Genomic DNA, 115,343 nt, shown 5'->3' on the forward strand with positions numbered 1-115,343 from the left:
ATTGCGCTCAGCATTGCGTTCTGCGACTTCAAGCGCCGCTTCACTGAAATCAGTGGCAGTTACTTTTGCAGTCGGTCGTTCCTTTTTGAAGGCGACAGCAATCGCCCCACTTCCCGTTCCAATATCCGCCACTTGAATGACTCGATCTCCGAATAATTGGTTCGCTCGTTGCAATGCATAATGGACGAGTTCTTCCGTTTCAGGACGTGGAATCAGGACGTGTTCATTGACCTCAAATAAATAGCCGTAAAATGACTCTTCACCGAGAATATATTGAATGGGTTTACCGGTCAATAATTCCGTGATGATTGCCCAGAATTGTGAAGACGTTTCGACCGAAATATGTTCACGAAAACTGGCTAAATAATTAGCCTGACTCATTCCTGCGACAAAACGCATCGCCATTTCAGCTGCATGCGTGTCCATTTCGCGTTCCTGCAATAATTGCTGCGCTTGTTGCACAGACTCAAGCACAGTCTTAGTCATTGCGATCCAAACTTTCCAAGCGGTGTGCTTGTTCTTCAATAATCAACGCATCGATTACTTCATCCAATTTCCCTTCAATAATCTGATCGAGTTTTTGAATGGTCAAACCGATTCGATGGTCAGTCACACGATTTTGCGGGAAGTTGTATGTGCGAATACGCTCTGAACGATCCCCTGATCCAACGGCAGTTTTCCGTTTTTCATCGTATTCGGCTTGCACTTCTTGCATAAACTTATCGTAGACACGCGCACGCAAGACTTTCATCGCTTTTTCTTTATTTTTAATTTGAGATTTTTCGTCTTGAATCGATACTGTCGTACCCGTCGGCAAATGCGTAAGGCGCACTGCAGACATGGTCGTGTTGACGGATTGTCCACCCGGCCCCGATGAAGCGAATGTATCGGTACGGATATCTTTATCATGAATTTCAATTTCTACTTCTTCTGCTTCAGGCAAGCACGCAACGGTAGCAGTCGACGTATGTGTTCGCCCACCCGATTCCGTTTCCGGTACACGTTGCACGCGGTGCGCTCCATTTTCGTACTTTAACTTGGAATAGGCACCTTTGCCATCGATCATGAAGATAATTTCTTTAAAACCGCCAAGTTCAGTCGGTGATGAATCGATGACTTCTACTTTCCAATGATTCATTTCCGCGTAGCGTGTATACATACGATATAAACTACTAGCAAATAATGCTGCTTCGTCTCCACCTGCAGCGCCACGGATTTCCATGATGACACTTTTATTGTCATTTGGATCTTTCGGAATCAGCAATACTTTTAATTGTTCTTCAAGAGACTCGATACGGTCTTCGAGTTCATCCATTTCCATTTTGACTAATTCTTTCATTTCGTCATCAAGTGGCTCATCTTGCATTTCTTTCGCATCGTTATATTGAGTGTAAACATTTTTGTATTCACGGTATACTTCGACCGTGTCTTGTAAATCAGATTGTTCTTTCGAATAGTTCCGTAATTTATCCAGATCATTGACGATTTCCGGGTCACTAAGTAATTCATTGAGTCGATCATAACGGTCTTCCACTGCCTGCAGTCTATCGAACATAGTTGGTTCACCTCTTCTGAAATTATGGGGTATATACTAGTATATAGCAGAACCGTCTATCCTTTGTTGCTTAAGGATAGACGGAAATATGTTTATTTTACATGTTGCGCACGACTAACGGGCACTTCGTGGTGCTTGCGGCAACGTGGTTCGTATGCTTCGGATGCACCGACAAGAATGATTGGATCATCTTGGCATGCGGGTTGTCCATCTATTAATCGTTGCGTTCGGCTCGAAGGCGATCCACAAACGGTACAGACCGCTTGGAGTTTTGTCACCAGTTCGGCCACTGCCATTAATTCTGGCATCGGTCCGAACGGTTCGCCTCTGAAGTCTTGATCGAGTCCTGCAATGATCACGCGAAATCCGCGATCAGCGAGTGTGATCGCGACCTCAATAATATCTTGGTCGAAAAATTGAGCTTCATCAATGGCGACCACATCGAAATCATCTGACACGAGGTTCGGTATTTCACTCGCCTTGGAAATAGGATTAGCGATAGTGGATGCACCGTCGTGGCTGACAATTGCTTCCTCGCTATACCGATCATCAATTGCCGGTTTGAATACCGCAATCTTTTGTTTGGCAAATTCTGCCCGGCGAATGCGGCGAATGAGTTCCTCCGATTTACCTGAAAACATACTGCCGCAGATGACTTCCATCCAGCCGCCTTGCATTGAAACGTACATGGTCAATCCCCTTTCGATGTTGTGCTTATGTATATGTGGTGATGATGCGATAGAATGGTTAACGTGCGACTATGAGCGGGTGGACATACAGATTGAGCACTTACGCAAAAAAGTTCAGCATTAGCTCCTCTACAATCGCGGAACTACGCAATAAATTAATAAAAATACCCGTCTGGCATGATTGCACCTGACGGGTATCTGGCTTTTATTACTCTTGTCCTTCTGACTTGATGCCGTATTTTTTGTTGAAACGGTCAACTCGTCCATCTGCAGTAGCAAACTTCTGACGGCCAGTATAGAATGGGTGACATTCTGAGCATACTTCCACTCGAATATCTTCTTTTACAGAACCTGTTTCAAATGTATTGCCACATGAGCAAGTTACTGTTGAAAGTTTGTAATTGGGATGAATTCCTGCTTTCATCGATATCTCTCCTTTCGCCCTGAACCATCTGGAACAGAGTGTGAAATTATGGATGTTTTATTAACCAGTTGTCAATAAAACGATCGATGCCGTACACGACCCGTGTTTGTCAGCCGTATATGCGGTGTACAGAAATACTGTACTTGATTAGTATAGCAAAATCCGCTACGTTGTGCAACTGTTTGATTTGGATATTTAATGGGATTGGCGGACTTGGTTATGGGTTGGATTACCGCTATAGCTGCAATCTTTACTTAGTAAGTACGCACATCAATCATTTACATTTAATTAAGAACAAAACAAGAAAATCCAAACCCTAAATCTTAGTAAATCAGATAAGTCCTTTACCTTTTTTCGCTTTCATTTCTTCGTTAAGCTTATTGAAAAATTCTTCATTGGTTTCAGACTGGCTCAATTTTTTCATGAAGCGTTCGGTGAAGTCGTGGGAATCTGAAAATGTCTTTCTGATGGCCCACAGTTTTTCCAAGTTGTCTTTCGGAATGAGTAGTTCTTCTTTTCGCGTGCCCGAGCGACGGATGTCGAGTGCCGGGAAAATTCTGCGTTCGGCTAGGTTGCGGTCTAGGTGTAGCTCCATGTTGCCGGTTCCTTTGAATTCTTCGTAGATGACTTCGTCCATGCGCGAGCCGGTTTCGACTAGGGCTGTTGCAAGGATGGTTAAGCTCCCGCCTTCTTCGATGTTACGTGCAGCACCAAAGAATCTTTTTGGTCGATGGAAGGCCGCTGGGTCGATTCCTCCGGACAGTGTTCGGCCGCTCGGTGGGATGACTAGGTTGAATGCGCGTGCTAGCCGTGTGATGGAGTCCATTAAGATAATGACGTCACGTTTACTTTCGACAAGACGCATTGCGCGTTCGAGAACGAGTTCTGCCACTTTGACGTGGTTTTGTGGCACTTCATCGAATGTGGAACTGACTACGTCTGCTTTAACAGAACGTTCGATGTCCGTTACTTCTTCTGGACGTTCGTCGATCAGTAGTACAATGAGTTCCGCGTCAGGATGGTTTGTTGTGATTGAATTGGCGATTTCTTTCAACAACATCGTTTTTCCGGCTTTCGGGGGAGCGACGATTAATCCACGCTGACCAAATCCGACTGGAGAGACAAGGTCCATGATGCGTGTGGAAACATTGTTCTTTGATGTTTCCAAATTAATTTGACGGTCTGGATACAAAGGTGTTAATGCCGGGAAATGAACGCGTTCGCGTGCGACTTCTGGATTTTGCCCGTTGACTGCTTCCACTTGTAGTAAACCATAGAAACGTTCGTTTTCTTTTGGTGGACGGACTTTACCTGTTACTTTGTCACCGTTACGTAGATCAAAACGACGGATTTGAGATGCGGAGATGTAGATATCTTCCGAACTGGATGAGTAATTAATAGGACGTAGGAATCCGTATCCTTCCGTTTGAATAATTTCGAGGACGCCTTCCATGAAGAAGAAACCTTCTTGTTCAGCGCGAGATTTTAATATAGCGAAGACCAATTCTTTCTTTGTCAGTTTGCTATAGTTGGTAATCTTAAACTGCTTCGCCAGAGAGTAAAGCTCTTTGAGCGTCATATTCTCGAGGTCCGCGAGGGTAATCATTGTCATCTATGCGTACACCACTCTTCATTTATTGTATAGAAAATTTGGCACAGTAAATAGAAAGGAGAGTACGTAATGTACTTCCTTTCCTTCAGTAGCCGGACATTATGGATCTAGATAGTTTTAGGAAATAGGAACCCGGTTGTGACACCGGGTATTGAGGGAGTTAGTTTTGCATTACGAGAAGAGGTTTTTTCTTCATGCTGTGGCGACCTTCTACGAAACGAATAGTTCCTGATTTCGAGCGCATAACGATCGACTGAGTTCGGCAGTATGCACCTTTAAACTGCACGCCATCCATCAATTCGCCGTCTGTTACGCCAGTTGCTGCGAAAATACAGTCGTCACCTTTTACCAAATCGTCCATCATCAGAACTTTGTCCACGTCGATGCCCATTTTCATGCAACGTTCTCTCTCTTCATCATTAGAAGGAACGAGACGTCCTTGGATTTCTCCGCCTAGACATTTCAATCCGACCGCCGCGATTACCCCTTCAGGAGCACCGCCTCTTCCGAATAAAATATCTACGCCTGTATCATCGAAAGCCGTGTTAATAGCGGCTGCAACGTCGCCATCTTCGATCAATTTGATACGCGCACCCGCTTCACGAATCTCTTCAATGATTGCTGCGTGACGTTCACGATTCAAAACAGATGCCACTAGGTCAGATACTGATTTATTTTTCGCTTTTGCTACAGCCTTCAAGTTATCTGTAACACTTGCGTCGATATCAATTTTACCTACCGCTTCAGGTCCTACTGCGATTTTGTCCATGTACATATCCGGTGCATTTAGTAAGTTGCCTTTATCTGCAACTGCTAGAACAGCTAGCGCATTCCATCCACCTGCTGCTACAATATTTGTACCTTCAACTGGATCAACAGCGATATCTACAGCAGGTCCGTGGCCTGTTCCAAGCTCTTCACCGATATATAGCATAGGCGCTTCGTCCATTTCACCTTCACCGATAACGACTACACCTTCCATAGGAATTGTATCGAATACTGTACGCATTGCTTCTGTCGCTGCGTCATCTGCTTCGTTCTTCAAACCGCGTCCCATCCAGCGAGCTGCCGCAACGGCTGCCGCCTCTGTTACACGTACTAATTCCATTGATAAACTACGTTCCATAATGTTTTGTTCCTCCTGTTTGCGGTAAGCGCGTACATGCGTATTACCTTTCATTTGCCTACGTCCGCATCCATCGGCTACTTTCTAAGTAATGGATGTGTCGTTTGAGTCCATTATACACGTTTTGGCAATTAGCGTCACTCAGAAATTGAAGATGGAGTGAGCACGTTCACTTTATTGATATCGGCACCGAGATGTTGCAACTTCTCAATAATATCGCCATAGCCCCGTTCAATATGTTCAATTGCATGAATCTCTGTTTCTCCGCTTGCTAATAATCCCGCGATCAATAGCGCGGCTCCCGCTCGTAAATCTGTAGCTTCAACCGTTGCAGCTTGCAATTCAGTTGGTCCTGTTATGATAGCTGATCGACCTTCTACTCTACCGTCCGCATTCATTCGACGAAGCTCATCGATTTGTTTAAAGCGCGCTGGATAGATTGTGTCTGTCAGGATGGATGAACCTTCTGCCTGTGTCGACAAAACACCAAATGGTTGCTGCAAGTCTGTTGGGAATCCTGGATACACGAGAGTTTTCACATCGACAGCGTGAAGTTTTTCGGTTTTCGGAATGTAGATCTGTTCTTCACCGACTTCTACTTTCACGCCCATTTCACGAAGTTTTGCTGTTACGGCTTCAACGTGCAACGGAATGACGTTATCGATTGTGACACCATCACCAATTGCAGCCGCCATGATCATATGTGTGCCTGTTTCAATGCGGTCTGGAATGATTGTGTGTTTCGTACCATGCAATGTTTCTACGCCTTCGATACGAATAACGTTCGTTCCTGCACCTTTAATATTCGCGCCCATATTGGAAAGCAAAGTCGCGACATCAATAATTTCAGGTTCTTTCGCTGCGTTTTCAATAATCGTTTTGCCTTTTGCTTTAACTGCGGCCAGCATGATATTAATCGTAGCCCCCACGCTGACGACGTCTAAATAAATTTTCGCGCCATGAAGTTCATCTGCACGCAAATAAATAGCGCCATGTTCATTTTCGACTTTTGCGCCAAGTGCTTCAAAGCCCTTTATATGTTGATCTATCGGGCGTGGACCCAAGTGACAACCTCCAGGTAACCCGATGACTGCGTGCTTAAACTTGCCAAGCATCGCTCCCATCATATAGTAGGATGCACGAAGTTTTTTTACGTTACCGTTAGGCAATGGCATAGAAATGATTTCAGTTGGATCGATGATCATCGTGCCATCTTTCATTTCTACTTTGCCGCCGATTTCTTCGACGAGCGCCTGCAATGTATAGACATCTGAAATTTCGGGAAGACCTGCAATTGTAACAGGTGAGTCAGCTAGAATAGCAGCGGGAATAAGTGCCACTGCGCTGTTCTTCGCTCCGCTCACTCTGATCGTTCCTTGCAGTCGTTTTCCCCCTTTGATTTTATAAACGTCCATTTCAAGCTCCTTTTGTTCTATCACTTATTCGCTCTGGTTTCCCAGTCCTTCAAAAACTGGTCGATTCCTTTAGTTGTCAATGGGTGTGCAAACAGACTTTGCAGTACGTTGAATGGAGTCGTTGCAATATGCGCTCCTGCAAGTGCGGCAGCTGTAATATGCTGTGGATGTCTGATAGAAGCTGCGATGATTTGTGTATCTACGTCGTGAATTGTAAAGATATCCGAGATAGTTTCAATTAATTCGACACCATTTTGGCCAATGTCGTCTAAACGTCCGATAAATGGTGAAACGTATGTCGCGCCTGCGCGAGCTGCAAGCAAGGCTTGATTGGCACTGAAAATGAGCGTGACGTTCGTTTTGATACCTTCTGACGCAAATACAGAACAAGCTTTCAACCCTTCAGGTGTCATCGGTAATTTCACCGTGATGTTTTCTGCAAGTGCTGCAAGTTTACGCCCTTCTTCAATCATACCTTCTGCATCCAGAGCGATTACTTCCGCACTGACAGAACCGGGTACGAGTGCCGTAATTTCTTTCAAGCGCTCATGGAATGAAATATTTTCTTTCGCAACAAGCGATGGGTTGGTTGTGACACCAGAGATGATCCCCCAGCTATGCGCTTCTTTAATTTCCTCAAAATTGGCTGTATCAATAAAAAATTTCACGTGTGTTGTCCTCCTAGTTGTGGTTTATTCATTTAGCTAAAAAGCAAAAGAAGGAGACGTAGTGCGCTCCTCCTTTGTTCTATCGAAACTCTGTAATTACGCTTGCTTTGAACTACCGAACTCGCGCATTTTGCCGATTACTGTTGCTTTAATCGCTTCGCGCATTGGTCCAAGGTACTTACGTGGATCATAGACTTCGGAATCTTCGTTTAAGATGTCGCGTACAGCTTTTGTGCCTTGAATTTGATTTTCTGTGTTGACGTTGATTTTGGATGTGCCAAGTGAAATAGCACGTTGAATATCCTTCGTTGGAATTCCAGTACCGCCGTGCAACACGAGTGGAATATCTCCTTGCTTAGAGATTTCTTCCATTTCTTCAAATCCAAGATTCGGTTCGCCTTTATACGGACCATGTACAGAACCAAGTGCAGGTGCTAGACAGTCGATACCCGTCTGAGCTACAAGCTCTCTACATTCAGCTGGATCTGCATAAATAACGCCGTCTGCAATCACGTCATCTTCCTGACCGCCTACTACGCCAAGTTCAGCTTCTACCGATACATTATGTTGCTTTGCGAAATCTACCACTTTCTTCGTGATTTCAATGTTTTCTTCAAGTGGCTTAGAAGATGCATCAATCATAACAGACGTAAATCCTGCTTCGATCGCTTCTTTACACTTCTCAAAGCTAGAACCGTGATCCAAATGAATTGCTACCGGCACAGTTGTACCGTAGTCTTCCATTAATCCTTTGACCATCATAACGACTGTTTTGAATCCGCCCATATAACGAGCAGCGCCTTCTGAAACACCTAAAATAACGGGTGATTTCTCTTCTTCAGCAGCTTGTAAGATCGCTTGCGTATATTCCAGGTTATTCAGGTTAAATTGACCGATTGCATATCCTTGCTCTTTACCTTGAATCATCATTTCCTTCATCGAGACCAGTGGCATGTAAAATTCCTCCTTGAGTTTCCCACGAATTTTTATGAGTTTTCATTATATTAATTTCTATCCACTAGCATATCAAATTCATGCGCTGATTACTACTATCAGACGTCTAGTAATCCCAACCTTTTTAAGATGCTATCACGCACTTCGAATATATCAAACGGCTTGGTAAAGTGCTGATCAATACCAAGTTTATCGGCATCTTCAAGTAATTCTATTTCACTGTACGCCGTCATCATCATGACAATTGCGTCAGGCGAGAGGGTTCGGATTTCCCGTAATACTTCGACGCCATTCATACCCGGCATTTTCATATCGAGTAAAATACAGTCTGGATTATGTTTCTGAACTATTTCTAACGCTTCTTTTCCATTTGATGCAAGCGCTGTCATTATTCCTGTTGGTTTGAAGATTTCCTCCAGTAATAATCGAATCCCTGGTTGGTCATCTACAATTAATAAATGCTTCATTCATCCATACAACTCCTATCCCCTAATTTCACACGTTTGATTTTACGCGGTCAATTTAATCCTACTATTATGATCAGTATAAACTAATTTTAATTATTTCTCTATTCTATTTGTCTATGTCATATTATTCAAGAAAATTCCAACAATTCCTCTATTTTTTCGTCAACTTTTTTTGCACTTCTTTCTTCTGTCACCTATACTGAGCTTTTGGAGGGATTTATATGAAAATATTGACGACACAAATTAGAGGTCTTCTGGAGAGAATCGCAGAAGGACAAGAAGAGTCGATAGAAGAAACTGCTCGTTTATTGGCCCAAGCGTTAGTAGGCGAAGGACGAATCATCTTAGCAGCTTTTGATGAATTAGAAGCTGTTACTGCGACTGCACTGGACGGTGTCGAAACGTTAGATGGGGCTATTCGTTACACAAAAGAGCTGGAGCTGACGACAGCGGATCGCGTATGGTTGCTTGTGCGAAAGGCAGATCATCCCGTCGCGCTTGAGTTGGCACAGAAGCTAGCAGATCAATTCGTTCCGTTCGCTGTGTTGGCTGCAGATAAAGAAGATGATGACAATGAACTCGCTTCTCTTGCCTATACGTATATTTCGACAGGTTTGAAAAAGGGCCTGATTCCAGGTGCTACAGGCGAAAGAATCGTACAACCCCACGCGCTCGCTGCGTTGTTTGTCTATGAGGCAGTAAAGCTTTCGATCGATGATATGTTGGCGGATGAAGAAGACGAGCTGTGACTTGGGGTAGGCTGGTAATAGTGTCGGGATAGGGATTTGCGCTCTAGGCGGACGCGTTCTGGAGCGGAAATCCCATGCACTCACTACACTTTCTTATCTCCAGTCATATATAAAGTCAAAAATGCCCACAGAAGAAAAGTCTTCTGTGGGCATTGTTTTTTAGTTTTTATGCTCAAGCGCCGCGCGGATAAAGTCGCGGATCAGTGGAGATGGACGATTTGGGCGGGAAGCGAATTCCGGATGGAACTGGCAAGCAACGAAGTATGGATGATCTTGCATCTCCATAATTTCGATCAAGCGACCGTCCGGGCTAATTCCAGAAACGATGAACCCTGCCTCTTCCAACTGCGCACGATATGCCAAGTTCATTTCATAACGGTGGCGATGACGCTCGTACACTAACTCCTCGCCATATGCAGCGAAAGCCTTCGTGTTTTCAGCTACTTTACATGGATAAGCACCTAGACGCAATGTACTATCTGCTTCGCGTGCTGTACGGCAATCCGGATGGAAAGTCGTAATCTGATGCTCAGTCTCTGTGTCAAACTCTAGTGAATGAGCCGTTTTCAGACCGATGACGTTACGTGCAATTTCAGTAGCTGCTAACTGCAAACCTAAACTGATACCAAAGAATGGAATCTTCTGTTCACGTGCATACGTGATTGCTTCAATTTTACCGTCAATTGCACGATCTCCGAAGCCACCCGGTACCAGAATACCGTCCACGTCACAAAGAAGTTCTGCTACATTTTCAGAAGTCACATCTGCCGAGTTGATCCACTTAATATCGATATCTGCATCGAATGCGTATCCAGCGTGACGCATAGCTTCAACCGCTGAAATGTATGCATCTTGTAATTCTACATACTTCCCAACTAAACCGATTGTTACTTTTTCTTTTAGTGACTTAACCAACTTCACTAGGTCTTTCACTTCAGAAAGTTCAGGCTGGGGTGTTTCAAGACCTAAGTAATCGACGACTAGCTGATCCATGTTTTGTTCATGCAAACGAAGAGGTACTTCATATAGAGTTTCTGCATCAAGTGCTTCAATCACTTCTTCTGGCTTGATGTTACAGAATAAGGCAATCTTGTCCTTCATTTCTTGTGGTACAGGATACTCGCTTCGCACGACGATCATGTTCGGCTGAATTCCTAGACTACGCAATTCCTTTACACTGTGCTGTGTCGGCTTCGTTTTCATTTCACCAGCTGCATGTAGATATGGAATGAGTGTGTTGTGGATGTACATTACGTCATCTTTCGCCAGATCCGTTTTCAACTGACGAATGGCTTCGAGATATGGCAATGATTCGATATCTCCTACACTTCCACCAATTTCTGTAATTACGACATCTGCGTTCAATGTTTGACCTGCACGTTTGATCAATTCTTTAATTTCGTTAGTAATATGCGGGATTACCTGAACTGTTGCCCCATTGTATTCACCAGCGCGTTCTTTGCGTAACACAAGATCATACACTTTTCCCATTGTTACGTTGGAGTAACGGTTACATTCTATGTCAATAAAACGCTCGTAGTGACCGATGTCCAGATCCGTTTCCGCTCCGTCTTCCGTTACGAAAACTTCCCCGTGCTGATACGGACTCATCATGCGTGGGTCGATATTAATATATGGATCAAATTTTTGGTTCGTAACTTTTAAACCGCGGTTCTTAAGTAAACGTCCGAGTGATGCCGCGTTGATACCTTTACCTAAAGAAGAGACGACGCCGCCTGTAATAAAAATATATTTTGTCATGTGTAGTGCCTCCATTTATTCTTTTTCCAAATTATTAGGGTCGATATAAAATCAAAAAAGCGCCCCGTTTGTAGCGTAACTACAATAAGGAGCGCGTATACACGAATTAATGTGTCCTTTTCAGGAGCCCATCCAAATCTTATATTTTTGGGCACTAAAAGTCAAGCCAATTATTACTCTTCCTCGTACTCTTCTTCATCCTCTTCCTCTTCATCGTCTTCATCGATATCGAGTTCTACTTCAGGAATAACTTCCAGGTCATCATCAGGATCGATTAAATCTTCATCGATTTCGACTACTTCCTCTTCTTCTTCCTCTTCTTCGTCGTCAGCGTCATCTTCTTCGCCAAGTTCAACGTATTCTTCATCGAAAATTTCTTCTTCGTCATCATCTTCGTCTTCGATGTCATCTTCGTCATAATCTTTTTTCTTCTTTTTCTTCTTGCGCACTTTCACGACAGGTGCAGTTTCTTCTTCGATCTGATCAACTGGATACCATTCGCGTAAGCCCCAACGGTTGTCCTGGATCGCTAGGAATCTGCCATCGATGTTCAGGTCTGTATAGAATTGAAGGAGTTTCGCTTTTAATTCGTTCTCGGTAATACCTGTAAGTTTACGGAACTCTTCCATCAATTCCGCCAACGTGAGAGATTCACGTCGTTCGGTCAGCACCTGATGAGTGATGTTGATTAACGATTCTTCCAAAAGTTCTTCTTTTGTCATGTCATGGATATTCAATGTATGGCACGTCCTTTCTTCTATCAATCACACGCAGAACCGACCAAGTCAGTTACTGATTTGGCCGATCGACGTTTATTATCTTGTAGCATATAAGCATAGTGTACATTATATACGTTATTTCTACCAATATGCTACATTCTTTTACTTCTCTTTATATTTATATACTCCGTAATGGTCAAATACCCCAGGTAGACCGCCGTAAAGGTGAAAGGGATTACGCCGAGTCCGCTGCTGTAGAGGATGAGTGTGAGTGTAATTAAGAGAGCTATTATGATTGCATGATAGTACCATCTCACATTCAGCACGTCCCTTTTCTTTGTTGTTCTTATTATACTGACTAACTTACTAAATTATCCACTTTGATGGGGAATAGATTTTATGCAAGGGTGGGGTTTATAGGATACTTGAAATAGAGTGGCTGGCATTAGTGTTCGGTAGGGGATTGGCGCTTCAGAGGGGACGCTTTCCTGAGGGTCCGCGGTGAGCCAACCAGTCGCAAGCTCCCTTGGTTGTCTCACCTGTCGAACTGATCCTCCAGGAGTCGCCCCTCCTACGCGCCAATCCCTTGCAATGAGAGTGGATGCCACTTATTGTTACTCACTGAAGCTGCGCTTGTATTGGCTTAGTACCTATCGTTCATACTCACTCTGGCCTTAAACTTAACTATCGTCAGAGACATTACGAATTGACAGACTAACAGCAGTGAGTAATACATATTGTCACCCACCAAAACCAGTCTCATAATCTATTCAGCACTTGACCTAAAATATGTCCAAAGACAACAATAATTAACACTCCATAGCCAGTGAATATTCTACGTCCTACCACTCTCTAAGTAAGGATTGCAGCGAACAGTTGGTTCACCGCGGGCCCTCTGGAATGCGTCCCCAGCTGGAGTTGCAATCCCACGCACTAGCCCATCGCAAAAAGAGGATGCCGCCAGAAGTGATGGCTTCTGTGACATCCCCTCTTGAGATGTGTTACATATTACGGCGGTACTGCCCGCCTACTTCGTACAGTGCGTTCGTAATTTGTCCGAGACTCGCTACTCGCACAGTCTTCATCAACTCAGCGAATACATTACCTCCCGTAATTGCTACTTCCTGAAGATCCGCTAGCGCTTGCCCTGCTTCGTCGGCATGCTTTGCTTGGAATGCGCGCAAGTTGGTAATTTGGGACTCTTTTTCTTGTTGTGTCGCACGTGCCAACTCCATATTATCGATATCTTCCTCAGAAGGCGGATTCGGATTCAAGTAGGTATTGACGCCGATGATCGATAGCTCCCCTGAGTGCTTTTTCATTTCATAATACATCGATTCTTCCTGGATCTTGCCACGCTGGTACTGCGTCTCCATAGAGCCAAGTACACCGCCACGGTCGTTCAGTCGATCGAATTCTTGTAATACCGCTTCTTCTACGAGACTTGTCATTTCTTCTATAATGTAAGCCCCTTGAAGCGGATTTTCGTTTTTCGACAAGCCATGTTCTTTCATGATGATCATCTGGATCGCCATCGCACGACGAACAGATTCTTCTGTCGGTGTCGTAATGGCTTCGTCGTATGCATTCGTATGGAGCGAGTTACAGTTATCTTGCAACGCCATCAATGCCTGCAATGTCGTGCGAATGTCGTTGAAATCAATTTCTTGAGCATGCAAACTACGGCCAGATGTTTGGATATGGTATTTCAACTTTTGGCTGCGTTCATTCGCTCCGTATTTGTCACGCATCGTAATCGCCCAAATTCGACGTGCCACGCGACCAATTACCGTATACTCTGGATCAAGACCATTGGAGAAGAAGAACGACAGGTTCGGTGCAAAGTCGTCGATATGCATGCCGCGGCTCAAGTAATATTCCACATACGTGAAGCCGTTTGCGAGTGTGAACGCAAGTTGTGAAATCGGATTCGATCCCGCTTCTGCGATATGATAGCCAGAAATCGATACGGAATAGTAATTACGAACTTTTTTATCAATGAAGTACTGTTGGATATCACCCATCAGACGTAATGCAAATTCTGTAGAGAAAATACAGGTATTTTGCCCTTGGTCTTCTTTCAAAATATCCGCCTGTACTGTTCCACGGACCGTTTGGCATGTCATTTCACGAACTTCAGTGAACTCTTCGACAGAAAGTGTCCGACCAAGTTCTTGTTCTTTTTTACGTACTTGCTGATCGACTGCTGCATTCATGAACATCGCTAGGATAATCGGTGCCGGTCCATTGATTGTCATAGACACAGACGTCGTAGGCGAGCAGAGATCAAAGCCGTCATAGAGCTTCTTCATATCTTCAAGTGTACAAATACTCACGCCAGATTCGCCAACTTTTCCGTAAATATCAGGACGCTCGTCAGGATCTTCTCCGTATAATGTCACAGAGTCAAACGCTGTGGATAAACGTTTTGCGTCATCATCTTTTGATACATAGTGGAAACGACGATTTGTACGTTCAGGTGTCCCTTCCCCCGCGAATTGACGGCGCGGATCCTCGCCTTCGCGTTTGAACGGGAAGACGCCTCCAGTGTACGGGAATGAACCCGGAACGTTCTCGCTGTATACAAAGCGTAGGATTTCACCATAATCTTTGTATAGCGGCAACACTACTTTCGGAACCTTTAAGCCAGATAGACTGACAGTATTGAGCGTCGTACGGATTTCTTTATCGCGTATTTTCACCACATATTCATCCTGCTCGTAAGACTCTTTCAAAGGCCCCCAGTTTTTCAAAGCACGCTTCGATTCACCTGTTAATTGCTCTTCAACGCCTTCTTTCAAGCTATTCAATGACTCTAGTAATGCTTCGTTAGAGTCTGCCTCTTTCACAGCTTCGATCGCACCTTCTAGTTGGAACACGCGACGTGCCAGTTCTGCTTGCTGTTTGGATTTCGCATGGTAATTACGAATCGTCGACGCGATTTCACGTAAGTAGTGGCTACGGTCAGGCGGAATAATCACGGTTTGCTTTTGATTCGTCACGAATTCTGTGTAACTTGTCGTCCAATCAGAATCCGTTGCGTTATTAAGTTTTTCAACAAGCGCTGCAAAAAGTGTGTTGGTACCTTTATCGTTAAACTGGCTCGCAATTGTGCCATATACAGGCATCGTTTCAAGATCATGATCAAATAGCAAATGGCTACGTTGATATTGTTTGCGTACTTGGATCAATGCATCTTCCGAACCTTTTCGCTCAAATTTATTGATCACAATTAAGTCAGCAAAGTCGATCATATCAATTTTTTCAAGCTGTGTCGGCGCACCAAATTCACTGGTCATCACGTACATCGACACGTCGGAGACATCCGTAATACGTGCATCCCCTTGCCCAATTCCGCTCGTCTCTACAATAATCAAGTCATAGCCAGCTGCTTTTGTGACATCAAGTACGTCATGGATAGCCGTTGTTAGCTCTGAACGTGATCCGCGTGTTGCCAGACTGCGCATGTAGACACGATTATTAAAGATCGCATTCATACGAATCCGGTCGCCAAGTAACGCTCCACCCGTTTTTTGCTTCGTTGGATCTACGGAAAGGATGGCTACTCTTTTGTCCGGGAACTCACGCAAGAAACGACGTATTAATTCATCCGTCAATGAACTTTTACCTGCTCCACCTGTACCTGTGATCCCTAGCACTGGCGTTTGTTTGGACATGGCGCGTGCACGATCGAGTAATTGCTTCGTCGCTTCGTCTTTGTTCAAATGATTTTCTTCTACGTACGTGATTAAATTCGCTAGGATACCTGGCGTTTCCGCTGTCAGTTGTTCGAGGTTGGCCTCTTCGCTTTCGGGAGTCGTGGAGAAATCCGATAGTTCCATGATTTTATTGATCATGCCTTGTAGACCTAGTTTCCGACCGTCTTCCGGTGAAAAGATCCATTCGATGCCGTATTCATGCAATTCTTTGATTTCCTTTGGGATGATGACTCCTCCACCACCGCCGAATATTTTAATATGGGAAGCGCCTCTTTCCTTCAGCAAGTCATGCATGTATTTGAAATACTCCACATGACCACCTTGGTAGGAGGACATCGCGATTCCTTGCACATCCTCTTGAATGGCAGCGTTTACAACTTCTTCAACAGATCGATTATGTCCGAGATGAATAACTTCCGCTCCGGTTGCTTGTAATATTCTGCGCATGATATTGATCGATGCGTCATGCCCGTCGAATAAACTAGATGCCGTCACGAAACGAATATGGTGTTTCGGTTTATAGATTTCCTCAGTTACCATTTGCTTTCCACCTTCCGTACATGCTGACCACCGCCACGAATATTTTCATGGCGGAGTCCCCAAGTTATTTATTTCTCCAAACCTTTGATAATTTGATCAGTTTGTACTTTTGTATAGTGTTCTAACGTATATGGTTTGCGCAACGCCCATCTTCTAAATGACCACATTTGGCCAGATACGAGGACGTGGTGCGCGATCAGTGATACTTCATCCGGTCCGATGCGTAGATTCCCAGCTTCCATGCATTTACGAATGATCGTCTCAAATTGCTCGACCATTTCTAGTTCCTTAGTGAGTACATAACGAAGCGCTTCGCTCGGTAATGATTTCGACTCTTGGTACATGACGAGGAACTCATCAGACATTTGATCGATGACTTCATAATACCGTGCAATCGCCACGCGTAGACCTTCTACCGTGTTGTCATTATTATCGAGCTCAGACAAACGAACTTTGACTTCATCATAAATATTGTCACAGACGAGATACAGGACATCTTCTTTTGTCCGAATATACTCGTATAATGTGCCAATACTGAAGCCCGCTTCTTTGGCGATTTCACGTGTAGTCGTTCGGTGAAATCCTTTGTCGATAAATAATTTCACAGCGCCGCGGCTAATCTGTGCACGTCGCTTCTGAATAAGTTCTTCATCTTTGACAGTGGATTTCACTTCATGTTTTGGCATTGCATAGACCTCCTGTTATTTCGTCAACATACGAGATATGACGAGACGTTGAATTTCTTGTGTACCTTCATAAATTTGCGTAATTTTCGCGTCACGCATATAGCGCTCCACCGGATAATCTTTTGTATACCCGTAGCCACCGAATACTTGAACGGCTTCTGTTGTGACATTCATCGCTGTGTCACCAGCCATCAGTTTCGCCATAGCAGACGCTTTACCGTACGGCAGGTCGTTCGATTCGAGCCACGCTGCCTGATATGTCAACAGACGAGATGCTTCTGTCGCCGTTGCCATATCCGCCAATTTAAAGCTGATGCCTTGGTTGGCAACGATGGGCTTGCCGAATTGTGTACGTTCTTTTGAGTAATCGACAGCAGCGTCAAGTGCGCCTTGTGCAATCCCCACTGCTTGAGCAGCAATTCCGTTACGTCCGCCATCAAGCGTTTTCATTGCGATAATGAACCCGTCACCTTCTTCTCCAAGAAGATTTTCTTTCGGCACGCGACAGTTATCTAGTACGACTTCTGTTGTTGGTGAAGAACGAATTCCCAATTTCTTCTCTTTCTTACCTACAGAGAATCCTTCGAATGTGCTTTCTACAATGAATGCGCTTGTTCCTTTATGTTTGGATTCCGGATCGGTCACAGCGAAGACGATATAAGTGTCAGCAATCCCACCATTTGTAATGAAGATTTTCGAGCCATTTAGCACGTAGTCGTCACCGTCAAGCTTCGCTGTAGTTTTCATGCCGCCCGCGTCTGATCCTGAACCTGCTTCTGTTAGACAGTATGCACCCATCTTCGTACCTTCCGCAAGTGGGCGTAAGTATTTTTGTTTCTGTTCTTCGTTACCGTATTTGAATAGCGGCCATCCTGCTAGAGATGTGTGTGCAGACAAGACAACACCTGTAGATGCGCAAACACGGGATAGTTCTTCTACAGCAATGACGTAAGCAAGGTAGTCGCTACCGATGCCGCCATATTCTTCTGGCCATGGAATGCCTGTGAGTCCAAGTTCGGCCATCTTGTGGAAGATGTCCATATCGAATGTTTCGTCTTCGTCTCGTTGTGCTGCAGTTGGCGCTACTTCTTTTTGTGCAAAGTCGCGTACCATCTTTCTAATCATTTCATGTTCTTCTGATAATTTAAAGTCCATTGTTCTCCCACCCTTTTGTTTGGTTAATGAAATTTTAATTTTGAAGTAGTAAAGCTTGAAATTGGTTTGCGGTTTTTTATGGATGACGCGCCTCAGCTTGCGCTGACCGCGCCAAAGGTGTTGCTAACCGCGCGATTGTCTACGAGAACCGCGCTATTCATTGGAATAACCGCGCCAATCTACTGTCTGACCGCGCCAAAGTGCAGCAGAACCGCGCAATGCGCTCCCCTAAGCGCTTCTACCTTTAGTTTGTCAGATGTTTGGCGATGACTACTTTTTGAATTTCGCTTGTACCTTCGTAGATTTGGCATACTTTCGCATCGCGGAAGTAACGTTCGACTGAATAATCCTTTGTGTAGCCGTAGCCGCCGAATACTTGGACGGCTTCTATGGAGTTATCTACGGCTGCTTGAGATGCGTATAGTTTGGCCATGGAGGCTTCTTTGCCGCATGGTTTGTTCTCTGAACGTAACCAAGCCGCGCGGTAGACTAGTAGTCGGGCCGCTTCTGTTGCGGTAGCCATGTCGGCCAATTTGAATCCTATACCTTGATTGACTGCGATGGGTTTACCGAATTGTTCGCGTTCTTTTGCATAGGCAACGGCTGCTTCTAGTGAGGCTTCCGCTATGCCTAATGCTTGAGCGGCGATGCCGATTCGGCCGACGTCGAGGTTGGCCATGGCGATTTTGAAGCCGCCACCTTCTTCACCTAGTCTATTTTCTACTGGTACTTTCATATTGTCGAAGCTCAGCGCGACGGTCCGCGAGCCGTGTAGGCCCATTTTCTTTTCATCTTTACCTATAGATAATCCCGGTGTGTCCCGGTCGACGATAAATGCAGTGATACCATACGTTCCTTTTTCAGGAGCGGTGTTAGCAAAGACGATGTAGACGTCCGCTTCCCCACCGTTTGTGATGAACATTTTGGAGCCATTAATGATGTACTGGTCGTCGACTCGCTTCGCTCTCGTTTTTAATGAACCTGCATCTGATCCAGACGATGCTTCGGTCAGGCAAAATGCACCGAGATATTCACCGGATGCCATTTTCGGCAAGTAGCGATTCTTTTGTTCTTCAGTACCAAAGTAGAGGATCGGATTCATTCCAACAGAAGTATGGACAGACAACACAACTCCCATGACGGCGCTGACTTTTGATAGTTCGTGAATTGCGATGATATATGACAAGAAGTCCATCTCTGAACCTCCATACTGTTCAGGTGCTGTAATTCCCATCAATCCGAGCTCACCCATTTTTTCTAGTAGTTCACGTGGAAATTCCCCATCTTCCATCCGTGGAATCCAAGGTTCGATCTCATTTTTTGCGAAATCACGAACCATTTGGCGCATCATTAGTTGTTCTTCTGTTAATGTAAAGTCCATCCTTTTCACCTCTTGCTTTCAACTTAATTCATTTATTCGTATGAATAGAAACCGCGTCCTGTTTTTTTACCGTGCCAACCTGCTTTGACGTATTTACGTAGCAACGGGCATGGACGGTATTTTGAGTCGCCAAATCCTTCATACAATGTTTCCATAATGTACAGGCACGTATCCAGCCCAATGAAATCTGCTAGTTGCAGAGGCCCCATCGGATGATTCATCCCCATTTTCATGACGTCGTCAATCGCTTCTTTCGTCGCGACACCTTCGTATAATGTGAAGATGGCTTCGTTGATCATCGGCATCAATACACGGTTCGCAACAAATCCTGGTGCATCGTTCACTTCAACCGGTGTTTTGTTGAGCTTTTTGGTCATATCTTCGACCGCTTCGTAGACATCGTCATCTGTCGCGAGTCCGCGAATGACTTCGACAAGTTGCATGACCGGTACCGGATTCATGAAATGCATGCCAATTACTTTTCCTGGACGTTTTGTAGCTGCACCGATTTCCGTGATGGGTAACGAAGATGTGTTCGTTGCCAAGATGGTATGTTCTGGTGTGATTTCATCTAGCTCTGCGAAAATTTTCGTTTTGATTGCCATATTTTCAACCGCGGCTTCGATGACGATATCGGCATCACTCGCATTTTTCATATCTAGTGATTGTGTGAAACGACCGAGGACTGCTTCTTTCTCTTCCTCCGTCATACGTCCTTTTTCCACGTTGCGTGTTAAGTTTTTCGTGATGACTTTAAAACCTTGATCGTATGCTTCTTCATTAAGATCGTGAAGAGTGACTTGATAGCCTGCCTGTGCACAGACTTGAGCAATTCCTCCGCCCATTTGTCCTGCGCCGATTACAAATACTTTTTCAATTGTCATCTACAATGCCCCCGGTCAGTTAGTTTTTGGAACTTCGATCATGATGGCATCTCCTTGACCGCCACCTGAACAGATTGCTGCGATACCGATTCCACCACCGCGACGTTTTAGTTCATTCGCCAATGTTAGGACCACACGCGCTCCGCTTGCACCGATTGGATGTCCAAGTGCGACTGCACCTCCATTGACGTTGACCTTTTCTTCGTCCAGTTCAGCGATTTGTGAGCTTGCGAGCGCAACGACTGCGAATGCTTCATTGATTTCGTATAGATCAATGTCATCTGCAGTTTTCCCTGTTTTCTCAAGCAACGCCTTGATGACATGACCTGGTGTTTCAGGGAAACGCTCCGGTTCGATCGCTACTTCCGCGTGACCTAAAATCACAGCAAGCGGTTCCTTGCCTTGCTTTTTCGCTTCGTCTTCATTCATTAACACAACAGCACATGCACCGTCGTTGATGCCAGGTGCGTTTCCAGCTGTGACACTACCGTCTTTACCGAACGCTGGGCGTAGTTTCGCCAACGCTTCAAGTGAGCTGCCTCGACGTGGGCCTTCATCTTCTGTCACAATGACTGGATCACCTTTACGTTGAGGAATGCTGACCGCAACGATCTCCTCTGCGAATACTCCTTTATCCATCGCTTCAAGTGCACGTTCATGACTACGTAATGACCATTTATCCTGTGTTTCACGGCTAACTGAAAAGTCATTTGCCGTGCTATTTCCGTACGTACCCATATGAACATTACCTGGCGCGAATGCACAAGTTAGTCCGTCGTATATCATGCCGTCCACTAATGTGCTATCGCCCATTTTCAAACCTGAGCGGACATTTGCATAATACGGTGCATTGGTCATCGACTCCATACCGCCAGCAACAATCGTTGTCTCATCTCCGAGACGGATTAGCTGGTCGGCAAGAGTGATACTACGCATTCCCGAAGCGCATACTTTGTTGATCGTTTCCGTTTTGACACCGTATGGAATGCCGCCTTTGACAGCTGCTTGACGTGATGGAATCTGACCTTGCCCCGCTTGTAATACAGTCCCCATGATTACCTCATCCACTTGATCGCCTTGTACGCCAGCACGTGCCAATGCTTCTTTGATCACAATGCCACCTAGATCACTTGCTGTTTGTGATTGCAATGCACCGCTTAATTTTCCAAATGGTGTTCTAGCACCTTGTAAAATAACTGTTCTCATCTTCCCATTCCCCCTATTTGTGTGCTGACTGAACGCTCGCTCGATATTTGCCTACTAAATAAGAGGGTGCATAGCCCCTCTTATTATAGTTCATTCAATTGTTAGCGCTTTAGATAACTTAATTGTACGGTATTGACACGATATTCACAATACTTTTAATTCTGTTTTCCATCGTCGTTTTTCGGTGTTTCATCCCCTGTTTCAACCGTTACAGCCAACTCAGGCTCCGAAATCCGTTCTTCCGACTCTACTACTTCTTCCACTACTACTATTTCTTCTACCAATTCTTCTTCGGGCTCCGCAACCGTTTGGAATTCTCCAAAGATCGATCGCTCCAATAGTTCAGCAATGTCGTATGTGCCGACTTGTTCTTCGACTTCAACAGCTTTCGTTCCGTCAGACAACATCGTCAAGCAATACGGACAGCCAGATGAAATGATTCCTGGGCTGACTTCAAGCGCTTGTTCAGTACGCGCTACGTTGACGCGCTGGCCTGTATCTTCTTCCATCCACATCATACCGCCACCCGCTCCACAGCACATGCCTTCTTCACGGTTACGTTCCATTTCTACCAACTGAACGCCTGGAATCGCTTTAAGGATTTCTCTTGGCTGATCATAGACGTCGTTATAGCGTCCTAGATAACAAGAGTCATGGAATGTGATGACTTCATCGATTGCATATTTCGGTACTAGTTTGCCTGCCATGACCAGTTCATGAAGTAACTCGGTATGGTGTTTAACGATGACTTGCAGACCAAAATCGGGATATTCATTTTTAAAGATGTTGTATGCGTGCGGATCGATCGTGACAATTTTTGAAACGTTGGCTTTTTCGAATTCCGCGATATTCGCTGTTGCGAGCTCTTGGAATAGGAATTCATTTCCGAGACGACGTGGTGTGTCTCCGGAGTTCTTCTCTTTGTTACCAAGAATTGCGAAGCTTACTCCTGCTTCATTCAATAAATGTGCGAAAGATAGAGCGATTTTCTGTGAGCGGTTATCAAACGCACCCATAGAACCAACCCATAATAAGTATTCGAAGTCTTCCCCAGCTTTCTTCGCTTCCTTCACTGTCGGAATGTGCAAGTCTGGACGTGCGTCTCTCCAGTTTTCTTTCTCTTTTCGGTTAAGGCCCCACGGATTGCCTTGACGTTCGATATTTGTCATCGCGCGCTGTGCATCGGGATCCATCTTCCCTTCCGTCATCACCAGATAACGGCGAAGATCGATAATTTTATCTACGTGTTCATTCATTACTGGACACTGGTCTTCACAGTTACGGCACGTCGTACATGCCCAAATTTCTTCTTCTGTGATGACGTCGCCAATCAATGAAGGACTATATAGTTCATCCATTGTCATTCCTTCTGCCGTAGCAGCGAGTGCCAATTGATTTCCTTGTGAGTTTTTAAACATTAGTTGAGGTACCCACGGTTGTTGCTTCGTCATGACAGCACCTGTGTTTGTTAGATGGTCACGTAGCTTCGTGATCAAGTCCATCGGTGACAACATTTTACCCGTACCCGTCGCCGGACACATATTCGTACAGCGTCCACATTCTACACATGCATAAAAATCTATCATTTGCGCTTGTGTGAAGTCGGTAATTTTGCCTACACCAAGTGGCGGCATTTCATCCTCGTCTTCGATTTCTTCAAGCGCTTCAAAATCGATTGGCTTCAAACGTCCTGCGTGATCTAAGCGGTGGAAATAGACGTTTGCCGGACCTGCGATCAAGTGCGCGTGCTTAGATTGTGGAACATACACTAGGAACGTCAATAATGTTAGTAAGTGTACCCACCAGCCGATAAAGAATATGGTGACGGCTACGCCTGTCGGAACACCACTGAATACTGTTGCGATGATCGATGCCATTGGCTCTGTCCATGTAGTGCCTTCATTATGCCAAATCATGTTCGCGCCGTTTGCGATCAGTGTGGAAATCATCAGTAGTCCAATAAATATAAGAACTAGACCGGACTTCCAACCGCGCTTTAGACGAACTAACTTCTCCATGTAACGACGGTAGAACGCCCATACGACCGCTACTAGGATGACAAATACGACAATTTCCTGAAAGAATGTAAACGCCGGATACAACGGACCAAGTGGCAGATGCGATCCCGGTTTTAAGCCTTTCCAGATCAGGTCAATTGCCCCAAATTGAACGAGTAGGAAACCATAGAAGAACATCACATGAATGGCCCCACTCTTTTTATCTTTCAATAGTTTCTTTTGTCCAAATACGTAAACCCAAATTTTCTTCAAACGCGCTTTGACGTCATTATCGAATTCTTCTTTTCTCCCCAGTCGGATGAATTCGTAGCGAGTTTTTAGTAAGTATAGGAATAAACCAAAGCCGTATATAACGACCGCTGTAAATAGTATCCAGTTCGCGATAAGTAATATATTCATCCCTTATTCCCCCTCCGTTTCTTCTACTTGTGATTCCCTTTGAGAAACCGCTTTCAATTATATTCTATGTATAGTGTAATAATGAATGATCATTCAGTCAACTGTTTTTAAAAGTTTATTTTTTATTTTCTTACTATGTATGAGAGGTCGTTTTGTCAAGTAATTATTTAGTTATTACAATTATCCTCTCATTCAATCCCGTTCTTATAGGCTTTGTAGCTACATTACTTTAATTTGCAAATTTATAAAGGAGGAGGATTTTTCAAATTAGAGAAAATGTGCGCTTTACATCACTAGCATAACATAAATACCAGACTAGTCGTAATATTCCATTTTGTCATATTTCAATATAGCAAATTCACCTACTTCATGCTAACGTTTTCATAATGCGCTGCTAGCATGGGAAAGGGGTATTGTTATGTATCGATTATATGCACGGCTATTTCAAAAAGGACTCAAAGTCGGAATGAATTTTTTACCTTGGCGAGAGCCAGAGTTGCTAGTTGGACCTGGTAGTTTGGAAAGCCTTGCGGGGAAAGTGAAAAGTCTCGGTATTCGTAGTGTGCTTATTATTACGGATCACGACGTCGCCAAGCTCGGCTTACTAGATGTCCTGCTAGTCGGTCTCAATTCACTCGGTATCAAATACTTGGTGTATGACCAAACTGTCGCAAATCCTACGATAGTCAACATCGAAGAAGCGCGAGCATTGTACGTCGCCAATGAATGCGAAGCTCTCATTGCGTTCGGCGGTGGTTCTCCAATGGATTGCGCAAAAGCGGTAGGTGCACGAATTGCAAGACCAGAGAAACAGATTCCCGAGTTGAAAGGCTTATTCCACGTGCGCAAGCGAATTCCTACGTTGTTCACGGTACCTACGACCGCGGGAACCGGAAGTGAAGCAACGCTCGCTGCGGTAGTGACGAATAGTAGGACATATGAGAAGTATGCAATCAATGATACGTCACTGATCCCCCATTATGCTGTGCTCGACCCATTGTTGACGATGAAGTTGCCGCCCGCCATTACGGCAGCCACCGGAATGGATGCCTTAGCGCACGCGATCGAAGCGTATATTGGCAACAGTAATACGAATGATACACGGAAAGACAGCCGTGCAGTAGTGCAACTCGTGTTCTCAAATTTATATGAGGCTTACCGCAATGGGGAGAATTTGACTGCCAGAACGAATATGCAACAGGCTTCTTATTTGGCCGGCAAAGCATTCACCCGAGCGTACGTCGGCAATGTTCATGCCATTGCACACACGCTCGGTGGTTTTTACAACATGCCACACGGATTAGCGAATGCAATTATTTTGCCGCACGTACTCGAGTATTATGGCAAAAGCGTATATGACCCTCTTTCCGAGTTAGCTGATTTAATTGGCATCACAAAACATTCGGATACGAAGCGAATGAAAGCGGAGAAGTTCATCGAGGCAATTCGAGCGTTAAATCATGCGATGAATATTCCGGAACATGTAGATGGAATTATGGTAGAAGATATTCCACTAATGGTACAACGCGCCTCAGCGGAAGCGAATCCGTTGTATCCTGTGCCGAAAATTTTAAGTAAGCGAAAGTTTACGGAATTGTATAATGTGATTCAGGGATAGATTGAGCATCACACAAAAAAACAAGGACCTCTGGCATTACCAGAGGTCCTTGTTTACGTATAAATTACTTATCCTTTTTGTCGTTCGTGCGGAACACTTTTGCGCTGCGGACGTATTCATTGTCTGAAATGCCGAGTCGAGCGTTCACGATGCGTGCTGCTACGAATAGATAATCCGATAGACGGTTCAAATAGCGCCCCACGACAGGTGATACGTCGTCCGCTGCGTTCATCAGTGTAACGGTTACTCGTTCTGCACGGCGTGTTACGGTACGTGCGATGTGCAATGTCGCCGCTGCCGGTGAACCGCCTGGTAGGATGAAACGTTCTAGTTCAGGCGCTTCTTTCATTAGCTTATCGATTCGGTTTTCAAGAACTGTGATAGGTTCATCGTCAAGCTTGTAATGACGCTCTTTCATGACGTTTGCCAAGTCACCGCCACCATCAAATAATTCATTTTGAATTGTCTCAAGATCGGTTAGGATATCCGCAAACGTCTCTCCATCCAGTTCTGTCATAGCTTTACCGATGAATGAATTCAGTTCATCGATCGTGCCGTATGCCTCAACGCGCAAGTCGTCTTTTGCGACGCGTCCACCAATTAAACTTGTCGTACCTTTGTCGCCAGTCTTCGTATAAATTTTCATTTCACTTCACTCCTTTGATTGTCTGAGCAATACCATACCAAATTCTTGTAACCGTTGTTGCTTCAGCGAATAATTGCTGATACAAACGACCACATCGATCGCGCAGTTCCCGTTGCTGTGCATCAAGCGGCACAATGCCCCGCCCGATTTCCGTTAAAATGAAGACAGTGTTCGGTCCGCTGATTTCGCGTACCGCGTTGCTGGCCTCTATTTCTGTTATATCTGTAGTCATCAGCCACTCGTGCAAATCCGAAATGACGAGTGATTTACCGGGTTTAGCGGTTGCTGCTGTATCCATTGTACAGAAACACGCCGACGAATCGCCAATCCAACGTCTTACATAGTCCGTTTTACCATTATAGGCACCTCCGATAACGACGTGCATGGCTTCCCCTCCTTGAATTCATTCTCGCTAGCCCATTCGAGTTGCCAAATGGATCCGTTCGTAACGTCCCATTCCCAAAATGAACGCTGCTCTTGTGTGAATGTATCGAGCACTACGCGAATCACGCCGCCATGTGTCACGACAACCGCTTCATTCGGCAACTCGGCTAATGCATCTAGCACGCGTGACTTTACTTGCTGCAATGTTTCCCCATTGCGCGGTGGTGTGTTCCACGCATCGTCTAGCCAATTGCGGTAGTCAGGATCATTTTTCAACTGCTCATACGACTGCTCTTCAAAATCCCCGAAATGACATTCCCGCCAGCGCACATCAGCCGTAAAGTTTATTTGTGGAAAATAAATGGCCGCGGTTTGGCGGGTTCTGATCAAATCACTTCCCATTACATGTTGGACGGCTACTGGAAATTCAATGGCCTCGCCTTCTTGCGACACCAATTCGCTATCCGTCCACCCACAATAGAGTCGCTGTTCATTGGCAATCGTCGTTAAGTGCCGAACGAGAAATATACGATAAGGACGAGCCATAATAGTACCTCCATTCCTTCAATGAATGCCCCGCATAGATCCCCTGTGACGCCTCCGAAATGTTTGATCGTCCAGAGATGATAAAGCCAGATCGCTAAACATATGACGAGTAGCATAACGGGGAGTAATAAAATGGAGCGGAATTGAATACTTAACAAAACAATCGTCACTACACTGATCGCGCTCGATGCAACTAGCATCCGTCCGCCTAAAAATTGTTGTTTGAAAAAGTACGCAATGCCGCTTGTTTTCGCGGTTTTCGTCAGTGTGTAATACCCTACTACAGCAGCGCGAGAGAGAATCGGCACCGCGACAAGCAATGCCCAACCGTTTACAAGCTGCAATATTTCAATGAATAAGCCAATTTTCAAGCAGAGTAAAACAAGTAACGACAATGTGCCGAATGCACCGAGCCGTGGATCATCCATGATGTTCAGTCGTTTTTCACGATCCTGATAGGAAAAAAATGCATCACCAAGATCCGCAAATCCGTCTACATGTAAGCCGCCAGTCGCAACCAATCCCGCGAGTAAAATGAGTACCGCAGTTAGGAAACTATTAAAATCACTTGTAACATACGCAACGCCTGCTAGCAGTACGCCAATACCGCCCCCAACGAACGGCAGCGCGATGTACATGCCGGATACTTCTTTTTTCCCTAACGGCAGTTCTTTATGAACAGGAAGTGACGTAAAAAATTGGAGCGCTAATAAAATGCTATTCATCTTCTCGCTCCTTTACGCCAAAATAGATTGAATCAACGGCCAGTCGATATGTTGCTTAACGTGATCAGCCCATTGTTCGTAGACATCGACACCTTCCATTGCAGGAAGCGTGGTACGATCCATGTCTTCTTCTGGTATTCCATGGTTTTCTAAGACGGGAATGACACCAGCCACCGGGATTCCGGTGTATTGTTCAATAAATTTCACGCCACTTTCGAAATAAGACGCGTCACCGTAAAATTTATTGATGATAATACCTTTGACACGCTGACGCCTTTCTTCTGAAAGTAGTTGAAGCGTGCCAACAATCGATGCAAATGCACCGCCTTTGGAAATGTCCGCAACTAGTATAACAGGCACATCTGCCAGTTCCGCAACGCGCATATTCGTCAGTTCACGATCCATCAAGTTTACTTCTGCGGTACTTCCCGCTCCTTCGATGATCAGCATGTCGTAGTGATCGGACAAATAATCCAACGCTCCTTGGATTGTTGCAAGACCTTTCTCGAACCATTCTTCACGAAAGGATTGCCCGCCTATCGTCTCAAGCGGTACGCCCATAAATAGAACGTCAGCCCGCATAGCGTCTCGTGGCTTCATCAAAATCGGATTCATTTCAATAATCGGTTGTGTGCGGGCTGCTTGTGCCTGCTGGAATTGGGACCGACTGATTTCACGTCCGTCCGCTAACGTTTCAGAGAAGCCCGACATGTTTTGTGATTTGAAAGGAGCAACATGAACACCTTCATTCGCAAGTAGCCGGCATAGCGCGGTGCAAATCATCGTTTTACCGACATCCGAAGCAGTACCAACGATCATTAATCCGTTCATGAACTCTCCCCTTTCCAGACGATTGGCAACCCGTGATCCATTTCAATTGCACAGTCTGCATGCTGTACGATTTGTTGATGCAGTATGCCGATGGTTTGGCGGTATATTTCCGTCTCTTCTTCGTATTGCGGCCACTCATCGAGGACTTCATTTGAAACAATGACTAGCTGTGAGACAATTTCTGTCATTTGCTTTATCGTGTGAAGTAGTTGATTCTGCTTTTGTTCTAAACACCCCGAGCGATGAACGCAAGGTGCACCTTCTTCATATCCTTCATACATTTCATTGGCGAGCCATGTAGTGAGGCAGTCCCATAAAACGAGATCACCTGGTTTTAGAAACGGCAACACTTTATGGAGATGTTTCGGTTGCTCGAGTGTGTGCCAATTCACATGTCGACGATCTTCTTTATGTTGATCAATCCGATGCTTCATCTCTTCATCTGCTGCTACACCGGATGCAATGTAGACGAGGCGTCCTGTTGTTTGATGCGTAAGCAGACGTTCCGCATACGCACTTTTTCCGCTGCGCGCTCCGCCACAGATGAATGTTACTGTCGCTTGAACCATTGATCCATCGCCTCCCGCAGTGTATCCATCATCGTTTCGGACTTCATTCCGATCCGTAACCAGCGCCCGTCCATCCCGCGGAAGTTTTCTGAATGCCGCAGGACGATCCCTTGATTCAATAAATCTTGATAAAGCTTTTTCGCATCTTGCACAGGCTTCATGACGAGATAATTAGCGGAAGAGTCGAGGACTTCACAACTATTTGAGCGCAAGAACTGCGTCATCTTTACGCGTTCTGTTTGCGCGTGCAAAATCGCCTGTTCACGATACGCTTCTTCCTGTAAACAGAACACCCCGATTTCGGCAGCGAGTCCGTTGACATGCCAATGCGAAGCTCGTTGTTTCAACGTTTCAATTCGTTTGGCATGTGCAATGATATACCCTAAACGGATGCCAGGAATCGCATACATTTTCGTCATCGAGCGCACGATTAACAAATTCGGATAGTTCGCGACTTGTGGAATAAAGGACTTGGATTCATCGATGAAATCAATGAATGCTTCGTCTAGCACAACATCTGTCGAACTACTTTTAGCCGCTTCTATAATCGTTATTAGCTCGTTTTTTGAAGGTAACAAGCCTGTCGGATTATTTGGCGTGCATATATATATCGCATCCACTGTAGGTAATGCCTGTAGAATTTGACGCATAGGCAATTCAAAACCTTCTGCTTCACAAGCTTGAAGCGATACGACCTCTGCACCGTTCACTTCAAGCGTAGCGCGATATTCGGAAAAGGTTGGGTTAATCAAGATTACTCGTTTGCCTCGGTAATTCCCTGCCAATAAAGAGAGTATTTCTGCCGCACCATTGCCGACGAGCACTTGTTGTTCGTCTACTTGATGAAAAACCGAAACCGCCGAACGAAATGGCTGACCGTCTGGATCGGGATAGCTGTTGAGTGTTGATATCAACGTAGGCCACGCTTCCTTTACAGACGGCGGAGGTCCTGCTGGATTGCAGTTCTCACTGAAATCCAACACTTCATTAGGCATAGGAATATTCATTGATGTGTACAGTCGTTTACTGTTTGCGCCGTGTTCAGGCAATCGCATAGAAAATCCCTCCTATTACTGTGCCGAGTGACCAGAATGTCCAAGACACGACTTGCATTTGGTAAGTAGCGGACCGAATATGTTCTTTATTCGCAATGACTGCTGGACCCAGTATCGCCCGCTCCGACACTACTCCGCGATACGTACTGCGTCCGCCCAACTGTATATTGAGTTGCCAAGCCGTTGCTGCTTCAAGATAGCCGCTATTTGGGCTCAAATGCTTTTTGGCATCGCCCAGCCAGCCGCTAATTCGCTTTGTAAATGAATGTCCACCTTCATTTGGAGTGAATAATAGAATGAGCAATCCTGTCATTCTTGAAGGAATCCAGTTAAAGAGATCATCCATACGAGCCGAAACTTTTCCAAATTCACCATAACGCTCATCGTTGTACCCCACCATGGAATCAAGTGTATTGATCGCTTTATACAGCCATAGACCAGGTGCACCGAGCAAGAATGCCCAAAATAATGGAGCCGTGATCCCGTCTGACGTGTTTTCTGAAACCGTTTCAATCGTAGCACGGGCTATCGCGCTTTCATCGAGTTCCTTCGTATCCCTGCCGACAATCCAACTGAGTTTTTCACGGGCTTCGTTCATATCTCCTGACTTCAATGGCTCATAGACTAGCAACGCCGCGTCACGCAAACTCTTTTGTGCAAGTCCCACCGCAATAAGCAGCGCTTCAATTGCGATCCCCGCCAACAGATGCAGGCGATACGCCATACTGACGAGCCAGATGACGAGCAGAAACGTCGTCAGACAAATAAGCAACCAGACTATCGCGCCTTTTACTGTACGCATACGGCCTTTATTCAATAGTTTCGTCAAGTTACTAATCATCGTACCAAGCCACTTTACCGGATGCGGCCAGTTAGGCGGATCACCAATGAGCCGGTCGAGCACCATGCCAATGGCGATCGCAATAAAATGTGCAGGGATCATCGGTGCTCACCAACTGCTAATCGATACGAATGAATAGCTCGCACCGTACAATCATAGACCCCTTTACCGATCAACTTGCCGAGTTGAGTAATGGGCCCCGCATACGGCAAGTATTCTCCTTGTTGTGTAGATGCGATTAACATGCTATCTGTCGAAGTACCTGTAGCGACTGTGCCGGATTCTGGATCTTTTACTTGCTCGTCTTGCAGTGCTTTCACTTTCGCTTCTGTTGCGGTAATCAACGCTTGGACGAAAGCTTCTTCACTTAATTCCCCGTTAATGAATACCCATGTATTGATCGTACCTATGTAAGGAATATCTTCACGTTGCCAAGACTTCGAAACATCCACTGCGTTTCCAACACCTGCTGTCACCGCCACGACAATCGAGCCGAACTCTCCTTCGTACTCTTCTACCTCAACGTGCTCTGGACTAACGGCTGTCATCATGGCGACTGTATCTGTCAGATGATAGCCAAGCGTACGCAAATAGTCCGTGTTCTCCCGTTGAACATCATCAATCATATAATCCGCACGTACGCCTCGATTGACGAATGTCTTGTACCAGCCAAGTCCAGCATTATGGACAGCGGAAGAAATCGTCTTCAGCGATTGGCTTGATTGCAACAATACGTGATCTTCCTGAATCGTTATGTCTGCCTTCCTTACAGAAAATAGCTCTACCTTTTCTTGCAAGTTCGGCAACAGCGTCATTTGAGGCTTCGGCATTTCAGGATGAGGCTGTGTTTTGACACGCGCATTGTATACATGATGAATCTCTTGCTCGAGCACGACGTCTTGCGGCACGCCAATTGAAGCTACTTCTCCGTTCTTTAATAGCAACAGGCGATCGCAATACAGAGCAGCGAGATTGATATCATGAAATACAGAAATGACCGTGATCCCCTTCTGTCTCGCTTGATTACGGATCGTATCGAGCAATTGTTGCTGATGTGCGATGTCGAGGTGATTTGTCGGTTCATCCAATAATAAAATAGGTGCTTGCTGGGCGAGTGCTTGTGCAACAAATACGCGTTGTTGCTCGCCGCCTGATAATAATTCAATGGCGGTATTTTCGTATCGCGTGACACCTGTATAATTCATCGCTTCTTGTACTGCTTGCTCGTCAAACTCCGACCAACTTGAAAAAATTCCGGTCTGATACGGATAACGACCTAGCGCGACGGTGTCTTTGACGCTATGGGAAAACGCATGGGCATGAAGCTGTGGCAAGACCGCTACTTGCTGTGCGAATTGTTTCTGCGTATAGGCACCAGAAGGCTTTCCGGCAATCATTACCCTACCGCTTTGTTTCGGCAAAATCCCCGATATAATTTTCAGTAATGTAGATTTCCCGCTGCCGTTCGGCCCTAAAATCCCGAGAACTTCTCCTTTTTCCACGTGGAACGACACATTTCGCACAATCGGTTCTCTTCCGTAACCCCCAGACAAATTGTCCACTTGCAACATCTTCACATCGCTCCTTTTCTACGTTGTTTGTAAAAGATATAGGCAAACACCGGAGCGCCAATGAATGCGGTAATGACACCGACCGGTAATTCAGCCGGTGAAATAATCGTTCGTGCTATGAGATCGCAAATAATCAATAATGAAGCACCGTTACATAATGATAACGGCAATACGTGACGGTGATCAGAGCCCCATAACATACGTGTCATATGCGGGACCACTAGGCCAACGAAGCCGATTGTCCCAGATACGGCAACAGCGGAACCAGTTAATACCGAACCACCAAGCAAAATCATCAATTTACGCTGTTTGACATTGACTCCAAGATGATGCGCGCGTTCTTCACCGAATAATAAAGCGTTCAATTCACGGCGATTAAGCCATAGCATAAATGTGCCGATGATAAAAAACGGCAGGACCATCAGAATATAATTCCAGCCGCGCATCGATACGCTACCAAGCAGCCAACCGACGATCTGACGAAGTTCTTCTTGCGTTAACGCGATCATCAGCGACAGCACAGAGCCAAGAAATGAACCAAAAATGATTCCTGTTAAAATGATCGTCTCCATTTTCATCGACCGGTCGACCATTCGAGCAAAACCGATCACTAAAAACATCGTGATTGCGGCACCCATCATACTAAATACAGGTAAGGTGAACGCGCCAAGAACCGGCAGCGATATACCAAAAAAGAGTGTGATCACGGCGCCGACAGAGGCACCGGATGACACTCCGAGGGTGTAAGGATCAGCTAACGGGTTTTTCAAAAGCCCTTGGAACGCGGCTCCTGATATAGCCAGTGAGGCACCGACAATTCCGGCCAGCAACACACGTGGCATACGGATCTTCCACAAAATATTACTCGCGGTCGCATCCGATTGATTCCATAGCGTCTCTATTGGTATTTTCACTGTACCGATCGATACGCCGAGCCAGATTGCCACAAGGAGCGTGGCAATCGACACGACATAGGCGAGCGCAGTTTTATTCACCGAATACCTCAGGATAGACTGCTTTCGCAAACGATTCTAATCCGTCAGCCAAACGCGGACCTGTACGGCTTGTAATATCTTCATCCAGTTGAATGACTCGATCTTCTTTGATCGCAGTAACTGCATCAAACCCGTCACGCGTCTTAATATTTTCTACAACGTTTGGAACATAGCTATATATTGCCAAAATTACATCCGGATTTTCATCTACAATCGTTTCAGGACTGATCATAATCCAACCTTCTTCTGTCACGATGTTTTCAGCATTGATCATATCCAAAAACTGTTGTGGGAAAGTTCCTTTTCCTGCCGTGTAAATTTCAGGTGCATCGGAGTTTTCAATAAACACGCGCTTCTTGTCCGTAATGTCCGCTGCTTTCTTTTCGATATCAGCGACTTTCGTTTTCATATCTTCAACGATTTGATTCGCTTCCACATTTTTGTCCATAACTTTACCAATCAATTCAATCGTTTCATATGTCTCTTCAAATGTTCCTGCATTCTGTATAACGATCACAGGGATGCCTGCGTCACGAATCTGATTCAATCCTTCTTCATTCGAACCCAACATCATTTCATGTGCGAACACCGCTTCCGGTTGCAATGAAATCACTTTTTCTATGTTGACCGTAAAATCCCCTACTGTATCAAGCTCCGTTACTTCTTCAGGATAGTCATCGTTTTCTGTTACTGCGATGACTTTATCCCCTGCACCAATCCCGAATAATATTTCCGTGTTGCTTGGAAGTAATGAAATGACAGTTTCTGGCACTTTTTCAAATGTAACTTCTTTGCCAATCGCATCTGTCAGAGTGTATGGATAACTCGTTGTATCCGTTGATGCTTGTTCTGTTTTCGTTTCTTCGCCAGCTTGATTTTCATTTGCTGGTGTTTCTTCTTTTGCACTATCGCTTCCACATGCTGCGAGTAGTAGTACCGCGAGCATTGCTGTCAGCAGTAGTTGTAAAAACTTCTTCATGTGTGCTCCTCCTTTAATATGTGTGTTGCATTACGCAAGTCGCAGACACGAAAAAATCCTTCGATCATTCGAAGGATTAGGTGGGATGAAATCAGGACGTGACTTCTTCCATTACACCTATCCTCGTAGGTTGCTGCGGAACTTCATTTTCTAAAAAGGCAGGTGACCTGGCTTGTGCATAGCACGTACAGTGGCGGGACCGCATCGGATTTGAACCGATTTCACTTTTCATCTCTAGTATTGAGAACCTTTTAGAAGATATGTAATTATGCTTTATTATAGCGGTAATAGTGAGGGTTGTACAGGGCGGTGCTGATCTTTCAAAAGTCATCCCCACTTCCTACCTGTTCTTGTGGTGGTAGGTTGAACCGCGCTAAAACTGGAATAGACCGCGCATTTCGTGTTTAACACCGCGCAATTACTCTATGTAACCGCGCTAATCGTTGAGTGATCCGCGCTATTATGATGTGTAACCGCGCCGAACTGCTTGAAGATCGCGCTATTGGGATATTTCGTTGCATTTGATGAAACTTTGACAGGCAGTACTTCCAAAGACATAAAAAGCCAAGCAGTAAATAATCTGCTTGGCCGTTTTCGATATATTACATTCTTTCCGGTGCTTCAACGCCAACTAATTTCAACGCGTTCGCGATCGTCGTTTTAGTTGCTGTGATCAAAGCCAAACGCGCCTCGGACAGGTCTTTATTTTCCGGGTCGAGCACTTTATTCGCATTGTAGAAACTATGGAATGTAGCTGCGAGTTCTTGAATATAAGTTGTCACGCGGTGCGGTGCGCGCATGCGAGCTGAGTCGCTGATAAGTCTCGGGAAATCTCCAAGCTTCTTCAGTAGCTCCAATTCTTTCTCATCTTGCAACAGCGTGACGTTTTTCGTTGACGCTTCCACGTTCTGTTCTTTTGCCTGACGTAGGATTGAACAGATACGTGCGTGCGCGTATTGTGCGTAATAGACAGGGTTTTCATTGGATTTGGATACCGCCAAATCTAAATCGAAGTCCATTTGTGCGTCTCCTGAGCGCATCGCAAAGAAATACCGTACAGCGTCTAGTCCGACTTCTTCTACAAGTTCACGCAATGTGACCGCTTTTCCTGTGCGCTTGCTCATTTTGAATTTTTCTCCGTCTTTATAGAGCTGAACCATTTGCGCCACTTCTACTTCGAGCGTATCGCGGTCATAACCTAGCGCCTGGATTGCTGCTTTCATACGTGGAATATACCCGTGGTGGTCTGCTCCCCAAATATTGATCAGTTTATCAAATCCACGACTCAGCTTGTCTTGGTGATAGGCAATGTCCGGTGTTAAGTACGTGAATGAACCGTCTTGCTTGATCAATACACGGTCTTTATCGTCACCAAATGTAGTGGAGCGGAACCAAGTCGCGCCGTCTTCTTCATAGACATGGCCATTTTCACGAAGTTTTTGGAGTGCGATTTCGATCTTGCCGTTGTTATATAGGGATGTTTCCGAAAACCAGTTATCGAAATGAACACGGAAGTCCGTTAAATCTTTCTTTAGTTTATCCAATTCGATATTCAAGCCGTGTTCACGGAAAAATGCAAGTCGCTCTTCTTCTGGAACATTGACATACTTGTCTCCATATTGTTCAACGAGGCCTTTTGCGATAGCGATGATATCTGCACCGCGATAGCCGTCTTCTGGCATTTCTTTTTCTAATCCAAGTGCTTCGAAATAACGAACGTCAATCGATAACGCTAAGTTATTTATTTGATTACCCGCATCATTGATGTAGTATTCCCGCGCTACGTCATAGCCTGCTTTGTCAAGAATATTACATAATGAATCACCAAGTGATGCCCCGCGTGCGTGTCCTAAGTGCAAGTCGCCTGTTGGGTTCGCTGAAACGAATTCAACTTGGATCTTCTGTTGCTGTCCACTGTCGGAACGTCCGTAGTCTGCCCCTTGGTCAAGGACAGATTTCACGATATCTCCGAGACTATCTGTTTTCAAACGGATATTGAGGAAACCGGGTCCTGCAATTTCAATGGAGGCGATTGCCGTGTTTGTCGTATCAAGATGCTCCAAGATACTTTCCGCGATTGCACGCGGTGGCTTTTTCGCTAGTTTTGTCAACTGCATAGCGATATTCGCTGCATAATCGCCGTTCTCTTTACTTCTTGGTGATTCCAGTTTAATTTCCGGAATAGCTGCACCTTCGACTAGTTGTGCTTTCTCAATCGCTTCGTGCAATGCTTCTTTAATTTCATGTTGGATCTGCTCTACTGCATTCATTGTGTTACCTCCGAGTAGGTTATTGTCAAATGGTATTTCCCTAATAAACTTTCGTCTGAATGTAAGTCGTACGCTACCGTAAAACGTCCAGGTACCCACTCCAGTTGATTGGTATAAACAGCCAAATCCATAACGGCAGGACCATTACCGTACGTGCCAAAACGGACATCGTCTTGCCTGAACGGTAAGCGCATCTGCACACCGCCTTTACGCATGATGAAGGCATCTTCGGCATGTAATTTCACGGTCGTTCGGACTGCTGGCATTCCTTCTGTCCGTTCTTCAAACAATAAGTAGGCCTGCCCTTTTTTCTCAATGATCTCTCCAGTCGCCTGCATCGTATGCGTTTCCGCTTGCTGGTCTGGATGTTGAATAACGGAACGGAGCTGAACTTTCAATTTTGGCGCTTCCATTCGTTCACCGCCTTAAGTAAATAGATTCACTCATTATACACTTCTTCTGGTACCAGTTTCAATGTTACACGTCTAAACTTTTCCTACAGTCCGTTTAATCCGTCCATAACCGTCCCATACTGTCAAAAGATACTGAATGGAACGGGATGTGATGAGTAATGAAACGTACCGACTATATAAAATCCACCAATCGTAAAAAAATGAAAATGGTTGTATTATCCCTGTCGATCACGTCGATAGCCGCGATCGTGACGGTCTTAATCGCCCTTCGAATATATGCTCAAGTACTTGGTGCCCCTTCATTGAGCGTACCAAAGGCTTCATTGTTCCTCGATCATAGCGGGCATCAGATCGGGGATCACTTTTCGCAACATAGACGTTACTGGATGAAGCTGTCCGATATATCCCCTTTTCTTACGGATGCTTTCGTGGCAACTGAAGATAAACAATTTTATTCGCATAATGGATTTGATTATAAACGGATTGCGGGTGCAGTTCTGAAGGACGTCAAAACGATGAGTAAGGCACAAGGAGCGAGTACGATTACCATGCAATATGCGCGGAATCTGTATTTGACGCACGAAAAGTCTTGGACACGAAAACTCCATGAGGCGTTGTTTGCTTATCGACTGGAAGTTTTCTATGACAAGGATACGATTTTGGAAGGTTATTTAAATACCGTATACTTCGGTCATGGAATGTACGGGGTCGAAGCGGCGAGCCGATTTTATTTCTCAAAAGCGGCGAAAGAGCTGACATTGGAAGAAGCGGCTACGATTGCGGCGATTGCAAAAGGCCCTTCTATTTATTCACCCCTTGATAATCCCGAGAATTCACGCAACCGCCAACTACTCGTGCTCGATCAAATGGAGCAGTACGAGTATATTTCAGCCGAGCAAAAGGAACGCGCGGTAGAAGAGAGGATCGTACTGAAGACAGAGAGTTGGAAAGATATGAAGCAAGTGGCACCGTACTTTTTGGATGCTGCGTGGCAAGAGGCTGAAGACATCCTCGCTTCAAAAGGACGTGTACCTGCAGAAGGTGGCTGGCAAATTCGAACGACGTTGAATCAACAGCACCAACAAGCAGCGGAACAAGCAATTAAACAAGCTATGCCCGCAAATGACCTGCAAGTCGGATTTATTTCCATGGCTGCAGACACGGGGTTCGTGACGTCGATGATAGGCGGAGTGGATTTTGGCGACAGCTCCTTCAATCGAGTAACTCAAGCGAAACGTCAGCCGGGATCTGCGATGAAGCCCATCCTCTATGCAGCAGCGCTAGAAAAAGGTATGAATCCGTTAACATTCATGACAGCTGAAAAGACAGTGTTTACGTATGATGACGGACGTTCGACATATGAGCCAAGCAATATTAACGGGGAGTTTGCGGTGAAGCCGATTTCATTGGCACAGGCGATTGCCATTTCAGATAATATTTATGCAGTCAAAACGCTTGAGCAAGTTGGTTACAAGCCGTACACAAAAATGGCGCAGCGACTAGGCATCGATGTCTCGTTTCCCGAATCCCCAGCAGTCGCGCTTGGAACATCCGATGTGACATTATTCGAGATGACGACAGCGTATAATCGTATTGCGTCAAAAGGTAAACAAGTCGAACCCCAAATGATTCTATCGATTACGGATGCGAACGGAAAACTGGTCTATGAGCACCCTTCCAAGAAACCAAAGCAAGCCATGTCGGAACAAGACGCATTTGTGCTAACGCATTTGATGACAGGAATGTTCGACCCTGTTTTCAATGATTATTTAACTTCTACAGGCTTGTCAATGCGACCGAAACAAACACGACCTTATGCAGCGAAGTCCGGAACAACGATATCGGATCAGTATTTGATTGGATTCTCGCCCACATTAACTGCAGGCATCTGGACAGGCTTTGACCGTGGCAAGCAACTAGAGAATTTGGAGGATAAAACAGTTTCAAAAAAAGTCTGGATCGATTTCATGGAAGCGGCGCATGAAGGAACAGCCCCACAACCCTTCCTTCCCCCTTCAGGCGTACAAGGCGTCATTGTGGATATCGAAACTGGCGGGATTGCGGTCAATGATTGCGCAAAGCAACGACTGATCTATGTGAAGGATAAAGATGTACCGAAGAAGTTATGCACGGATCGCTCGTTGAGAGAACAACATTCGGGAGAAGAGGAAAATTCTAAAATGGAGTTATTCCCGTTTTCGTTTTTTGAGTGATAGAGCGGGAAACTGTAGTGATTGAGCGGCTGACGTGCGTGATAGAGCGCTTGGACGTTTGCATAGAGCGCTTAACGACAGAATATGAGCATTCGCACGCCAGCACAGAGCTAGTATCCACAAACTATAAGCACTGGAAGTAGATTTCATTGCTCAAATCCACATTAAAAAAGCCTCGTTCTCCGTATCCGCGGAGAACGAGGCTTTTTCGACCGTTATGTAGTAATCGAGTGAATCTGCACTGCTTGGGTTTGTGGTTTCATCAAACGATCATCTACATAGCGGGTGTCCTAGATTACAGCGCAAAGCTGTATGTTTAGTTTACTTCCTTTGTTGCAGACATTCAACCTCAAAGAGTACGTAATGCAAATTGTCACATTTTTGACGCATTTGACGAAAATTGTACTTTTTACGTATGCCGTTGGACGTCTTACTCTGTGCGCAAACCTTCGTGTAATTCAGGTGTACTACGTTCCCAAAGTTCTGCGTTATGTGATTTCAGAAAGTCCTTAAGAATTTTTTTCGAACGATCGTCCATTTCGTCTACGATAATTTGTCTCTTCATGGATTTGTCCATACGGTTGACGTGGTCTGCCAGTAACTTGTAGCCACGTCTCTTCTCACGGTTGACGATCATTTCGCAAGCTGTGATACCTGCGTAATACGGACCTTCTTCACGGTAATCAATGGTCACCCAAACGAGCCAGTATGGTTTGCCACCTTCAGAATCTTTGCGGTCTGTGGTAAATTTGATTCCCCGTTCCGTATCGCTACGGGCATGCATAGCCCCCATTTCCACTTGTGCTGTGCCCGCTTCTACATCGATGATCACAGGCGAAATGTTTTCCAACGACAACGAACCTATGCCGAACCCTTTATGTCCATCTGTTGGGTCATTTTTTATTATCGTAAAGCCTAACTTTGGTTTTGAATTTTGCTCATTTGCCATATAAATCGACCTCCGTCTCTGTTATTATATGTACTATACCTGAATTTTCTGCTAAGGAGGAAACTAAATGCCATACGTCACAGTAAAAATGCTTGAAGGACGCACTGACGACCAAAAACGGGCACTCTGTGAAAAAGTTACGCAAGCTGTTGTGGAAACGACTGGTGCTACTACTGACAGCGTAACAGTTTTCATTGAAGAAATGCCAAAAAACCATCTTTTTAAAAATGGAAAACGTATGAGTGATCAGTAAAATCAGCAAAAGGATTCTCATCGTGAGAATCCTTTTTACTTGATCCATTTAGCTGACTGAACTCGTTTGCATCTCTTCGATGAAGGCAAAAGCTTGATCCATTTCCTGATCAGTAAAGTTCAATTTGTTTTTCACGATACGCACTTTAGCAATTTGGTCCTCTTTGTCGAGCTGATCGAAAAACAGCAATGTTGAGACCAATTCCAAAAAGCGTGACGACTTCTCATTCAATCGCTCGATACATTTTGGCAACTGTTCTTTCGGTGCTTCTGCTGTCGTAAGGAATTTCGATCCTTCATCCGTTACTTGATAGCAATATTGCTTATACGAACCCTTGTCCTCAAAACGTTCAGCCAAAAAGCCCATTTCACATAATTCTTCCACTCGCAATGTCAGTTCTTCCGAATAAGGGCCATACATATGGAGCTCGTATTTCTCAGCAAACGGGAAATTCATTTTCTTTAATATATAAACCATCTTCTGCATTTTCTTACGGCCATTTACTTCATTCGCCAACGATATAAACTGAACGATTTTTGCATGCTCTTGCAGCAAGTCCCGCAACCCCTCTCTTAACCTCTTAACAATTCCAAAATCTTCTCATGCAACGGGTTTCCATCTACTAACAAGTCTTCAGGATAATAAATTTTATGATCTGTTCTGCGTTTTCCGGATATTGCTTCAACCACATCGGACAGCCGCGACAGTTCACGCAAATCGCCATTTTCTAGTTGTAAATAAATCGGCACACGCTCATTCTCTTCACCTGGACGGTAAAAGTCGTAAGGTAAGTCAGATGAAGAATCCGTCACTAAATAATATTCAGGATCGAGCCCTGCTTCTTTAAACAATGTAATCAGTTCACCGAATTTCATATATTGCACTGCAGGATCGAACTCGGCATATTGAAACAGCCGTCTGTTAACGAAGCGATCGCATAAATCCGCTAAAATCGAGTCATCTTCTTCCATCCACAGTTGGAAATATGTTAATAACACGCCCTCATCAAGAGCTATGTACTCTTTCAATTTGAACTCTTGAGCGAAGAACGAAATGAAATGCAGGGGTTCTTGCTTAAATGCATACCCTGTTTCAAATAAATATTTCGCTCTGTGTAAAATTTTAATAAGAATTACTTCCGCACTTCGCGACACGGGGTGGAAATACACTTGCCAGTACATCTGATAGCGGCTCATGATATAGTCTTCCACCGCGTGCATGCCGCTATGCTTGATGACTACTTGGTCTTCAGTCGGACGCATGACACGCAAAATCCGTTCCATGTCGAAATGGCCGTAGGAAACGCCTGTGTAATATGCATCGCGTTGAAGATAATCCATACGGTCTGCATCGATTTGGCTGGAGATCAAGCTGACGACCAGTTTGTCTGGATACGTTTTGTCGATCACATCTGCCACTTTTTGTGGGAAATCTGGCGACACACGACGCAGCACTTCATGGACTTCTGTCTGTTCCAATAAAATTTGCTGGGTGAATAGTTCGTGATCCAAATTGAATACTTTTTCAAATGCGTGGGAAAACGGACCATGTCCCAGATCATGCAATAATGCTGCACAAAGGGCGACGAGTCGTTGCTCTTCATTCCATTCTTCACGCCCTCTGAAGCCGTCATCGAGAATTCGTCGGACAATTTCATAGACACCAAGCGAGTGCTGGAAGCGGCTGTGTTCTGCACCGTGGAACACTAGGTAAGTAGTGCCAAGCTGGCGAATTCTGCGCAAGCGCTGGAATTCGCGTGTGTTGACTAGGTCCCATATTACGCGATCCCGGACATGTATGTAGCTGTGTACAGGGTCTTTAAACACTTTCTCTTCGGGCAGTTTTTCGTTTTGGTACGCCATGTCGTCACCTCATCCTTCATTCGTTCTAGTATAACAAAAATCGACGTGACGTGACATAGTACTCTTTGACGGATTTTAAACGGATGATGATGGAACGTGTTTATAAACGTGAAGGACTTAGTGTCTACTTGGGGACGGAAGCTCCAGTTGGGGGACGCTTTCCCATGGGCCCGCGGTGAGCCAACTGTTCGCTACGCTCTCTTAATTGTCTCACCTGATCGGGCTGATCCATCGGGAAGAGCCGTAACGAAGAACGGCTTTTGCACTAGCGACTGGTTGGCTTGCCGCGGGCCCTCAGGAAAGCGTCCCCTCCGTAGCGCAAATTCCCACCCCAATCCCCTGCCAGCCTCACCCCACTTACTTTACTTAACTCCCACTCACCTAAAAACCCGCCCATTTTATTACCATCTTCATAGAATTTTGTAACTCTCTGAATAAAAGACTCATCCCGTGGTCATAATGGCAGTAGAAAGAGAGTACAAGACAGGAGGCATGGAGATGGTGAAAGTTAGACAAGACGCTTGGTTAGAACAAGACGATGAATTATTGGCAGAGACGGTGCTACGACATGTAAGAGAAGGAAGTACACAGCTAGGTGCATTTGAAGAAGTAGGTGACGCCCTGAACCGAACAGCAGCAGCTTGTGGGTTCAGATGGAATGCAGTTGTGCGAAGAGACTATGAGAGTGAACTCTCTGAAGCGAAGAAAGAAAGAAAGCAAACGTTACGTGTGCTAGGTACAGATTTTAAAAGACGCAATCAACAAATGTACAGCCCCGAGACAGGCGCAGATGGCCAGGAAAGAATCCAGGTTCCATTATCAGCCCTATCCCTCGACACGGTCATTGCCTATTTGATTCGCATGCATCATAACGGCGGTGCGGATACGGATGCACTTCGATGGAGACAAACGGCAAAAACAGCGACGGAACAAATGAAATCGCTAGAAATGCAAATTGAAGATCTGAAAAAAGAGAATAAAACGTTGAAAGAAGACTATGAGCAATTCGTCCAAATCATGAATCGTGCACGTCGATTAATCGCTTTAAATGAAGAAAGCGAGCATGTTGCACCGTTGTTTAAAATGGAGCCAAATGGTAATCTAGTCACATCAAAAGAGCCGCCAATCAAGAACTGATTGGCAGCTTTTTTTCGTACTATGATAACATCTTTTGATTGCGTTCAAAGACACGTCGCAAATAGAATCCGTACAATTCCATTTCCTCGTCTGTTAACCCATCGTGACGCACATCTTCTGTCAATGAGCGCAATAATATTTGCAAGCGAATAACCACTTCATTGACCGTCAAATGCGTGTCCAGAATTTCCGATAATGATGCCATTGTGTTAGGTTGAATTACAGGATAACTGAATTTCGTCTGTTGGCCCTGTAAGCCCTTCTCATAGACTTCACGAATTAACTCTGCGCGCTCGGAACCACTGCCTTCAACGCATAAATATACTTGCACAGCGACTCCTTGACGCAAACGACGCTGTGAAACCCCAGCGAATTTCTTGCCATCGACACTTAAATCATATGATCCAGGACAATAAGATCCGACAATTTCATAGGCTTCTATCCGTTCGCCAAGCTCAGGAAATAATAGCTGAACTAGTGATACCATCGCTTCGTAGCCTATCGGAATGTCAATTGAAGACTTTTGTTCAGAGAAGATTAAGGAAATATTTACTATCCCTTCATCTAAGACGACTGCAAGCCCTCCCGAATTGCGAACGATCGACTGATAGCCATGCTGCTCTATTCCTTCCATCGCTTGTTGAATAAATGGCATTCGATGATCTTGAATACCTAACACGATCGTCTTATCATGTACCCATGTCCTAACAACCGGTACACTTTGTTGCTGTCCAACTAATTGGCATAACGTATCATCCATGGCGAAGGATTCGAGCGCAGAACGATTGCGTGCTGAAATCGATTCGTCGATGAAACGCCAAGCTGGTTGATTCAGTAAATGTTTATCTTGTGACATGTCTAGCTCTCCTATAGTGATTGATCTGGATTATATGTAGACGGTTCACAAACTACGAGCCTGTCATTATAAGCTCTGGGCTGCTGTGATGATAGAAAGTTTATAGACATCTTCTGCAGAACAGCCGCGTGACAAGTCGTTGACGGGACCATTCAAGCCTTGAAGAATCGGACCAATTGCTTCGTATCCACCTAGACGTTCTGTCAATTTGTAGCCGATGTTTCCAGCGTCCAATGTCGGGAAAATAAAGACGTTTGCATCGCCTTTGATGACGGATTCTGGAGCTTTTTTCGCTGCTACACTTGGTACATACGCTGCATCAAATTGGAATTCTCCGTCAATCAATAGGTCAGGTGCCAATTCTTTAGCAATTCTAGCCGCTTCCACCACTTTTTTCGTCTCTTCTGTCACAGCAGAACCTTTAGTAGAGAATGAAAGCATCGCAACGCGTGGATCAATTCCGAATGCTTTTGCAGTTTTCGTACTTTCCACAGCGATTTCAGCTAACTCTTTGGCTGAAGGATTCACAGTAATGGCACAGTCCGCAAAAATTAGACGCTCTTCTTCTTTCATCATAATGAAAGCACCGCTCGTTTTTGAAATGCCACGCTTCGTCTTGATGATTTGCAATGCGGGACGAACTGTATCCGCCGTCGAATGTGCAGCCCCACTCACCAAACCGTCTACACGTCCTGTATAGATTAGCATAGTTCCGAAATAGTTTACATCTTTCAATTGCTCGCGCGCTTGCTCGATTGTAGCTTTTCCTCCACGACGCTCAACGAATTTCTCCGCCAGTTCTTCAAAATAGGAAGCGTTTGCAGGATCAATCAACTTAATTTCAGAAATATCAAAACCACCATCTTTTGCTACTTTATTTACCGCTTCTTCATTACCTAATAAAACTGGTGTAATAATTCCCTCTTGTTGAAGATGAACAGCCGCTTCTATTATTCTTATGTCCTCTCCTTCAGGCAATACAATCGTCTTTCCTTTACCTTCCAATGTCTTACGAATACCTTCAAAAAGATCTGCCATGTGTAATTCCCACCCTTGTTATATTTTCCTATTTATCATACCTGAAAAGCCCCATTAATACACTAAGAATTCTGAAGTTTTCAGATAACTGCCCATTAAATATTCATTTTTGTAATGTCTATTGTGGGTCTAACCTTATTCCTTAACGAGTAAAGACTGTTTATGATACACTTGATAGAGAAACTACTTTATTTTAAAAGGAGACTGAATTCAAGTGAACGAAGCAGCTATTACATTAGACGGTTGGTATGTACTTCACGATTTTCGCACGATGGACTGGGCTTCTTGGAAATTGATTTCAAAAGAAGAGCGTCAGGCAGCAGTCAATGAATTCCTAACTTTTTTGGAGCGTATACAAGAAGCGGATGATGCTAAAACAGGTAGTCATGCATTTTATACAGTCGTTGGTCAAAAGGCAGACTTCATGCTAATGACATTACGTCCTACAATGGATGAACTTCAGCAGTTGGAAGCAGAATTCAATAAGTTAATCATTGCGGATTACACAATCCCAGCGTATTCCTATATATCGGTAGTGGAGTTATCGAACTACCTAGCAGGTGAATCTGACGAAGATCCATATCAGAATCCGCATGTACGCGGACGTCTGTATCCTGAACTACCTCGTAGCCAATACGTTTGTTTCTATCCAATGGATAAGAAGCGCGAAGGCGAAGATAACTGGTACATGCTCGACATGGACCACCGCAAAAGTTTAATGCGCAGCCACGGCATGATCGGCCGCGGTTATGCAGGTAAAGTGAAGCAAATCATTTCCGGCTCCGTCGGCTTTGATGATTACGAGTGGGGCGTCACGCTGTTCTCCGATGACGTGTTACAGTTCAAAAAACTCATCTATGAAATGCGTTTTGACGAGGTCAGCGCGCGCTACGGCGTATTCGGCTCATTCTTCGTCGGTACAATTTTAGACGCAGACAAGCGCGAAGCATTTTTCGAAGTATAATAGGTTAGATCCAAGCCGCGAATGAAACACTTCGCGGCTTTTTTGTTGCGAAGAAAGAGGGAAATAGGGCTAGTGGTTCGGGATTGAAGCTCCAGCTGGGGACGCTTTCCGGAGGGCGTGGCTTGAGCCTCCTCGTCCGCTTCGCTCCCTGCGGGGTCTCAAGGCGCACGCTGATCCTCCCGGAGTCGCCCCAGCTTCCGCTTCAATCCTACATAGATAGTAGTGTTACTTAGAACTGTCACTGTAATCAGCAAGTGAATTATTGTTGGCTTCTAACTTAGTTAAATTTACGCGCAACATAGGGTCTTGAATTTCACTCTCCAACTCCAGAAAGAGACAGTAGTGAAGCGAAGTGAGAGCCGTTACGAAGGACGGCTTTTGCGAGTAAAAGCGAAGCGTTAGGAGCATATCTTTGCACTAAAGGCGGCGACTCGGGGAGGATCAGCCCGACAGGTAAGACAACCAAAAGGAAGCAAAGCGACCTGGTTGGCTTACCGCGGGCCCTCCCGAACGCGTCCGCCTGGAACGTAGCGCAACGGTGCATTCCCCCAACCCCGAACTTCCCTCTCCAAAAACTTCATTCATACCCACTCCCCCTCCTACATAAGATACAACCAAGGGGGTTTTGCTTTAGCTGTCACCGCGACAAACAAGAGGGAATAAAAGCGCTTGCCCGTCTCACACAGACTCCATCAACACGCAACGCACACTTCCCTCGCCCTACAAGACTGCCCGCGAGTAAAACTAACAGATCTGGAGAGGATGTTGAAATGGTTCAATATTATTGGAATCCCGGCTATGCCCAGCAACAAATGGTCCCACCACAAACAAATGTACAGGGGAACGTACCAACACCGCCTTTTAGAGAGCAGTCGTACATCGAGAATATTTTACGGCTTAACAGAGGAAAACCCGGTGTCTTTCATTTTTCATTCGAACATGCGGTAGAAGCAGGCAAGAACACAAAAGCGATCACGGGTATGGTAGAAGCTGCAGGACGCGATCACGTCATCCTCAGTGAAGCCAAGACAGGACGACGTTATTTATTCCCTATGATCTACTTCGATTATGCGGAGTTCCCAGAGGAAGTAAATTACTTCAACCAAACGCCATAAGAAAAAACCGCTCATGCGTGAGCGGTTTTCCTATGTTACCTTCCAAATTTCACTGCAGCAATGATCAACATCATCCACCCTACGATGAATGCAACGCCACCAATCGGCGTGATGGCGCCAAGTATTCCGATTCCAGATAAGCTGAGTACATACAGGCTTCCAGAGAAAATAACGATACCCGCCAGAATTAAATAGCCTGCCCATAATAGTTGCGTCGATGGTCCAAGCAATGTGTCGCTCATCAAAATACCAATTGCGAGTAATGCAATCGCATGGAACATCTGATAGTGTACCGCGGTTTCCCAGACGGCTAAGTAATGTTCGGAAAGGCGATCTTTCAATGCGTGTGCACCAAATGCCCCAAATCCAACTGCAATCGCGGCATTAATAGCTCCTGCGATAATGAAAAACGGCATAATGATTCCTTCTTTCTAACGAATGTTGTATATCCTGTTTCCAGTCTACCATATTGAAACATATAAAATGACAGGTGTTTGAACGATTTTTGGTGCTATCAGAAGTCAAACAGCGACTCTCCATTGGCATCCTCTTCACGCAATGGTTGCTCGTTCAGCGACGTAATTGGCGTCGCATGTACAGTGCTCGTTTGTATAGCATGCGGGATGGACGGTACAGATGGCCTTTCATCACCAAGCATCAAATTACATAATGTTCGCACAGCATAGATCGCTTCTCTTCGTGCTGCTTCATCCTGTGTTTGTTTCGCCAAGCGGACTTGTCGCTCCATTTCTCCGAGCATTTGTGCAGCTGTGATCATCGCATTTTCATCCCCTTTTTCGGTTCAAATTTCATACACTCCATACCAGAGGAGCGCTTTACCACTATAGATGGTAACATTTTCGTCTTGAATCCATATGCCTTGCAGCCCCGCGGACTTGCGGGATCCCAAGTCGTATAAAAGAAGATACAGTCGAAGCAATTGACTGCCATCGTTACACATCCTTTCTCATTCATCACTTGGTCGTTTTCGCCCAATCTATCGGCTCTTCTCCCCACTCGCGTAAATACTCATTCGCTTTAGTAAACGGCTTACTGCCAAAGAATCCTCTGGATGCACTAAATGGACTCGGATGAGGCGATTCGATAATTGCATGGCGTCTGCGGTTGATCAATGCCGTTTTTTCCTGCGCATGTCTTCCCCATAAAATGAAAACGATTGGTGCACTGCGCATCGACAGTTTACGAATGACTTCGTCCGTAAAGAGTTCCCAACCTTTCCCACGATGCGAAGCGGCTGCCCCTTCGCGCACAGTGAGTACAGTATTCAATAATAATACACCTTGTTCAGCCCACCCTGTCAACGTTCCTTCAGTCGGGGCATCAATTCCAATATCTGATGATAGTTCTTTGAAGATATTACGTAAACTCGGTGGCACTTTCACGCCAGGCTGGACAGAAAAACTCATACCATGAGCTTGTTTTGGCCCATGATACGGATCTTGGCCCAAAATCACGACTTTGACGTCCTGAAAAGGCGTCAATTTAAAAGCTGTCCACATATCAGACATTTGCGGATAGATGATGTGATTTGTGTATTCTTCGCGAAGAAAAGTACGCAATTCCTGATAATATGTTTTATCGAATTCATCTTTTAGTATGTGATCCCAATCATTACGAAACTCTGCTACCATATGCATCACTCCTTAAATTCAATATCTAGTTGATAGCCTGCAAATGAAAACATGTCTTTTAGCGTTTTTACTGCATTTTGCTCTGCGGATTCTAGGACACCTTGTTCGGATGCCTCTTCCATTATTAACGTTTTGGCTTCATTCGCTAGTTCATAGCCTTCTTTAATATCTGCTTTTCCGCGGAATAACCCTTCTACAGAATAGACTTCTACTTTATCGAAGTACAGTTCTGCACCACCGAGAAAATCAGCTTTCGGTATTGTCAGCTCAATACGCTTTTCGTCTTCATCCACTCGCATATCTTGCTCGGTGATTTCACTAAGATCAATTCCGGCTTTGATAGAACCTGGAATGACTACTAATAAATTCCGCTTCGTCCCAGGAAAATTGACTCCGATGTTTTTACCGAATAATTCATTGTCAGTGCGTTTGATGAGCACTTTCGAATAAGCTTCTGCCGTTGTCAGTTCCTGTAGCTCTTGGACACGCTCGACAAATGCCGTCTTTTGTTCCGAAAAAGTAGAGCCCAATTGCATTAAATAAAAGCCTGCTATTGGCAGGGTAATAAGTGCGGTGACTAATAGTACAATGACTAAAATATATGTTCTTCTCCACGAAGTCCATAAAGTAAAAGCGAGTTCGAGAATTCCTCCCCTTCGCTTACGTTTGGTCTTTTTTCGTCCAGCGAATGTTACAGCTGATTGGGCATTAGCTTCCGTCCATTCCTTCTTCTCTCTTTTAGACGATTCATGCTTACTCATGGCTCACATCCTCTCGTTTGTTCCAACACTCCGTTTCTATTTATACGTTCTGTCGAATAATAAGTTTCATTGGCAAGATCTGTACGTATTACAAGCTTTCTAGACTTTCATCATACCTGAGTTGTTTGTATTTCGACAATTAGTTGTATACTATACATAACAACAAAATGTAGGATGCGAAGGAGAGAGTTATTATGTCATTAAAGAAAACCTTGACGATTGCAGGATCGGATACATCAGGCGGTGCAGGAATTCAAGCGGATTTAAAGACTTTTCAAGAGCACGGTACGTACGGTATGACGGCAGTGACAGTGATTGTCACGATGGATCCCGATCAGAATTGGTCACATAATGTCTACTCATTGCCGATTGATGTCGTAAAGGCCCAATTGAAAACAGCGTTATCTACTGGAATTGATGCTATCAAAACCGGCATGTTGAGCACGGAAGAAGTCATTCGAACGGCAGGTCAGGCAATTGATGAATCTGGTTTGGATCATGTCGTGATCGACCCTGTCATGGTGTGTAAAGGTGAGGATGAAGTATTGAATCCTGGGAATACGGATGCAATGATTACCTATCTCCTACCGAAAGCAGAAATCGTCACACCAAATTTATTCGAAGCGGGACAATTAGCTTCTATGAAAACACCGAAAACAATAGATGACATGAAAATGGCAGCGCAGAAAATTCATAAACTCGGCGCTCGTAATGTCGTGATTAAAGGCGGCAAACAACTCGATCATGAAGAAGCGGTGGATTTGTTTTACGATGGTTCGACGTTTACGGTACTGAAATCAGAAAGATCCGATACCTATCATAATCACGGAGCGGGCTGTACATTTGCAGCTGCTATTACAGCAAATTTGGCAAACGGGTTGTCGATCAAAGACGCAGTCATTCAAGCGAAGCAGTTTGTGACAGCAGCCATTGCGCACGGTTGGAAGCTTAATGAGTATGTAGGACCTGTCATGCACGGCGCGAAAAATCAGTTCGACGTGCCACAAGTAAAGTTGCAGGAAGTATAATGAATGCTTATAAGTCAGCTGTATTCCTGACTTATAAGCCGTCTAATCGCATTCAAACTGCAATGTCTATATAATACTAAATAGAAAGATTGCAGCGGAATGCCTGCAAGATTTAGGAGGATGAGTATGGAAACGGTTGACGTGAAAAAATTACAGGAGTTACTGGACTCCTTTGCCAATATAGATGTCTACATACATTTAGAAACGACAAATGGATCGTATGCTTCTCATTTTCAAGAAGGTTTTTTTAATGCCGGCGCATTTATTCGTAATGTCATTATTCGCTACGAACTTGGTAAGGTGACGGGCGAATCTCCACACCGTATCGGTTTGAAATTGCCGAGTGGTTGGATTTACGCACAAGGGATCACGCACTATACAGTTGACGAACATAATCGTTTACTGATGGCGGGACTCGGACCTGATGGAAAACTAGCGGTAGCGCTTGAAATTAGCGAAACACCATTTACTTATTAAGAAAGGAGATTTTTTGATGTTGCAAAAAGAACGACACGTACTCGTTGTATTCCCTCATCCCGATGATGAATCATTCGGCATCGCTGGAACGATTGCACAATATATTGAAATGGGCGTACCCGTTACGTATGCTTGCTTGACACTAGGCGAAATGGGCCGAAATCTAGGAAATCCTCCTTTCGCAAACCGCGAAACACTACCACAAATCCGCAAACAAGAGTTGCTAGATGCGTGTGATGCGATGGGATTGACAGATTTACGCATGATGGGACTGCGCGACAAAACGATAGAATTTGAAGATCCAGAAAAACTGGTTAAAATGATGACTGACCTCATTGATGAATTACATCCTTCATTGGTCATCTCATTCCACCCAACGCTTGCTGTACACCCCGACCACAACGCAACGGGCGTAGCTGTTATTGAAGCGATGAGCCGCATGCCGGAAGCGAATCGACCGGTACTGTACATGAAAGCCTTCGATAATGACACGTTGAACCAACTTGGTGAGCCGCATGTTGTGCATCATACACCTGACGTAGCAGATAAAAAGATTGCCGCCTTACGTGCACATGCCTCCCAGACGGTTTGGATGCTACCCGACATGGAAAAACGATGGGCTGCAAACGATAAAGATGCACTTGACTGGTTATATAACGAAGCATTTTATATTCATGATTTCACGTAAAAAACCGCAATTCTGCGGTTTTTTTGTGTCTTATACAAAATCACTTCTCTTCAAACGCTTTAATAAAGGCATATAAATCCTGCAACTTCTTTTCAAACACTTCCACGTTTAATGCACGATCCATTTGGATTCTTACGTTATTTTGTGATTGTACCGCGATTTGCATCTGACTTCCTGCTTCTCTAATTACCGTTTGATAACGGTGTCGTATATCATCGATTTGTCTCTCGGCTTCTTCATCTTCTGCACATAACGGCACAATATCCACTAATTCATCGCGCGGACTTTCCGCGTCGTAGGCATGAGGTTGTGTCGAATCGAACAGGCACACCGATAACTCAGGAAACAGTACTAAGTCGATACTTGCGGGATCCAATCCACACCAACCGTATAACACATCTAACCCACGTCGCTGCGCTTCGTCTCCTAACGCCCGCATCATCGTCGACTTGCCTGTGCCCGGTAATCCCTTGATCAAATAGCGACGTTTTGTACGTTTTGTGATAGACGGGATGAAATCATGTGCGCTGCCAGATGATAATGAACCGACGATCCGATGCGAGATATGAGCTGATTTCGTTAGTTCAATCGTTCCAAATAATTCTCGCTTTAATTCTTCCGTAATCTCTTCGTGGCGGGGCCAATCCATGCGTGCGATATTCACTGCTTCCCATTCATCATGAATCGCTTTTGCCCGTTTTAACTCATTCAACGACTGACCAAAACGTGTTTTCTCTTCTTTCAACAAAGCACTCACCTCATCATGCCGTCCGAGTAGCTGATCTTGATGATAGACGTCATAAAAACAAAAGACTTTATGGCGGTTGCCAAGATCTGTCGGCTCGAAGGAAACCGGATGGGATGCTTGCAAGATCAAAAGTTCCAGTCCTTTAACGAAAAGCGCATCGGTTTTATCCACATGTCCAGGATTCATGAATCGATCCACACTAAAGCCCTTGTTGACAAAATAGACCACCAAGTCATTGAGCACTTGCGATAAGGAATGCGTAGGCAAACACTTCAAAAATATCGTCTTTTTTGACTCCGTGAGCAACTCTTCATACTTATGTTGCACGCCTTGTCCTGTATAAGCCGTTCCCATATATTCTGTAATATGTCCGTATATATTGACCATCCTTTCTTTCTTCATTTCATCATATGTATAGGTAAATAAAAAAAGCACAGCCTAGTAGGCTTATGCTCCTTAATAGTGTAATAAAACTTTTTCGTCCGTTTGATGAGTGATCTTCAATAATATTTTCTTACATTGTGGTAAGGCAATTTGAATGATTTGACCAGAGAATAGGACGACAACCAATGTACCGACCCCTACAGGTCCACCAAGCAAGAAACCGATAAGTGTGGCGATTGCTTCAATCGCGGTCCGTACCAATCGAAGACTCCAGCCAAACTTTTCAACAAACAACAGCATCAAGCTATCCCGAGGTCCAGCCCCAAGATTCGGTGATACATATATTCCTACCCCATAGGATAGGACGAATACACCGGCGATGAAATAAATAATTTGCACTGTAATTGAAGTCACATCAGGTAAAAGCCAGTTGAAAAAGTCGATAAATAATCCGATGACCAACATATTAAGCCATGTACCTAGTCTCGGCCATTCCCTCAAAATAATCGATGTCACCGAAATGATAACAAAACCCGATATAATACTCCATGATCCTATCGTTAATCCGAAGTTTTGATACAACCCGAGATGGAGCACGTCCCACGGAGCAATCCCAAGCCGCTGACCTTTAATCATCAACGAGATACCAAGCGACATGATCATCATTCCCGCGATGAAAAATATCCATCGCCAAGCTAATAAATTACGCATATACATTCTTCTTTCTTCTAAATATCAGTGTCCTCATGGATTCATTGTAACAGAAATCAAGAAAGTTGCTATGTACTTACTTTACGAGATCACTAAATTGTGCTTTTGCAACCCGTGCCAAGTCTTGTGGTGACAATTTCATTTGCAATCCGACTTTGCCCGCACTGACATACATATAGTCGAGCGTTTCAGCTTGTTGGTCAATGAATGTCGGAAATTCACGTTTCATACCGATTGGCGAACAACCGCCACGGACATAGCCCGTTTCTTTTGTCAATTCTTTCATAGGTAGCATTTCGACTTTTTTAAAGCCTGCCGTTTTCGCTGCTTTTTTCAAGTCTAGCTCATCCGAAACAGGAATGATAAAGACGAGTAAGTCTGTTTTGCTCGCCATGGCAACGAGCGTTTTATAAACGGTAGAGACCGATACATTCGTTTTATTCGCAACGGAAACCCCGTCATTCTGACCGTCATCCGTTTGATAGCTGTGGATTTCATGGGGAATCTCCTCGCTTTCGATGATGCGAATTGCGTTGGTTTTCGGCAACTTTTTCTTTGACATAAGTAGTACTCCCCTTCTCTTCATTTTAGTAGAAAGCTAGCAGAATATATGATGTGAAAAAAGCCTATTTCACTGGATTCCAGCAAAACGGGCTTCGTTTTCAAACGAATCAGATCAAATGCTGATATTCATTTGTGGCTGATCCATGTCGTACTGATTCATTCTGGCTTGACTTTGTACTTGATAGAGAGTAAATGCATGACTATATTGTTGTTGCATACGATTCGGTCTATTAGTTGCTGCGGTACTGTCGACGCTACTCATGAGATCACGAATAGTTTTGGCCCGATTATGTAACGCTAATTGTAGTTCAGCTTGTGTGATTTTCGCAGATGCATTACTAGCTAGCTGATAATCCGCTGTCGTTGGTGGTGATTCAGAGTATGCCTCTTTGCGGACTTCACGCCACAAATCAATCGTTTCATCCAAGTTATTACCGAGTGGAATCGAGATATTCTTCATCTGTCCCGCGCCAAGCTTCTGGAAGTCTGTTTGCATTTCTTCCGGTTTTTCAATTGGTTGCGAGTTTCCGCGCAGCAATGCGACCAATTCATCTTTGGTCTTTTGCGCTAGTTCACGAAATTCTGTTTGTCGTTCATAAGCATTTCCGGCATTCTTTTTCCGGATTGCGTCATACCGCTGTAGTTGTTCGGCGGCGTTCGCAAACCCTATTACAGCATTCATGGTATCCACCTCCGAATAGGAATTTTCGATATGTACAGCTAGTATAACTAGTTTACGCGGTAGCGCGTGAACTGCCAATCCATCAAAAGATTGGATTCGCGCGGGATTGGTATTTTCATTTTATCCTTTAGGTACGCATTTCATACTATATGGATATGCGAGCCGGGCGGTATTTACTAGTGTTTGTTATAGGAATATGTGTAGTATGAGTACCCTTTTTCATATGTGATCAAACAACACCGCACACTAGTTGATGTAGTGTGTGGTGGAAAGTGCTGAAGTTCAAGGTCGAATGGTGTTTGTAATGTATGTTTAGTTAGTTAGGGCATGGGATTGAAGCTCCAGTTGGGGACGCTTTCCGGAGGGCGTGGCCCGAGCCAAGCGAACAACAAAGGGTTCGCTTTGCCGTATTTCTGTGTACTTTGCAGAAATTAAGGCACCTGTCCAGGGTCTCGAACTCACGCTGATCCTCCCGGAGTCGCCCCAGCTTCCGCTTCAATCCTACGTTTATAGTTGAGGTACGGAGATTCATCACTGAAGATAGTGTATGAATTGTTGTTGACTTTGAACTTAGTTAAGTTCAAGTGATGATCAAATTCAATTTCTAATCACTTACTGTCGGTAGTATTTGAATTAGTAAAGCCCTTGAACCTGTTTAGGTTTAAGGGCTTGGTTCATATATATAGAAACGATTACAATTCTAACTTTACTGTACAACAATACGTATTAACCACTCATCTTACGAGGGATTGACGCGTAGGATGGGCGCTCAAGAAAGCGTCCTCTCCGAAGCGCCAATCCCTAGCCCCCACGCTATTGAAATACAATTCACTTCCATCCACTCAATCTTTCATGATCTTCGGTGGAGTCTCGCCTGGAATCGCTGGTTTTTCATGCGGTGTATCTTCCAAGAACTTTGTCTCTACAATTTCTTTCGGTACACTTGCTTTGCCGTTCTTTTCTTCCAGTCGGTCAATCGTCCGCTCGATCGTTTTATTTAACGTCGAAAGCGCTACGATTGTATCCCCCGTTTGTGCTTGCAGTTCTTTCTCTGCCGTGTAGAACTCCATGTCTCCATTTGCACGAATGATGTACAACAATATCGATTGATCGTCGCGCTCGCGTAAGTACTGCGTGTAGCTATATTGTTTCGTCAACAACGTCTTACGGAATACGTGCCCTTGATTGATACGTTCATCCAGTTCATGAATCGTCAAGTTCGGTGTGAACAGGAATTGCCCTGTCGCTAGGTTGAACTGTTGATCTGCACTTCGTTTATGTGTGGTCGTTTGAAACAGTAAGTCTCTTCCTAGATCTGGCGTAAAATCGGCGCATACGTGTGAGTTATAGGTATCCGTCTTAGTCATGGCCAAAATATAACGGTATGGCGTTAAATCTAAATGATAGCCTGTATGCTCGGATAAAATATCTCCCTTAAACGTTGGTATGCTGAGTTTTCGCGCATTAGACAAGCCACCCCAAGAGTCTTCCACAACCAAAACTTTGTGACCAGCAGTACTAATATTCTTCGCAAGTTCCGCTACGAATCTTGTACTGCCGATTAGTACTACGCCCGATTCAATCGGCGTGGCCAAATTCAGTTTCTTGGCAAGCCAGCCAATCGAGAAGCCATGTAAGATGACAGTCGCAAATACGAGCGCGAAAGTCAACGCGGTTAAAAGCTCCGCATCTTTATAGCCGTTTTCAAGCAATATGGTCGCGAAATAGCCTGATACAGTCAGTGCTACTATCCCCCGTGGCGCAATCCAACCGATGAGTGTTTTTTCACGATTCGTTAAATCCGTGCCGATTGTTGATACCCATATCGATAGCGGTCTAACGACAAATAACATTGCGAGTACGTATAGAATAATTTTTGGATTCAATATTTCAATCAAAATATGTGGATCTAACGATGCCGTCAACATGACGAATATTCCCGATATGAGCAATACTGAAATATTCTCTTTGAAATTGCGAATGTCTTCTAAAGTAGTCAAATGCATATTCGCCATCGTCATCCCCATCGCTGTGACTGCCAATAAACCAGTCTCATGCATGATTTCATCCGATAATACGAAGACAAATAACACGAGGCCGAATAAGATTGGCGCTTTTAAATATTCCGGTACCCAGCCCTTTTCAAATGCTGTGCCTAGAATCCTGCTCGTTCCCCAACCAAGAAGTACGGAGAACAATGAAGCACCAAAAAACAGCAACATCGCTTTGGCCGTTACTTCACTATTGACGAATTTGATGACTTCAAATGCAAATACGGCTAGAAGTGCACCGAACGGATCAACGACGATTCCTTCCCACTTTAATATCGCGGCCGCACGGGGCTTTAAGCGCGCCTGTCTAAGTAAAGGCAAGATTACAGTAGGACCTGTGACGATAAATAGGCCTCCAATAATGAATGCCACTTCCCATGACAATCCTGCGATATAGTGAGCCGCAAGTGAACCAGCAATCCACGCAATAAATGCACCGAACGTTACGATTCTTGCAACAGGACGTCCAAATCCTTTAATTTCTTTAAAATCGAGATTCAAACTGCCTTCAAATAAGATAATAGCCACCGCGAATGTAATGATGGGTGAATATAGATCCCCCATTGATTGTTGCGGATTAATCAAACCGAAAATCGGTCCAACCAGTAGTCCCGCAATTGCCATCACGACAATCGCTGGCATCCTTGTACGCCACGCTAGCCATTGCGACGCTACACCAATTAACACGACCAACATTAAATCCATAACCAACGAATTGAACATCAGGTAGGCCGCCTCCTTCCCTCTTTGAAACCTTTCTAAATCGCTTTCTTCTCATTGTAATAAACTATTCCCATTTTTCATAGGGTAAGGGGAACAAGTAGTTTCAGAAAGGGTGGTTCCAATCGAAAAACAAGTCAAAAAAACAATCGCGATCTATCTTTCCATAACAGAAGGCAAAGGAAGTTATCCTTTACGACGTGCACTACTACTGGCAAATACCCTAAAAAACGAAGCACAAGTCATCTTTTTATACGACCAAGAAACGCCAGTTCCAAGCGAACATTTCACGTGCCATAAAGTAATTGGTCCTTCCTCCTTAATTAAATTAATAGGTAAGCTTCAGCCTGATCTTTTGATTCGTGACAGTGGTCCAAGCTATAAAGAGGAAATGACCAAAATTCATGAACTAGTACCAAGTATTTTACATTTCGACGATTTCGGTGATGGCGGACAATTGGCAGACTGGGTGATCCAGACGCTGTATCCGGAAACTCAGGAACTCTATGCTGAGCACTATATAGTGGGGCCGCAGACATACATGGCAGACGCGTCACTGCAATCTTTTCGGCATGCCGGTTTAAAAAGAAAATCCCCGTCTTCTTCGCAACTCGTCATTTCATTCGGCGATGAGGATCCGGGCAATCTCACATTCCGGGCTTTGCGACATTTAAAGCAACTGCAAATTCCTTTATCCGTACTGGTACTGCTTGGAAAGAATTATAAACATGATGTGAGTGAAATCCAAATGATGGCATTGAGCCGACCGAACACCAAAGTCGTACAAGCCCCAGACAACCGTGCAGAACTGTTCTCAAAAGCCGATATGATTCTGTGTGATGCGGGTTATACACCATATGAAGTAGCCGTTATCGGTGTGCCTTGTATTGTACTTGCCCAAAACGAATTCGAATCAAACCTCGGATTTCCAACCGAGAGAAACGGCTTTACGCATCTCGGCCTCGGCCGTAAGGTAACTCAGTCGAACTTACTGAATGCGATCATGGAACCATTGCTACATGATGCACGTAAGGAACGCGCGATCAAAAAGCAGTTACAGATCGATATCGGGAATAGTGAAGAAAAAGTGCTTGAAGCGATCCGTTATTTGTTGGAGTTCCCTAAACGCACAAGGCAGGATATGTTACACTAAGGGAAAACAGATGATAGGAGTTTTCCCTTATGACAAAGGATCAGTTGGAACAAGAGATCGCAGAGCTTAAGATGGACTACATCAGCCTGCAGGGTGATATGGAGAAGTTAGAGTCGACAGGTCATGTGAAAATGATCGAAAATGCAGAGCTGCGCCTTTCTAAAATGGAAGAGCGTCTCGCGGATTTAAATAAGCAGCTTGCTGAAGCGACGAAATAAATACGAACAACCTCTATCAAGTATTGCTGATGGAGGTTGTTTTTCGGTTTGAAATTGGTGAGGAGAATTGTGGATTGGGAGTAGGGATTTGCGCTCTAGGCGGACGCTTCCCATGGACTCTCGGGAGTCTACCCTCCTAGTACAAAGATGTGCTCTTAACGCTTCGCATTTACTTGCAAAAGCCGTTCTTCGTGACGGCTTTCGCTCCAATCCCTGCAATACGAATGGATGATACTTTTCAAAATCCATTGAACCCAGAATTGCAAGCAGTTCTGAACTTGAACTGTACTTGAATGTGAAATAAGTTCAAAAACAACACTAAATCACACACTATCGGCAATGAGTGATCTACATCTACCCACTATCCATATAGGATTGAGGCGGAAGCTAGGGCGACTCCGGGAGGATCAGCGAATGCCGTAGCGGAGGACGGCATTTGCGAGTAAAAGCGTAGCGTTAGGAGCATGTACTTTAATTGCTAGCATTTGAGTAAGCCACGCCCTCCGGAAAGCGTCCCCAGCTGGAGCCTCAATCCCCTTGTGCTTACAAATTTACTCTCAACATACATGCCCTAGAATTTAATCCCCTCTTACCCCATTAAAAAAAGCCCACAGCAAGTGTGAGCTTAGGCCATAACATACTCTTCAGCTGCCTCGTCTTGTACGAGCAACTCTTTCAGGTACTTCTTCGCGCGGAACAAGCGGGACTTCACAGTGCCGATCGACACACTCATCAACCCTGCGATCTCTACTAACGAATATTGATTCACATAGAAATACTCAATCGTTTTTCGGTAAATACCGTCCAACTCGCTGATTTTCTGTTGCACAAGCTCGGAAATATCATTCTGCTCCATCAATTCAGCAGGAGTTTTCGCATTACTAGGAACCAAATCTAAGATCGGAACGTCTAATGTATCAGGTTGATTCATCACGTATTGACTCTGACGTACATTTTTTCTATAACGGTCGCGAAATGTGTTCATACAAATAGTCGTCAACCAAGCCTTCATGCGGTTGACTTCACTCATTTCACCGCTGTAGCGCACTACTTTTACCCATACGTCTTGCATGAGATCTTCTGCTTCTTCTTTATTGCGAGTCAGTTTAAGACATAAATGATATATATAGCGTCCATATTCTTCGTATAATGCGTTTAAGTCGTTTTTCATAATAAGTAGCCTCCGTTTTATAACTGGTACCCTTATTATCATCGACACACACATTACGAGCTATCGCTTTCTCTTTCAGTAACCTTACATTTATGTAAGGTTACTTGACAAACTCTACGCTTCAACGACCTCTTCTTTTGGTTCCTGCTTGGTAATCTTTAGGCGCAAAATTCGCGTTCTGTCCATTTCTTCAATTTCAAACAACAACGAATTATAACTAAACTTCTCGCCTTCTTCAGGGATATGACCCACTTCCTGAAAAACAAATCCACCGATGGTATCGTGATCGGTAGGTAACTCTATATCGAGTAGTTCAATCACGTCTTCAATCTCTAAACGTCCTTGACAGACTAGAAGATTCTCTTCTTTTTCGAAGACCATCGACTCTTCCTCCACGTCCGTTTCATCCTCTATATCCTGTCCAATCATTTCTTCAATAATATCTTCCTGTGTGACGATCCCAAGTGTCCCACCATATTCATCTAGCACAATCGCCATATGTTTCTTTTGCGTTAACATACGCTTAAACACAAGCTCTACACTTGCGGTCTGCACGACGAACAAAGGCTGGCGATCAATTACCTCCGCAAACGTTCGCTCGGGAAACATTGACCACTCAATCAACATTTTGGAATAAAAAATACCGACCACTTTGTCGATACTCTCTTCATATACTGGATAGCGGGTATAGAAATACTGCAATACGACGTCACGTACTTCTTCATACGTAGAATCCATCGACAATGAAATAATATCCGTACGGTGCGTTTCCATTACATCGCTAACATCTTTATCGCGAAAATCTAGCATACCTTTAAGACGAATTGATTCATCCTGACCGAATGTACCTTCTGTAGATGCAATGTCCACCATGGAACGCACATCTTCTTTCGTCAAAGTGGCTTCCGTCACCGTTCCTTTTGAAATTAAGCGAACGAAGAAATTGGTAAACAATGATAGGAATAACGTCAATGGAATCATTAACTTCACGAGCACCGAAATGGGTGGTGCTACAAAATACGCGATACGATCCGCAAATGTTGCAGCAATCGTTTTCGGCAATACCTCTCCGAATATAATCAAAATAACCGTTAAGATCCCTGTCAGTAACCCAATACTCAATCCTTTATCGATTGCAATCATCGTCACAATCGTCGGCATCAAAATATTCGCAATATTATTCCCGATTAATATGGCCGTAATCATACGGTCCGGCTTGGAAATCAATTTTCGTAATTTTATCGATTTAACGTCTCCTTGATCCGCACGCAATTGAACTTTCATTCGATTGATAGCGGTCAACGCTGTTTCACTTCCCGATAAAAAGAAGGACAAAAATAAACATAGTCCCAGTGCAATAAACAATTGCGTCTCCTCCAACGTTTCTCCATTTATTTGTCATCATTCATCATATGTTATTGCCATGAATCCAACATTTCTTATTTCATAAGTATATCACATATATAAACTGAATCGTTAATGCAACATACAGGTAGGACGTATACTTTTATCATTCAGTTCCCTTACCCGTAAGTGCCTAAACCTTAATACCTCACGAATTTCTGCTATACTGTGATATAGAAAATATCCAAAGAAAAGAGGGTTTACCATGACTTCATCACAAGCATTGGATCACTATTTCACAACCAACCGTGACCGCCACTTGGAAGAGTTGACGAGCTTCTTGGCAATTCCAAGCATCAGTGCACTTTCCGAACATCAATCAGATATGCAAAAAGCAGCAGAATGGCTGTCGAATGAATTCGAAACAATTGGTTTGGAAAACGTGTCAATTGAAAAAACGGCTGGACAACCCGTTGTCTATGCGGACTGGTTACATGCTGAAGGTCAGCCAACCATCCTAATCTACGGCCACTACGATGTGCAACCTGTTGATCCGCTTCACTTATGGGAAACACCTCCATTTGAAGCAACAATCCGTGATAATAAATTATATGCACGCGGAGCAAGCGATGATAAAGGGCAAGTGTTTATGCACAGTAAAGCAATCGAGGCGCTGATGAATGTTGAAGGAAAACTTCCTGTTAACGTCAAGCTAATTATTGAAGGTGAAGAAGAAATCGGTAGCCCGAGCCTCGAGGAATATATCCAAAATAATCAAGACAAGCTAGCAGCAGACTTCATCGTCATTTCAGATACAGGCATGTACGGACCTGGACAGCCCGCCATTTGCTACGGACTACGTGGATTAGCCGGCGTACAAATCGATGTGAAAGGTCCTAAAGGCGACTTGCACTCCGGACTGTATGGTGGCGGTGTTCAAAATCCAATCCACGCACTCGTCGAAATCTTGGCTTCATTCCGTGATGCCGAAGGAACTATCGCAATCGACGGATTCTATGATCAAGTTCTCGATCTAACGGTAGAGGAGCGCGCGGGTTGGGCTGCTCTCGACTTCGATAAAGAAGCAGTGAAAAAAGAAGTCGGTGTCAAAGAACTCACTGGCGAGCCAGGCTACACATACACAGAACGTACATGGGCCCGCCCTACACTCGAAATTAACGGTGTATTCGGCGGATTTTCAGGAGAAGGTATCAAAACCGTCCTTCCTTCCGAAGCCGGAGCGAAAATCACATGTCGTCTAGTTCCCGATCAAGAGCCGGATGAAATCATAGAAAAACTACGCGCGCACATCGCGAAACACGAACCAGTCGGATGTGAAGTGACGGTTACTGAATTTGATAAAGGTAAACCTTATTTAACTCCATATGATCATGAAGTCATCCAAGCGGCTGGCAGAGCGTACGAGCAAGTATACGGCGTACCTACCGTCTATACACGCGGTGGCGGCTCCATACCCATCGTCGCTGCATTCGATGAAATTCTAAATTTACCCGTCGTCTTGATGGGCTTCGGACTGGATACAGAAAACTTCCACGCACCGAATGAACACTTCCATTTGGAGAATTTCGATAAAGGACTGCGTGTTATCAGTAATTATTATGGAGAGATCGAAAAACTAGGGCTATGATTTGTGATTTGCGAGCGGATAGATGAGGCGATTGAGCGGTTCTGTTGATTGTAGCGCTTCTCCCTTCTCACATACAAGAAACAGGCTACTCCACAAATGGGGTAGCCTGTTTTGTATTTCATTCGTATATTTACATGAAAAATGGTACGTGACCACTCTCAAGATTCCTCTTCTTCGTCCTCACTACTTCCAAAGTACGTAATGATTTCTTCTACCGGCTTACGTGGTGAGGCTTTCGGTGACGTATCGAAATAGCCGAACTGCAACATGCTGATGATGCGTTCGCCCACCTCTACGCCTAACTGCTCGCGGAATTTCGGGTGATCGATGAACGGTGGTGTCTTCCAACAAGTACCTATTCCTTTATCCCAAGCAAGCAATTGGATATTTTGAATGAGTATGCTAGCTGCTGCGTAATCCTCCAGCCGTTCTTTTTGGCGTACATCTTCAGGTACGATGACGAAAACAGCTGCACCGGCAGTCGAGAACTTCTTCATTTGTTTTTCAAGATCCTCAGCAGAAAGCTGTTTCCAATTTGCTACACCGAACTCCTTCAAGACGTCCAAAAGCTGTTCATACTGTTCACCTGTCGCTACGATCAATCGCCAAGGATTACGGTTTCCGTGGTTTGGAGCCCAAACGGCATCTTCTATAATTTCTGGAATGATCTCTGGTTCGATCGGTTGTCCGTTAAAATTCTTAATAGAGCGCCGTGTAACAATGGCCTCTCTTACCGATAATGCTTGTTCATTCACACTCAACCTTCTCCTTTGCAATAAGTATCTATTTTTCATTATACCCTAACTTGGTAGTCTGTTGCTAGAGGCTATGAGAAACACTTTGATGCAGAACTGGATAATTATGAGAAATGATCAGTAATTTTAAAAAAGATATACTTCGCATTTGGCGAGTAAGCATAGGAGTCCTTATAATCCCATGTGCGGTGATATGCGTTATACGTATGGGCATTGACGAGCGGCATATCTCCGTCCTTGGCAGTTACAATCGTCGTATGATCGAAACGCCCGTCTCCATGGAAGTCGTATGAAATGATATCGCCTAGCTGTAATTCTTGTGGAGTTTTTACTTGAGTTGCAGTCAGTCCTATTGTAGAAGTCGCTAAGTACCACCTCAATGAATGAGCAACGGTAAAACTGAAGCTCCATGTGCCTTTACGCATCCACCAACCCTTTTCGCGGTTTGGTTGTCCATGCATCGGTGCTCCACCCGCCAACAGACATTGTGAAATGAAATTCGTACAGTCATCTTCAAAACTGGGGAAGGCAGGGTTTCTGCTATTCCACCAAGTGTCTGCATAGTCTACTGCCGCTTGTCGATTGTACAAAAAAATCCCTCCTTGCCATATCATATGACAACGAGGGACGTTCAATTAGTGATGTAATACTTTCGATAAAAAATTCTGGGCACGTTCGGAATCGGGATTCGTGAAGAACTTGGCAGGTGATGCCTGTTCCACGACTTTGCCATCTGCCATGAAGATGATTTCGTCACAAATTTCTTTGGCGAAGCCCATTTCATGTGTCACGACGACCATCGTCATACCACTTTCAGCCAGTTTACGGATGGCATCGAGAACTTCGGTGACCATCTCGGGATCGAGTGCGGAAGTCGGCTCATCGAAAAGCATCACTTGCGGATCCATTGCGAGCGCACGCGCTATCGCGACACGTTGTTGCTGACCGCCTGATAACCGATTCGGATACGCGTCAAATTTATCGCCAAGACCTAGTGAAGTCAGCAACTCCTTCCCTCGCGTTTCCGCAGCGCTTTTGCTTAGTCCTTTTACATTGATAGGTGCAAGCGTGACATTTTGCAACGCTGTAAGGAAAGGATAGAGATTAAAGCTTTGGAACACGAATCCGATTTCAGAACGCGCTTTGTTAATATTCACTTTTCTATCGTGTATGGAAACGCCGTCTACTACAATTTCTCCGTCATCGATAGGTTCGAGCGCATTGATCGTACGAATTAATGTAGACTTCCCTGCTCCACTTGGGCCTATGATGGCCACAACGTGTGATTTAGGTACTTCAAGCGAGACATCTGTCAGCACTTGGTTCATACCGAATGTTTTATTTACGTGTTTAATAGAAATCATATCTGGCACTCCTTCACGTCAAGCTTCATGAATTTTCTCTCGCTAATAACTTTTGTTCGATCGCACGAATGATCATGGATAACGTGAACGTCATGGCAAAGTAAACAAAACCGATGAATGTCCATACTTCTATGGAACGCATACTTGTGGCCACGAGATTCTTCGCGTTCAACGTCAATTCCGTCGCACCGATGACCGAAATCAAAGAGGAGTCTTTAATTAGCATGATGAATTGTGAAGCAAGTGGCGGTAGAACTCTTCGGAATGCTTGTGGCAAAACGATCAAACGCATCGCCTGCCAGTAGGTCATACCTGACGAACGAGCTGCCTCCATCTGACCTCTTGGCACACCTTGTATTCCTGAACGAACAATTTCTGCAATGAATGCTGCGGTAAAAACAGCCAAACCAATAATTGATGCCCAATAAGAACCGAGCTTTAAAAATTGACCGAGTACAAAGAAAATCCAAATCAATAGTACAAGCAACGGCACGCCGCGCATGACTTCTACATAGGCTGAGGAAAGAATACGGATGAATCTATTGCGGGAAATCCTACCCATTCCGATAATAATCCCCATCGGAATAGCCAGCAATAATGCGATCGCTGAAATTTCAAGAGTTTTCAGCGCCCCTTCAATAAAGATATCCATATTTTGCGATATTACACTGAAGTCATATTCATAGCCGCCCATATTATTCTCCCGAAACCTTATCTAGCCAGTCGCTTTCTTCAAACCAACGACTTCTTGATGCTAGTTCTTCCGGGCTGTCAACATAGCTGTGCAAGAATGAATTCAACCATTGAATCGTTTCAAAATCATTTTTCTTTACTGCAATACCGAGATTCTCAGCAGACATCAAACCTTCTACTTGATGAACTTCTCCTTCATGTTCCAAACGCCAAACAGCAATGGCAGGTTCATCATACACAACGGCATCAGCCTGGCCTGAACCCATTGTCGTAGCTGCTAACGGGAAATCCTCGAAGTCTACTACTTCCGCATTTTTGAACTGAGACTTCGCAAGCAATGCGCCCGTAGTCCCAATACCTACAGCAATTTTATTCCCCTTGACGTCAAGCTCTTCCCATGATTTGATCCCTTTATTCACAGCTGGCACCATGATCGCCTGACCTGTTTTATAGTAAGGATTGGACATGCTAATGGATAATGCACGGTCCCCACGAATCGTCATACCTGCGATGACCATATCTACTTCGCCTATTTGCAAAGCCGGTCCTAAGCCATCAAATACGAATTGTTTAAACTCTACTTCCGTATTTAACGCTTCACCCACTGCGTTTGCTAGATCGATATCATATCCGACATAACCGCCTTCAATGCTTTTCATTTCAAAAGGGAAATAACCTGGTGCAATTCCAACCACCAATTTTTTGTTGTCTTTAATATTCTTCAACGTGGACTTCTCTGTTGAGCCTGCCCCTCCATCGTTACTGCTACATCCCGCAACGACCAATACTAGAATTAGCAATAATGCTGTAAACATCTTCTTCATACATTTCCCCTTCTCTCTCTTTGCTAGTATAAATATTCTAAATTAATACAATTATAAGATACGGCTTACCAACTGTCTACAAGTATATGTATACGTTTGCTTGTATACTCCATATATTGGACAAGATCTTATAACGATTACTTTCTATAGTATTCAATATACATTACAACGAATAATTATACAATAGTAAATAGTTTCATTACGCATGGCGATAGAGAAGATAGTAATACTAGTACTGTCTTGAATAAAAAAACGACAGTCCGTTAGAGATTTCTCTAATGAACTGCCGTCATTATTTTAATGGAGCATAGGGGGCTCGAACCCCTGACCTTTGCACTGCCAGCGCAACGCTCTCCCAGCTGAGCTAATGCCCCTCATATCTGATACAATATAGAGTATATCAATTGTTCGTTTAAAAGACAATAGGCAAGAAAGGTGGTTAATGGTATGCAGCATGAAGAAAGAGAGTTGTCTGAAATTGTTTCTCTGTGTGACTCCAAGGGGCTTCTGAATCCTGCATCAATAGGATACGCACGCAGCCCTTTAGTGAGGAGCAATTTAAGAGGACAGTTCATGAAGAAGAAGCGCTGGAACAATTGGTGCATCTATGGGGAGGATATTTTATTAACCGCCTCGATCGTACACCTGGATCATAAAGTGACTTGTCTAATTTACATACTTAACTATGAAACACAGCGATTCTACGAAAAACATGTAACCCTTCCTTTTGGAAGACGTATTAAAATGCCTGAAGAGGCACTCGATAGTATCAAGTTCGTACATGACGATATGACGGTTCAATTCGTTCATATGCAAGGCGAAACGCATTTGTCCATTCTCATTCCTAATTTTGACAATGAAGTATTGCATGCAGATTTACATATTATTCATCCCGAGAAAGATGAATCATTAAATGTAGTCATTCCGAAAAGTCGAGACTCATTCCATTTCACTTCCAAACATTCGATTATGCCGACCGGCGGATATGTACGTTTTGGTGATCGACGTTTTGATTTCAATCCCTATTACAGTTTTGCCATTTGCGATTATGGGCGCGGCATATGGAATGCCAGAACGAATTGGGACTGGGCGATGGCTTCCCAGCGGACAAGCGGTAAACGGATTGGCTTGAATTTCGGCGGTAGTTGGACGGATGGTACGGGGTTGACGGAAAATGCCGTCTTCGTAGAAGGTACGATGCATAAATATCATGAAGATGTAGTATTCGAAAGTGATAAAGAAGACCCGAAAAGCGCATGGAAAATTCACACAAAGTTTTCGAATGATATCCAGTTGACGTTTAAACCATTTTTCCAATGCCCAACGCTTGATGACTATATTGTACGGAAGATGTCGATTAATCAATATGTCGGCTATTATCATGGAAAGGTTCGATTACCAAGCGGACAAGTTTTACCGATCCGACAAATGCTCGGTTCAATCATGGAGCGAAAGTATCATTAATTGGGCATCTTCCCATTCTCCTGTCGACAAATAGAACATTTATTTGTTTAAGGTAGTCGTTTTAAGGTGATAATACAAGTAGTATACACTTTAGAAAGGGTGGCGCTTATGTCGTTCATGCGAATGTTATCTATTGCAGGAGTTTCATCTATTCTACTTCTCGGAGGTTGCGCGTCAAAAGACGAGGCACCAAACAATGACGATGCAGTCAGCATTGAAGACGAGAGTAACGGCAGTACCATTAACACGGGTGATGGTTATGGTTTCACGGATTTCGATTTAACAATCAAGAAAGACAATAAGAAAATCGAAACGGATTATGAAGATGTAAAGCCTGACGATGCAGAGTATGTCAATGAATTCCAGGACGTGAATCTGGAAGGCAATGAAGCGATTGACGATATGCATAAAATGTTTATGGAAATTTTGATTGATAGCGAGACTACTAAAGAGGAAGCAATCGATCGCATTTTACAGTGGTATGGACTCGATACGTATGACGAGTTCGAGTTGGATGTACAGTTTGCAGATAATAAGTCTCTTCATATTGATGAGAAAAAGTAATAACGCGGAACAGGCTAATTATCCGATTATGTCATCCATTCTGTTCATCGGTGCAAAATGAAGCACGTAAAAGGCCGCTAATTCGTTTATGAATTAGCGGCCTTTTACGTGCTTTTTTATTACTGTTTTACACTATTTAGGTAAGTTATACTAACCAAATTAATGGATGATTTATACGAACCGCGCTGCTGCCGGACGCGTTCCGGATCCCTTCACTTACGCATCATGATTCAACATTCCATGAAACACGCCTTTACGTTCCAGCAGTTCTTCGTGACTGCCCGATTCGAGTAGCTCGCCGTCTGCCAGTACGAAGATTTTGTCCGCTTGCTTGATCGTGTTCAGACGATGCGCGATGACGAAGCTAGTCCGTCCTTCCATCAGGCGCTCTAGCGCTTCTTGAATCGCAAGCTCTGTCACAGTGTCAATACTACTCGTCGCCTCGTCAAGCAACAGTAACGTCGGATCGGCCACTAGCGCACGGGCGATGGATAGCAGTTGTTTTTGTCCTTGTGAAATCTCTTCGCCGCCCGCTGTCAGCACCGTATCATAGCCCATCGATAACTTGTTGATGAAGCTGTGGGCGTTGGCTTTTTTAGCGGCTTCTTCGACTTCCCCGTCCGTTGCGTCAAGTCGTCCGTAGCGAATGTTTTCGCGCACGGTCGCTTCGAACAGGAGCGGATCTTGTAAGACGAAAGCCATTTGGCTGCGCACAGTTTGGCGCGGCAGTTCATCGATTGGGATACCGTCGAGCAGAATTTGGCCGCTGTCTACTTCGTAAAAACGTGACAGCAATTGCATGATCGTCGTCTTCCCTGCTCCTGTTGCTCCAACGAAGGCCGCTGTTTCGCCTGATTGAACACGGAAACTAAGGTTCTTGATAATCGCTTCTTCTTCATAACCAAATGTTACATTGCGAAACTCGACATCGCCATGTAATGTTTCGACATGCGCCGTTGCTTCGTCTTTTTCAACAGGCTCGTCCATAATGGCAAACACTCGCTCTGCACCCGCGATGGCGGAGAGTACAGTGTTAAATTGATTAGCCAAGTCATTTAGAGGACGCGTAAATTGCCGTGCGTACTCACTGAAGATGACAATGGTTCCAACCGTTACGCTACCATACCCTGTCACCGCCAGCAGTCCGCCTACCCCTGCAACAATCGCAAACGACAGATTATTCAGCGTGTTCATCACTTTTGGAATGAAACCTGAATACGTCTGCGCCCAGAAACCTGTTGTACGTAGACGTTCGCTTTTTTGTGCGAACTCTCCCATGACATTCTGTTCTTGCGAGAATGCTTTGACGACTCGTTGACCTGAAATCGTTTCTTCAATCATGCCGTTTAATTCACCGATTGCACGTTGTTGTTCTTTAAATAAAATACCCGTACGCCGAGTGATCCAGCGCATCGCAATGAACATTAAAGGAACGATGATCATCGTCAGCAACGTCAATAACGGACTGAGATACAGCATGATGGATACCGTACCGATAAGTGTCAGCACGCTTGAAAACACTTGGATCAATGAGGAATTCAACGTCTGGCTGACATTCTCGATATCATTCGTCACGCGGCTCATTAATTCGCCGTGCTGGCGTTTATCGAAGAAACGGATGGGCAGCTTCTGTAGATGGCCGAATAATTGCGTGCGCACACGATAGACTGTCTGTTGCGCGATTCCGACCATCCAGTAGTTTTGGAAATACGTAGACAATGAGAAGCCCGCATACACGAGCAGTAAAAAACCAATCTGCATACTGAGCCCATCCACTTTTTTCGGAATGATGAAGTGGTCAATAATGTTTCCAATCATTAAGGGACCGATTAGCGCTAAGGCTGAACTGATTAAAACAAGTGCCAACACGGTAATCAGTAACCCTCGTTGCTGATCCACTAAGCGCCAAATACGTGCGAGCACGGACTTCCAGTTACCCGCTTTCTGAACTTTTTTACGTTGTACTTTTGATAAATCTGCTTTCTGGATAATAGGTTCATAGCCAAATGGTTTTCGCATCATGCCACTCCCCCACTCTGTTGCGATTCCGCAATTTCTCGATAGAAACTAGACGTTTGAAGTAGCTCTTCATGTGTACCATAGCCTACGATCTTGCCTTCTGATAATAATAAAATTGCATCGGCAATTTGAGCAGTTTGAATTTTTTGCGTGATGATCAGCATCGTCGTATCTTCTTCCCGCAATGCGTCCCATAATGACGACTCCGTTTGAACGTCGAGCGCACTGGTGCTATCATCCAAAATCAGTAAGGATGGTTTACGAATCAATGCGCGCGCAATCGACAAGCGCTGTTTCTGACCACCAGATAAATTCACACCGCGCTGCCCCACTCGTGTTTCATAACCATCCGAAAAATTCATAATAGACGAATGAATTTGTGCCTTTTTAGCGGCCTCTTCCATTTCATCGGCAGTAGCATTTGGTTTACCCCATGACAGATTATCAATGATCGAACCTGTAAAGAGCATCGAGTGTTGCGGCACATAACCGATCATGGTCCGTAACGTATCGAGTGGCCAGTCTGTTATATTTTTGCCATCGATCCACACCGTACCTTCCGTCGCGGTGAACATGCGTGGGAGTAGTTGCAGCATGGTGGATTTACCGGAACCGGTAGCGCCCATGACGACGAGTTTTTCACCCGCCGCAACTTCAAACGATACATCTTTGAGTACGTCTTCAGTCGTTCCTGGATAACGAAAAGAAACGTGTTCAAAACGAACAGAAACTGCTCCTTGGTGGCGATTGTCACCTATCTCTAGCTTTTCGATATCAGCATCCGCAACTAGTAGTTCTTCCATTCGATCGGAAGACGCTTTTGCGCGAGAGAAGATGACAATTAAAAAAGAAAACATTGAGAAGGCACTTGTCATGCGCATCGTGTAGTTGACGATCGCCACGATATCCCCGACAGGCATATCTGAATTGCGGACTTCATCTGCACCGAACCAAAGTACCGCCATGAAGCTGACGTTCATTAAAAACAATAACACTGGCAAAATTAATTCCATTAAGCGCATCGCATGTACACTATCTTTTTTTAGTGCACTTGCCGCTTTGGAAAAACGGTTCGTTTCAAAAACACCTCGTAAATAGGCTTTAATGAGACGAACCGCTTGCAAGTTTTCTTGTACGAGATGATTGACACCGTCTAAACGGCGCTGGACTAATCCAAATAAACGGACTCCTTTGCGCGCCATGACCACGAGGAATACCGCCAAGAACGGCGCACCGATTAATAAAAATACTGCAAGCTTCGGACTGACGACGAATGCCATGATCAGACTGCCGATCACCATCAATGGCGCACGTGCCATTATTCGTAGTCCCATGAAAAGAGCGTTTTGGACGAGTGTCACGTCACTTGTCAAACGTGTAATGAGACTCGACGTCGGAAAGCGCAAAAATGCTGCAAGTGAAAACGTTTGGACACGCTGAAATAATGCTTGCCTAAGATCATAGCCAAAACTTTGTGCAGCATGTGCAGCGAAATAGGAATTGACGACACCCGAAAAGAGCGCCACGAAGGCTAGTCCCATCATGACACTCCCCCAGATCAAAACCGTGTTCAAATCCTCTTTCATAATTCCTTCATCTATAATTCTACCGATCAGCAATGGCTGGATTAATTCGACTGATAGTTCAAGTAACATGAGGAAAATGGCGATAAGCATTGGCCACTTATAAGGTAATGCATAGCGGAAAATCGTCTTCATCTAATTCACCCTTTACGTGCCGTCTTTGCCTTCATTATGTCATATAGGAATATGGCGTGTACAGGCGAAAAGCTATACTTCGCTATGATCGTACTCTTGAATGGACTCTGGGAACGGAGCGTTTTTCTCCTTGCGATTCCCCCCGATCGATAACCAGATAACTCCCGCAAGCATGATGGCCGCACCACTTAGTTGCCACACCCCCATCGACTGACCGAGCCAAAACACAGAGATCATCATCGCGGTGAGCGGTTCGAAACTGGAAAGGACGCTCGTTTCAACGGGTGAAATATATGTCATGCTTTGCAAAAACATGATGAATGCCAGTGTTCCCATTATGATGACAAGTAACAACATGCCCATTGACGGACCGTCGAACAAAACCCCAAGGTTCATGAAGAACATCGGCAAGTTAAGGATGAATAAAGTAATGCCGCCAATGAACATTCCCCAGCCGACAACAAGTAACACACCCCACTCCGCCATAAGAACTACGGGATATAATGTGTAAAAAGTAAAGGCAAATCCCACAATTACTCCCCACACAATCGCGGTCGTATCTAATGAAATACTTGAGAATGAACCATTGGTCAAAAGCAAGAACAAGCCGAATAACGCCACGACCATACCGACTACTTGACTACCTGGCGGAAAGGACTTCTGTAGGATGGATAGTAGAATGATAATATAGACCGGCGCAACGAACTGAAATAATGTCGCAACTACTGCGTCACTATATGCAATGGTTTGGACGAATCCGAACTGGACCCCAAGCATTCCGATAATGCCAAACATCACCATTTTACGCAACCACAACTTCTGTCTCATAGGACGGCCAATTTGTATGCCTTTTGCTTTTAATAACGCTAGTACTACGGCACCCGCAATGGTCAAACGTAGGATTAACATCATAGAAACCGACATCTCACTATAGTCCAAAATCCACTCCATCATAGGTCCAGTAGCGCCCCATAACATGGAACCTACAATGATCATCACAATTCCTTTTAATCGCAACATGATCCATCACCCCTGTCTAGATTGTTGTTTTTTTACTTATATAGTATAAAATTCACATGTCAGATGTAGACAACACTGAAACTTCATTTATAATAGTCATATAGTAGAATTGGAAAGGAGTACCCCTATGCATGCAATTCCGTTACCAGAGATTAGCGAACACCAAGCATTGGTCGATAGTCTAAATAAATACCAATTAGTGACACATACTGATGGCGAAGGTCTAATCACCTATGCCAATCAAAATTACCTAACGGTTAGTGGTTGGACCCCGAAACGCATCTTAGGTAAATCGTTTTGGCAAATGTTTTCGGATCAACCCCACAGTCAGGAAATAGCGAACTCCATTTGGGATTGTTTGCTGTCCGGGAAAACATGGGCGGGTAAAATAGAAAAAATGACCCGCATAGGTGAACCGTTCTTTGTGAATACACTTGCCGTACCTACCCTATCCAACGCCGGAGAACTACAGTCTGTGTTCTTTTTAGAACTTGATATTACGGAAGACATTCGCTTGCAGGAACGCTTAGGAGAAATTGCATTCATTGATGTAGAAACCGGACTGATGAGTCGTCACAAGCTAGAACAAGTAGTGAATGAATCTATCGCAAAAGCCACGCATTTTTCATTCGTTTATTTGACGATCGATCATTACTACACTATGAAAGAGCTGCAATCTCAAGAATCTGAGACGCAGCTGATTCAAGAATTCACCAACCGATTAAAGCGCTACTTCCAGGATAGTCCCATTGCGCGTATCGATACGAATAGCTTCGTCGTGCTGACAGCTTTCGGTGATTGGTATATTCAAGGTTTCTATGAATTCTTAAAACAACAGCCGATCTACCTCAGCCACAATGCGCAAACACTTTCGATTAGTGGCGGGATTGTACGTTTCCCTGAGGATCAACAAACATACACACAACTATACAAAGTCGCGATGACTGCGGCAGCCGATGTCGTTAGTCAAGGTGGCGGACGGATTGCTTCATTATCTGCTCAGTCTCATAAAATTCTAAACCGCCGTTTGGAAATTGACCGCAAGATGCTAACGGCACTGGATCGCAATTCATTGCATGTAGCCTATCTGCCGCAATTTGATGTGGCGAGCGAGAAAATTACTTGCTACGAAGCGCTCGTTCGTTGGGAAGATGAAGATCTGGGTGTCATCAGTCCTGACGAATTGATTCCGATTGCAGAAGAAAACGGTTTGATTGAAGAAATCGGTGCATACGTCGCAGAAGAAGCAATGACGTTCGTAACGAAATGGCATCGGGCAGGTAATGATATGAGGATTTCCATCAACTCTTCCATTCGTGAATCTTTGAACCCACAATGGAAAGACCGATTGATCTCCATCTTAAATGAAACAGGTTGCCCCGCAAATAAGGTTCATCTCGAGTTCACGGAAAAATTCGCGCTCAAAGCGGAGGAAGAACAATCCGTACTGACGCAAATGTCCGAACTGCAAAACCTTGGTTTGCAGTTCACTCTCGATGATTTCGGTTCCGGATATGCATCGTTGCGATACTTGCAGCATTTGCCAATCACCAGCGTCAAAATTGACCGCGTCTTTACCGAAACATTGTTGAGCAATCCGAAGACACAGAAATTGATCGAAGGATTGATCCAACTTTCAAAAAAACTAAACTTGTATACAATCGCAGAAGGCGTCAGCAATGAACAGCAATTTGAGTTGCTGAAAGAAATGGGTATTGATGCAATGCAAGGTCATTTCATCGGAATGCCGACGCCCGCTGAGCAAATCGAGATCAAATAAATTATCGCAATCAAATTAGATGGAGCTCCTTTCATAAAGAAAGGGCTCCATTTTTTCTATATCATTCAGTTGTGGTACGTCTCAGTGCGTTTGATTACAGCTTACTGTACGGGAGTTGAAAAGACAACCTTTTTTGATTGGGTGGTGGGGGTGTATGGCTGGATTGCACGGGCGTGATTGAGCGATAGGCTGGGCTGATTGAGCGGGATTCGAACGTGATAGAGCACTTGAACGGGTTCATTGAGCGGAACTTGAAAACATAAAGCGCCCACGTAGTTGTAGTGGGCGCTCAAGCCTTAGTTTCCTATCGATTCTAGAGGTTGCACACTATTCGTTGTATGGCCAGCTCTTTCCAACGTATCCAGAGGCGTGAAGTGGTCTAATGTGTAGCTATTTACTTCATTTATGGACATCGTGTAGAGGGCATTGCCGCTATACAACAGCCGTTGGATTTCTTTTTCCCAGTCCATGTATTCATGCGTCATGCGTTTGGTCAAATCGGCTGTTTGGACGATGCCGCGTTCCGCTGTGATTTCGTAAATCATTGCTCCAGAGCTTTGAAGATCTAGGATATTTTCACGCTTGGATTGCTCATACACCGAAATTGGAAAGCCGAATAAGTGGCGTGTTGGATGGATGAACAAGGCGTGATGATCATGCTGGACAGAGGAATAGGTGCCTTGCCCGCCAATCACTTCAGAAGCGGTTTCTTTTGGATTGGCAAAATCGGTTACGTCGAACACTGAAATTTTCATGCCGCCTGTTTGAATAATAGGTGCGCCGCCTTGCGGATTTTTCTTTGCAATTGTTTCATAACCGAAGCCGATCAAATGGCCTTCGTCAAGCGGATGCAAGTAGTTGCTAAAGCCAGGAATCTTCAGTTCGCCAAGCACTTTCGGGTGATTCGGGTCGGCAACGTCCATGACGAATAGAGGGTCCGTTTCGCGGAACGTTACCATATACGCTGTATCCCCCATGAAGCGTGCCGAATAAATGCGTTCATTGATCGCCAGATTCTCGACTGAACCGACTTGTTTCATATTTTCATCGAGAATGAATAAATGGTTCTTCGCTTTATTACGTTCATCCCAAAGATTCCCTTCTGTTGTGACCGTACGGAAGTAGCCATTGTGCTCATCCATCGAAAACTGGTTTAATATAGTTCCTTTCAATTGAGCTGTTTGTAGAAAATGCACTTGTGTTTTGTCCAGGCTGAATTTGAATACTTCGCTGGTGCTTTGCTGATTGTTTTGGTAGTTTGTGGACGTCAGATACAGATGATTTGGAGACATATAGAGCTGTTCACCACTGCCCAGATAAGCTTTCGTATTCACTCCTCCCTCTTCTCCCGACTCGATATCGAGTGTCGTAATGACCGAGTAGGAAGGTTCCATGGCGCCTGGCAAAATCGAGATTTTATCGAGTGCTAACGGCTGCACCTTTTGATCTGCCGCGGAATCATAAACTTTTGGTATTAGCTGATCTTCTACCAGAGTCGGATGATCATACCAAAGGAATGGCTGATTATTCGTGATCATGTAAACGAATTGGCCGATTTTACGTGTTCCGATGACGTATCCTTCTGCACCCGTTTCACGAATAAGTTTCGGATTCGTACGGTCTGTGACGTCATACACACGAATAACGGACATTTGTTGTGTCGGCATCATGCGGTCTCCCGTCATTTTCGAATCCATATTGGATGTCGGCGCGTCTAGATTTCGGCCACCAATTAATACGACTTTATCTTGATCTATATACAATTGGTTTGCATAAAACTCATCCGAAAAGGCTACCTTGCTGGCACGGACCATCCCGTTTGAATTACGGATATCCGTGATCATAAGACCTTCGCCATTTAGGACATCATAGAGGAAATCACCATCCGTTTTGACAGTATCTGCTTCATCTACTCCCGCTACTTGCTGATTGGTCTGTGAATGATCAGCGCCGCCACTAGTAGAAGCTTTATCTTCCGAAGAAGACTCTTCCATGATTTCACTACGCCCCTGAGGTTCCACCCGCTCAAAAAAGTTCTCTATTTCCTTCATGGAAGTGACGGGCTGGACAGATTCGATGACGGTAAATGAAAGAACTTGGTCTTCAGCACGTCTCCACATTCCAAAACTTTTAGATGGGATATGCAATGTATAGTCCCCTGGCTGTAGCCCACCTACTTGCAATGACGTGTTTTTATTTCCGTACGAAAGCTTGGCAGGTGTTTTCTTATTACCTTTCCTAACATGGAACTTCGAAGCATCCAAGTTTTCCTTAACCGGATCCGTAAAGTAGACATTCAGCGACTGACCCGCGAGCACGGACTTCGTGGATGTGATACCAACTTTCGGCCAGAATAGGAAACTAATCAGTACAACGATTCCAATCGTCCCAGCTATCCCCCATACAATGAGCCATCTTCCTGTATTCATCGTGTTCATCTCCTCTTGTGTAGTATGTATAAGAGTAGACTGCAAACTCTTGGTTTCGTTACATCCTATTAAAAAAAGCTAAAAACGCTCTTTTTATAGAGTGATTTTAGCTTGGTCACAGCTTTTTCCATTTTCCATCGCCTTCTATGTTACTGATCGATTGTCCCATATGAAATAGATTTTCAAGCTCCAGTTCGTCCAGGTATCCCTTGAGTTCAAGCATGATATGATTGGTATCGATCTTCTCCTTGTTGAGTAGACTGATATCAACCGGTAGCGGTACTTTCATTTTTTGTCCCGGTTCGATTTTCAATCCAAGATCAGTCGAGTACTTAAAGGGGTTCTCTGTCCAACCTTTCTCCAGTTTCACCTCGAAGCTGAAGGTTAATGTCGGCTGATGAATGACTCTATTGGTGTCATTATTTATCTCAATTAGGTATTCAATTTTTCCATCTTCCAACGCTTTTTCTTGTAACACTTTAAGCTGTACATTTTCTAGATCTTCGTAAAGACCTACAGCTGGCACAACCTTTTCAGTTTCAGTGTTCGACTTTTGTAATAACGGTAGCACGAGTAGCAGAAACATCACGGTGGCTGTTGCGACAACACCCCAGATCACCAGGCTTTGCTTTTTTCTACGGGGTTGAATCCCGATTTCCTTCTTGCGGCCCTGGTCTTTTTCTTGTTCGTCCATCGTATCCCTCCTCTCTATATTTCATTTCTATGGATAGTGTACAGTAATAGTTTACTGTATGCAGTAGGCATCTAATATCGAATTAAATTCGACCCATTTCTTTCATTTAAAAAAGGAAGAGCAGAAAATCTCTCTTCCTCGCTGTTATTTACACGCTCACAATCGATAATTCTTTAAGTTGTTCAATCGCTTGTTCGATCAATTCCACTTTTTGCACGAGTGCAAGGCGGACGTACCCTTTCCCTGCGGTGCCGAAGATGCTGCCGGGTACCATGACGACACCCGCTTGTTTGATCACTTCGAAGACGAATTCTATGTCGTCCAGGTCGTACGGATATTTTGCCCAAACGAACATACCGCCTTCAGATGGCTTTGTTTCCCAGCCTAGTGATGCGAGTCCATCCATTAACGCGTGATGGCGTTTGGAGAACTCTGCGCGTAGGCGATCTGTGATCTCTTCTCCATTATCAAGCGCCACAATAGCAGCTTCTTGGATCGGTCCGAATGTTCCATAGTCGAGATTGGATTTCAGCTCGCGTAGCACTTTAATCATTTCTGCATTCCCAACAAAGTAAGCGATTCGTGCACCTGCCAAGCTAAAGCTTTTCGACAGTGAGTTGATTTCCATACCAACTTCCATTGCACCCGGTGTCGTTAGGAAACTTGCCGGACGGTCGCCTGAGAAATAGTATTCCGAGTAGGCTGCGTCATGTAGTACGATAATTTCGTATTTCTTCGCAAACGCTACGACTTCTTTGAAGAAGGCTTCATTCGGCATTGCGGGTACTGGATTTCCTGGCAAGTTCAGGATAAGTAGTTTTGTTTTTTTCAACACATCTTCAGGGACTTCGTTTAGATTAGGCAAGAAGTCGTTCTCCGCAAGCAATGGCATGTAATAAGGCACAGCGCCCGCTAGTTTAATTCCTGCATCATAGGCGACGTAAGCAGGATTCGTTGTCAAAACGTAATCCCCTTCGTCACAAAACGCGAAGGGTAAATGAACGAGGCCTTCCTGCGAACCCATCGTCTGCAAGATTTCTGTCTGGGGATCGATGATGACACCTGTCCGCCGCTTGTAGTAATCCGCGACGGCTTCATGGAATCGTTTCGTCCCTCCGAGTGTGTAACCGTAAGAAGATGCTAATGCACTTTGCTCAGACAACGCTTGGCGTACACGCTCGTCAGGCGGAAGATCCGGGCTGCCGAGGCTTAAATCGACGACTTGCGCACCTGTTGCTTTTTTTAACTCAGCAGCTGCTTTTAAGTCACCAAAGATCGCTGGTGAGAAGATGGACATTTTTTTGGAAGGTTGAAAGTTCATGAAGACACGCTCCTTAGCTGTTATATAGTACGTAATGACTTCATTATAACACGCGAAAAGGCCACTTGGATTAATTTTCTATCGAACATCTGGATGTTTGTTCTCCGGCAATCAGGGAATACTTTTCATAACTACATGCTGAGGAGGATGTCACATGAGTCAAGATTCATACGAAAAAATCGACGAGAATATTACGGGACAGACACAATCTACACAGCCCGGTGTCGAGGCAGAGATGCATCCCGCCCCAATTTATGATGACCCAACGTTTAAGGGTGCAGATAAACTTAAAGGCAAAACCGCACTGATCACAGGCGGCGATAGCGGAATTGGTCGTGCCGTCGCGGTTGCCTATGCGAAAGAAGGAGCGAACGTAGCCATCGCCTATTTGGCTGATCAGGAAGATGAAGATGCGGATAAAACGATTGAATTAATCGAGAAATATGGCGGCAAAGCGAAGAAATATCAAACGGATATTAGTAGCGACAAAAACTGTAAACAGCTAATTGGACAAGTTATTAAAGATTTTGGTGAGATAAATATACTGGTCAACAATGCCGGAAAACAATTTCCCCAGCAGTCCATCGAAGACATTACTGAAGAGCAGTTGAAAGAAACGTTTGAAACGAACTTCTTTGGCTTGTTCTTTATGTCAAAAGCAGCCATTACACATATGAAGAAAGGCGACTGCATAATCAACACTTCTTCGATTACCGCCTATAACGGATCGCCTGGATTACTTGATTACTCCGCGACAAAAGGAGCCATCACTAGCTTTACACGTTCATTAGCCTTAAATGTATCGGACAAAGGGATTCGTGTGAATGCAGTAGCACCAGGACCGATCTGGACACCATTGATCCCTGCTACGTTCGACGCGAAAACTGTGGCTGAACACGGAGCCGATACACCGATGAAGCGCCGCGGACAGCCTGCTGAGAACGCACCCGCTTATGTTTTCTTAGCTTCTACGGACTCGAGCTATATGACAGGACAGACGATACACGTGGATGGTGGAGATTTTGTTGGTTCTTAATTTGGAATAAATGGCGGTTGAAATGTAACCGCGCTATTGCCATACAACTAGAAATTCCACACAAAAAAACAATGCGGTAAGCCACACCTGTTGGCTTACCGCATCGCTGTTATTCCTCAAACGGCCACTTAGGCAACATACGATTCAACTTCTTATCACTACGCTCTCCAAGCACATACTCCGCCTGCATGATCGTATGGATTTCTCGCGTGCCCTCGTAAATGACGGGCGCTTTCGAGTTACGTAAATACCGCGCAACCGGATACTCATCCGAATAGCCGTACGCTCCATGGATCTGCACTGCGTCATCTGCTGCTTGGTTGGCAAAATCACAAGCTTGCCACTTCGCGAGTGACGTTTCACGCGTGTTTCGAACACCGCTATTTTTCAATTCACCCGCACGATACACAAGAAGACGGCTCATCTGATAACCCGCTTCCATCCTCGCAAGCATCTGTTGCACAAGCTGGTGTTCTCCTATCTTCTTTCCAAACGTTTCACGCGTTGTTGCGTACTCTACGCTCGATTCGAGACAAGCGTACAATAAGCCCACTGCACCTGCCGCCACCGTGAAACGTCCATTATCCAGCGCCGCCATCGCAATTTTAAACCCTTCGCCTTCTTCGCCCAGTAGATTGGTAGCGGGTACGCGAACGTCTTCAAAAAATAGCTCGCCCGTGTTACCTGCACGAATACCGTACTTCCCTTTTATTGCCTTCGATGAAAATCCAGGCATTGTACGCTCCACAATGAATGCACTGATGCCGTGATGTTTCTTCGATTTATCCGTGTAGGCGAAAACGAGAAAATTGTCTGCCGCATCACAAAGTGAAATCCAAGTTTTCTGACCGTTCAATACATAGTCATTTCCGTCACGAACCGCTGTTGTTTGAATGGCAGAAACATCCGAGCCAGCGCCAGGTTCCGTCAATCCGAACGCACCGATTTTCTCACCTTTGGCTTGTGGCACCAAGTACCGTTGTTTCTGGTCATTCGTTCCCCACTGCATCAGTGTCATGCAATTTAAACCGATGTGTACCGAAACTGCAGTACGAAATGCCGTGTCTCCACGTTCGAGTTCCTCGCATAGAATCGCTAAAGCATTATAATCCATACCGCTGCCACCGTATTTTTCCGGTACACAAACTCCCATGAATCCTAGATCCGCGAGCCGTTTCCAAATTCCCTCGTCAAAACTTCCTTGGGCATCCCATTTCGCAATATGCGGCATGATTTCGGCATCTACAAACTGTCTGGCTGTCTGTCGCAACATGTTCTGTTCATCTGTAAATGTAAAGTCCATCTTCGTGTCCTCCTTTACAATGAAACTAGGCTTTTTCGATACGTGCGTTCACCGCAATCTGCCCGACTGGTATACGGTATACGCGGTTATACAACTGTCGATAAAACTTCCTAAACTGACGTTCATTCAACGCGGGCAGTTGCGAAGTCGTCATCAGTAATAACGGGTGCTTGAAATTCGTCAGCTTCAACGTTTTATCAAGTGTCAGTCCATTCCGTTCGTAAAATGCAATACGTCGTGTTCGGATTGATAATTCTTCTTCATTTCGGGAAAAGTCTGGATCTTCTACTTCGAGTAGTATTCCCGATGGCGATAAAGCATCCAGACGGCGAAGCAGCACGCTGCCTAATCCATACGAACGGAATTCCGGCGCTATTGCCAAATAGAGTACGTGAATTCCTCCATATTTCGGGATTTCTTGATAGATGGCATAGCCGTAAACATTGATACCATCCGTCAAGTAGACTGCACGCAAGATGTTTTTCTTTAGTGCTTTGCGCATAATCGGAAAAGGAATATGGTCGAGAAATCCGAAGTCTACTGACATGAATTTGAATAACCTATTTACTGTCCGTCGATTGGTTGCGAGATGCTGTAATCCCATCTGTGATGAATTCAAAGTTTGTTGTTGCATTCCACTTCACTCCTTAGAAATACGAGGAGATGGTCTATTGAGATCTAAATCCACGCTTTCCTACCAGTATATACTGTATCAGTCCTGTTGTACGTCAATAACAACTCCGCGCTTCTTCATTTCTTCGATATACAATTCACCAGGCACGATCTTTTCCGGTGGGTACGCGCCTCTTTTCGTAATGACGCCATTGCCAATCATTTGTGCTACAACTGAAATGGTGTTGGCCGTCGCAAGTGCCATAGCCGTTTCGTTGGTGTTCTGATCTTTTTCGGTAATCATATTACACAAAATCTTATGCGGCTGTCCGTCTTTCGTACCGCTCACTATAACGCGAAGCAAGACGGCATCCGATTTATCCCCTAGGCGTAGTTGCGGCGTCAAATGAGCGAGCATAACGTCGCGTACACGTAACGGTCTACCGTCTACTCGAATCATGGATTCCCTAGATAGTAAACCGAGATCCACTAATACTTGAACCTTTTCAGCATGACCCGGATAACGGATCGTCTTGTACTCTAGCGTCTCGATAGCGGGGAATGACTCAAGCAGCGTCGACGTACCGCCTGATGTATGGAAGGCTTCCATTTCGCCGTAGCCATCAAATTCCAATGTTTCAATTTCCGATAATGAAGGCAATTCCTTCACTTCGCCATTTCGCCTAACGCGTGATGTATCGGTGTAATGATCGAATAACCCTTCCAATGAAAAGACGACATGATAATTCAGTGGTGGCTCGGGTTTGACCGGAACTCCACCTACGTAAAGTTTGATCGACTGGGTTTCGTCTAACAACGAAGCACCGTAACCAGCCAGAATATTAATCATGCCCGGTGCCACCCCGAGGTCCGGAATCAGCGTTACGCCTTTTGCAATAGCTTGTTCATTCAGCGCGAGCACTTTTTCCGTCGCGCCACCGATATGTCCGCCTAGATCCACAACGTGTACGCCCCGTTCTACTGCACAGCGAGCGACGGCTTCATTGAATGTATAAAACAATGCGTTGACGACAATATCACCCAATCCAATGACATCGCTAAGTTGCTCTTCATTCGTAGCATCGAGCAATAAAATATCGAGTTTTTCATTCATTAGTTCTTCGGCAAAATCTTCTGCTTGCCGAATCGCACGGTCAGCGAGATACACTCTCTTCACTTCGTCCTGCTTCACTAAATCACGAACGACTTCTTTTCCCATTAAGCCTGCACCTAATACTACTACTTTCATCTGCTCATCCCTTCTTCCCGTAAGTTCATTCCGTATCGATTTGTGCGCGTTGCAACTTGCCGCTGTAATCGATGTAAATGCTCTTCCATTCCGTAAAGACATCCAGTGCGGCGACACCGGAGTCACGATGGCCATTCCCCGTCCCTTTCGTTCCACCAAATGGCAAATGAATTTCCGCCCCTGTTGTGCCTGCGTTAATATAGACGATACCTGTATCTAGGTCGCGTTGCGCGCGGAATACTTTATTGACGTCTTGCGAGAAAATCGAACTGGACAAGCCATACGCGACACTGTTATTTACTTCAATCGCTTCTTCAAGACTGCTGACCGTAATCAATGAAACGACCGGGCCGAAAATTTCTTCTTGCGCGAGTCGGCTATCCCATGCGACATCCGCAAACAATGTCGGCTCAACATAATGTCCATTTGCGAATTTGCCTTCATTCAACACATTTCCACCCGCCACCAGGTTTGCGCTTTCACTTTTGCCGATCTCGATATAGCTTTGGATTTTCTCCAGTGCCTTTTCATTGATCACAGGGCCGACTTTCACCGATTCATCCAGACCGTCACCCATCGTTAGGTCTTTCATGCTTGCGATCAGACGTTTCTGCAACTCTTCTTTCACGTCTTGATGAACGATGACTCGGCTACAAGCTGTACAGCGCTGTCCTGCCGTTCCAAATGCGCTCCACAAAATACCTTCTACCGCTAGTTCAATATCTGCATCTTCTAGCACAATGACCGCATTTTTGCCGCCCATTTCTAAAGATACTTTCTTCAAATGACGACCACCTAATTCCGCAACGTGGCGCCCTGTTTCCGTCGAGCCGGTAAATGAAATAACACGTACATCGGGATGTTCAATCAGCGCAGTACCAACATCTGCACCTGAACCGAAGACGATATTCGCCACACCATGCGGCAAGCCGGCTTGTTCAAAAATCCATGCCATTTCATACGCCATCAACGGTGTTTCTGTTGCCGGTTTCCAAATAAATGTATTGCCCGCCACAATTGCCGGAAACGACTTCCACGTAGCAATGGCAATCGGGAAATTCCACGGTGTGATCAGACCGACAACGCCAATCGGCGCTCGAACACTCATCGCAAATTTATCCTGCAACTCAGATGGAACCGTTTCACCGAACAACCGTCGACCTTCTCCAGCCATGTAGAACGCCATGTCGATTCCCTCTTGCACTTCACCGCGTGCCTCTTCTATGACTTTCCCCATTTCCTTCGTCAATACTTGCGCTAGATGTTCCTTTTTGTCTTTCATAATACGGCCAATTTCATAGAGATAATCTGCACGTTTTGGTGCTGGCACCAAAGCCCATTTCTTCTGCGCCATTTTCGCCGCGGCAACCGCTTGCCGAACCTCTTCATCCGTTGACAAAGGTACTTGCGCCAGTTCTTCCCCGTTCGCTGGATTGAGTACGGCAGTATAACTAGCGGCTTCCTCTTGCCACATGCCATCAATGTAGTTAGTTAGCTTCATTAAAATTACCCCTTTCTGCTCCATATAGTTTTCGTTCGTCGCCTCTATTAGAATTGTTCGACAATATATCATCCTATTCCTTTAAAGCTAGGCATATTCCGAATAAATTAACTTGACAGGCAGGCATTGATAACAGGCATAGAGCGGTTAAATAGATAGAGCACACTAGGAGGTTTATAGAGCGCGTATAAAGATGTATGAGCGGATGCCATGGATATATGAGCGGGAAGCTCGGAGCACGGATCTACAGCTTCATTACGCAAAAAACCGCCACAGCAAGTCGGAAATTCCAACTCGCCATGACGGCTTGCATTCATTACAACAAATACCAGATATAGTGTGCTTCCTCATGACTACCCGGTGTAAGGGCAACGCTTTTCGGATAATGCATCTTCTCCACAGCCATCTCCATTAACTTGCTAACATGCGGATTCAACTGTTCCGCCTTCGCGAACAACTCCAATGCACGCTCCGAAGACTTACCCTGTGCGCGTTCCATCTCTACCAACCAAGATAAATACCAATACGCAGCGTCTTCTTTAGAAACATCCACACATGCTTCTAACACCTGTGTTGCTTGATCTATTTCTCCTGAATGAATCAATGAAGAAATCGCCAAGTACCTTGCACTTTGCTGGTCAAAGAGGTCGAGCGACAGTAGACGCAAGAAGATCTCGCTCGCTTCAACAAAACGATCTTGCTCATAGAGCCACACACCGTACTGCATCAAGCTACGCAAATACGGACGATTCGGTGCGAACTTCCACACATCTTCCGCGCGATGGTCAAACTGCTTTTCACCAGAGAATATCGCCTGTTTAAAGAACTTCTCCTGCTCGTCCTTTGAATCTGTCAACTCCGTCTGAAGTAACAACGCATCGACATTCGTCGGATCAGCGCCATATGCACCTACTGCGAAGTCGTGTCGCTGTTCGATCGTTTCAGCATTGTACGCCATATAACACAGCATCTGTGCTTCTTGTTGTTGATTTTCCGGCTCGAATGGTTGCTGAATCGCTTCTTGAATATACGCTTGCGCTTCTTCAAACGAATCAAAGTTATGCTTTTGCGTCAACATATGCACTTGCCAGTTCATTTGCTCAGACGGTAGTGGATGGGTTCCGATATGATACGCGGAATCCTGCTTCCCTTCCGCCATCATCTTTTCGAGTTCCTCAATCTTCTCTAGCAGAATATCCGTATGCTTTCGGAATGAAGAGACGGAAACCCCAAACAGTTTACCCACTTCCGCTTGCGTATACGTATTCGGCATCATATTCGTATCGACTGCCAATTGGAACGCTGCCGCAGCGAGTACTTCGGGCTTACGGAACTTCGGATCTTGATCGGTAAAGTAGTATGCCATCAAGGACAATAACATTTCATACGCACCCGGATAGAGCTCTTCCTTTTCGAGTTGAGCATCCAGGATTTCTACTACTTGACGTTGCAGCGGTGTAAAGTTCTGCTCGACTACATCAGATAACGTCTGAACGTCCAGTTTACAAACGACTTCGTAAATGTCGACGAGATGCTTCTTGAAGAAATCGAAGCTGTTTTTCTCTTCGCTCGTTTCCGCTAGTTTCTGCACACGCGTCAATAGTTCATCACTCATATGACCATTCACTGCAATAGCAGAAATCGGCATGACCCAGCGCTCTTCATTGCGCATCTCTTCCAGGACGATAGCGATGACAGCGCGAACATCTTCAGGCTCACCTGCTTCTCTTGCCAATAAATACTCGCCTTCTCCTAGAATTTCTTTCATATGATAGACATCTTTATCAGCCTTCGTCACTTCTGCGAATGTAATGAAAGCATTCTGCCAACTTCTCAAAATAGCACGTACTGCCCTATTTTGCGTGCGGTTGAGCGCTTTTACAAGGTGGCGTCTCCATAGATCTTTACGAACGATGAAGAAATAGTAATCGCTGACATTCGTCACGAGTTCCTCTTCTTCCATCCACTCACCAAGGCGTCCAGCCCAATCTTTCAATAATCCTTCTAATGATTGAATCTCAGCAGGAGACAAGGATGTTTCATAATAACTATTTAATACTTTCCTTAATTCTTCTTGGACCGTATTTGTGCCCGGCATCTCTGTTTTGCCGCAGCAGTTCTCTACGATTTCCCCACTTCCGCATGGGCATTTTTCTTTATTCCCTATCACATCGAACACAACCTTTTCTTTTTACTATACCATACTAAAAAGAAGCTCCGCATGCATAGCAGCATACGAAACTCCTTGTTTTAGTTTTCAGACTGTTCTTTCACTTCACCAGTAGTAGGCGAAGTCGGTGGTATGACCCGTTTTATGAATAACGATAAGATCAATGCGATGAGTGTAATTACCGTAGAGATGAAGAACGCGTGATTGACGCCGTCGAGCATCGCCATCCGTCCAATCTCTTCTTTCATAGTGGAGACATCGACTCCAGATGCGGCCAAATCTTGCACTTGGGTAGCTGCAGACACATCTAATCGCTTGGTCATGAGCGTCAATAACAACGCCGAACCAATCGCGCCAGACACTTGCTGCAATGTATTATTCATCGCCGTACCATGCGGATTCGAGATCATCGGCAACGAGTTCATTCCGTTTGTCATAACCGGCATCATGACCATCGATAACCCGAACATCCGAAGCGTATAGACACCCATCAAATAATAATAACCTGTATCCATATGCAATTGGCTCAATAAATACGTCGTGAATACCGAAATACTAAGTCCTGTGTAAACGAGGACGCGCGGACCGTATTTATCGAATAAACGACCTGTGATGGGCGACATGATTCCCATTAATACTGCACCTGGTAACATCAGTAATCCGGCATCCAGCGGTGAAATTCCGCGCACGTTTTGTACATACAACGGTGTCAAAATCATTCCGGAAAACATCGCCACAGACAACACCATCGATACGACAGATGAGAGGGCAAACATCGAGTGCTTGTAAATACGAAAATCGAGCATGGGCTCAGTCATGCGTAATTGTTTTAGGATGAATAGTACGAGCGATACCGTACCAAGCGCGATCGTGCCATAGACGATCGGAGAACTCCACCCCAGTTCACCTGCAGAACTGAAACCATACAGCAAACCACCAAAGCCGATAGTCGATAATACTAATGAAGAGAAATTGATGCGTACATCACGATTCGGTGTAATATTTTTGAGTTTGAAAATTGCGAGAGCCAGTGTGAGCAATGAAATCGGTAGCACAAGCTCAAACAGTGTCCGCCACGAATAATGCTCGACTATCCAGCCAGACAATGTCGGCCCAATTGCCGGTGCCGTGAACATCACAAGACCGAACATCCCCAATGCCGCTCCCCTTTTTTCAATTGGGAAAGCCGTCAACATTACATTCATCAACAACGGCATCATCAGTGCGGAACCGGATGCTTGGATCATACGTGCAACCACTAGTAAAGAGAATGTCGGCGAAATGATGGCGATCAACGTCCCTAACGAGAAAAGCACCATCGCGGTAATGAAGATTCTTCTATTTGTAAATTTCTGAATGAAAAACGCACTGGCAGGAATCATAATCCCGTTGACGAGCATATAACCTGTCGTCAGCCACTGAACGGCCGAAGGGGAAATCGAAAACTCTTTCATAATGACCGGCAATGCGATATTCAGTAACGTATTGTTCAAAATCGCAACGAACGCACCTATGAATAATATGGCAATGATGCCATAAGGCGGTTTCTCCTGCATTTTTTTAATTTCTGTTGATTCTACCATTTTACCCTCCTATAACATGTGAAAAATATGTCAGAAGTATATTTTATACCGGCAGTACATTTATTACAACTAAAAAATTTCAAATACCCAAAGATCTTGATGTAACAACGTTTTAGGAATAGTATAGATAGTATACACAGAGTATAAAAATTCAAATGCACAGGTGATAATCTATGAATGACCGCAAAAAGCACGTATTGCTTATCGCAAAACAACTATTCATCGACAAAGGCTTTCATGCAACATCCATCCAAGACATTTTGGATGCAGCACAAATTTCAAAGGGAACGTTCTATAATTACTTCCCTTCTAAAAATGAATGTCTAATGGCGATATTGCAAGACGCGTATTGTATAAGTTACTTACGAAGAAATGAGCTAGCGATTGGCAAAGACCTTGCAGACCCTGGCCTGCTCGCAGCACAAATTGAAATTCGTTTGACGATGAATCGACAACAAAACTTGCTACCGTTGTTTGAAACTATCGTTCATTCACCTGACGATGAGCTGCGTCAATTTGTGAAGCAGATGCATTTTCGGGAACTCGCATGGCTTGCGAAACGACTGGTCAACGTCTACGGTGAGGAAGTAAAACCATACTCCTATGATTGCGCATCGTTACTTTTTGGCTTCATCCAACATGCGCTTAATATCTGGAAAAGTTCAACTACCGAGCCAATCGATACGATGAAACTAGTGGATTTTGTTATGCAACGAATGGAAGTGATCGTACCCGATATCGTAAAACGAGACGCTCATTTCCTATCACAGAACTTGCTAGAAGATATCTTAACGGCCGAAGAGCTGTATCCGATGACACGCGAAGTGTTAATTGAGAGTTTGCAAAAGTTCGTTGGCAACTTACCGAAGGGAGAAAGTCAAAGGACGTTATATAGCCAGTTTTTGCTAGATGAGCTGTCTGCTGAACAACCAAGGATCTACTTACTAGAATCCGTTGTACGTTCGTTCCGTCAAGCGTTCGAAGGTTCGGAACTACAACTACAAGCAATCGAATTATCCGCAGCGATTTGGGGGTTCATCAATCAATCTCAATGAAAAAAGAGACTAGCCAAGTCAGCGAGAATGACTTGGCTAGTCTCTTTATCATGGTTGAAGATGGATGTGAAGAAATCTTTACATATCACACTATACAGTAGAATAAACTAGTTAATCGCAGCGCACCACGTTACTACTGACTAACCACGAACTTGATGATTGGGTTCTTCCCCTTGCGCAAATGCAAGCAATGCTTCCACGTTTAGCTTCATCATCGCCTTGCGCGTCTTCACCGTCGCACTACCAATATGCGGAAGCACCGTCACATTCGGCAACGTCAGCAACGGATGGTCTAGCGGAACAGGCTCCGTCTCGAACACGTCTAACCCTGCTGCATGAATCTTCTTCGTGCGTAGCGCATCATACAGCGCGTCTTCATCCACAATACCGCCACGCGCAACATTGATCAGAATGCCTGTCTCTTTCATCTCGGACAACTGCTTTTCCCCGATCATACCTTTCGTCTCCTCACTGTACGGCACCAAAATCAATACGTAATCGGACGACGCTAGTAAATCGGAAAGCTCGGCATAACGACAGCCATACATATCTTCCATTTCAGACTTGCGGTTACGGTTGTGATACAGCACGTCCATATCGAACCCTTTCGCACGTCTCAACACCGCTTCACCAATTCGGCCCATGCCGATGATACCAAGCGTAGCCCCGTACACATCAGTTCCAGTGAAACCAAGCGGCTCCCAAGACGTCCAGCGCCCTTCGCGCAACGCGTTCTCTGCACCGATCAAATCACGGCCCGTAGCCATCAATAAAGCGAACGCCAAGTCTGCCGTTGTTTCTGTTAGCACATCCGGTGTATTCGTTACGATAATATTCCGTGCTGCCGCCGCTTGGACATCGATGTGATTATAGCCCACTGCCATATTGACAATTAATTGTAATGAAGGGGCTGCGTTAAGTACTTCTTCGTCGATCTGATCGGAAATGACAGTCCATAGTGCATCCACGTCAGCTACTTCTCTTAACAATACGTCACGAGGAACGGCTTCACTCGTCGACTCCCACATGCGTACTTCATAGTGTTCGCGTACTGGGGCAATCAGTTCTTCTGGCATCTCTCGACAAATATATACTGTTGGTTTCATGGACAACACTCCTTTAGCCACCGATATAGTTCATATTGATTTTCTTCCGGTTCTTTATCGTCTGCTCCGTCCGTTCATCGGAATAGCGGTCTTTTCTGCCTCTCCACACGGTAGCAATCGCTTCATATAGTTCTTCATCAGTTTGATCCGAACGAATTAATTTTCGTAGGTCAAAGCCTTCTGATGCGAAAAGACACGTATATAATTTCCCTTCAGACGATAGACGAGAGCGCGTACACGTTGAACAAAATGACTCCGAAACGGATGTGATGAAGCCGACTTGTGCATCCGTTCCTATATAGCGATAACGTTTTGCTACTTCACCGTAATAGTCTTCTTCCGCAGGCTCCATGTCGAATTCAGCGGCTAGCATGTCGTAGATCTCTTTTTTTGTTACGACTTTTTTGAAGCTCCAGCCATTGTCATTGCCGACATCCATGAACTCGATATAGCGCAATGTGATGCCACGTTCTTTGAAATACGTAGCCATCGGGAGAATTTCGCTCTCATTGACTCCTTTTTGTACGACCATATTCACTTTGATGGTGAAACCGATGTCTTGTGCTTTTTGGATATTTTCGAGAACGAGTTCAGGTGAAATGCCACGGCCGTTGATCTGTCCGAATAGTTCTGGATCCAGTGCATCTAAACTGATGTTCAGACGGCGCAATCCAGCGTCGTACAGCGGTTTTGCGTATTGACCGAGCAACACTGCATTGGTTGTCAGTCCGATGTCTTCGATCCCTTCGATGTCGTGAAGCTTCTGTATCAACTCGGGTAAATTCCGGCGCATCAGCGGTTCACCGCCCGTCAAGCGTAGCTTCTTCACACCTAACTGAGCAAAAATCCGTGCCAAGCGCTCCAATTCTTCAAACGACAGCAATTCATTCTTAGCTAGAAATAAAAAGTCATCACCAAAAACTTCTTTCGGCATGCAGTACGTACAGCGGAAATTGCAGCGATCCGTGACAGAAATTCGCAAATCCCGAATCGGACGACCGAGTTGATCTACAATGGCATTCATCTTCTTCATCCCCTTCCCAGTTCACATGGCGTGTTGACATTTTTAAAAGAAATTTCGGGTGTATCGGTTAATAAATCGCCTTCAATCCACCGACCTTCATGTTGTGCTTGCACATGCATCACTCGACGATTGCCATCGCGTAACGCTTGTTTTATTGTCGGTTTGACGTTAGCACTCCAGACCGAAACGAGTGGGTGTCGCTTGCCTTCTACCGTTACAGACGAAATATCTCCATGATGCAACGCTAGCAATCTTTTCATGATCCCCGCTTCCATAAACGGCATATCACACGGCAACACGACATAGCGGTCAGCTTGCACTAATTCCATAGCGGATAAAATCCCGGCAAGAGGACCCATTCCAGAAACTGCCTCCAGGTCCGTCGTCACATGCACGCAATCCGGAAACTGTTCCCTATATTCTGGACGCGCCACGACAACGATCTCCTCGCAAATCGGTTGCAATGCCTCTAACGAATAATGATAGAACGAGTGACCTTTATGCAGTGCAAACGCTTTTGGCGAGCCAAAACGCCGCGATTGTCCGCCCGCTAGCAACACACCGACTGTCTTCATCCGCCACTCACTGGTGGAATAAACGCGCAGACATCTCCAGCCTGAATGACATCATCCTTTAAGGCATACTCTTCATTCACCGCCACATGGATAGTCTCTTTACCGAAACCTGGATATGTCTCTTCTGCCCAGTTCAGCAATTCTTCGACCGTCAAAGGCGCGCGATCCAAAGACTCTTCACCTTTACCCGTCAACTCGCGTAGTCTTGCAAAGTAATGAACTGTAATCATCATGATTCGCTCCCTTTCTCTGGATATTTCTTCTGTGCACCGATCCATTCTTCGCCGTCTTCCCAGATTTCCTTCTTCCAAATCGGTACGACTTCTTTAATGCGCTCAATTGCATATTCATTCGCCTCATATGCTGCTTTTCTATGAGGAGACGATACCGCGATGACTACGGCAATGTCTGATATGTTCAACTCGCCAATCCGATGCGCCATAGCGACTTGAACTCCAGGCCACTTTGCTTCCATCTCCGCACCGATTTCAGCGAGCTTTTTTTCCGCCATCGGTACATAGGCTTCATACGCAAGATACAATGTGCGAACACCATGCGTCCATTCGCGTACATGTCCCGTGAATACCGTCACCGCACCCGCAGCTGAATGCAAAACAAGATCGCTGTATTTCTGCACATCAATCGGCTGATCTATAATTTCATATCGTTTCATTGTCCCGCCTCCACCCATTCTTTCAACCAGCCATCGAGTCGCGTAATGTCTTCAAAAAGTTCGGCTGTTTTCACCGTTCGAATGATTCCAGTCAACGACTCCAGCTCTTCCCGTTCTTCTTCGTTTCGGATGAGCACCACTTTCTCACCGGCTTCTTTTTTATAGCCTTCTATCAATAAAACGTCTGGCTCACTTAACGCTGCCAATGTCTTTAGCTGTTCAAATGAATATTCTTTATTTTGTATCAATTGTATCATATCCCCCCCGGCGACAAGGGTTGAGACTGCTCCAAACTCTAAGAATTGCACCGTATCCGTATGCGCTGGCGGCAGTTCAGGCGCTCCCCCATGCCCATGATGTTTGAGCACCGCGACTTCGTAACCAAGATGCTTCAGCACGGTAATCCAGTGCGAAACAAGCGTCGTTTTTCCACTGTTCTTGAAGCCCACGACGTGTAGCGTCTTCATAGTTCCCAATGCTCCACACCTTGTTCCGTTCCTAACAATAATGCGTCCACTACCATGCCTTTTTCATAGCCGCGAGTTCCGCTCGGCAAGACGATGATGCAGTTACCCCGTGCAATAGAAGACACTGCACTGGATTTATTGAAACCTGCAGGCGTAGCTATGATTCCTTCGTTTGTCATCGACCAGCTGGCGCGAACGAAACGTGTGAACGGATTCGCTTTCTTGAAATCTTCACCAAGAACCGCTTGAATACGCGGCATATAAGGTGCTGTGCAACCCATCATCGAGTAAATGGCAGGCCGCGCGAACAATTCAAATCCTGTGAAGCAAGCAGACGGATTACCCGATAGACCGAATAATAATTTATCTCCTAACACCGCTACTGTCGTCACACTGCCAGGACGCATCGCCACTTTATTGAACAATACTTCTGCACCCAGACGCTCATAGATCATAGGTAAATAATCGTAATCTCCGACCGACACACCGCCCGTCGTAATAAGCAAGTCTGTTTCCTGAAGTGCTTTCTCAACGATTTCGGTACATGCATCCAAATTGTCTTCCATCATGCCATACGATGTATACTCAATCCCCATTCGCGTCAACTGTGCACGAATCATCGGACCATTAGAATTGCGGATTTTCCCTGGTTCCAGTTCATCAGTGACATTGAGCAATTCTGTCCCAGTCGACAATACCCCAGCAATCGGTCGTTTCGCAACACGCACTTGTGCATAGCCAAATGTCGCTAGCAGCGCAATGGTCCCTGGATGAATGATCGTTCCTGCTTCGATCAATGTCCCTCCTTGTTTTGCATCTTCACCTTGACGCGAAATATTTTCGCCCGCTTCAAACGACTTACGTAACGTAAACCCGCTATCATTTTCCACCGTTTGCTCCAGCATAACGACTGCATCCGCATGTTCCGGAATTAATGCACCTGTCATGATGCGAAACGATTCACCTGGCTTAATCGGACGATCTGCTACATGCCCTGCGCCAATTTCTCCAATCACACGGAAGGCTTTTCTATCATCACCTGAAGCCCCTATCGAATCTTCCGCCCGAATCGCAAATCCGTCATACGGCGAACGATCAAAAGGCGGCACGTCATGCTTCGCAACGATGGGTTCTGCTAGCACACGACCATATGTATCTTCTAACGGAAGAACTTCCGTCCCCAACTTATGTACATTTTTCATCACACGCTCTACTGCTTCCGCCACTTGAATCGGTTTTCGAATTTCCACCACGTACATCTCCTACTTTCTTTTGTTATACTAACTAGTACAATGAAATGAAACGAAAGGATGATCATCATGTCCGAACTTACACACTTCAATGAACAAGGCCGCGCCAAAATGGTCGACGTGTCCGACAAAGAAACGACACTACGTACTGCGATCGCTACATCATCAATTACGGTAAACAAATCCATTCACGAGCAAATCACTCATGGCACAAATAAGAAAGGAGACGTCTTTGCAGTTGCGCAAGTCGCCGCCATCATGGCCGCGAAAAATACGTCCAACATTATTCCAATGTGCCATCCACTTCCTTTAACGGGCGTAGATATCCGATTTGATTGGGATATCGATGAAGAATCTTCCCATTATCATGTGTTAATCGAAGCCGAAGTCAAAACGAAAGGCGTAACCGGAGTCGAAATGGAAGCCCTGACTGCCGCTTCTGCCGCTGCATTGACGATTTACGATATGTGTAAAGCTGCCGGCAAGGACATGGTCATCGGACCGACCATGCTTCAGCATAAATCTGGCGGAAAAAATGGAGATTATCAACGCGCGGACTAAACGTCGCGCGTTTTTTTGATTGGATTTGGGTGGTGTGTTCATACTCCCATGTTATCCGCTCTATCAACACGCGAAACTGCTCATACCCTCACGCTAGCCGCTCTATTCCTCATCCACTACCCCAAATGCTTTCCAAGCTCATGCACAATATGCGGCAACTCCGGCACAATCAACTTATCCATCGCAAGCTTCACCGCCTTCGAAGAGCCTGGCAATAAAAATACCGCCTGCATTCCGATTCCACCTGCCGTTGCGCGACTGAGCAACGCTTTTGATCCCACATCTTCGGTATAGCTCAAAAAGCGAAACAGTTCACCGAATCCGTCTAACGGTTTCGTGAAATAGGGTGACACGGTTTCCACTGTAATATCCCGCGCGCCAATCCCCGTTCCGCCCGTGAAGATCATTGCCTGAATCGACGAATCGGACAACCAAATAGACAATTGCGCTTCGATACGTGACGCTTCATCGGGACAAATCTCGTATGCCTTCACAATATGTCCCGCTTCGAGTAGCTTATCGCATATCACCTTGCCGCTTTTGTCATCCGCTTTCGTCCGCGTATCACTGATTGTCAGTACAGCAACTGCAACCGATTGATCACGCGCTTTCTGTGGTAAATGAGTCTCTTCCATTTACTACCCCTCCTAGCCGAATAATGAATGATAGATTTTCCGTCCTTCTCGCATATCTTTTAAACCATGAATCAACAACCTGCCATTACCGAACAAAATACAGCGATAGCTTTCCGCCTGAAATTCCACGAAAAACGGCGTCTCCCGGTATTTCGATTCTAGTTGTTGGGCGACTTTCACACCGTCCGCTACCGTCAACTTACGTCCTGCGTCGGGTATGATTTGTACTGTATCACGTCCGCAAAGCACAGCGTATTGCGTGCCCGCCGCTTGATGCAACGCAGGATACGTTGGATGTTCACCACAAGTTTCGCATTGCGGATTCTTCATCCGGCTGATTCCCGCTTCAACGGATGTATTATTCCACACATCAAAATGCAGAAGTTTCGTGCGCATGGCCTCTTCATTTCCTGTCAGCCATTTCATCGCTTCCGCGCTTTGATGTGCAGCCGAAATCTGTACTGCAGGCGCAATTACCCCTACTGTATCACATGTTTCATTGACCGCTGGCATGACCGGTAGTAGACAGCGGAAACACGGTGTCTTACCGGGATTGAAAGGAAAGACGCTACCTGAACTGCTAACGACCGCACCGTAGACCCAAGGGATATGTAGTTTCCACGCGACGTCATTGATCAGCAAACGCGTTTCGAAATTATCGGTTGCATCCAGTAGAATATCCGCGCCGACCGCAATTTCTTCGAGCAACGGTCCATCGATATGATCGAGCACCGTTATAATTTCAACATCTTCACGAATGGCATGCAAACGACGTGCTGCCGCTACGACTTTCGGCACACTATTTTTCGCATCCGCTTCGACGAATAATTGTTGCCTCTGCAAATTAGACGCTTCCACGTAATCGCGGTCTGCAAGCGTTATTTTACCGATTCCCGCGCGTACGAGCGTCTCGGAAATCGATGAACCGAGCGCGCCACAGCCTATAATCACTGCATGTGCATCCGATAGCCGCCGCTGTCCCGACAACCCAATAGGTTGAAATAATGTTTGCCGTGAATATCGATTCTCCACTTCATCTACTTCCTTTCATGAAACAACAAGCGAGGCAACCGGTTAAGACCGATTGCCTGCATGTGTCTCTGGACTAATATCACTGAATGAACCTACGTAGCGAACGACGTCGCCTGTTCCATCTTTCACCGAACTGATGGATAGGAACTCCAAGTACTCTTCGCCACTCTTTTTCTTATTCCAAATTTCGCCTTGCCAGACACCCTGTTCATTAAGAGTGTGCCACATATCATTGTAGTATTCACGATCATGCCTGCCTGAACTTAAGATGTTCGGACTTAGACCGAGTACTTCCTCTTCACTATAACCTGTTAGTTTTGTAAATGCCGGATTGACCGAAACAATGAGACCTTTTGAATTGGTCACGAGAATACCTTGGCCAGTCGAATCAAATACTTCTTTAGATAAGCTCGTACGATCCATGTAATAGAGCCAGAAAGCCAATACAAGGCTGGCTAACGACACTTGTGAAAATGCCATGAAACCAATGGAGTAGGAACCTGTCATAGAGAAAATCGTTGCGAGTAATAATGGAGGGAAAAATCCACCAAGACCACCCATCATCGATACAATCCCGTTCACCGTACCTGCTTGCTTACTGAAATACATCGGTACTAATTTAAAGATTACACCATTTCCAAGACCCGCAGCTGCCGCAATCATAATACTGCCGACTGTGTACAGTGCGATATCTGGTGAAAATGCCAGTACGATGGACGCAATCGTCAAACCTGCGAAACAACCCATTAAAATGAATAGCGGCTGGAACTTATCGCCTAACCAACCACCGACCGGACGTAATAATGTCGCGACGACGATGAAGCCTGCTGTACGAAGTCCCGCGTCGACCTTATCGAGTCCAAAGTAATTAACGAGGAAACTTGGTAAAAACACAGTAAACGCAACGAACGAACCGAATGTGATGAAATAAAACAACGAGAAGAACCAGAGTTTCTCATTCTTGTAGACACCTTTAATTTGCTCGATAATCGGTGCTTTCACTTTTACTTCCTTGCGATCGCCAAAGATGAAGTTCAATGCGATGAACGTAAGCAATAATATCAGATACAGTTTGACGGTCATGGACCAGCCAAACTTCATCGCAAGGACCGGCGCTGAAAACGTCGTGATCGCTGTCCCGATGTTCCCCATTCCGTAAATACCATTGACGAGTCCGTGCTTTTCCTTAGGATAATACTTCGGAAGCGACGTAACACCAACAGAGAAAATCGCGCCCCCAATCCCGAGCAACGTTCCGCCAATTAAAAGCCCTGTCACGGTTGATGTTTCACTTATGTAGTAGACAGGAAATAGCAATACAATGAAACTGATGAAAAACATCATACGTGCGCCATAGACATTGGCGTAGTAACCAAGTGGAATTCGCAAAATCGAACCGAGTACTACAGGGATTGCTGTGATGATGGCTACACGCTCTGGTGGAATGCTGATATCTTCGCTAATAAATGGTAATAAGGAAGAGATCAGGACCCATACCATGAAGCCGACAACTAGATTTGCCGTCTGCAGAGGTAATTGAATTTTTTGTGTCATAGGAATCCATCCCATCTGAAGTTAGTTGAAAATCTACCCAACACTCTTTCTTTTAAACTACTATAGTTTGTTACTCTGGTAAAATGGACGTATACAATTGTTCGAATAATTCATCTTGCTCTTTTGCACGTAAGACCGATAGAACCATCGGAAAGATGACGTTTTCTTCTTTTACAAAGTGAATCATGATGACTTCAAACGCTTCACCTGCGTCTTTTACGACGTCTTGCATCATAGCGAGTGTAAATTCCGATAGATCCCCTCTTGTGTGATGAAGGAAATGTCCGATATACGCATCAATTTCATCGTGTTCTTCTTGCACTGCTTGAACCGGTCCTTGATCATTTCCTACATATTTCGCAAGCATCGGAAACAGGAACGCTTCTTCTTTTTCTGTATGGTTTTTTAGCGGATCGATGAACTCGACGACTAGCTCGCGCATACTTTTGAGCGCTTCGAGACCTTCGTCACGCGTGAACCGTTCATTCTCAAAACCCAGCACGATCGCATGCCACTGCTCCATCAAAGACGTTAAGTAACGATGTTCATTTTCGAGCACGCGTAGGGCAGGTAGCGTATGCGTCAGTCCTGTATTGCTCATCATCCTTCACCTCTTCATTAAAAACTTAGAAACTTTTTGCGTAGCGCGTATTCGACGAGTTCCGGACGGCTCTTCAATTGCAGCTTATCCATCATTTTCGCTTTATGCGCTTCTACCGTCTTGACGGAAATATACAGCATTTCCGCTATTTCCTTATTACCATAACCTTTTGCAACAAGCGGCAGAATTTCAATTTCCCGTTTAGATAATATCTTGAACGGATCATCCTCATCTGTCTCATTCGTTCCTTTTTTCACAAACTCCCTCACGAGCGAAGTAGCCATAGACGGATGAACATACGTCCCGCCGTCATACACTTCACGAATGGCGTGTAGCAACTCTTCGTCAGGAGCATTTTTCAAAATATAGCCCGCTGCACCGTTTTTCAGTACGTGGAACATATACTCCTCGTCATCGTACATCGTTAAAATAACAATCTTCGTTTCTGGAAAGTCTTCATGGATTTTGCCTGTCGCAATCAAGCCACTTTGGCCAGGAGGCATGCTAAGATCCAGTAAAATAATATCCGGTCTGTGCTTCGCAACTAGTTCATATGCTTCCAATCCATCTGCCGCTGTTGCTACGACTTCCATATCGTCTTGAAAATTCAAGATATGCATAAATCCTGTGCGGACGACTGCATGATCATCAGCTATTATGATTTTCACTCGTTGCCCTCTCCTTCTTCAGCGGAATATTTGCTTGGACTGTCGTGCCTTCTAGCTGACTAGAGACGATCGTTAAACTGCCACCTACTAATTCCACCCGTTCTCTCATCCCATATAGACCGAGGCCCGTGCCTTGTGGGGTAAAGTCATTGACATCAAAGCCGACACCTTCGTCGCATACTTTTATTTGTAGCTGTCCGTCCACTTCATCCAAAGTTAAAAAAACATCTTCTACTTGGGCATATTTCATGGAGTTGAGAATCGCTTCCTGGCCGATGCGATACGCAACGGTTTCAATCGCACCATCATACCGTCTTTCTTTCACATCCGATTCGAAATGAACATACAGTCCGTAATTCTTCTCCAAATTCTTGATGTGCGTCCGGAAAGCCGCTTCCAATCCGAAATCATCGAGTACTGCTGGTCGCAATTCAACAGATAGATGGCGGATCTCATCAAGTAAACGCATAAGTGAACCTTCCGTTTGTCTCAACTTCTCAAGCGCTTTGTCGTTCATGCCCATATATTTCAAGACGCGCAAATCGACGAGCGAACTGAGCATTTCCTGCGCCACGCTATCATGTAGCTCGCGTGAAATTCGTTTGCGTTCATTTTCCTGCGCTAAAATGACTTGTTGCATCCGTAATCTTTGATGGAGAACTTCGGATGTCTGGGTTTGTCTCGTTAGATTACGCAACATCAATATGGATACGTGTCGCTCTTCATCCAACACCTGATAGGTTGCGCTGTATGGTTGCACGCCAAGATCTTTTGTCTCCAAAAAGAGTTGGAATGAAGATACGGTTTGTTGTGGTTTCTCCATGAAACACGAGACACATGTCATCTGTTCGTCTTCACTCGTAAAGCCACGGCATGTAAGACAAATTGCATCCGCCTCGCCTTGTAGCATCTTTTCATAGAGAGCAGGTTCCATTATTTGTTTCGCTGCTTCATTCATGGATAGAATTTTGCCGTTCTCGCCGAAAAAAAACATTGCTTCTGTCGTACGATCGTATAGTTTGTGCAGCATCGTCGTTAACTGGTCATTGTTCAATAAAGTCATCTTTCAATCGCTCCTTCATGTGAAACGGTCCGAATTGAGGTCCTACCGCATGCTTGAATTGCTCAAACTTGTCAGCCGTTAACCGGTTCACTTCACGATAGCCAATCAAGAGTACGCCTTGCACATGATCATCACGATATAGAGGAATTGCGCCAAAACTTTTCAGCTTTTCAAATACAACAATCGGATAGTTATAGAGATCGCCATCCACTATACTTGCTTCAACATTCTCGATCTTCATCGGCTTTCCTGTCTTGAACACAATTCCTGCCACACCTTTTCCCGATTGAAGGACAATTCTACGATAGCGTACACTGATATTACCCGTTACATATCGCCACCTAAGATCGTGATGATATTTCTTCAAATCCACTAACGCCAAGCCGATGAAATCCGCATGAAGCGTTTCTTTCAGTTCGTCAATCGCCAGTTGGAAATTACTATTTACTTGTCCTGTCATAGACTTAATCTCCTATTATTCATCATTCGCTTACCGGGGTGATTGTTTGGTCGGCTGATGTTTTCTATATAGAATATAACTTCTACCTACATAATTCAATGGCACACTCCAGACGTGAACGAGTCGTGTGAATGGCCACATCGCGAAAATAAGGAAGCCAGTTAAAATATGAAGCTTGAAAGCTATGGGAACAGCTGCCATATATGCAGCTTCCGGCTGGAATATGAGCAATGATCTGAACCAGACCGAAATCGTATCACGGTAATCGAATCCTGGCGTCATCGTGTTTGTAATCAATGAGCTATATACCCCAATGAAAACGATAAATAGCAAAAAAGTATTAACGAGTAAATCCGATCTAGAAGATAACTTGCGAACATTTCTCTTTGTGAAACGACGTGACGTCAAAATAATCATTCCGGCTAATGTCATCACACCAAAGAATCCGCCACCCCACACTGCACCAATGTGGTACATATGGTCGCTGATCCCCATTGCCCGTGTCCACTCTTTCGGAATCCCAAGTCCTGCCACATGACCTAAAATGACGGGGAAGATACCGATGTGGAACAGCAAACTGCCGATCATTAATTGCTTCTTTTCAATAAACTCACTCGACTTCGCGGTCCAGCCGAATTGATCATTCTTATAGCGGAAAATATGTCCTACAATAAATACGGCAATACAGATGTAAGGAAAAATGACCCAAAGAAATTGACTAGTCATTAGCGGAAACCTCCCGTTGAATACATGATTTACATGTTTCACGCAGTGCACGGATCAAATGAAGCCATGGACTTTCATACTTTTCAAGTGCTTTCATTAAAAAGTAGGAACCATCCTCGATGACCGCGAGCAACATGGAAAAGCTTTGTTGCGCTCGCGGATCTCCCTTCCATTCAGCTGCATAAATAAATTCACACATTAACGGAAGCAAGTCGGATAGTTCTTCATCCGGCATTTCGAGCCCGAACATTTCGTATAACACTTTTAATTGTGCCAGCGTCTGACCGCGCTCTTTCGAGTCTGCAAATTTCACATAGGTCATGAACAGCGTGGCGTCTTTCTGGAAATCGAATGTGTACGTGTACATTTCCTGTATTTCATCCAAACTATATGTTTGCATCGCTTCCCAGTACAGCTGCAGGTCAGCGTAACCCGCAGCATCTTCCGTTACGTACTCATTCCACATATCTGGATGGAATGTTAGCTTTTCCGGATAGTTCAGTTGATGGGAGAAAAAGCCGAAGATATGTTTCTTGTCATATAAGAGGTCCAGATTAATCACGCCAGATCCCCCCATAGAAGTTTTCTTCATAGATTTCCTTGCCCGTTTTCACTGGCGCTGCTCCCGGTGTTACAGGTCCGCAACCGTCACAACCTCCGTCCGAGCCCATTACAGAAAATGAAGAATACGGATTCTGAGACGGTGCTTGTTCACCGTAAGTTCCCATACCGTCGTAACCTGCTGAACCTTGTGAGCGGTAGACGTTCATTTGACTTTCCTTATGAGATGTTGGAATTACGAAACGATCTTCGTATTTGGCAATGGCAAGCAAGCGATACATCTGCTTTGTCTGTTTCGCAGTCAAACCAACACGCTCCAGTTTGGTTTCGTCGAAGTCCTTGCCTGAAGAAACCGCACGCATATACGAACGCATCATCGCCATACGCTGCAAGCCTCCCTTGACAATATCGACATCTCCAGCCGTTAGCATATTTGCCAAATACTGAAGCGGAATTCGCATTTCTTCGATAGCCGGGAAAATCATGTCTGGATTTTTGATGGAGTCTTTACCTTCAAAGTAGTTCATGATCGGGCTAAGTGGCGGAACGTACCATACCATTGGCAATGTTCGGTATTCCGGGTGCAATGGGAAGGCCAACTTGTACTCGATCGCTAACTTATAAACCGGTGAGTTTTGTGCCGCTTCGATCCAGTCTTCTGAAATGCCGTCTTTCATTGCTTGCTCGATGATTTCCGGGTCATGCGGATCTAAGAACAAATCACATTGTGCTTGGTACAAGTCTTTCGGATCCGGTGTGGATGCGGCTTCCTGTACGCGGTCTGCATCGTAAAGCAAGACACCTAGATAGCGGATTCGGCCAGTACACGTCTCGGAACAAACTGTTGGCAAACCGGATTCCACGCGCGGGAAACAGAATGTACATTTCTCCGCTTTATTCGTTTTCCAGTTGAAGTACACTTTTTTGTACGGACAACCAGTCATACAGTAACGCCATCCGCGACACGCTTCTTGGTCGACCAGAACAATCCCATCTTCTTCACGCTTGTACATGGCGCCTGACGGACAAGAGGCTACACAGCTCGGGTTCAAGCAATGTTCGCATAGTCGTGGCAAGTACATCATGAACGCTTGTTCAAAGTTGAATTTGATTTCTTCTTCAATTTTCTCGATATTCGGGTCAGTCGGTCCTGTAATATGTGCGCCAGCTAACTGATCTTCCCAGTTCGGACCCCACTCTGGATCCATGTATTCGCCCGTAATAACAGACTTCGCACGTGCAACCGGTGTATGCTCTCGATCTGGTGCGGACGTTAGTTTTTCATAGTCATATGTCCATGGCTCATAGTAATCTTGCATTTCCGGCATATCGGGATTATAGAAGATTTTGCCGAGTGCAATTTTCGACAGCTTGGAACCCGATTTCAGTTCTAGCTTGCCTTTTCGTAACTGCCAGCCACCCTTATAGAGTTCCTGATCTTCCCAACGTTTCGGGTAGCCGATCCCGGGTTTCGTTTCTACGTTATTGAACCACATATACTCGGCACCTTCACGGTTCGTCCATGTCGTTTTACACGTCACACTACATGTATGACACCCAATACACTTGTCTAAGTTCATTACCATTGCAACTTGCGCTTTAATTTTCAAGCCAGTTGACCTCCTTCATCTTACGGACTGCGACGTAGACATCACGTTGATTACCGATCGGTCCGTAGTAGTTGAATCCATAACTGAGCTGTGCATAGCCGCCTACCATTTGAGTCGGCTTCATGTGAATTCGCGTCGGTGCATTATGGCTTCCTCCGCGTTGCTCGGTGATTTCTGAACCCGGCATTTGAATATGCTTGTCCTGTGCGTGGTACATAAACATCGTACCTTTAGGCATTCTGTGACTGACAACGGCACGTGCGTTGACGACACCGTTTCGGTTATATACTTCGAGCCAAGCATTGTCGTCGATTCCGTGCTCTTCTGCATCGAGATTCGATAACCACACTGTCGGACCACCGCGGAACAACGTGAGCATGTGCTGGTTGTCTTGGTATGTCGAGTGGATATTCCACTTACCGTGCGGTGTTAAATAACGCAAGACGAGCGCATCTTGTCCGCCTTTAATTTCCGCATCACGATCCGCAAAGACGAATGGTGGAAGCGTCGGTTTATAGACTGGCAATGATTCACCAAATCCAAGGAATAATTCGTGGTCGACGTAGAAATGCTGTCTACCCGTTAATGTGCGGAATGGCACGAGACGTTCGATATTCGTCGTAAATGGCGAGTAGCGTCGGCCCAATTTATTCGAACCACTGAAGACCGGTGTTGGAATGACTTCACGCGGTTGCGCGGTAATTCCTGCGAATGTGAAGCGCTCTGCTGCGCGGTCTGCGGAGATGTCTTTTAGTTCCATGCCCGTATCATGCTCCGCGGCTTCAAATGCTTTTTGCGATACACGGCCGTTCGTTGCGGAAGATAGTGTCAACATCGCTTCTGCTGCATGTTTCGCTGTGTACAATTTAGGTAAGCCATCTTTCACGGTATCGTCTTCATACGTACCGTTAATACCTTTCATCAGTTCATATTCATCCGCTACCGAGAAACTAACACCATGTGCGCCGGTTTTCCCTGTCGACAATAGCGGTCCGAGCGTAATATATTTATCGTAAACCTTCGTAAAGTCGCGCTCTACAATCGTCATACCCGGCATCGTTTTGCCCGGGATTGCTTCAATTTCACCTTTACTCCAGTCATGCACTTCGCCCATCGGCTGAGCAATTTCCTGAACCGAGTCATGCGCTAATGGAGAGGTAACCAAGTCTTTGTAGACACCCGGCAAATGCGTTTCCGCAAGTGTCGAGAAGGTTTTTGCGATTTCGCGATAAATGTCCCAGTCCGATTTGGATTCCCATAATGGGTTGACTGCCGGATTAAACGGATGGACAAATGGGTGCATATCAGTTGATGACAGATCCACTTTCTCATACCAAGTAGCAGCTGGTAGAACGAGATCCGCATATAGCGGTGTCGCAGTCATTCGGAAGTCGAGTGCCACTAATAGATCGAGCTTTCCTTCCACGTCATCACGCCAAACCATTTCTTTCGGTTTCATATCCTCATTCGGTGTAGCAAGCAAGCCGTCCGAAGCGCCGAGTAAGTGCCGCATGAAGTATTCCTGCCCTTTTGCAGAACTTGAGATCAAGTTCGAACGCCAGACAAATAATGAACGCGGGAAGTTTTCCGGTGCACCTGGATCTTCCGCTGCGAATTGTAGTTCGCCAGATTTCAGCTGATCTACGACATGCGAAACGACTTCTTTCGTATCCGTCTTGCCTAGTTTCGCTGCTTCTTCCGCGAGCAGTAAACTATTTTTATTGAATTGAGGATAAGATGGCAACCAGCCGAGACGCGCTGCGAGAACATTATAGTCTGCTGGATGCTGGTATCTCGCTTCCCCACCAAGTGGTGACATGAGTGTATCCGTACCCGCCTCTTCGTACTTCCATTGATCGGTTGCAAAGTAGAAAAATGATGTGGCGTTTTGCAGACGTGGCGGACCTTGCCAGTCTTTCGCAAAGGCAATCGTGCTCCAGCCCTCGATTGGACGACATTTCTCTTGCCCTACGTAATGCGCCCAACCTCCACCATTCACGCCTTGTGAAGCCGTCAATGTGACAAGGTTAAGGATCGCGCGGTAGATCGTGTCACTGTTGAACCAGTGATTGATACCCGCTCCCATGATAATCATCGAACGTCCATCCGTGTCGATAGCGTTTTGTGCGAACTCCATTGCGATTTGCGTAACGAGTTCCGGTTTAACGTTCGTGATTGCTTCTTGCCAAGCTGGTGTATAGATAGAAGTAACATCGTCATAACCTGTCGCCTCGAGCTCACTGTCGATTCGATTCACACCGTACTGACTCAACATGACGTCGTACGTTGTCGCAACTAAACGCTCCGTGCCGTCCGCGAATTGTACTTTCATCGCAGGAATCGGACGCTTAAATGTGCCATTTCCTCGGTTATCAAAGTACGGGAAATGAATTTCTTGCCATTGCTCTGTTTGCTTTTCGATGGATAATGCGGGCTCAATACGTGTGCCATCTGCATTTTCCAATTGTAAATTCCACTTGGCGTCATCTTCCCAGCGCTGCCCCATCGTACCGTTCGGAACAATGATTTCTTCTTTTGCTTCATCAAATAACATAGGTTTCCAATCCGCGTGCGCTGTCTGTTGTCCAAGATCACTTGCTCGCAGGAATCGTCCAGCTTTATACGAATCTTCATGCGGATCAAGTAAAATCAAGAACGGCATATCGGTGTATTGTTTGGCATAGTTAATAAATGTCGGTTCTTTACGTTTTTGATAGAATTCATCCAAAATAACATGAGTCATTGCTTGGGCAACTGCTGCATCCGTTCCTGGATTCGCTGCAATCCAGTCATCCGCATGCGTTACACTTTCCGCATAGTCGGGTGCGACGGAAACGACTTTGGTTCCTTTATAGCGGACTTCCGTCATGAAGTGCGCATCTGGGGTCCGGGTAAGCGGTACGTTCGATCCCCACATGATGATGTAGCCTGCGTTAAACCAGTCACTTGATTCCGGAACGTCTGTCTGTTCACCCCAGATTTGTGGAGAAGATGGGGGAAGATCTGCGTACCAGTCGTAGAAACTGAGCATTTCGCCACCAAGCAATGAAATGAAGCGCGCACCTGATGCATAACTGACCATTGACATCGCAGGAATCGGTGTGAATCCTGCCACACGATCCGGACCGTATTTTTGTACCGTATAGATGAGTTGTGCCGCAATGAGCATCGTCGCATCCCGCCAATGAATCCGGACATGACCACCTTTTCCGCGGGCTTTTTTGTATTCATTGGTTTTCTCAGGATCTTCAACGATTGCTGTCCATGCCTTTACAGGGTCTTTCGTTTCCTCCAACGCTTCGTTCCACATGCGCCATAGTTTACCGCGTATATAAGGATACTTCACGCGCAATGGACTGTATTCGTACCAAGAAAATGATGCGCCACGTGGACAACCACGTGGTTCGAATTCAGGCATATCAGGGCCACAGGAAGGATAATCGATTTGCTGATTTTCCCATGTGATAATGCCATTCTTGACAAAGACTTTCCAGCTACAGGAGCCTGTACAGTTTACGCCATGCGTCGTACGGACCACTTTGTCATGCGACCAGCGTTGACGGTACATGTTTTCCCAATCACGATTTTTCTCTTCTAACACTGACCAACTTCCAGAATAACTCTCGACAGGTTTAAAATAATTCAATCCGAATCTCTTTTTCATCGAACATTTCCACTCCTTTTCACAATGCAGCAGTAAATGAATCAGATCTATTAATCTTCTTACCCTAAAATAAATTAAGTAGTCTGAATTCAACCTAAGGGAATTCCCTATTAATTACAATGTATCGTAGGTATTTTATACTAAATGTCATAAAATATCTTTATATTATACAAGTATACGTGTTTATCTACACGTTTCTATCAGGGGATTCCCTATTCCCTTTCTACAAATCCCTAGTTTTAATTTTTGAATTAAAGCAAAACACTAGATCCCGGCTTCTGAAAACGTTCTGTAACTTTCAAAGTTTTACGTGTTTTTCTTGAATGAGTGGAAATATTAGTATAGTTCTCATAATATTATGTTGATTTTATTTATATAAATGATAGAATTATATACAAAATGAAAGGTAAGGTGGATGATACCGTGACAAACGAATTAAACAAGGTACTTCGTTGTGAAGCACTGAAAGATAAGATTGTTACAGCAGAAGAAGCAGCTTCTTGGATCGAAGATGGAATGTCTCTAGGTCTGAGTGGATTTACTTTGTCCGGAGACGCGAAAGCGGTTCCATTGGCATTGGCAGAACGAGGAAAAACTGAGGACTTCAAAGTAAACGTTTTCACTGGTGCTTCAATGGGCCCGAACGTTGATGAATTGATGGCCAATGCAGACGTAATCAATTTACGTGTTCCTTACCAAGGCAACCCGGCAATGCGCGGCAAAATCAACTCAGGTGACTCATTCTATATTGATCAGCACCTTTCCCATACAGCTGAATGGATTCGCCAAGGCGTAATCGGTCCAATTGACTATGCAATCATTGAAGCAGCTGCTATTACAGAAGAGGGATATATCATCCCAACTGGTTCTGTTGGTAACTCTCCAATTTTCGTTCAAGAAGCGAAGCATGTCATCATCGAATTGAATGTTAACGCGCCTATGGAGTTTGAAGGTTTACATGACATCTATATCCCAGATGCTCAAAACCAACGTAAAGAAATCCCTGTGTACAGTGCAACGGATAAAATCGGTACACCAGGAATTAAAGTAGATCCTGAAAAGGTTGTCGGAATTGTTCTTACGGAACAAGGCGATATTCCTTCCCCTATTGTTCCTCCAGATGAAGAGACACAAGAGATCGCAAACAACTTGTTAAACTTCTTCCGTGACGAGATCAAATTGGGCCGTATGGATGAAACGCTTATGCCTCTTCAATCAGGTGTTGGTTCGGTTGCGAACGCAGTACTTGATGGTATGAGAACTTCCGAGTTTAAAGATATCGAAGTCTATTCTGAAGTACTTCAAGACGCAATCTTCGACTTAATCGATGACGGCGTAGTGAAATTCGCTTCTGCTACTTCATTGACTCTCTCTAAAAAGCGTTTGGACAGCTTTAAAGACGATATCAGTAAATACCGTGACAAGCTTGTATTCCGTCCACAGGAAATCTCAAACCACCCGGAAGTTATCCGTCGTTTGGGTATCATTTCATTCAACACAGCGCTTGAGCTAGACATCTACGGAAACGTTAACTCCACACATGTTAGCGGAACACGCATGATGAACGGAATCGGTGGATCAGGTGACTTTGCTCGTAACGCACGCATCGCGATTTTCGTTACGAAGTCTTACGCAAAAGGCGGAGATGTGTCATCCATCGTACCTTTCTCTTCTCACGTGGACCACACGGAGCACGACGTAGACGTAATTGTTACGGAACAAGGTTACGCGGATCTTCGTGGCTTAGCTCCAAGACAGAAAGCGGAATTGTTGATCGAGAACTGCGCTCACCCTGACTTCAAGGAAGAGCTACGTGATTATTATAATAGAGCAGTTGAACAAGTTGGCGGACAAACTCCACACATCTTGGAAGAAGCGCTATCTTGGCACGTGAATCTTGCGAAAAACAAGACTATGCACAAGACTGCTGAAGCTCAGAAGTAATTTTATAGTTGTGAAGAGACCGAGCGGGGTTAAACCCGCTCGGTTTTTTTATGTGGATTTAATTGGAGGTTGAGAGGCTGGGGTGGCTTAGAGCGAATAACTCGGCTGATAGAGCGGTCACGTACTGGGATAGAGCGCTTAATTTGCCTGATAGAGCACTTGCCCGCTTTCATTGAGCATTTACAAAACTAGTATTCGTGTCACCTCTTTCAGAAAAAGAATTTAGTTGATCGACGCGGAGAGCGGCGACTCCCGCGGGAATAGCAATTACTTCTGCGATTAAAAGCGAAGCGTTATAAGCATGAGCCTTGAGACCCTGGACGTAGCGAAGCGAAGGAAGCGGCTCAAGCCATGCCCGCAGGAAAGCGTCCGCTCGGAACGTCGATCAACGGTGCCCTATCCCCTATTCACTATCCATACAAAAAAGAGGAACCCATCACGGATTCCCCTACCCTTACTTATTACAAATCATCAAAGCCATTCAAATCACTAGTCTTCACATACTGACGGCTCGTTTGTTCGAAGAAGTCCGTTTTCGTATCGTCGAAGTTATCGACGTAAGCGCGGATCCACTTCATTGGATTATCTGTGAACTCTGGATAGATTTCGCTTAAGCCAAGCATGCGTAACATTTTATTCGCGCGATACTTCACGTAGCCTTCCATCTCATCCAACTCAAGGCCATCGATCCCCGCTAATACATAGCGACTCCAGATGACTTCTTGCTCGACGGAGTGACGGAATTGGTCATAGATCCATTCCGTAAACTCGTCTGTGTTGTACTCTGGATTTTCAGCTAAAGCTGCACGGAAGATATCGCTGATGGCTTTACCGTGCTGAAGTTCGTCACGGTTGATGTACGAAATCATTGTGGATGTGCCGACCATTTTTTGATGGCGTGCTAAGTTATAGAAAAACGCGAAGCCACTGTAGAAGAATAGGCCTTCTAGTAATGTCGTATACACCATCGCTTTTAAAACTGTTTCAATTGTCGGGTTTTCCGCAAATTCATTGTAGACATCTACAATTCGTTCATTTCGCTTCATTAATACTTCGTCTGTACGTCCCATTTCGAAGGCTTCCATTTGCTTGTCCAAGTTCGTGACGGATGAAAGTACGTACGCGTAGCTATGATTATGTTCGCTTTCCTGGTCTGCAATTGTCGCCATAATCGACTTGACGGATGGATCCGTTGTGAAGTCTGCGATTTTCATTGCGATGACCGTTTGTGGACCGTCGAGTGTAGCCAGTAGGCCGATAATTTTTAGGAATGCGGACTGCTCTTCTTTTGTCAGGGTTGAGAACTGCTTGACGTCTTGTGTCATGTCAACTTCATTCGCTGTCCAGAACAGGGAACGGATTCGCTGACGTAATGTATAGAAATGAGGATGCGCGATGTCGTTCCAGTTTAGGATGCCGCTTGCTTCCCCACCGAAAATAGCTGTTGCCTTATTCGGGTTTGCAGGATTCAGTACTTTTACTCTTGTAAGTGTCGCCAATGTTCGAGCACTCCTTTCGTCCAATTCATAACGGTTTGTTCTTGTATGCCGCGTGGGCTTTGCTCAATCTTTAATGGTTCAAAAGGTGAATGATAGAATTTTGCCAGCTTGTCTGCGGCTTTACAAAATAATTCATCACCGCCAAACTGTGTATCCCCTGTGCCAAAGACATAGACAAGCTCGGGTTTATAGCCGACGTCCGCCACGAAATCTTTGACTTCATCCGGCGTTGCACCTTTTTCCCATGTGAATGAACCGATGCAAAACACGTCGTATTTTTTAATATCAGGGATGACACCGATGCCGATACGATGTGTATCGACTTCGACGCCTTCACTTTGTAGACTGTTCATAATCAATTCCGCTACTTCCTGCGTGTTGCCACTCCAGGATGCATAGGCGATCAAGAATGACACCACTCGCACTCCTCAATCTCAGCTGCAGTTGAACGCATATAGTACGTGGTTTTCATGCCCGATTTCCATGCCTGCAAGTGCAAGTCCAAAATAACAGATGCGCGGATGGAGTTTGGTACATAAATATTGAATGAAATCGACTGATCGATGTGTTGCTGACGAGCGGCGTTTTGCTTGATCGACCAGCGCTGATCAACGATGTAAGCAGAACGACGGTAGATGTCATACGTGTTGTGGTTCAAATCCGGTGCAATGACCGGTAATTTATAGTCTTTCTTCTCTTCATGGTAGAACGGCTTGAATACTGGATCGATCGATGCTGTGGAACCTGCGATAACCGATGTCGAACTGTTCGGTGCGACTGCCATTAAGTAGCCGTTACGCATACCGTTTATTGCTACATCCATGCGTAGTTCACGCCATTTATTTGAATCGTATTCGCGTTGCTCGAAGTATTCACCAGTTTGCCAGTCCGATCCATCAAATAATGGATACGCGCCTTTTTCTTTTGATAACTCCATTGAGGCTTTAATTGTCAAATACGCGATATTTTCATATAGCTCGTCTGCGAAATCCACCGCTTCGTCCGATTCCCACTGAATGTTTTTCAACGCGAGTAAATGGTGCCAGCCGAATGTGCCGAGTCCAATTCCACGGTAGCGTGCATTGGTGCGTTGCGCTTGTACAACTGGGATTTGGTTCTGATCGATGACATTGTCGAGCATACGCACTTGAATTTTGATCAAACGGTCTAGCACATCTGCTGTCACTGCTCTTCCAAGGTTAATCGATGACAGATTACATACAACGAAATCGCCTGGCTTCGTGCGTGTAACGATCATATCGTCTTCTAGTGTTACGGATTCATGTGTACTAGCTGACATATTTTGTAATATTTCCGAACACAAATTACTAGAATAAATCATACCTTCATGCTTATTCGGATTCATGCGGTTTACCTCGTCGCGATAGAACATGAATGGTGTTCCCGTCTCCAGCTGGCTACGCAAGATACGTTTCATGATTTCAATCGCGGAAACCGTCTCTCGTGATAAATCTTCATTACGGACGCATTCTTCATACTTCTCGCGGAATGTTCCTTGTCCTTTTCTTTCATCATAGAAGTCTTCCAATGAATAGCCCATTTTCGTGCGGACTTCATGTGGATCGAATAAATGCCAGTCTTCACGGGACTCGACTTTCTCCATGAACAAGTCTGGCAAGCAAACGCCTGTGAAAATGTCATGTGCACGTAAACGGTCATCGCCGTTATTGAGCTTGAGATCGAGGAATGTGAAGATGTCTTGATGCCATACGTCGAGATAAACGGCTACGGCACCTTGACGTTGACCGAGTTGATCGACACTGACTGCCGTATTGTTCAGTTGTTTGATCCATGGAAGAACACCGCTTGACGCGCCTTCGAAACCACGAATCGATGCACCGCGGGAACGAACTTTCCCCATATAGACACCGATACCACCACCAAATTTCGACAAGTTCGCGATATCAGTGTTGCTGTTGTAGATCCCTTGTAAGGAATCATCCACTGTATCGATAAAGCAACTGGATAGCTGACCGTGCATCTTGCCTGCATTCGATAATGTAGGTGTCGCTACTGTCATGTATAAATTGCTCATCGCCCAGTATGCTTCGCCAACTTTATGAATGCGGTCTACTGTTTCGTCTTGCATTAGCGTCATCGCGATGATCAACCAGCGCTCTTGCGGCAGCTCCACTGGCTGTTTTTTAAAGTTTACGGTTACGTATCGGTCTACCAATGTTTTCAAACCGATATATGTGAATAATAGGTCACGAGAAGGATCGAGTAGTTTACCGATTTCCTGAAGCTCATCCAGGCTATATTTCTCTGTCAGAACGGATGTATATAAACCTTGTTCCACCAAGCGTTCTACATTTTTCGCAAAGTCGGTATAAACATCTGCCCCGCGCAATGCTTGTTGCTTTGCATAGACGTCGAATAAATAAATACGTGCAGCTACAAACGTCCAATACGTATTCGCTTCATCAATACGGCTTAAAGACTCTAGTACCATCGCGTTTGTCCATTCAGTTGCCGTGCTAGCTGGGTGGCGCTCCTGGAATTTCTCACTCGCTTCGATTAACGGCACCATTTGTTTCT

General features: G+C 44.9%; 107 protein-coding genes, 1 tRNA gene and 1 riboswitch (2 of these 109 only partly in view). Of the genes, 20 read left to right on the forward strand and 88 right to left on the reverse strand.

Annotated features, from left to right (window positions below):
- From prmC to CSV75_RS08930, 10 genes are all read right to left on the reverse strand, one after another.
- Positions 1–486: the 5' portion of a peptide chain release factor N(5)-glutamine methyltransferase gene (gene prmC / locus CSV75_RS08885; protein WP_099675558.1), read on the reverse strand. It extends 366 nt beyond the left edge of the window; the window shows 486 of its 852 coding nt (coding positions 1–486); its start codon is at positions 484–486; its stop codon lies off the left edge, out of view.
- A complete protein-coding gene (gene prfA / locus CSV75_RS08890) occupies positions 479–1,555 on the reverse strand; it encodes a peptide chain release factor 1 (protein WP_099631245.1) in 1,077 nt (358 codons plus the stop codon). Before prfA ends, prmC begins: the two co-directional genes overlap by 8 nt.
- Before the next feature lie 92 nt (positions 1,556–1,647).
- Positions 1,648–2,244: a thymidine kinase gene (locus tag CSV75_RS08895; RefSeq protein ID WP_099631244.1), complete on the reverse strand. Its 597-nt coding sequence runs from the start codon at positions 2,242–2,244 to the stop codon at positions 1,648–1,650.
- 208 nt (positions 2,245–2,452) lie between these two features.
- Positions 2,453–2,668 (reverse strand): 50S ribosomal protein L31, encoded by a 216-nt coding sequence (rpmE, locus tag CSV75_RS08900; protein WP_099631243.1) that lies wholly within the window; start codon positions 2,666–2,668, stop codon positions 2,453–2,455.
- 331 nt (positions 2,669–2,999) lie between these two features.
- Positions 3,000–4,280 (reverse strand): transcription termination factor Rho, encoded by a 1,281-nt coding sequence (gene rho, locus CSV75_RS08905; RefSeq protein ID WP_099631242.1) that lies wholly within the window; start codon positions 4,278–4,280, stop codon positions 3,000–3,002.
- 160 nt (positions 4,281–4,440) lie between these two features.
- Positions 4,441–5,406 carry a class II fructose-bisphosphatase gene (glpX, locus tag CSV75_RS08910; protein WP_099631241.1) on the reverse strand — a complete coding sequence of 322 codons (966 nt, stop codon included), beginning with the start codon at positions 5,404–5,406 and terminating at the stop codon, positions 4,441–4,443.
- A gap of 137 nt (positions 5,407–5,543) precedes the next feature.
- A complete protein-coding gene (locus tag CSV75_RS08915) occupies positions 5,544–6,821 on the reverse strand; it encodes a UDP-N-acetylglucosamine 1-carboxyvinyltransferase (protein ID WP_099637591.1) in 1,278 nt (425 codons plus the stop codon).
- 20 nt (positions 6,822–6,841) lie between these two features.
- Complete coding sequence (gene fsa / locus CSV75_RS08920) at positions 6,842–7,489, reverse strand: fructose-6-phosphate aldolase (RefSeq protein ID WP_099672270.1); 648 nt, start codon at positions 7,487–7,489, stop codon at positions 6,842–6,844.
- A gap of 96 nt (positions 7,490–7,585) precedes the next feature.
- Entirely contained in the window at positions 7,586–8,443 is an 858-nt protein-coding gene (locus tag CSV75_RS08925) for a class II fructose-bisphosphate aldolase (protein WP_099675559.1), read from the reverse strand.
- 98 nt (positions 8,444–8,541) lie between these two features.
- Entirely contained in the window at positions 8,542–8,910 is a 369-nt protein-coding gene (locus tag CSV75_RS08930; RefSeq protein WP_099675560.1) for a response regulator, read from the reverse strand.
- A 221-nt stretch (positions 8,911–9,131) separates the two neighbouring features.
- Between CSV75_RS08930 and CSV75_RS08935 the strand changes: the two genes are divergently transcribed.
- A complete protein-coding gene (locus CSV75_RS08935; protein WP_099675561.1) occupies positions 9,132–9,659 on the forward strand; it encodes a DUF2529 family protein in 528 nt (175 codons plus the stop codon).
- A 159-nt stretch (positions 9,660–9,818) separates the two neighbouring features.
- On the opposite strand, the gene CSV75_RS08940 is transcribed toward CSV75_RS08935, so the two are convergent.
- The 9 genes from CSV75_RS08940 to CSV75_RS08980 all read right to left on the reverse strand — a co-directional run bounded on the left by CSV75_RS08940 (position 9,819) and on the right by CSV75_RS08980 (position 24,127).
- Positions 9,819–11,420 carry a CTP synthase gene (locus CSV75_RS08940; protein ID WP_099675562.1) on the reverse strand — a complete coding sequence of 534 codons (1,602 nt, stop codon included), beginning with the start codon at positions 11,418–11,420 and terminating at the stop codon, positions 9,819–9,821.
- A gap of 173 nt (positions 11,421–11,593) precedes the next feature.
- Entirely contained in the window at positions 11,594–12,157 is a 564-nt protein-coding gene (gene rpoE / locus CSV75_RS08945) for a DNA-directed RNA polymerase subunit delta (RefSeq protein ID WP_199171334.1), read from the reverse strand.
- Positions 12,158–13,140: 983 nt separating this feature from the next.
- Entirely contained in the window at positions 13,141–16,398 is a 3,258-nt protein-coding gene (gene icmF, locus CSV75_RS08950) for a fused isobutyryl-CoA mutase/GTPase IcmF (protein ID WP_099675563.1), read from the reverse strand.
- A 68-nt stretch (positions 16,399–16,466) separates the two neighbouring features.
- Positions 16,467–17,084 carry a TetR/AcrR family transcriptional regulator gene (locus CSV75_RS08955; RefSeq protein ID WP_099675564.1) on the reverse strand — a complete coding sequence of 206 codons (618 nt, stop codon included), beginning with the start codon at positions 17,082–17,084 and terminating at the stop codon, positions 16,467–16,469.
- A 15-nt stretch (positions 17,085–17,099) separates the two neighbouring features.
- Complete coding sequence (locus tag CSV75_RS08960; protein WP_099675565.1) at positions 17,100–18,239, reverse strand: acyl-CoA dehydrogenase; 1,140 nt, start codon at positions 18,237–18,239, stop codon at positions 17,100–17,102.
- Between the two features lie 244 nt (positions 18,240–18,483).
- Positions 18,484–19,620 carry an acyl-CoA dehydrogenase gene (locus CSV75_RS08965; RefSeq protein ID WP_099675566.1) on the reverse strand — a complete coding sequence of 379 codons (1,137 nt, stop codon included), beginning with the start codon at positions 19,618–19,620 and terminating at the stop codon, positions 18,484–18,486.
- A 32-nt stretch (positions 19,621–19,652) separates the two neighbouring features.
- Entirely contained in the window at positions 19,653–20,504 is an 852-nt protein-coding gene (locus CSV75_RS08970) for a 3-hydroxybutyryl-CoA dehydrogenase (protein ID WP_099675567.1), read from the reverse strand.
- A 15-nt stretch (positions 20,505–20,519) separates the two neighbouring features.
- Positions 20,520–21,710, reverse strand: coding sequence for an acetyl-CoA C-acetyltransferase (locus CSV75_RS08975; RefSeq protein WP_099675568.1), 1,191 nt, complete (start codon positions 21,708–21,710; stop codon positions 20,520–20,522).
- Between the two features lie 155 nt (positions 21,711–21,865).
- Complete coding sequence (locus CSV75_RS08980) at positions 21,866–24,127, reverse strand: (Fe-S)-binding protein (protein WP_099675569.1); 2,262 nt, start codon at positions 24,125–24,127, stop codon at positions 21,866–21,868.
- 418 nt (positions 24,128–24,545) lie between these two features.
- On the opposite strand from CSV75_RS08980, the gene CSV75_RS08985 reads away from it, so the two are divergent.
- Complete coding sequence (locus CSV75_RS08985) at positions 24,546–25,745, forward strand: iron-containing alcohol dehydrogenase (RefSeq protein ID WP_099675570.1); 1,200 nt, start codon at positions 24,546–24,548, stop codon at positions 25,743–25,745.
- A gap of 64 nt (positions 25,746–25,809) precedes the next feature.
- Here CSV75_RS08985 and CSV75_RS08990 read toward each other — a convergent pair whose 3' ends face one another.
- The 13 genes from CSV75_RS08990 to CSV75_RS09050 form a co-directional block, all read right to left on the reverse strand.
- The gene (locus CSV75_RS08990; protein ID WP_099675571.1) at positions 25,810–26,391 is read right to left on the reverse strand and encodes a cob(I)yrinic acid a,c-diamide adenosyltransferase; all 582 of its coding nucleotides are present in this window, start codon (positions 26,389–26,391) and stop codon (positions 25,810–25,812) included.
- Position 26,392: 1 nt separating this feature from the next.
- Positions 26,393–26,776, reverse strand: coding sequence for a bifunctional adenosylcobinamide kinase/adenosylcobinamide-phosphate guanylyltransferase (locus tag CSV75_RS08995; protein ID WP_099675572.1), 384 nt, complete (start codon positions 26,774–26,776; stop codon positions 26,393–26,395).
- The gene (locus CSV75_RS09000) at positions 26,728–27,321 is read right to left on the reverse strand and encodes a histidine phosphatase family protein (RefSeq protein WP_099675573.1); all 594 of its coding nucleotides are present in this window, start codon (positions 27,319–27,321) and stop codon (positions 26,728–26,730) included. The genes CSV75_RS08995 and CSV75_RS09000 overlap by 49 nt, the downstream gene beginning before the upstream one ends.
- Positions 27,282–28,046, reverse strand: coding sequence for an adenosylcobinamide-GDP ribazoletransferase (locus CSV75_RS09005; protein ID WP_099675574.1), 765 nt, complete (start codon positions 28,044–28,046; stop codon positions 27,282–27,284). Before CSV75_RS09005 ends, CSV75_RS09000 begins: the two co-directional genes overlap by 40 nt.
- Positions 28,047–28,058: 12 nt before the next feature.
- A complete protein-coding gene (locus tag CSV75_RS09010; RefSeq protein WP_099675575.1) occupies positions 28,059–28,877 on the reverse strand; it encodes a cobyric acid synthase in 819 nt (272 codons plus the stop codon).
- Entirely contained in the window at positions 28,874–29,446 is a 573-nt protein-coding gene (locus tag CSV75_RS09015; RefSeq protein ID WP_099675576.1) for a bifunctional adenosylcobinamide kinase/adenosylcobinamide-phosphate guanylyltransferase, read from the reverse strand. The genes CSV75_RS09010 and CSV75_RS09015 overlap by 4 nt, the downstream gene beginning before the upstream one ends.
- A complete protein-coding gene (cobD, locus tag CSV75_RS09020) occupies positions 29,428–30,501 on the reverse strand; it encodes a threonine-phosphate decarboxylase CobD (RefSeq protein WP_099675577.1) in 1,074 nt (357 codons plus the stop codon). Before cobD ends, CSV75_RS09015 begins: the two co-directional genes overlap by 19 nt.
- Positions 30,488–31,441, reverse strand: coding sequence for an adenosylcobinamide-phosphate synthase CbiB (gene cbiB / locus CSV75_RS09025; protein WP_099675677.1), 954 nt, complete (start codon positions 31,439–31,441; stop codon positions 30,488–30,490). Before cbiB ends, cobD begins: the two co-directional genes overlap by 14 nt.
- Entirely contained in the window at positions 31,441–32,913 is a 1,473-nt protein-coding gene (locus tag CSV75_RS09030) for an adenosylcobinamide amidohydrolase (RefSeq protein WP_099675578.1), read from the reverse strand. The genes cbiB and CSV75_RS09030 overlap by 1 nt, the downstream gene beginning before the upstream one ends.
- A gap of 2 nt (positions 32,914–32,915) precedes the next feature.
- Entirely contained in the window at positions 32,916–33,908 is a 993-nt protein-coding gene (locus CSV75_RS09035; RefSeq protein ID WP_099675579.1) for a FecCD family ABC transporter permease, read from the reverse strand.
- On the reverse strand, positions 33,901–34,887 hold the full coding sequence (locus tag CSV75_RS09040) for an ABC transporter substrate-binding protein (protein WP_099675580.1): 987 nt from the start codon (positions 34,885–34,887) through the stop codon (positions 33,901–33,903). Before CSV75_RS09040 ends, CSV75_RS09035 begins: the two co-directional genes overlap by 8 nt.
- Positions 34,888–35,027: 140 nt before the next feature.
- Positions 35,028–35,154: riboswitch (cobalamin riboswitch) on the reverse strand.
- A 335-nt stretch (positions 35,155–35,489) separates the two neighbouring features.
- A complete protein-coding gene (gene argS / locus CSV75_RS09045; RefSeq protein ID WP_099675581.1) occupies positions 35,490–37,157 on the reverse strand; it encodes an arginine--tRNA ligase in 1,668 nt (555 codons plus the stop codon).
- Positions 37,154–37,570 (reverse strand): YwiB family protein, encoded by a 417-nt coding sequence (locus CSV75_RS09050; RefSeq protein ID WP_099631215.1) that lies wholly within the window; start codon positions 37,568–37,570, stop codon positions 37,154–37,156. The genes argS and CSV75_RS09050 overlap by 4 nt, the downstream gene beginning before the upstream one ends.
- Before the next feature lie 158 nt (positions 37,571–37,728).
- On the opposite strand from CSV75_RS09050, the gene CSV75_RS09055 reads away from it, so the two are divergent.
- Positions 37,729–39,783 carry a transglycosylase domain-containing protein gene (locus CSV75_RS09055; RefSeq protein ID WP_099675582.1) on the forward strand — a complete coding sequence of 685 codons (2,055 nt, stop codon included), beginning with the start codon at positions 37,729–37,731 and terminating at the stop codon, positions 39,781–39,783.
- Between the two features lie 430 nt (positions 39,784–40,213).
- On the opposite strand, the gene CSV75_RS09060 is transcribed toward CSV75_RS09055, so the two are convergent.
- Positions 40,214–40,732, reverse strand: coding sequence for a YwhD family protein (locus CSV75_RS09060; RefSeq protein WP_099672292.1), 519 nt, complete (start codon positions 40,730–40,732; stop codon positions 40,214–40,216).
- Positions 40,733–40,799: 67 nt separating this feature from the next.
- On the opposite strand from CSV75_RS09060, the gene CSV75_RS09065 reads away from it, so the two are divergent.
- Positions 40,800–40,985 (forward strand): 2-hydroxymuconate tautomerase, encoded by a 186-nt coding sequence (locus tag CSV75_RS09065; protein ID WP_099631212.1) that lies wholly within the window; start codon positions 40,800–40,802, stop codon positions 40,983–40,985.
- A 48-nt stretch (positions 40,986–41,033) separates the two neighbouring features.
- Here the strand turns inward: CSV75_RS09065 and CSV75_RS09070 are convergent, their stop codons facing one another.
- On the reverse strand, positions 41,034–41,540 hold the full coding sequence (locus CSV75_RS09070; protein WP_099675583.1) for a YwgA family protein: 507 nt from the start codon (positions 41,538–41,540) through the stop codon (positions 41,034–41,036).
- A gap of 17 nt (positions 41,541–41,557) precedes the next feature.
- The gene (locus tag CSV75_RS09075; RefSeq protein WP_099675584.1) at positions 41,558–42,847 is read right to left on the reverse strand and encodes an HD domain-containing protein; all 1,290 of its coding nucleotides are present in this window, start codon (positions 42,845–42,847) and stop codon (positions 41,558–41,560) included.
- 498 nt (positions 42,848–43,345) lie between these two features.
- On the opposite strand from CSV75_RS09075, the gene CSV75_RS09080 reads away from it, so the two are divergent.
- Positions 43,346–43,984 carry an RsfA family transcriptional regulator gene (locus tag CSV75_RS09080; protein ID WP_099675585.1) on the forward strand — a complete coding sequence of 213 codons (639 nt, stop codon included), beginning with the start codon at positions 43,346–43,348 and terminating at the stop codon, positions 43,982–43,984.
- A 19-nt stretch (positions 43,985–44,003) separates the two neighbouring features.
- Here the strand turns inward: CSV75_RS09080 and lipL are convergent, their stop codons facing one another.
- Positions 44,004–44,840, reverse strand: a complete 837-nt coding sequence (gene lipL / locus CSV75_RS09085; protein WP_099675586.1) for an octanoyl-[GcvH]:protein N-octanoyltransferase — start codon at positions 44,838–44,840, stop codon at positions 44,004–44,006.
- Positions 44,841–44,906: 66 nt separating this feature from the next.
- On the reverse strand, positions 44,907–45,878 hold the full coding sequence (gene pta / locus CSV75_RS09090; protein ID WP_099675587.1) for a phosphate acetyltransferase: 972 nt from the start codon (positions 45,876–45,878) through the stop codon (positions 44,907–44,909).
- Between the two features lie 214 nt (positions 45,879–46,092).
- On the opposite strand from pta, the gene hemQ reads away from it, so the two are divergent.
- Both hemQ and gerQ read left to right on the forward strand, forming a co-directional pair.
- Positions 46,093–46,842: a hydrogen peroxide-dependent heme synthase gene (gene hemQ, locus CSV75_RS09095; RefSeq protein WP_099631207.1), complete on the forward strand. Its 750-nt coding sequence runs from the start codon at positions 46,093–46,095 to the stop codon at positions 46,840–46,842.
- Positions 46,843–47,612: 770 nt separating this feature from the next.
- The gene (gene gerQ, locus CSV75_RS09100) at positions 47,613–47,957 is read left to right on the forward strand and encodes a spore coat protein GerQ (protein ID WP_099631205.1); all 345 of its coding nucleotides are present in this window, start codon (positions 47,613–47,615) and stop codon (positions 47,955–47,957) included.
- 35 nt (positions 47,958–47,992) lie between these two features.
- Here the strand turns inward: gerQ and CSV75_RS09105 are convergent, their stop codons facing one another.
- The 5 genes from CSV75_RS09105 to CSV75_RS09125 all read right to left on the reverse strand — a co-directional run bounded on the left by CSV75_RS09105 (position 47,993) and on the right by CSV75_RS09125 (position 50,370).
- Complete coding sequence (locus CSV75_RS09105) at positions 47,993–48,373, reverse strand: DUF423 domain-containing protein (protein ID WP_099675588.1); 381 nt, start codon at positions 48,371–48,373, stop codon at positions 47,993–47,995.
- A gap of 98 nt (positions 48,374–48,471) precedes the next feature.
- The gene (locus CSV75_RS09110) at positions 48,472–48,735 is read right to left on the reverse strand and encodes a YwdI family protein (protein WP_099637575.1); all 264 of its coding nucleotides are present in this window, start codon (positions 48,733–48,735) and stop codon (positions 48,472–48,474) included.
- Positions 48,732–48,908: a uracil-DNA glycosylase gene (locus CSV75_RS16570; protein WP_083034898.1), complete on the reverse strand. Its 177-nt coding sequence runs from the start codon at positions 48,906–48,908 to the stop codon at positions 48,732–48,734. Before CSV75_RS16570 ends, CSV75_RS09110 begins: the two co-directional genes overlap by 4 nt.
- Positions 48,909–48,931: 23 nt before the next feature.
- Positions 48,932–49,615 (reverse strand): uracil-DNA glycosylase, encoded by a 684-nt coding sequence (locus tag CSV75_RS09120; RefSeq protein WP_369825360.1) that lies wholly within the window; start codon positions 49,613–49,615, stop codon positions 48,932–48,934.
- On the reverse strand, positions 49,615–50,370 hold the full coding sequence (locus CSV75_RS09125; protein WP_099675589.1) for a DUF4230 domain-containing protein: 756 nt from the start codon (positions 50,368–50,370) through the stop codon (positions 49,615–49,617). Before CSV75_RS09125 ends, CSV75_RS09120 begins: the two co-directional genes overlap by 1 nt.
- A gap of 194 nt (positions 50,371–50,564) precedes the next feature.
- Between CSV75_RS09125 and thiD the strand changes: the two genes are divergently transcribed.
- From thiD to bshB2, 3 genes are all read left to right on the forward strand, one after another.
- Positions 50,565–51,398, forward strand: a complete 834-nt coding sequence (thiD, locus tag CSV75_RS09130; RefSeq protein ID WP_099675590.1) for a bifunctional hydroxymethylpyrimidine kinase/phosphomethylpyrimidine kinase — start codon at positions 50,565–50,567, stop codon at positions 51,396–51,398.
- 126 nt (positions 51,399–51,524) lie between these two features.
- The gene (locus CSV75_RS09135; RefSeq protein ID WP_099675591.1) at positions 51,525–51,875 is read left to right on the forward strand and encodes a YojF family protein; all 351 of its coding nucleotides are present in this window, start codon (positions 51,525–51,527) and stop codon (positions 51,873–51,875) included.
- Positions 51,876–51,888: 13 nt separating this feature from the next.
- On the forward strand, positions 51,889–52,563 hold the full coding sequence (bshB2, locus tag CSV75_RS09140) for a bacillithiol biosynthesis deacetylase BshB2 (protein WP_099675592.1): 675 nt from the start codon (positions 51,889–51,891) through the stop codon (positions 52,561–52,563).
- Between the two features lie 40 nt (positions 52,564–52,603).
- Here bshB2 and CSV75_RS09145 read toward each other — a convergent pair whose 3' ends face one another.
- From CSV75_RS09145 to CSV75_RS09165, 5 genes are all read right to left on the reverse strand, one after another.
- Positions 52,604–53,713: a hypothetical protein gene (locus CSV75_RS09145; RefSeq protein WP_144034776.1), complete on the reverse strand. Its 1,110-nt coding sequence runs from the start codon at positions 53,711–53,713 to the stop codon at positions 52,604–52,606.
- A 54-nt stretch (positions 53,714–53,767) separates the two neighbouring features.
- Positions 53,768–54,406, reverse strand: a complete 639-nt coding sequence (locus tag CSV75_RS09150; RefSeq protein WP_099675594.1) for a YczE/YyaS/YitT family protein — start codon at positions 54,404–54,406, stop codon at positions 53,768–53,770.
- Between the two features lie 76 nt (positions 54,407–54,482).
- Positions 54,483–54,968 carry a Cys-tRNA(Pro) deacylase gene (gene ybaK / locus CSV75_RS09155; RefSeq protein ID WP_099675595.1) on the reverse strand — a complete coding sequence of 162 codons (486 nt, stop codon included), beginning with the start codon at positions 54,966–54,968 and terminating at the stop codon, positions 54,483–54,485.
- A gap of 114 nt (positions 54,969–55,082) precedes the next feature.
- Complete coding sequence (locus CSV75_RS09160) at positions 55,083–55,652, reverse strand: hypothetical protein (RefSeq protein ID WP_099675596.1); 570 nt, start codon at positions 55,650–55,652, stop codon at positions 55,083–55,085.
- A gap of 842 nt (positions 55,653–56,494) precedes the next feature.
- Entirely contained in the window at positions 56,495–58,426 is a 1,932-nt protein-coding gene (locus CSV75_RS09165; protein ID WP_099675597.1) for a cation:proton antiporter, read from the reverse strand.
- 112 nt (positions 58,427–58,538) lie between these two features.
- Here CSV75_RS09165 and CSV75_RS09170 point away from each other — a divergent pair, with 112 nt between their 5' ends.
- Together CSV75_RS09170 and CSV75_RS09175 are read left to right on the forward strand one after the other, a co-directional pair.
- Positions 58,539–59,576 carry a glycosyltransferase family protein gene (locus CSV75_RS09170; protein WP_099632650.1) on the forward strand — a complete coding sequence of 346 codons (1,038 nt, stop codon included), beginning with the start codon at positions 58,539–58,541 and terminating at the stop codon, positions 59,574–59,576.
- 29 nt (positions 59,577–59,605) lie between these two features.
- On the forward strand, positions 59,606–59,794 hold the full coding sequence (locus CSV75_RS09175) for an SE1832 family protein (protein ID WP_099675598.1): 189 nt from the start codon (positions 59,606–59,608) through the stop codon (positions 59,792–59,794).
- A 625-nt stretch (positions 59,795–60,419) separates the two neighbouring features.
- Here the strand turns inward: CSV75_RS09175 and CSV75_RS09180 are convergent.
- Entirely contained in the window at positions 60,420–60,965 is a 546-nt protein-coding gene (locus CSV75_RS09180) for an RNA polymerase sigma factor (protein WP_099632070.1), read from the reverse strand.
- Between the two features lie 114 nt (positions 60,966–61,079).
- Entirely contained in the window at positions 61,080–62,330 is a 1,251-nt protein-coding gene (locus tag CSV75_RS09185; RefSeq protein WP_099675599.1) for a hemolysin family protein, read from the reverse strand.
- A gap of 244 nt (positions 62,331–62,574) precedes the next feature.
- Between CSV75_RS09185 and CSV75_RS09190 the strand changes: the two genes are divergently transcribed.
- A complete protein-coding gene (locus tag CSV75_RS09190) occupies positions 62,575–63,957 on the forward strand; it encodes a dipeptidase (protein ID WP_099675600.1) in 1,383 nt (460 codons plus the stop codon).
- A gap of 158 nt (positions 63,958–64,115) precedes the next feature.
- On the opposite strand, the gene CSV75_RS09195 is transcribed toward CSV75_RS09190, so the two are convergent.
- From CSV75_RS09195 to CSV75_RS09220, 6 genes are all read right to left on the reverse strand, one after another.
- Positions 64,116–64,712, reverse strand: a complete 597-nt coding sequence (locus CSV75_RS09195; RefSeq protein ID WP_099675601.1) for a nitroreductase family protein — start codon at positions 64,710–64,712, stop codon at positions 64,116–64,118.
- Positions 64,713–64,816: 104 nt separating this feature from the next.
- Complete coding sequence (locus tag CSV75_RS09200) at positions 64,817–65,302, reverse strand: amidase domain-containing protein (protein ID WP_233191629.1); 486 nt, start codon at positions 65,300–65,302, stop codon at positions 64,817–64,819.
- Between the two features lie 45 nt (positions 65,303–65,347).
- Positions 65,348–66,076, reverse strand: a complete 729-nt coding sequence (locus CSV75_RS09205; protein WP_099632074.1) for an amino acid ABC transporter ATP-binding protein — start codon at positions 66,074–66,076, stop codon at positions 65,348–65,350.
- 25 nt (positions 66,077–66,101) lie between these two features.
- On the reverse strand, positions 66,102–66,770 hold the full coding sequence (locus CSV75_RS09210) for an amino acid ABC transporter permease (protein WP_083034879.1): 669 nt from the start codon (positions 66,768–66,770) through the stop codon (positions 66,102–66,104).
- Between the two features lies 1 nt (position 66,771).
- Complete coding sequence (locus CSV75_RS09215; RefSeq protein WP_099675602.1) at positions 66,772–67,593, reverse strand: transporter substrate-binding domain-containing protein; 822 nt, start codon at positions 67,591–67,593, stop codon at positions 66,772–66,774.
- 301 nt (positions 67,594–67,894) lie between these two features.
- Positions 67,895–67,967 (reverse strand) — tRNA-Ala (locus CSV75_RS09220).
- Positions 67,968–68,040: 73 nt separating this feature from the next.
- Between CSV75_RS09220 and CSV75_RS09225 the strand changes: the two genes are divergently transcribed.
- Positions 68,041–69,057 (forward strand): DUF2804 domain-containing protein, encoded by a 1,017-nt coding sequence (locus CSV75_RS09225; RefSeq protein ID WP_099675603.1) that lies wholly within the window; start codon positions 68,041–68,043, stop codon positions 69,055–69,057.
- A 117-nt stretch (positions 69,058–69,174) separates the two neighbouring features.
- Entirely contained in the window at positions 69,175–69,621 is a 447-nt protein-coding gene (locus CSV75_RS09230) for a YusW family protein (RefSeq protein WP_158231640.1), read from the forward strand.
- Positions 69,622–69,837: 216 nt separating this feature from the next.
- On the opposite strand, the gene CSV75_RS09235 is transcribed toward CSV75_RS09230, so the two are convergent.
- The 3 genes from CSV75_RS09235 to CSV75_RS09245 all read right to left on the reverse strand — a co-directional run bounded on the left by CSV75_RS09235 (position 69,838) and on the right by CSV75_RS09245 (position 74,378).
- The gene (locus CSV75_RS09235) at positions 69,838–71,643 is read right to left on the reverse strand and encodes an ABC transporter ATP-binding protein (protein WP_369825361.1); all 1,806 of its coding nucleotides are present in this window, start codon (positions 71,641–71,643) and stop codon (positions 69,838–69,840) included.
- The gene (locus CSV75_RS09240) at positions 71,640–73,358 is read right to left on the reverse strand and encodes an ABC transporter ATP-binding protein (protein WP_099675605.1); all 1,719 of its coding nucleotides are present in this window, start codon (positions 73,356–73,358) and stop codon (positions 71,640–71,642) included. Before CSV75_RS09240 ends, CSV75_RS09235 begins: the two co-directional genes overlap by 4 nt.
- A gap of 72 nt (positions 73,359–73,430) precedes the next feature.
- Positions 73,431–74,378 carry a DMT family transporter gene (locus tag CSV75_RS09245; RefSeq protein WP_099675606.1) on the reverse strand — a complete coding sequence of 316 codons (948 nt, stop codon included), beginning with the start codon at positions 74,376–74,378 and terminating at the stop codon, positions 73,431–73,433.
- A gap of 127 nt (positions 74,379–74,505) precedes the next feature.
- On the opposite strand from CSV75_RS09245, the gene CSV75_RS09250 reads away from it, so the two are divergent.
- Positions 74,506–76,158, forward strand: coding sequence for a sensor domain-containing protein (locus tag CSV75_RS09250; protein WP_099675607.1), 1,653 nt, complete (start codon positions 74,506–74,508; stop codon positions 76,156–76,158).
- Between the two features lie 296 nt (positions 76,159–76,454).
- Here the strand turns inward: CSV75_RS09250 and CSV75_RS09255 are convergent, their stop codons facing one another.
- The 3 genes from CSV75_RS09255 to CSV75_RS09265 all read right to left on the reverse strand — a co-directional run bounded on the left by CSV75_RS09255 (position 76,455) and on the right by CSV75_RS09265 (position 80,602).
- Positions 76,455–78,587 (reverse strand): beta-propeller domain-containing protein, encoded by a 2,133-nt coding sequence (locus tag CSV75_RS09255; protein WP_158231641.1) that lies wholly within the window; start codon positions 78,585–78,587, stop codon positions 76,455–76,457.
- Positions 78,588–78,702: 115 nt separating this feature from the next.
- On the reverse strand, positions 78,703–79,281 hold the full coding sequence (locus CSV75_RS09260) for a hypothetical protein (protein ID WP_099675609.1): 579 nt from the start codon (positions 79,279–79,281) through the stop codon (positions 78,703–78,705).
- A gap of 148 nt (positions 79,282–79,429) precedes the next feature.
- Positions 79,430–80,602: an aminotransferase class I/II-fold pyridoxal phosphate-dependent enzyme gene (locus tag CSV75_RS09265; RefSeq protein WP_099675610.1), complete on the reverse strand. Its 1,173-nt coding sequence runs from the start codon at positions 80,600–80,602 to the stop codon at positions 79,430–79,432.
- A gap of 154 nt (positions 80,603–80,756) precedes the next feature.
- Here CSV75_RS09265 and CSV75_RS09270 point away from each other — a divergent pair, with 154 nt between their 5' ends.
- Positions 80,757–81,638, forward strand: coding sequence for an SDR family oxidoreductase (locus CSV75_RS09270; RefSeq protein WP_099675611.1), 882 nt, complete (start codon positions 80,757–80,759; stop codon positions 81,636–81,638).
- Positions 81,639–81,747: 109 nt separating this feature from the next.
- On the opposite strand, the gene CSV75_RS09275 is transcribed toward CSV75_RS09270, so the two are convergent.
- The 6 genes from CSV75_RS09275 to CSV75_RS09300 all read right to left on the reverse strand — a co-directional run bounded on the left by CSV75_RS09275 (position 81,748) and on the right by CSV75_RS09300 (position 90,056).
- Positions 81,748–82,941, reverse strand: coding sequence for an acyl-CoA dehydrogenase family protein (locus tag CSV75_RS09275; RefSeq protein WP_099675612.1), 1,194 nt, complete (start codon positions 82,939–82,941; stop codon positions 81,748–81,750).
- A gap of 25 nt (positions 82,942–82,966) precedes the next feature.
- Positions 82,967–83,575 carry a GNAT family N-acetyltransferase gene (locus CSV75_RS09280; protein ID WP_099675613.1) on the reverse strand — a complete coding sequence of 203 codons (609 nt, stop codon included), beginning with the start codon at positions 83,573–83,575 and terminating at the stop codon, positions 82,967–82,969.
- Positions 83,576–83,653: 78 nt separating this feature from the next.
- Complete coding sequence (locus CSV75_RS09285) at positions 83,654–84,802, reverse strand: saccharopine dehydrogenase family protein (RefSeq protein ID WP_099675614.1); 1,149 nt, start codon at positions 84,800–84,802, stop codon at positions 83,654–83,656.
- 25 nt (positions 84,803–84,827) lie between these two features.
- Positions 84,828–86,303: an aldehyde dehydrogenase family protein gene (locus CSV75_RS09290; protein WP_099675615.1), complete on the reverse strand. Its 1,476-nt coding sequence runs from the start codon at positions 86,301–86,303 to the stop codon at positions 84,828–84,830.
- 316 nt (positions 86,304–86,619) lie between these two features.
- Positions 86,620–88,473, reverse strand: a complete 1,854-nt coding sequence (locus CSV75_RS09295) for a tetratricopeptide repeat protein (RefSeq protein WP_099675616.1) — start codon at positions 88,471–88,473, stop codon at positions 86,620–86,622.
- A gap of 80 nt (positions 88,474–88,553) precedes the next feature.
- Positions 88,554–90,056, reverse strand: coding sequence for an MDR family MFS transporter (locus tag CSV75_RS09300; RefSeq protein WP_099675617.1), 1,503 nt, complete (start codon positions 90,054–90,056; stop codon positions 88,554–88,556).
- A gap of 173 nt (positions 90,057–90,229) precedes the next feature.
- Here CSV75_RS09300 and CSV75_RS09305 point away from each other — a divergent pair, with 173 nt between their 5' ends.
- Positions 90,230–91,111, forward strand: coding sequence for a TetR/AcrR family transcriptional regulator (locus tag CSV75_RS09305; protein WP_099675618.1), 882 nt, complete (start codon positions 90,230–90,232; stop codon positions 91,109–91,111).
- Between the two features lie 140 nt (positions 91,112–91,251).
- Here CSV75_RS09305 and CSV75_RS09310 read toward each other — a convergent pair whose 3' ends face one another.
- The 7 genes from CSV75_RS09310 to CSV75_RS09340 are packed head-to-tail and all read right to left on the reverse strand — an operon-like array spanning position 91,252 to position 96,209.
- Complete coding sequence (locus CSV75_RS09310) at positions 91,252–92,217, reverse strand: 2-hydroxyacid dehydrogenase (protein ID WP_099675619.1); 966 nt, start codon at positions 92,215–92,217, stop codon at positions 91,252–91,254.
- 13 nt (positions 92,218–92,230) lie between these two features.
- Positions 92,231–93,250, reverse strand: a complete 1,020-nt coding sequence (moaA, locus tag CSV75_RS09315; RefSeq protein WP_099675620.1) for a GTP 3',8-cyclase MoaA — start codon at positions 93,248–93,250, stop codon at positions 92,231–92,233.
- The gene (locus CSV75_RS09320) at positions 93,247–93,816 is read right to left on the reverse strand and encodes a molybdenum cofactor guanylyltransferase (RefSeq protein ID WP_099675621.1); all 570 of its coding nucleotides are present in this window, start codon (positions 93,814–93,816) and stop codon (positions 93,247–93,249) included. The genes moaA and CSV75_RS09320 overlap by 4 nt, the downstream gene beginning before the upstream one ends.
- Entirely contained in the window at positions 93,813–94,046 is a 234-nt protein-coding gene (gene moaD, locus CSV75_RS09325; protein WP_029053550.1) for a molybdopterin converting factor subunit 1, read from the reverse strand. The genes CSV75_RS09320 and moaD overlap by 4 nt, the downstream gene beginning before the upstream one ends.
- A complete protein-coding gene (locus tag CSV75_RS09330; protein WP_099675622.1) occupies positions 94,046–94,489 on the reverse strand; it encodes a molybdenum cofactor biosynthesis protein MoaE in 444 nt (147 codons plus the stop codon). Before CSV75_RS09330 ends, moaD begins: the two co-directional genes overlap by 1 nt.
- On the reverse strand, positions 94,486–94,956 hold the full coding sequence (gene mobB / locus CSV75_RS09335; RefSeq protein WP_099675623.1) for a molybdopterin-guanine dinucleotide biosynthesis protein B: 471 nt from the start codon (positions 94,954–94,956) through the stop codon (positions 94,486–94,488). Before mobB ends, CSV75_RS09330 begins: the two co-directional genes overlap by 4 nt.
- A complete protein-coding gene (locus CSV75_RS09340; RefSeq protein WP_099675624.1) occupies positions 94,953–96,209 on the reverse strand; it encodes a molybdopterin molybdotransferase MoeA in 1,257 nt (418 codons plus the stop codon). Before CSV75_RS09340 ends, mobB begins: the two co-directional genes overlap by 4 nt.
- 66 nt (positions 96,210–96,275) lie before the next feature.
- Here CSV75_RS09340 and moaC point away from each other — a divergent pair, with 66 nt between their 5' ends.
- Positions 96,276–96,767, forward strand: coding sequence for a cyclic pyranopterin monophosphate synthase MoaC (gene moaC, locus CSV75_RS09345; RefSeq protein ID WP_099632099.1), 492 nt, complete (start codon positions 96,276–96,278; stop codon positions 96,765–96,767).
- Positions 96,768–96,883: 116 nt separating this feature from the next.
- Here moaC and CSV75_RS09350 read toward each other — a convergent pair whose 3' ends face one another.
- The 11 genes from CSV75_RS09350 to CSV75_RS09400 all read right to left on the reverse strand — a co-directional run bounded on the left by CSV75_RS09350 (position 96,884) and on the right by CSV75_RS09400 (position 109,341).
- Entirely contained in the window at positions 96,884–97,402 is a 519-nt protein-coding gene (locus CSV75_RS09350; RefSeq protein ID WP_099675625.1) for a MogA/MoaB family molybdenum cofactor biosynthesis protein, read from the reverse strand.
- 12 nt (positions 97,403–97,414) lie between these two features.
- Complete coding sequence (locus CSV75_RS09355; RefSeq protein ID WP_099675626.1) at positions 97,415–98,434, reverse strand: ThiF family adenylyltransferase; 1,020 nt, start codon at positions 98,432–98,434, stop codon at positions 97,415–97,417.
- A 42-nt stretch (positions 98,435–98,476) separates the two neighbouring features.
- A complete protein-coding gene (locus CSV75_RS09360; RefSeq protein ID WP_099675627.1) occupies positions 98,477–99,988 on the reverse strand; it encodes an MFS transporter in 1,512 nt (503 codons plus the stop codon).
- A 70-nt stretch (positions 99,989–100,058) separates the two neighbouring features.
- Entirely contained in the window at positions 100,059–100,592 is a 534-nt protein-coding gene (locus CSV75_RS09365; protein ID WP_233191631.1) for a hemerythrin domain-containing protein, read from the reverse strand.
- A gap of 14 nt (positions 100,593–100,606) precedes the next feature.
- Entirely contained in the window at positions 100,607–101,257 is a 651-nt protein-coding gene (locus CSV75_RS09370) for a response regulator (RefSeq protein WP_099675629.1), read from the reverse strand.
- Positions 101,238–102,320, reverse strand: a complete 1,083-nt coding sequence (locus CSV75_RS09375) for a sensor histidine kinase (protein ID WP_099675630.1) — start codon at positions 102,318–102,320, stop codon at positions 101,238–101,240. The genes CSV75_RS09370 and CSV75_RS09375 overlap by 20 nt, the downstream gene beginning before the upstream one ends.
- Positions 102,301–102,780, reverse strand: a complete 480-nt coding sequence (locus CSV75_RS09380) for a GAF domain-containing protein (RefSeq protein ID WP_099675631.1) — start codon at positions 102,778–102,780, stop codon at positions 102,301–102,303. The genes CSV75_RS09375 and CSV75_RS09380 overlap by 20 nt, the downstream gene beginning before the upstream one ends.
- A gap of 30 nt (positions 102,781–102,810) precedes the next feature.
- Entirely contained in the window at positions 102,811–103,506 is a 696-nt protein-coding gene (gene narI / locus CSV75_RS09385; RefSeq protein ID WP_099675632.1) for a respiratory nitrate reductase subunit gamma, read from the reverse strand.
- Complete coding sequence (narJ, locus tag CSV75_RS09390; RefSeq protein WP_099675633.1) at positions 103,499–104,068, reverse strand: nitrate reductase molybdenum cofactor assembly chaperone; 570 nt, start codon at positions 104,066–104,068, stop codon at positions 103,499–103,501. The genes narI and narJ overlap by 8 nt, the downstream gene beginning before the upstream one ends.
- Complete coding sequence (gene narH, locus CSV75_RS09395) at positions 104,061–105,677, reverse strand: nitrate reductase subunit beta (RefSeq protein ID WP_099675634.1); 1,617 nt, start codon at positions 105,675–105,677, stop codon at positions 104,061–104,063. Before narH ends, narJ begins: the two co-directional genes overlap by 8 nt.
- On the reverse strand, positions 105,667–109,341 hold the full coding sequence (locus tag CSV75_RS09400) for a nitrate reductase subunit alpha (protein ID WP_099675635.1): 3,675 nt from the start codon (positions 109,339–109,341) through the stop codon (positions 105,667–105,669). The genes narH and CSV75_RS09400 overlap by 11 nt, the downstream gene beginning before the upstream one ends.
- A gap of 399 nt (positions 109,342–109,740) precedes the next feature.
- On the opposite strand from CSV75_RS09400, the gene CSV75_RS09405 reads away from it, so the two are divergent.
- Entirely contained in the window at positions 109,741–111,285 is a 1,545-nt protein-coding gene (locus CSV75_RS09405; protein WP_369825362.1) for a succinyl-CoA:acetate CoA-transferase ScpC, read from the forward strand.
- Positions 111,286–111,746: 461 nt separating this feature from the next.
- On the opposite strand, the gene CSV75_RS09410 is transcribed toward CSV75_RS09405, so the two are convergent.
- The 3 genes in view from CSV75_RS09410 to CSV75_RS09420 are tightly spaced (each overlapping or abutting the next) and all read right to left on the reverse strand, a layout consistent with a single transcriptional unit that may run on beyond the window.
- Positions 111,747–112,784, reverse strand: coding sequence for a ribonucleotide-diphosphate reductase subunit beta (locus CSV75_RS09410; protein ID WP_099675637.1), 1,038 nt, complete (start codon positions 112,782–112,784; stop codon positions 111,747–111,749).
- Positions 112,763–113,200: a flavodoxin gene (locus tag CSV75_RS09415; RefSeq protein WP_099675638.1), complete on the reverse strand. Its 438-nt coding sequence runs from the start codon at positions 113,198–113,200 to the stop codon at positions 112,763–112,765. Before CSV75_RS09415 ends, CSV75_RS09410 begins: the two co-directional genes overlap by 22 nt.
- On the reverse strand, positions 113,188–115,343 hold the 3' portion of the coding sequence (locus tag CSV75_RS09420; protein ID WP_099675639.1) for a ribonucleoside-diphosphate reductase subunit alpha. 67 nt of this gene lie beyond the right edge of the window; the window shows 2,156 of its 2,223 coding nt (coding positions 68–2,223); its start codon lies off the right edge, out of view — the gene reads right to left on this strand; it ends in the stop codon at positions 113,188–113,190. Before CSV75_RS09420 ends, CSV75_RS09415 begins: the two co-directional genes overlap by 13 nt.

It is taken from the genome of Sporosarcina sp. P18a (assembly GCF_002743135.1).
Taxonomy (GTDB): domain Bacteria; phylum Bacillota; class Bacilli; order Bacillales_A; family Planococcaceae; genus Sporosarcina.

Excerpts from the sequence above, each read along its gene's own strand:
- CSV75_RS09190 (WP_099675600.1), top strand. The coding sequence starts at position 62,575 with ATGACTTCATCACAAGCATTGGATCACTATTTCACAACCAACCGTGAC.
- prfA (WP_099631245.1), bottom strand. The coding sequence starts at position 1,555 with ATGTTCGATAGACTGCAGGCAGTGGAAGACCGTTATGATCGACTCAAT.
- CSV75_RS09165 (WP_099675597.1), bottom strand. The coding sequence starts at position 58,426 with ATGTTCAATTCGTTGGTTATGGATTTAATGTTGGTCGTGTTAATTGGT.
- CSV75_RS09120 (WP_369825360.1), bottom strand. The coding sequence starts at position 49,615 with ATGCATATGGTAGCAGAGTTTCGTAATGATTGGGATCACATACTAAAA.
- CSV75_RS09365 (WP_233191631.1), bottom strand. The coding sequence starts at position 100,592 with ATGATGAGCAATACAGGACTGACGCATACGCTACCTGCCCTACGCGTG.
- pta (WP_099675587.1), bottom strand. The coding sequence starts at position 45,878 with ATGGCAGATCTTTTTGAAGGTATTCGTAAGACATTGGAAGGTAAAGGA.
- mobB (WP_099675623.1), bottom strand. The coding sequence starts at position 94,956 with ATGAAGACGCTACACGTCGTGGGCTTCAAGAACAGTGGAAAAACGACG.
- CSV75_RS09145 (WP_144034776.1), bottom strand. The coding sequence starts at position 53,713 with ATGAAGAAAGAAAGGATGGTCAATATATACGGACATATTACAGAATAT.
- moaC (WP_099632099.1), top strand. The coding sequence starts at position 96,276 with ATGTCCGAACTTACACACTTCAATGAACAAGGCCGCGCCAAAATGGTC.
- CSV75_RS09135 (WP_099675591.1), top strand. The coding sequence starts at position 51,525 with ATGGAAACGGTTGACGTGAAAAAATTACAGGAGTTACTGGACTCCTTT.
- CSV75_RS08980 (WP_099675569.1), bottom strand. The coding sequence starts at position 24,127 with ATGAATATATTACTTATCGCGAACTGGATACTATTTACAGCGGTCGTT.
- CSV75_RS09305 (WP_099675618.1), top strand. The coding sequence starts at position 90,230 with ATGAATGACCGCAAAAAGCACGTATTGCTTATCGCAAAACAACTATTC.
- icmF (WP_099675563.1), bottom strand. The coding sequence starts at position 16,398 with ATGGTAACTGAGGAAATCTATAAACCGAAACACCATATTCGTTTCGTG.
- CSV75_RS08935 (WP_099675561.1), top strand. The coding sequence starts at position 9,132 with ATGAAAATATTGACGACACAAATTAGAGGTCTTCTGGAGAGAATCGCA.
- CSV75_RS09235 (WP_369825361.1), bottom strand. The coding sequence starts at position 71,643 with ATGATGCGAAAACCATTTGGCTATGAACCTATTATCCAGAAAGCAGAT.
- CSV75_RS09375 (WP_099675630.1), bottom strand. The coding sequence starts at position 102,320 with ATGACTTTATTGAACAATGACCAGTTAACGACGATGCTGCACAAACTA.
- cobD (WP_099675577.1), bottom strand. The coding sequence starts at position 30,501 with ATGCGATTGCCTGAACACGGCGCAAACAGTAAACGACTGTACACATCA.
- CSV75_RS08895 (WP_099631244.1), bottom strand. The coding sequence starts at position 2,244 with ATGTACGTTTCAATGCAAGGCGGCTGGATGGAAGTCATCTGCGGCAGT.
- CSV75_RS09260 (WP_099675609.1), bottom strand. The coding sequence starts at position 79,281 with ATGGACGAACAAGAAAAAGACCAGGGCCGCAAGAAGGAAATCGGGATT.
- CSV75_RS09050 (WP_099631215.1), bottom strand. The coding sequence starts at position 37,570 with ATGGAAGCGCCAAAATTGAAAGTTCAGCTCCGTTCCGTTATTCAACAT.
- CSV75_RS09245 (WP_099675606.1), bottom strand. The coding sequence starts at position 74,378 with ATGTTGCGATTAAAAGGAATTGTGATGATCATTGTAGGTTCCATGTTA.
- CSV75_RS09405 (WP_369825362.1), top strand. The coding sequence starts at position 109,741 with ATGAAAGGTAAGGTGGATGATACCGTGACAAACGAATTAAACAAGGTA.
- CSV75_RS08990 (WP_099675571.1), bottom strand. The coding sequence starts at position 26,391 with ATGAAAATTTATACGAAGACTGGCGACAAAGGTACGACAAGTTTAATT.
- CSV75_RS09285 (WP_099675614.1), bottom strand. The coding sequence starts at position 84,802 with ATGAAAGTAGTAGTATTAGGTGCAGGCTTAATGGGAAAAGAAGTCGTT.
- CSV75_RS09060 (WP_099672292.1), bottom strand. The coding sequence starts at position 40,732 with ATGGCAAATGAGCAAAATTCAAAACCAAAGTTAGGCTTTACGATAATA.
- gerQ (WP_099631205.1), top strand. The coding sequence starts at position 47,613 with ATGGTTCAATATTATTGGAATCCCGGCTATGCCCAGCAACAAATGGTC.
- CSV75_RS09310 (WP_099675619.1), bottom strand. The coding sequence starts at position 92,217 with ATGAAACCAACAGTATATATTTGTCGAGAGATGCCAGAAGAACTGATT.
- rho (WP_099631242.1), bottom strand. The coding sequence starts at position 4,280 with ATGACAATGATTACCCTCGCGGACCTCGAGAATATGACGCTCAAAGAG.
- CSV75_RS09110 (WP_099637575.1), bottom strand. The coding sequence starts at position 48,735 with ATGATCACAGCTGCACAAATGCTCGGAGAAATGGAGCGACAAGTCCGC.
- CSV75_RS09300 (WP_099675617.1), bottom strand. The coding sequence starts at position 90,056 with ATGGTAGAATCAACAGAAATTAAAAAAATGCAGGAGAAACCGCCTTAT.
- CSV75_RS09350 (WP_099675625.1), bottom strand. The coding sequence starts at position 97,402 with ATGGAAGAGACTCATTTACCACAGAAAGCGCGTGATCAATCGGTTGCA.
- CSV75_RS08940 (WP_099675562.1), bottom strand. The coding sequence starts at position 11,420 with ATGACAAAATATATTTTTATTACAGGCGGCGTCGTCTCTTCTTTAGGT.
- moaA (WP_099675620.1), bottom strand. The coding sequence starts at position 93,250 with ATGAAGAAGATGAATGCCATTGTAGATCAACTCGGTCGTCCGATTCGG.
- CSV75_RS09180 (WP_099632070.1), bottom strand. The coding sequence starts at position 60,965 with ATGAAAAACGACTTAAACGCATTATACGAAGAATATGGACGCTATATA.
- CSV75_RS08965 (WP_099675566.1), bottom strand. The coding sequence starts at position 19,620 with ATGGACTTTACATTAACAGAAGAACAACTAATGATGCGCCAAATGGTT.
- CSV75_RS09380 (WP_099675631.1), bottom strand. The coding sequence starts at position 102,780 with ATGACAGGACAAGTAAATAGTAATTTCCAACTGGCGATTGACGAACTG.
- CSV75_RS09030 (WP_099675578.1), bottom strand. The coding sequence starts at position 32,913 with ATGTTGCAAGTGGACAATTTGTCTGGGGGTTACGGAAGAGAACCGATT.
- CSV75_RS09150 (WP_099675594.1), bottom strand. The coding sequence starts at position 54,406 with ATGCGTAATTTATTAGCTTGGCGATGGATATTTTTCATCGCGGGAATG.
- rpmE (WP_099631243.1), bottom strand. The coding sequence starts at position 2,668 with ATGAAAGCAGGAATTCATCCCAATTACAAACTTTCAACAGTAACTTGC.
- CSV75_RS09280 (WP_099675613.1), bottom strand. The coding sequence starts at position 83,575 with ATGCAACAACAAACTTTGAATTCATCACAGATGGGATTACAGCATCTC.
- CSV75_RS09015 (WP_099675576.1), bottom strand. The coding sequence starts at position 29,446 with ATGGTTCAAGCGACAGTAACATTCATCTGTGGCGGAGCGCGCAGCGGA.
- CSV75_RS09210 (WP_083034879.1), bottom strand. The coding sequence starts at position 66,770 with ATGGGCGGCTATGAATATGACTTCAGTGTAATATCGCAAAATATGGAT.
- CSV75_RS09265 (WP_099675610.1), bottom strand. The coding sequence starts at position 80,602 with ATGAACTTTCAACCTTCCAAAAAAATGTCCATCTTCTCACCAGCGATC.
- CSV75_RS08995 (WP_099675572.1), bottom strand. The coding sequence starts at position 26,776 with ATGCACGTCGTTATCGGAGGTGCCTATAATGGTAAAACGGACTATGTA.
- CSV75_RS09005 (WP_099675574.1), bottom strand. The coding sequence starts at position 28,046 with ATGAATAGCATTTTATTAGCGCTCCAATTTTTTACGTCACTTCCTGTT.
- CSV75_RS09230 (WP_158231640.1), top strand. The coding sequence starts at position 69,175 with ATGCGAATGTTATCTATTGCAGGAGTTTCATCTATTCTACTTCTCGGA.
- CSV75_RS08915 (WP_099637591.1), bottom strand. The coding sequence starts at position 6,821 with ATGGACGTTTATAAAATCAAAGGGGGAAAACGACTGCAAGGAACGATC.
- argS (WP_099675581.1), bottom strand. The coding sequence starts at position 37,157 with ATGAATGCAGTAGAGCAGATCCAACATGAAATTAAAGAAGCATTGCAC.
- CSV75_RS09080 (WP_099675585.1), top strand. The coding sequence starts at position 43,346 with ATGGTGAAAGTTAGACAAGACGCTTGGTTAGAACAAGACGATGAATTA.
- CSV75_RS16570 (WP_083034898.1), bottom strand. The coding sequence starts at position 48,908 with ATGGCAGTCAATTGCTTCGACTGTATCTTCTTTTATACGACTTGGGAT.
- narI (WP_099675632.1), bottom strand. The coding sequence starts at position 103,506 with ATGACTAGTCAATTTCTTTGGGTCATTTTTCCTTACATCTGTATTGCC.
- CSV75_RS09175 (WP_099675598.1), top strand. The coding sequence starts at position 59,606 with ATGACAAAGGATCAGTTGGAACAAGAGATCGCAGAGCTTAAGATGGAC.
- CSV75_RS09125 (WP_099675589.1), bottom strand. The coding sequence starts at position 50,370 with ATGAGTAAGCATGAATCGTCTAAAAGAGAGAAGAAGGAATGGACGGAA.
- CSV75_RS09010 (WP_099675575.1), bottom strand. The coding sequence starts at position 28,877 with ATGAACGGATTAATGATCGTTGGTACTGCTTCGGATGTCGGTAAAACG.
- CSV75_RS09160 (WP_099675596.1), bottom strand. The coding sequence starts at position 55,652 with ATGAATGCTGTAATAGGGTTTGCGAACGCCGCCGAACAACTACAGCGG.
- CSV75_RS09360 (WP_099675627.1), bottom strand. The coding sequence starts at position 99,988 with ATGACACAAAAAATTCAATTACCTCTGCAGACGGCAAATCTAGTTGTC.
- CSV75_RS08975 (WP_099675568.1), bottom strand. The coding sequence starts at position 21,710 with ATGAGAACAGTTATTTTACAAGGTGCTAGAACACCATTTGGAAAATTA.
- CSV75_RS09055 (WP_099675582.1), top strand. The coding sequence starts at position 37,729 with ATGAAACGTACCGACTATATAAAATCCACCAATCGTAAAAAAATGAAA.
- CSV75_RS09255 (WP_158231641.1), bottom strand. The coding sequence starts at position 78,587 with ATGAATACAGGAAGATGGCTCATTGTATGGGGGATAGCTGGGACGATT.
- CSV75_RS08970 (WP_099675567.1), bottom strand. The coding sequence starts at position 20,504 with ATGACAATTGAAAAAGTATTTGTAATCGGCGCAGGACAAATGGGCGGA.
- ybaK (WP_099675595.1), bottom strand. The coding sequence starts at position 54,968 with ATGTCAAAGAAAAAGTTGCCGAAAACCAACGCAATTCGCATCATCGAA.
- CSV75_RS09330 (WP_099675622.1), bottom strand. The coding sequence starts at position 94,489 with ATGAAACGATATGAAATTATAGATCAGCCGATTGATGTGCAGAAATAC.
- CSV75_RS09225 (WP_099675603.1), top strand. The coding sequence starts at position 68,041 with ATGCAGCATGAAGAAAGAGAGTTGTCTGAAATTGTTTCTCTGTGTGAC.
- CSV75_RS09075 (WP_099675584.1), bottom strand. The coding sequence starts at position 42,847 with ATGGCGTACCAAAACGAAAAACTGCCCGAAGAGAAAGTGTTTAAAGAC.
- CSV75_RS09275 (WP_099675612.1), bottom strand. The coding sequence starts at position 82,941 with ATGGACTTTACATTTACAGATGAACAGAACATGTTGCGACAGACAGCC.
- CSV75_RS08925 (WP_099675559.1), bottom strand. The coding sequence starts at position 8,443 with ATGCCACTGGTCTCGATGAAGGAAATGATGATTCAAGGTAAAGAGCAA.
- CSV75_RS09000 (WP_099675573.1), bottom strand. The coding sequence starts at position 27,321 with ATGGCTCGTCCTTATCGTATATTTCTCGTTCGGCACTTAACGACGATT.
- CSV75_RS09250 (WP_099675607.1), top strand. The coding sequence starts at position 74,506 with ATGCATGCAATTCCGTTACCAGAGATTAGCGAACACCAAGCATTGGTC.
- glpX (WP_099631241.1), bottom strand. The coding sequence starts at position 5,406 with ATGGAACGTAGTTTATCAATGGAATTAGTACGTGTAACAGAGGCGGCA.
- CSV75_RS09320 (WP_099675621.1), bottom strand. The coding sequence starts at position 93,816 with ATGAAGACAGTCGGTGTGTTGCTAGCGGGCGGACAATCGCGGCGTTTT.
- CSV75_RS09240 (WP_099675605.1), bottom strand. The coding sequence starts at position 73,358 with ATGAAGACGATTTTCCGCTATGCATTACCTTATAAGTGGCCAATGCTT.
- moaD (WP_029053550.1), bottom strand. The coding sequence starts at position 94,046 with ATGATTACAGTTCATTACTTTGCAAGACTACGCGAGTTGACGGGTAAA.
- CSV75_RS09215 (WP_099675602.1), bottom strand. The coding sequence starts at position 67,593 with ATGAAGAAGATGTTTACAGCATTATTGCTAATTCTAGTATTGGTCGTT.
- CSV75_RS09065 (WP_099631212.1), top strand. The coding sequence starts at position 40,800 with ATGCCATACGTCACAGTAAAAATGCTTGAAGGACGCACTGACGACCAA.
- lipL (WP_099675586.1), bottom strand. The coding sequence starts at position 44,840 with ATGTCACAAGATAAACATTTACTGAATCAACCAGCTTGGCGTTTCATC.
- CSV75_RS08985 (WP_099675570.1), top strand. The coding sequence starts at position 24,546 with ATGTATCGATTATATGCACGGCTATTTCAAAAAGGACTCAAAGTCGGA.
- CSV75_RS08930 (WP_099675560.1), bottom strand. The coding sequence starts at position 8,910 with ATGAAGCATTTATTAATTGTAGATGACCAACCAGGGATTCGATTATTA.
- CSV75_RS09105 (WP_099675588.1), bottom strand. The coding sequence starts at position 48,373 with ATGCCGTTTTTCATTATCGCAGGAGCTATTAATGCCGCGATTGCAGTT.
- CSV75_RS09400 (WP_099675635.1), bottom strand. The coding sequence starts at position 109,341 with ATGAAAAAGAGATTCGGATTGAATTATTTTAAACCTGTCGAGAGTTAT.
- CSV75_RS09040 (WP_099675580.1), bottom strand. The coding sequence starts at position 34,887 with ATGAAGAAGTTTTTACAACTACTGCTGACAGCAATGCTCGCGGTACTA.
- CSV75_RS09290 (WP_099675615.1), bottom strand. The coding sequence starts at position 86,303 with ATGAAGCTAACTAACTACATTGATGGCATGTGGCAAGAGGAAGCCGCT.
- CSV75_RS08960 (WP_099675565.1), bottom strand. The coding sequence starts at position 18,239 with ATGGACTTTAAATTATCAGAAGAACATGAAATGATTAGAAAGATGGTA.
- thiD (WP_099675590.1), top strand. The coding sequence starts at position 50,565 with ATGTCATTAAAGAAAACCTTGACGATTGCAGGATCGGATACATCAGGC.
- CSV75_RS09205 (WP_099632074.1), bottom strand. The coding sequence starts at position 66,076 with ATGATTTCTATTAAACACGTAAATAAAACATTCGGTATGAACCAAGTG.
- CSV75_RS09270 (WP_099675611.1), top strand. The coding sequence starts at position 80,757 with ATGAGTCAAGATTCATACGAAAAAATCGACGAGAATATTACGGGACAG.
- CSV75_RS08955 (WP_099675564.1), bottom strand. The coding sequence starts at position 17,084 with ATGCCAAAACATGAAGTGAAATCCACTGTCAAAGATGAAGAACTTATT.